The following is a 115,016-nucleotide window of genomic DNA, read 5'->3' on the forward strand; positions in this document are numbered from 1 at the left end:
CAGATGGCCGACGCCAAGGGTTCTACGGCCACCATCCGCCTCGGTGCAGTGGCTGCTGACGGTCGCGACGCCGAATTCTCCGCTTCCGGTACGGTCATTACCTTCCCCGGTTTCCTCGCAGCCTATGAAGAGGGCAAGGACGAGAGCCGTGGTGATGAAGAATCCGATGAAGCCCGCCGCCTGCCTAACGTTGCCAAGGATGATTCCCTGACGGCTTCGGACATCGTTGCTGTCGGGCACGAAACGTCACCGCCGCCGCGTTACACGGAAGCATCGCTGACCGCTGAGCTGGAAAAGCGGGGCATTGGCCGCCCGTCCACCTACGCGTCCACGATCTCCACCATCCAAGACCGTGGCTACGTTCGTAAGCAGGGTTCTGCCCTGGTTCCCAGCTGGATCGCATTCTCCGTGATCCGCTTGCTGGAACAGCACTTCACGGATTACGTGGACTACGAGTTCACGGCAGACATGGAAGGCGACCTGGACAAGATCGCCAACGGCCAAGCCGTGGGTGCTGCCTGGCTCAAGCACTTCTACTACGGTGAAGACGCAGACCCCGGCCTGCTGAGCATCGTGAACAACCTCGGCGAAATCGATGCCCGGGAGATCAATTCCGTGCCCATCGCCGACGGCATCACGCTGCGTGTGGGCAAATTCGGCCCGTACTTGGAAAGCTCCATCCCCACCTTGGATGCGAAAACCGGCGAAGTGGTTGAGTCCGCACGGGCCAACGTCCCCGAGGAACTCGCTCCGGACGAACTCACGGCAGACAAAGCCAAAGAACTCATGGAGACCGCAGCCCCCGAGGAACGGGTCCTGGGAACCGACCCGCACACGGGCCACACCATCGTTGCCAAGAATGGCCGGTACGGCGCTTACGTCACCGAGATCATCCCCGAGATGACTGAGGAACAGCTGGCCAACCAGCCGGTGGAGTACTACAAGAACGGCAAGCCCAAGCCTCCCAAGAAGCCTGTGAAGGCCAAACCGCGCACCGGTTCTCTCTTCAAGTCCATGACCGTGGATACGGTCACCTTGGATGAAGCCCTCGCGCTCATGAGCCTGCCCCGGGTCCTCGGCGAGGACGCGGATGGCAACCCCATCACGGTACAAAACGGCCGGTTTGGGCCGTACCTGAAGAAGGGCACTGACTCCCGCTCCATCGGTTCGGAAGAGGAAATCTTCACGATCACCCTGGAACAGGCTCTGGAGATCTACTCGCAGCCCAAGCAACGTGGCGCCCGTGCCTCCGTACCGCCGCTGGCCGAGTTCGGTCCGGACCCCGTCTCCGAGAAGAACATCGTGGTGAAGGAAGGCCGCTTCGGCCCCTACATCACTGACGGCGTTACCAACATCACCGTCCCGCGCACAACCTCCCTTGAGGAGCTGACCCGGGAACGCGCCGTCGAGCTTTTGGCGGAAAAACGTGCCAAGGGACCGGTCAAGCGAACCACCACCCGCAAGGCACCGGCCAAGAAGGCCACAGCCAAAAAGTAGCCACCATGACGGCCGGGGCAGCATTCGCGAATTGCGTCCCGGCCGGCATCGTGGTCGAGTAGAACCATGACTGAACAGACGGTGTCACCGGACAACGAACCCTTGAACGACCTCGAGGCGAAGCTCGCCTCGGCCGAACAACCGGACGCGAACCCGGTGGACGTCATCCTCGCTTTCCTGAACAACGAGGTCTACCTCGTCAGCTCGGAAGCCGTGGACGGCCCCGACTCCTCCGTGGAGCCTTTGGTGCTCTCCAACGCCGACGGCCAGCCCGTCCTGGCCGTCTTTAGCCACCCGAGCCGCGTGGATGAGCGCTTCCTCGAAGCAGCCCCGCACGTCCTGGGCACCATGGGCTCGGCGATCCTGGGAAACATCGGAGACGAACTCGGCATGGTCATCAACCCGGGAAGCGAATTCGGCTTCGAAATCGACCCCGAGGGCATTGCGAACATTCGCCGCGACTTCAAGCGTGCCGACGAAGCCGGGGAGTCCGCCGAATAGCGGTCGACCAAGCTGCCGGTAACCATCCGGTCAGCGAAACGTCGTCGCCAAGTTGCTTCACGGGCTTCGAATCGGTGAATAATGGCAGAATGCGTCTTGGCGTTCTCGACATCGGGTCCAATACCGTCCACCTACTGCTGGTGGACGCTCACCCCGGCGCGCGTCCGGTAGCTTTCGCTTCCCACAAGCGCCCGCTTTCTCTGGTGCAGTACCTCGACGGCGATGGCAACATCAACGACGCCGGGCAGCACGAGCTCATCGAATTCGTCCTGGAAGCCTGGGAGTTCGCGGCCAGCCACAAGGCGGAGGATCTCCTGGCGTTCTGTACCTCGGCCATCCGGGAGGCAACCAACGGACCCGAGGTCCTGGCCCGCGTCAAACACGAGACCACGGTGACCCTCCAGGAACTCACCGGCAGCGAAGAAGCCTCCATGACTTTCTTCGCAGTACGCCGCTGGTACGGATGGGGCGCAGGCAACATCCTCGACCTGGATATCGGCGGCGGCTCCTTTGAAATGGCGTATGGGACGGATGAACTCCCCGAGTACGCCACCTCTGTTCCCCTGGGTGCCAGCCGTTTGACGCGGGACTGGCTCCACGATGATCCGCCCAGCGCGAAGAGCGTGAAGGAACTGCGGCGCTACATCCGGTCCACGCTGAAACCGGTGGTCAGGGACTTTCACGAGTTGGGCCGGGCCAATCTGGTGGCCGGCACCTCCAAAACGTTCCGCTCCTTGGCGCGCATCGCCGGTGCAGCCCCCAGCGCTGCAGGGCCGTACGTGAAGCGTGAGCTCCACGCAGCAGACCTGGGGCTGTGGGCACAGCGGATTTCTGCCATGACCGTGGAAGACAGGCTGTACCTTCCTGGCGTCTCCGATGCGCGCGCCCGACAGTTGTTGGCGGGTGCCCTCGTTGCTGAAGCGGCCCTTGAGCTCTTTGAATTTCCCAAGATGGAAATCTGTCCCTGGGCCCTTCGTGAGGGCCTGATCCTGCGACGCCTGGACCAGCTGGTCTTCGAGGAAGCCCTGGATCCGGCGCCGCACGTGGGCAAGCGCAAGAAGGACAAATCCAAGAAAAAGGCAGCCAAGGAAGCCGCCAAGGCTCCCGATAAAGAAGAGCCCCATCGGGGGTTCAAAGAATTCCCGGTCCCTGTAAACACACCGTCCCCATCACCCATCCCAGCCCCCGTGGCAGGCGGGCTGGCCTCCTGAGATGAGCAACGACGTCGAACCTGAAGTGAATGACCGCCAAATTCCCGTGGCGCTGTCCAGTGCATCCGTGTACCCGCTGAGCGTTCACGACGCTTTCGCGGTGGCGCAGGACCTGGGGTATGAAGGCGTGGAGGTGATGGTTACCAACAACGCGGTGAGCCAGAACCCGGATGCCTTGATCCAGTTAAGCCACCGGTACCACCAGGAGATCGTCTCCATCCACGCGCCCACCTTGCTGTTGACGCAACAGGTTTGGGGTACGGCGTGGAACAAGATTGAGAAATCCTGCCAAATGGCCGCGGACGTCGGATGCGACACCGTGGTGGTCCACCCGCCGTTCCGCTGGCAGTCAAACTACGCGGAGAACTTCGTGGAAGGCGTGCGTGAGATCGCGGCGAGGTACCGGGTGCGTATCGCCGTGGAGAACATGTACCCATGGCGCGTCCGCGGACGTGAAGCGGTGGCCTACCTGCCGCACTGGGATCCTTTGGGCCAGGATTACGACGACGTCACATGGGATTTCTCCCATGCCGCCACTGCCGGGGCCAATAGCCTGGAAGCCATCAAAGCGCTCGGAAACAAGCTCAGGCACGTTCATCTCACCGACGGTTCGGGTTCCGGCAAGGACGAGCACCTGGTGCCGGGCACCGGAACGCAGCAGTGCGCCGATGCTTTGCAGCATTTGGCAGCCACGGGTTTCGACGGCGTCGTAGTGGCGGAGATTTCAACCCGCAAGGCGAAGGTAGCGGGGGAGCGCGAGGAAATGCTGGCAGAAACCCTGCGTTTTGCCCGGCAACACCTCAGCGTCCCGTTGTTGCGCAGCGTAGACAACTAACCGGCGTCGAGCGCTGTACACCAGCGCCTCGCCTTGTTCGCCTGACCCGCCGTTCAAGGGTGCGTCAGGCGGATAAGCGTGGGGCTTCGCGCGGTCCACGGTCCTTAAGAGCGAAAGCACCGGCGGCCGAATCGGGAAATGGGGGAAAACCCGCCCGGCCACCGGTGCTGCTGGCGGACATCCCCATGCCCGCCTCATCACTCGCACCCTCAATGAGGTAACTACTAAGTTACGGACCAAGAATGAGTGCTGCCTGCAATAACCTTGGGAGCTAGCTGGGAATCTGGAATTCGTTAGACCCCGTCCAAGGCCAACTGCAATGATGGAGCCATGAGCAACCGAATCGCATTCCTTGGCTGTGGATCCATGAACGAGGCAATCCTGGGAGGCCTGCTTGCCGCCGGGACGGACCCGTCCGATATCGTCGCCACCGTCCGCCGTGCCGAGCGGGCGGACGAACTGGCCCAGCGCCATGGGGTCATGGCCATCGCAGGCGAGGAGGAGCCGGACAACAACAAGCTGGCCACCAAAGGCTCCAGCATGGTCATTCTGGGCGTCAAGCCGGTAGGCATTCTGGACCTGGCCCGGGAGATCAGCCCCGCCCTGGGGAAGGACACGATCGTTGTCAGTGTCGCAGCGGCAGTCTCCCTCGCCCAGCTCGAAGCGGCGCTGCCGGACGGACAGCCGGTGATCCGCACCATGCCCAACACGCCCTCAAGATTGGGCCGCGGTGTCATATCTGTCTCCCCGGGTACTCATTGCACGCCTGAGCAGCTGGAGAAGGCGAAGAAGGCGCTGGCCGGCGCCGGCACAGTGGTCCAGATTCCCGAAGAACAGGTGGATGCGCTGTCCGCTATCAGCGGTTCCGGCCCGGCCTACGCGTTCTACCTCGCCGAAGCCATGGCTGCGGCCGGCGTGGAGCTTGGTTTGGACGAGGAGCTGTCCGTGATGCTTGCCCGCGAAACCGTGGCAGGGGCCGGCTTCATGTTGGCCGAACCGGGAGCAAACCCCTCAGCCCTCCGCATCGCCGTCACCAGCCCCAACGGCACCACCGAGCGGGCCATCGCGGCCTTCGACGACGGCGGGATCCCCAAGATCATCGCCGACGGCGCCCGCGCGGCAGCCGCCCGGGCAGCAGAGATCACCAAGCAGCTCGGCTAGCCGCTACGGTCCCGCCGCCGCTACGGCCGCGCCACTACGGTCGCGCTGCGAAGCGCTCCAGCAGGTCCACGTGTCCGGACACGATCAACATGTCGTGGCCGGACACTTTGGTTTCCGGCCGGGCGTACGTGAAGTCTTCGCCCGGGGTTTTCACGCCGACAATGGTCACGCCATACTTCGAACGCACCTTGGATTCCTCCAAAGTGAAGCCCACTGTTTCCTTGGGCGGGTACATCTTGACGATCGCGTAGTCGTCGTCGAACTCGATGAAGTCCAGCATTCGCCCGGATACCAGGTGGGCTGCGCGGACACCGGCGTCGGCCTCCGGATAGATCACGTGGTTGGCGCCGATCCGTGTCAGGATCTTGCCGTGCGAGGGCGTGATGGCCTTGACCCAGAGGTGCTGGATGCCCATATCCACCAGGTTCACAGTGATGAGCACGGAGGACTCGATGGAGGTACCAACACCCACCACCGCTGAGCTGAATTCCTGGGCACCGAGCTGGCGCAAGGCATCAATGTTGGTGGCGTCCGCTTCCACGACGTGCGTGAGCACAGGCGCCCACTTCTGGACGAGGGTGCGGTCACGTTCGATAGCCAGGACTTCACGGCCTTGCTTGACCAGTTGCTCAGCCGTCGCGGAACCGAACCGGCCAAGGCCAATCACCAGCACTGGTGCGTTGTGGGCGGGGCGGTTGGCTGCCCCTGTGCTACTAGCCAATGATTGGCCTCTCTTCCGGGTAGTGGTACAGCTGGCTGCGTTGGCGCAGGGCCAACCCGGCCGCGAGGGTTACGGTGCCGACACGGCCGGCGAACATCAGCGCGGTCAAGACGTAAACGCCCGACGGCGGCAGCTCGGCACTGAGGTTTGTGCTCAGTCCCACGGTGGCGAAGGCGGAGATGGATTCAAAGAGCACCCTGTCCAGGGAAGCTCCGCTGATGGACAGGAGCAGGAAGGCGGCCACCGACACCAGGGTGGCTCCGGCCACGATCACGGAGATGGCCACCCGCATGGTGCCCTGCGGAATGGTGCGGCCGTAAACCTTCACGTCAGCGTCGCCGCGGGCTTCAGCCATGATGGCCAGGAACATGACCGCGATGGTGGTCACCTTGATGCCGCCCGCAGTAGACGCAGAACCGCCACCGGCGAACATCAGGGCGTCGGTGAGGAGCATGGTGGTGGATTCCATATGGTTTTGGTCCACCAGGTTGAAGCCGCCGGAACGGGTCATGACAGAGGCGAATAGTGAATGGATCACCTTGTCGCCCATGTCCATGTGGCCGATGGTGCGCATGTTGTCCCACTCCATCAAGGCCCACAGGACAGTGCCTGCCGCGAGCAGGATGAAGGAGACCTGGATGGTGAGCTTGGTGTGGAGGTTCCACTTTTTCCAGTTGAGCCCGTTCTGCTGCAGCACCATCACCACGGGGAAACCCAGGCTGCCGAGGAAGACGCCCAGCATGAGTGGAATGAGGATCCAAAGGTCGGTTTCGTAGGGCACGATGCCGTCCGAATGTGGCGTGAATCCGGCATTATTGAAGGCGGAGATCGAGTAGAACACACCATGCCAGACGGCCTGCCAGAATGGTTCGCCCAGCACCATGAACCGGGGAACCAGGGCTATCGCCAACGCTGCCTCAATCACCACGGACGTGACGATGACAATGCGCAGCAGCGTACCGACCTCGCCGAGCCTGCCAGCGTTGTTCATGGCTTCCTGGGCGATGAGCTTGCCGCGCACACCCAGCCGTTTGCTGACCATGAGGGCCAACAGCGAGGCGAGGGTCAGCGTGCCGAGACCGCCAACGAAGATGCCCACCAGGATGACCAGCTGACCAAAGAAGGTCCAGTGCGTGGCGGTGGAAACCACTGTCAATCCGGTAACGCAAACAGCGGAAACTGCCGTGAACATGGACTGGTGCAGGGGTGTGACAGTGCCGGCCGTGGAAGCAGCGGGAAGGGACAGCAATCCGGTAAAAACCAGGATCACCACGGCGAAGACGGTCAATGCCAAGCGGGCTGGGGAGGTGTTGGCAATGTTGTCAACGAAGTCGCGCACGCGCGTGAAGATCCAGAGACCTTCCCGCTCCTGCTGGTTGGGTTGCCAGTTGGTCGGGCTCGTGGACCGCGACTGGCTTTGAGACATGGCGCTCTTCCTCGGTTGAACAAGCTTTCCTGAGTAGTAAACCACTATTCCTGCGGCGTAACCGGGCGGTAGGCTACTCCGGGCTCAGGTAGCCTGTTCTGGATGAACTCACGGCTTGGAACAACAGCTTCCAGCATTACGCGGTCCGCACTGCCAACGACGGTGGTGTGGGATCCAGCCATGACTGCCTATAACTTTGGCCCGGGTCACCCCATGGCGCCGCAGCGGCTGGAACTTACAGCGCGGCTGGCCGAATCCCTCGGCCTGTTTGACCACGAGCATGTGGCCGTCGAAGCGCCTACGGTGGCCACCGACGTCGAACTTTTTACTGTGCACAGCCGCGAATACGTGGAGGCCGTGCGTCGCGTCAGTGTCGATCCCTCGGCTCCGGAGGAGGACCGTGGCCTGGGAACTGAGGACGATCCCGCGTTCGCCGGGATGCACGAGGCCAGCGCCCGACTCGCCGGCGGTTCGCTGCTGGCGGCGGAGACCATCCTGTCCGGCCAAGCCGTTCGTGCTGTGAACTTCAGTGGCGGGATGCACCATGCCGCGAGGGAACGGGCCAGCGGCTTTTGCGTTTACAACGACGTTGCGATGGCTATCCAACGGCTGCTCGACGGCGGCGTGCAGCGGGTGGTGAGCATCGACGTCGACGCCCACCATGGCGACGGTACGCAGAGTATTTTCTGGAACGACCCCCGTGTCATGACCATCAGCCTGCACGAATCGGGCCTCACGCTTTTCCCCGGCACGGGCTTTGCCAACGAAACCGGCGGACCAAACGCCCCGGGGACCGTGGTTAACGTCGCGCTTCCTGCGTTCACCGGCGACGCGGCCTGGCTGCGGGCTTTCCATGCGGTGGTCCCGCAGCTTGTCGGCGCGTTCCGGCCCGAAGTCATTGTCAGCCAGCACGGCTGCGACTCCCACCGGGACGACCCCCTGACGCACCTCAACCTCAGCATTGACGGTCAGCGTGAGGCGGCTTCCGCCGTCGCCGGCCTCGCCGCCCGCTACTGCGATAACCGCTGGATCGCGACTGGGGGAGGCGGCTACGACGTCACTGGCGTTGTGCCGCGTGCCTGGAGCCACCTGATCGGGATGGTGACGCAACGTCCGGTGCCGCTCAGCACGCCCGTGCCTGAAGCGTGGCGGACGTACGTGAAGGAAACGTACGGCGTGTGGGCCCCGGAGTCCATGAGCGACGACGTTGACGTCTGGTGGCGCTCATGGGAGGTCGGTTACGATCCTGCGGACGAGGTTGACCGAACCGTTATTGCCACGCGCAAAGAGATCTTCCCCCTTTACGGCTTGGATCCCTGGTTCGACTGACGCTGTAGCGCCACGAAACAGGGATGCCAATCGGCGTATATGTCGCTAGGGTGGGAGGCATGGTGACTGACGACGTATTTGCCGTCATAGCTGAGGCAACCAGGCGCGACATCCTGGTCTCCCTCCGCTCTGGGGATAAAGCTGTAGGCGAACTGGTGGAAGAACTGGCTGCGAGCCAGCCCACCATCTCCAAGCATTTGAAAGTGCTCCGCGAGGCGGACTTGGTCAGCATGCGCGCCCAGGGCCAGAAGCGCTTCTACGCGTTGAATACCAAGCCGCTCGCCGGCGTCGCCAGCTGGCTGGAGACGTTCGACGTCGGCACGCCGGCGCCCGCCGTCGTCGCACCTACCGAGCCGGCACCCGCCGCCGGGCCCCCTGCCGCGGCTGTTGTTGTCTCTTCGCCGGAGGCTCCGGCCACCCGCACTGACGCCGTCAGCCAGGCTGTGAAGGTTCATGCGAGCGGAATCCCGGTCACTTTGGATCCTGCCTCGGACGACACCGTGCCCCAGCAAATCGGCCGTACTGTCGGCCGGGCGGCCACTAAGGCCGCTGATCTTTTGGCGAACCTACCGAACCTGCCCAACCTTCCCAAGTTCGGGCGAAAGCGATAGTCGGCCTCGACTTAACGTGATCCTTATCACATTGTGAGTTTTCGTTAACCTCTCATTTCCTTGAGATTTCAACGATTTTCTACACTTGTGTTAACTCCTTGGCCCGGGTCACATTGCTTCCGGATGGAGATCCTATATCCCTCGGTGCAACCATGAGCGGGACTGATCGTCTCGCCGCTGGCCGGCGCACTGAGGATAGGAAGACGCATGGATTCAAGGCTCGAAACAGTCCGCGACACCGTGTTGGCGCGGAACCCGGGAGAGAAGGAATTCCACCAGGCCGTCACCGAGGTCTTCGAAAGCCTTGGCCCTGTCCACGATCGTCATCCTGAATTCCTTGAGGGCGCTGTACTTGAACGTCTGTGCGAGCCCGAGCGGCAAATCATCTTCCGCGTCCCCTGGACCGACGACGCCGGCCGCGTCCACGTAAACCGCGGCTTCCGTGTGGAGTTCAACTCCGCCCTCGGCCCGTACAAGGGCGGACTTCGATTCCACCCCTCGGTGTATCTGGGAATCGTGAAGTTCCTTGGCTTCGAACAGATCTTCAAGAATGCGCTCACCGGCATGCCCATTGGCGGCGGCAAGGGAGGCTCGGACTTCGATCCCCGCGGACGTTCCGACGCCGAAATCATGCGCTTCTGCCAGTCCTTCATGACTGAGCTGTACCGCCACATTGGCGAGTACACCGACGTCCCGGCCGGTGACATCGGCGTGGGCGGCCGTGAAATCGGCTACCTCTTCGGCCAGTACAAGCGCATCACCAACCGCTATGAATCCGGTGTCCTCACCGGCAAGGGCATCTCGTGGGGCGGCTCCCTGGTACGTCCGGAGGCTACCGGTTACGGCACGGTGATCTTCGCCCAGGAGATGCTCAAGACCCGGGGGCAGTCCTTCGACGGGCAGCGTGTTGTGGTCTCCGGTTCGGGCAACGTCGCCATCCACGCCATCGCCAAGGCCCAGGCCCTCGGTGCCACCGTGGTGGCTTGTTCAGACTCCGCCGGTTACATCGTGGATGAGGCGGGGATCGACGTCGCGCTTTTGAGCCGGATCAAGGAAGTGGAGCGGGGGCGCCTGACGGAGTACGCCGCACGGCGGCCGGGAGTGACCCACGTTTCCGACGGTTCGGTGTGGGATGTCAACGGCACCGTGGCCTTGCCCTGCGCCACGCAGAACGAACTCGACGGCGAGGCTGCCGCCAAGCTGGTCAGCAACGGCCTGATCGCCGTGGCTGAAGGTGCCAACATGCCCTCCACCCGTTCGGCTGTGTCAGTCTTCCAGGCAGCCGGGATCCTGTTCGGGCCGGGCAAGGCCGCCAATGCCGGTGGTGTTGCTACGTCCGCGCTGGAAATGCAACAGAACGCCAGCCGCGACTCCTGGTCCTTCGAGCACACGGAACAGCGCCTCACCGAGATCATGGTGGGCATCCACGATCGCTGCGCCACGACTGCCGACGAATACGGTGCGCCCGGAAACTATGTGGTGGGCGCCAACATTGGTGGCTTCGTCAAGGTAGCCGACGCGATGCTGGCGCAGGGCCTGATCTGATACCCCTTAGCCCAACTGAGTAACAGCAACTGTCGCAATGGAGCCCCAATGCGACAGTTGCTGTTACCTACCTGGGTGCTTTAGCGCTGGAGCAGCCGCACGTGGTCCGGGTTCAGGTCGGAGACCTTGCTGACGCCGAGCAGTGCCATGGTGCGGGTCATGTCCTTTTCCAGGATCTGGATGGTCCGATCCACGCCTTCACGTCCACCGGCCATCAGGCCGTAGAGGTACGCGCGGCCGATCAGCGCAAAGTCCGCGCCCAAAGCCAGGGCTGCCACGATGTCCGCGCCGCTCATGATGCCCGTGTCCAGCATGACGGCAGCCTTGCTGTTGTCCGCCTTCAAGGCCGTGGTGACCTCCGGCAGCAGGTGGAACGGGATGGGTGCACGGTCCAGTTGACGGCCGCCGTGGTTGGACAGGATGATGCCATCGGCGCCGTGGTCCACTACCTTGCGGGCGTCTTCCACGGTCTGGATGCCCTTGACCACCAGCTTGCCCTTCCAGGTTTCGCGGAGCCAGTCGAGGTCCTCGTAGGTCAGGGTGGGGTCGAACATGGAGTTGATGAGGTCAGCCACGGTGCCGGTGTAGCGCGAGAGTGAGGCAAACGTCAGCGGCTCGTGAGTGAGGAAATTGAACCACCAGGCCGGGCGGTAAGAAGCGTCCAGGACTGTCTTGATGGTCAGCGCCGGCGGGATGGTCATGCCGTTGCGGACATCGCGGAGCCGGGCGCCGGCAACTGCGGTGTCAACGGTGACCATGAGGGTGTCGTTGCCGGCCTTGGCGGCGCGTTCGATCAGTTCGAGGGAGCGGTCGCGGTCCGTCCATAGGTATAGCTGGAACCAGTTGCGGCCGTTCGGGGCGGCGGTGGCAACGTCCTCGATGGACGCGGTGCCCATGGTGGACAGGGTGTAGGGAATGCCTGCCGCTTCAGCTGCCTGCGAGCCTGCATATTCGCCCTCCGACTGCATCATGCGCGTGAAACCCGTGGGGGCGATACCGAACGGGAGGCGTGATTCCTTGCCCAGGATGTCCGTGCGGAGATCGATCCTCGAAACGTCACGCAGGATGCCCGGGCGGAACTCGATGTCTTGGAATGCCTGGCGTGCCCGACGGAGGGTGATCTCTTCTTCGGCGGCGCCGTCCGTGTAATCGAAGGGTGCCTGCGGCGTGCGGCGCTTAGCCATGTCGCGCAGTTCCCAGATGGTACTGGCGCGCTTGAGCCGGGCGGTCTTGCTGAATTCGGGCTTCTTGAACTGCATCAGCGGGGCCAAGTCGGAAACCTTGGGCACGCGGCGCTTCAGTGCAGGTGGCTGAGGTGCAGATGACTGCACGACGGCGGACTGCGGCTGAGCTGTGCGTGTCACGTTGTGATCGCTGCCAGCGTTCGCTGGCGCGGCGGTGATTTTGGGGTCGAGGGTGTCGGTCATGCGGTTCTCCCTTGAATTCTGTGGTCTAACCACACTGTAATCCATGTGGTTGGACCACATCAACTAGTATTCCGTTATGCGTACCCACGAGTTGGTCCTGCAATGGATCGAGAAGCAGCTGTCTGACGGAGATCTCACTTTGGGTGGACGGCTCCCGGGGGAACGTGTCATGGCCGAGCAACTGCAGGTTTCCCGGACCTCGGTGCGCGAGGCTGTCAGGATCCTCGAAGCCATGGGTGTGGTCCGGGCCGGCGTGGGTTCGGGTAAGGACGCCGGTACTGTGGTGATCGCCGAGCCCGGATCTGCGCTGGGCTCTACGCTTCGGCTGCATGTAGCCACACGCCATCTTCCCGTGGCAGACATCGTTGAGACTCGAGTGCTGCTCGAATCGTGGGCTGCGGAACGGGCCCACGTGGGCGTACCGGCGCTGGAGGAAGCCGCGGAGCTGCTGGATCAGATGGATGCCGCCCCGGACATTGATTCATTCCTGGCCCTTGACGCGCGTTTTCACGTGGCGCTGGCCCAAGCGGCGGGCAACTCAGTGGTCAGTGCCATGATGGCGTCGCTCCGGGGCGCAATCGAGAACTATGCCGGTGAACTCACCGGAAACCTGCCCGATTGGAATGCGACGTGCAGCAGGCTTCGGGCCGAGCACCGTGCCATCCTCGCCGCTGTGAACAATAACGACGGCGGCAAAGCAGCTGAGCTTGTTGCCGCGCACATTCAAGGCTTCTACAAGGAGGCCGGCGTGGGCTCAACCCTCCGCCCAAGTGACACCTAATGCCAATGTTCGGCTCGAACATTGGCATTAAGTGTCAACTCGCGGGCTTGAGGGCCGGCGCCGCGGTGCTCTTGCGGATCTCCACCCTGGGTGAGAACTCGTCCTGGGCCTGGGTGGTGGCTTCGCCGGCCTGCTGGATCTGTTCGCGCATCCTTCGCCAAGCCAGGCTTCCGAGCTCGTTGATGGGCACAGCCGCGGTGGTCAGCGGGGGAGTGGTGTATTTGGCGAACGGGATGTCATCGAATCCGGTTACTGAGATGTCTTCCGGGACGCGCACTCCGCGTTCGTGCAGCCCGCTGAGCAGCCCCATGGCTACGAGGTCGTTGAAGGCCAGGATGCCCGTGGCACCGCTGGCGATGATGGCCTCGGTGGACTCATGGCCCGAATCGAAGTTGGAACCGCCGTGGAGCATCTGCAACTCGATGTCCGGGTGATCCTTGCGGAATTGGTCCAAGCCCACCAGGCGTTGGCGATTGGATGCACTGTGCTCCGGGCCGGAGAGGAACACCAGGCGGCGGTGGCCTAAGGTCACCAGGTGCTGCGCCAGTTCCTGGATGCCTTGCCCGTAGTCCACGCTCAGGCTTGGAGTATTGGTGGCGATGGTGGTGCGGTTGATCAGCACCAGCGGATGCAGGGTAGGGGCCAACTCCTCCAGCTCGGCATCGCTCATGCGGGGAGCGCAAAGCACCACGCCATCGCAGCGGCGGCGGGCTTCACCGGCGAGGATGGCTTCCTCGCTGGTAACTTCCGAGGAATCGGCAATGAGGACGCGGTACCCGTCCTGGGCAGCTGCGATGCTGAGTCCGCGAAGGATTGCCTGGAAGGTGGGGTTGGCCAGGTCCGGAACCACGATTCCGATGGTGTCTGTCTTGCCGAGTGCCAGGCTGCGCCCCACTGGATTGGGCTGGTATTTCAGTTCAACCGCGGCGGCCCGGACCCTCGCGGCAATGCCGGGATCAACTGCGGCATTTCCGTTCATGACACGTGAAACGGTGGCGTGCGAGACGCCGGCCTTTTCTGCGACATCGGCGATGCCGACGCGCCTGTTGGTGTTCCTGCGTGCCATGTGGCCCCTTCCCATTGGTCGCCTCCCGCATGCTCCGTCGTTGGAGCAGTGGTTGACGTGACCACCAGAGTCTTGATACAAAGCTTATAACGCTCTGAGAAAACGCTTTCTCATGATTCTTCCCATACGAAGCCGGGCCGTCAAGCGGTTCACTCCTGCCTTCCTGAAAGGGGCACCCCACATGGTCAACGTCGACTCAGCCGTAACCAAGACCGAATCCGCCGAAACGACCACCAAGACCCCCAAGCGGACCCGTATAGCACTGATTGGAACCGGTGGCCGCTCGGAGATGTATATCCGGGCGATCTACGGGCAACACGCGGATGTCGCAGAACTTATTGCGCTCTCGGACGTCAACCAGGGTCGCGTGGACTTCTACCAGGACCTGATCAAGGAACTCGGCGGGACTGAGCCGGTGGCTTCCTTCGCCCCTGGCGAGCTAACCAGCTTCATCCAGTCCAATGGCATCGAGCGCGTCATCGTCACGACGCCCGACTACACCCACGCGGACTACATCGTTGAGGCACTCGAGGCGGGTGCCGACGTCGTGGTTGAAAAGCCGCTGACCATCGATGTGGAGGGCTGCCGCCGCATCACCGAGGCCGTGGCGAAGACCGGCAAAAACGTGGTGGTGACCTTCAACTACCGCTACTCGCCGCGCAACACCGCTCTCAAGGAAGTCATCCAGAACGGCGTGATCGGCAAGGTCACGTCCATCGACTTCAGCTGGGTCCTGGATACCGTGCACGGCGCTGACTACTTCCGCCGCTGGCACCGCGAAAAGAAGAACTCCGGCGGCCTGCTCATCCACAAGGCATCGCACCACTTCGACCTGGTCAACTGGTGGATCAACGACGTTCCGGAGCGGGTGTTTGCCTCCGGTGGCCTGCGCTTCTACGGCGAAAGGAACGCTGCCGAGCGAGGCTTGGGAGACCGTCCGGAGCGCGGCACGGTTGATGGCCTGGGGCACGATCCGTTCCGCTTGGACATGCGCGAGGATGAGCGCCTGAAGGCCCTGTATTACGACAACGAAAAGTTTGACGGCTACCTCCGTGACCAGGACGTTTTCACCGAGGGCATCACCATCGAGGACAACCTCGCCCTCGTGGTGGACTACCAGGGAGGCCCCACGCTGAGCTACTCCCTGAACGCCCACAGCCCGTGGGAAGGCTACCGTGTCACCGTCAACGGCACCGAAGGCCGGGCCGAACTCGAAGTGGTGGAACGCGCCGCCGTCGAGTCCAGCACCGACAAGAAGACCGTAGTGGACCCGAGCGCCACGCCCATCGAGGAAGATGACGCAGTGCGCCGGAACGGCGAGCGCCTGGTGGTTCAACGCCACTGGGAAGCAGCCTACGAAGTTCCGATCGTCAACGGCGAAGGTGGTCACGGCGGCGGCGACAACCTGCTCCTTTCGGACCTCTTCAATGGCCCGGGCGTTGACCCCTTGGGCCGCCCCTCCGGCTACATCGATGGACTTCGTTCCGTGTCGGTGGGCATCGCCGGAAACAAGTCCCTGGACTCTGACCTTCCCGTCCGCATCAGTGAACTTGGCCTCGGCGTCGATCTCAGCCGCGGCCAGGCCTGACCGTTCACTACCCCAGCAAGGAAAAGACCATGAGCAGGATTTTCGTCACCGGCGGTTCCGGCAGGCTTGGCCGCAGTGTTGTGGCTGGACTTGCGGAGGCTGGACACAAAGTGATTTCTGTAGACCGGGACGCTATGCCGGCTGAACAGCTGCCGGCCGGAGCCGAGCAATACGCGGCAGATCTCTTGGCGCCCGGGGAGGCGGAGCGGCTGATTCGGGAAACAGCGCCCGACGCCGTCATCCACCTCGCTGCTATTGCCGTACCGTTCAGCGCGCCTGAGGACGTCATTTTCAGCACGAACACCCGGCTCGCCTATGCAGTAGTCAGCGCTGCCACTGATGCAGGTGTCCCCAAGATCGTGACGGCAAGCAGCCCCACCGCCCTGGGCTATGGCTCACCGGCAGGGTGGCTGCCGCCGTCGTTCCCCTTGAACGAGCAGACGCCGCCCAAGCCGTGGAACGCCTACGCGCTGTCCAAGCTGATCGCCGAGCAGACCGTGCAGATGTTCGCTGCGGCGCAGGGCAACAAGATCAGGTACGCGGCGTTCCGTCCGTGCTACGTGATTTCCCCGGAGGAGTGGGAAGGGGCGCTGACGCAGCAAGGGCACACGGTCCGTGAGCGGCTGCAGGATCCGGCGCTTTCCGCCCCGGCGTTGTTCAACTACGTGGACGCGCGGGATGTTGCTGATTTGCTGGACGTGCTGCTGGAGAAGATGGATGCCATCCCCAACGGCCAGGTCTTCTTTGTTGGCGCCAAGGATGCCTTGGCTACAGCGCCCCTTGCGGAATTGTTCCCGCGCTTCCTTCCGGGCAGCGGTCCCTTGACCGGGCACCTGACCGGCACCAGCCCGGCGTTCTCCATCGATAAGGCCCGGGAACTCCTCGGCTGGGAGCCGAAGAGAACCTGGCGCACCGAACTTACGCCGCCATTCGAGGGCGAAGACACAGCAGCAAGCGAACAAGCAGCACTCAATGACGAGATACCCGCCGGCTTGGTTCCGGCGGGAGCAACCAAGGAGACACCATGAACTTCGACGGCGTACTGTTCTTCCCCGTCACTCCCTTCGCCGAAGACGGCACCGTGGACGTGGCGCTACTCAAGGAGCACATCACCTCCCGGCTTCCGTTCGGCCCGGGCGGTGTGTTCCCTGCGTGCGGCACAGGCGAATTCCATGCGCTCTCACTGGAGGAAGTCCGTACTGTGGTGACTGCCGCCGTTGAGGCCGTTGCGGGAGCCGTGCCTGTAGTTTCCGGTGCCGGTGGACCCTTGGGTCATGCAATTGCCGCTGCCAAGGTGGCTGAGGAAGCCGGCGCGGACGCCCTCCTGGTGCTCCCGCCGTACTTGGTGACCGGTCCCACCGACGGCGTTGTGGCCTACGTAGAAGCCATTGCCGCCGCGAGCAGCCTGCCGGTGATTGTGTACCACCGGGGTACGGCCAAGTTCACCGCGGAGTCGATCACCCGCCTCACCGCCAACCCGAAGGTGGTTGGCTTCAAGGATGGAATCGGCGACGTCGGCCTGGCCCAGGAAATTGTTTCCGCGATCAACGCCAGCGGCCGCACCGACTTTGCCCTGTTCAATGGCCTGCTGACGGCCGAACTGACCCAGGGCGCTTACCGTGGCCTCGGCATTCCCCTGTACTCCTCGGCCGCATTCGCCATGGCTCCGGAAATTGCCAAGGCATACTACGATGCCTATGTGTCCGGTGATGAGGAGCGCCGCCACGCGCTGCTCGAAGGTTTCTACGCTCCGCTCGTCCGCCTGCGCGACCAGACTCCGGGCTTTGGCGTCTCCCTGATCAAGGCCGGCTTGCGCCTCGCCGGGCTTCCCGTCGGCCCCGTTCGTCCGCCGCTGGTGGACCCCTCCGAGGAACAACTGCTGGAGCTCAAGTCCATCCTGGCCAAGGGCCACGAGCTGGCGGGCAGCTGATGCCGGCCCGCATTACGGGCCTCACCACCCGGCTGATCACGGTCCCGCTGCTGCGCAGCTGGGGTGCCGAGGCGCCCGAGAACCATGTGATCGTCACCGAACTGACCACGGACGACGGCGGCCCGGGCCACGGATTCTCGTGGACACCCACCATTGGTCCACAGGCGGTCAAAGCCCTCTTGGATTACGACATCGCACCGTTCATCCTGGGTTTGGAAGCCAACCCGGAAATCGTGTGGGACCAGCTCTGGAAGCGGCTGCATGAGGCCGGCGGGGGTGGCCTCACCACCATTGCCATGGCTGGCGTTGACCTGGCACTTTGGGACGTGAAAGCGCGACAGGCAGGCACGTCCGTCACGGGACTTCTTGGTCAACGCCAGGAGTCCGTGGAAGTGTACGGCTCCGGCGTGAATCTCCATTACACGCTGGATCAGCTCGTCGAGCAGGCCCGGCGATGGGTGGCCGCCGGGCATAATGCCGTGAAAATCAAGGTGGGCAAGCCCGAACTCCGGGAGGACGCCGAGCGTGTAGCCGCTGTAAGGCAGGTCATCGGACCGGACCGGCTTCTCATGATCGACGCCAACCAGCGATGGGATCTCGCCCATACGTTCCGTGCCCTGGAGGTTTTGGGGGAGTACGGACTGGAATGGCTGGAAGAACCCATCCGCGCTGACGACCTCTGGGCCTACCGGCGTTTGCGCAAGCAGTCGCCCGTGCCCATCGCACTGGGGGAGAACGTCCACACCATCTACCGTTTCCGTGACTTCATCGAAGCTGAAGCAGTGGACATCATCCAGCCCAACATCGTCCGCGTAGGAGGCATCACGCCGTTCCGCAGGATTGTTGAGCTGGCCCGAACCAACAGCATCAGGGTGGCGCCACACCTGCTCCCGGAACTCTCCGGGCAGCTGGCGCTTACCCTGGCTGAAGCCGTCAGCGTGGAAGACGTGGAAGACGCCTCCTTCGAGCAGCTAGGCATCCTGGACGGGCCGTCCCCGGTACGCATCCGCAACAGCCGGCTCACGTCTTCAGGCCGTCCCGGGCTTGGCTTCGAATTCAGCGGACAGCCGGCACGGCTGCCCGCCCCTGACAGCTCCGTCCCTGACAGTAAAGGAAACCGCATTGAGTACAGCAACTCTTGACCTGACAGCCATCACGGCCGCAGCCACCGAGGCTGCAAAGGTGACCGCAGCAGCTTCCGACGCCGAACGCGCCGCTTGGCTGACCGCCGTCGCCGACGCCCTGGACTCCAATGTCACTGAACTGGTGGCGATCGCCGATTCCGAGACGAGCCTGGGCACTGTCCGGCTCACGGGCGAGGTAGCACGGACCAGTGGCCAGTTGAGGCTTTTCGCCAACGTGATCACCGAGGGCTCGTACCTTGAGGCGGTCATTGACCACGCTGACCCTGCCTCCACCCCGCCCAAGCCCGACCTGCGCCGCATCCTGCGTCCGATCGGCCCCGTAGCCGTGTTCTCGGCGTCGAACTTCCCGTTCGCTTTCTCCGTGGCAGGTGGCGACACCGCGTCCGCGCTTGCCGTGGGCTGCCCGGTGATCGTGAAAGCGCACTCGGGACACCTCCGCCTCTCCGAGCGCACCGCTGAGATCGTCGGCGAAGCCCTGGCCAAGGCCGGAGCGCCGGAAGGGATCTTCGCCCTGGTCAGCGGCCGCGAGGCAGGCACAGCCCTGGTTCAGGATCCCGCCATCAAGGCCGTCGGCTTCACCGGCTCCATTCCGGGCGGTCGCGCATTGTTCGATCTCGCCGCGTCAAGGCCGGAGCCGATCCCGTTCTATGGCGAGCTCGGCAGCCTCAACCCCGTGGTCATCACGGCGGACGCACTCGCGGAACGCGGACAGCAGCTGGCCTCCGGGTTGGCCGGCTCATTCACCATGGGTGCCGGCCAGTTCTGCACCAAGCCGGGGCTCGTGTTCATCCCGGCTGGTACGGACTTCGCCTCGCACCTGGCAGAGGCCAGCAAGGACAAGCCCACCGCTGCCATGCTCACGGAGCGCATCGCCGAGGCCTACCCGGATGGGCTCCGTAACGTCGCAGACCAGCCGGGTGTCGCCGTCGTCAGTGGCACTGTGCAGCAGAACAGCCTGGCCGACGGTGCCGCACCCGTGGTGTTCTCCACCAGTGCAGCCAACGTCCTGGAACGCCCCGAGGAGTTGTTGGAGGAGTGCTTCGGCCCCACCACGCTGCTCATCGAGTACGCCAACCAGGAGGAACTGTCCGCGGCCCTGGCGAAGGTCCCGGGCAGCCTGACGGGCACCGTACACGCACAGCCGGGCGAGGACGTTTCCGCGCTTGTGGAGCAACTCAGCGGTCTCGCCGGCAGGGTCCTCTTCGACGGCTGGCCCACGGGTGTTGCCGTGAATTGGGCGCAGCAGCATGGTGGCCCATACCCGGCCACGACGTCCTTGTTCACCTCGGTAGGTGCCACTGCGGTGCGCCGCTTCCAGCGTCCGGTGGCCTATCAGGACGCCCCCGAGTCTGTCCTGCACCCGGCCTTGCACGACGCCAACCCGTTGGGAATCCCCCGGCGCGTGGACGGCGTGCTAAAGCTCAGCTAACGCCCCCAAAGCGCACCCAACTGAGTAACAGCAAACGTCGCAATGAGCCCTCATAGCGACGTTTGCTGTTACTTACTTGGGCAGGGGCAGACGAAAGGGGCGGGGTCACCATCGCGGCGACCGCGCCCCTTTCGTGGTGGGAGCAGGTGTTAGGGGCGCAGCGTCAGTGGACGACGGCGGCCGTCCACTTCGGTGGTCGGCCAACGGTGGTCAGTGGTCAGGACACGCAGGCCGGAATCCGTGAGCAGCACCGTGTCCTCGATCTTCACGCCGGGCCCCGACGGGTTCCACGTGAAGGGCTGGTTGAGCACCACCGTATCCGTGACGTCAGCGGTGACCCGGGGATCACGGCCCGCGTAACCGGCCGGCCCACCCTGGTGGTGAAGCGTCCACTGGTCATCGCCGAAACCGTGCCGCGCATAGGACTGCTTAATCTCGGCGAAGATCTCGTTGAGGCGGGCCCCGGGCACCGTGGCCCGGAAGATGTCGGCCTCAACAGCGGCGATGCGTGCCTCGGCGTCGAGCTCCCGGGGAGTGCCGGCGTCGAACGCTACCCAACGGGTGACGTTGGCAACCAAGCCGTTCCGGCGCGCGCACACCACGGCCATGGCGCGGCGTCCGAGGGGGGAATGCGTGGCGAGCGGGTGCCGGAAGTCGCTCCGGGAAGCACCATTGCAAAGTAGGACAAGCGGCTCGGCGCCCACCGCCACCATCCGCGCTGCCAGCTCCGAGACGAGCTGGAATTCCGTGGTTTCCGGGGTCGCAGCCATGAGGACGTCCGTCATGGCTGCGGCTGCGTCGGCGGAAAGTGAGGCGTACCGGGCTGCCTCGGCAGGCAGCAGTTGCTGGCGGGCCGCCCGCAGCTCCGTGGCGACGGCCGCTTCCGCCAGCGGGTTGCCATCAACGGCCAGGCCCGCCGCGGCCGCATGCAATTGGCCGTGCCACGGAACCGTGTCCAGGCTGACCCCGTCCGGCAACTCCTCTGCAGCGATCCGTCCGGCCTCATTGTTGAAAGTGACCAAGTGGTCGCCGGAGCGGTCTACCAAGAGGGCCGCGATGGGGTCGCCGGCCAGGCTGATATGGACCCGGCTGCCGTCCAGGTACCAGGTGAGGGCCGTATTGGTTGCGAGCAATAGCGAGTCGCGGCCCGCAGCGTCCAGGATGTCCAGCACCCGCTGGCGCTTTACCGCGCGGTCGGCAACGTTGCCGGGCGCAGTGGCCGCAGTCAGGGCCGGCGTGAATTGAGTAGGCGTGGTCATGCCGATTCCCCCAAGGTGGTGATGAGTTGTTCAATGTCTTGTGTTGCCAAAAAGCCGTCCGCGATGAGCACGGTGACAGTTCGTTTGACCGGGCGGCCGGGTTCGGTTGCCACCGGCTCATCCCACGCCAAGGACAGTCCGACGCCGGGGTAGCCCGAGTGCCGGACGAACCAAGGGTCAGGCGCTTGAGGCGCTGCAAGAAACACGAGCGTGGCCGGATGGCCCAGCCCGGGATCGCCGGCGACGTGCGAGGCCCCGGCGGGTCCGGCGTCGAACGTTCCGGACCAAGCCAGCCATGGCGCTACGCTGCCGTGCACGGCGTCCTCGCCCCTCGAGCTGGGAGTCCAGATGGTGGCGTCGCCGACCTTCGGCAGCCGCCAGAAGAAGCCACCGTAACCGCCCTGCGGCCGCCCGTTGGAGCCGGGGCTGCCCAGTAGCACCGGACGCCTCGTGGCGGATTCCAGGGTGAAGTCCAACGTGAGTTTCCACGCTGAATTTCCGACGGCGGCCCAGCGCCACTCCCGTTGTTCGCGGAGTACCGGTGATCCGTCGGGGCCGAGCCAGCTCAACTGTTCGCGCCGCTCTCCGTCAGCGTGCTCCGCGGCTTCAACCACAATCTGTCCGTGGTCTTTCCGCCAGACGTATGCCCCGGCGTCGCGGGTGTAAGTGCGGCCGCCCCAGAAGTTGATGCCGTCAACGTCCTGGAGGGCAACTCCTGCTCCGAGATGCCACACGTGGTCCTCGGGGACGTGATCGGTAACCACGGTGCCGGCAAGCGTCCGCACGGGGTGGAGGTAGGGCCGCGGCGACGACGTAGGCCGGATACGGGATCCGTCCTGCAAAGTTGCGACGGACGTGCCGTCAATATCCAAGGTGGGTCCGCCGGATAAAGTCCAAGGGGCGCCGAGCTCAGCAAACGTGGCCTGCCCCAAGGTTGCCCGGCGGATGAGCGACTCGATGCCATGCACCACGGCGTGGGCGTCGTCGCCGGTGCCTTCCCACGTGATGAAGTCCGAAGGTATCTCCCGGGGTGCATCGGCCGTTCGGATGGCCTCCAGGACTGACGCATACGCGCCGGACCCGGAGAGCGGGCTGAGGAGGTCCTGCGCGCTGGTGGCCGCCAGCAGGTTCTCCAGCAAGTCGATCCGTCCGTAGGTCTCAGTCCGGACACCCCGTGGAGAGGTGACCTCCAGTCGGTCCTCCGTATAAAAGAGCGTGAGCTGCCCCAGCGTCCCGTGGATGGTGACCGACGGCGCGGACTGCACGGGAGCGCAGAGCGTCAAGGCACAGGTCAGGACAGTGCCACCTGCCATCCGGACCCTCACCACGGAGGTGTCGTCACTTTCGGTGTCGTTTGCCCTGTAAAGGTCGGTATCCACGGATTCAACGTCCGCCATTGTCCGGGCGCCAGCCAGCCGGAGCCCTGTAGCCACAGCGTGGGCCAAAGCGTTGGTGGCCACTCCGTCCACCACATCGGTCCCGTTGATGCTGCGTTTCCCGGCCCATCGGGACCGTTTGAAGTACGCCTTGCTCCGCAGCCACTGCCCCGTGGCGCTGATGCCGCGGACTTCGCCGATTTCGCCGGATTCCACCACGGTTTCGATCGCAGGCAGGGCCTCTGACCCCAGGCTCTGGAAACCCACCTGCACCAAGCGGCCCGTGCTCGCTGCCGCTGCCATGACCTCCTGGTACTGCGCCATGGACGCCACCGGTGGCTTCTCCAGGTAGACGTTGGCCCCGGCCTTGAGGGCAGCAAGGGCAAGCCGCGCGTGCGTCTGGATAGGTGTGGAGACGATGACGACATCCGGTGCGGTTCCTGCAGCCAGGAGCTCGTCAAGGGAAGCGAAGACCGCGACGTCGGGGCCGAGCGTTCCCTCTTCCGGGGGGTGCGGGTCGGCAACGGCAACCAGCTCGAGGGCGCGGTCAGCACCCAGGCGAGCAAGGTTTTCGAGGTGCCGTTCGCCGAAGCCGTGCACGCCCACGAGCGCGATGCGAGGGAGCCGGGCATGGCCCCCCGCTGTGGTGACGGTGAGGGGTTGTGTCATTGGTATGTCCTAGTGGAATCAGGTGTGGGCGTGCTGGTGGGTTGGCGGGGCTGCAAGGCTGCGGTGAGGAAAGACGCGGCTTCGTCCTGCATTGCCGGGGTGAAAACGTGGGGTTCCTGCCAAAAGCTGCCCGTGTAGCGGGCCGGCATATTCTCCAGGAGATGGTGATGGGCATCGCGCATTCCCTGTTCCGGGAAAAGCTGATCAGCCAGCCCGTATTGGACCAGGACCGTGGCACTGGAGCGGACTGCCAGATCCGGCCATTCCCCGAGCTTGGCCAGCCCGGGGGTGTGCAGCAACCAAGAGTGGGCGTCCAGGTGGGAGGGCAGGAGTGAGCCGAACGTGGTCATCATGCACGTCACCACATAACTCCGGATCAGCGGGCTCAGCGCACCGAGCACCATGGCCCGCCCGCCACCGCCGGAGAAGCCCACGCAGCCAAGCCGATCCATGTCCACGCCCGGAAGCAATGCGAGGACACCCAATGCCGCGAGGTCGTCGTGCGCAACGGTCCCGGCAACACTGGTGCCGATCAGCGTTGCGGCCTTCGCCACCGTTTCCTCGTGGGCGGCAGCCGCTGCGTTGAACCGTTCCGCTGCGGAAAGTTCGACGCCGGCCTCCCGCCAGAGTGCCTCCTGGCCGCTGACCGCATTGGCAGTTCGCCAAGGAAGGGGATCGAGTCCGAATCGGCGGCTGCCCCACATGAAGGTGTCGTGGGCAAGGACGGCAAAGCCCTGTTGAGCCAACCACGTGGCGAGTGCCCGGCCGCCATAGAGCTTGGCCCTGACATCGAGGGGCGGCAACCCAAGCGACGCCGAACCGGGGGCGTTGCCGGGCCTCTCGCCCAAGGGGGCGCCGCCGTCGGGATTGCCCACTCCGTCGGGATGGTCCCCACCGTCGGGCAGGGCCACAAGCCGCTCAGCACCGTAGGCCTTGATCCCGCCGTGGCAGTGCAGGGCGAGCAACCCGGGCAGCGGCCCCGTGGCGCCGGCCGGCCGCACGAACCACGCGGACGTCCTTGGCCCGAAACCCAACTGCCACTGCAGGCGCGAGGTGATGACGCCGTCGTGCTCTGATTCGGACTGCACTGCGTACTCGAGGTCCGGTGTTACGGCGGGTACGCCGAGTGTGTCAGCGAGCTGCGCGGCTTCCTTGGAGTCAGCGGAGAGCCGATTCCGGGCGACGTAGGCCGGCCAATCCTCGTAGCCAGCCAGTGCGCTGGGGCGGGTGGGGGATGCTGCCATGTCAACGGCGGCCATGGCAGGCGGAGTCAGTGGGAAACAATAGTGTCCTGCCTTATCGATGCGGAAGGGTGTGCGGAAGCGCACGCCGGGTTTCTTCAGCGTGGAAAACACGTTCAAGCAGCTCTGCAAGAAAACGCTTTCTCAAAAATTAGCAAAAGGCTGTACATGGGTCAAGAAAACGTTTACTTTGGTACGGAGCCGCTGAACACCGGGACCTGAGCCTGGTGCTTCCAAGGGGTAGCGCCACACCAATGGCGGCGTCCTGGACGGCAAGCACCAACCACACTTGTATTCCGTGGATGGCCACGATGACCAAAGGAGACCACATGGCCGCTGTACTACGCACGGGGACGCCGCAAGGCGTTCGCGCTCCGGCGAGGGGGAAGCAATGAGCGCTATAGGCGAACTCTCCACGATGACCCGGCGCAAGGGTCCCATGTCCAAAGAAGAGAAGAAGGCGAACGGCCGCGACAACAAAGCCGCCTACATTTTCCTCCTTCCGTGGCTGATTGGCCTGGTCGCCATCACAGTGGGCCCCATGCTGATGTCGTTGTACTTGTCCTTCACGGACTACAACCTCCTGCAGCCGCCGGAATGGGTGGGGCTGGATAACTTCGTCCGCATGTTCGGTGATGCCCGCCTCCACAACTCGCTCCGCGTCACGTTCACGTACGTGCTGGTGGGTGTGCCGCTCCAGTTGGGCGTGGCCTTGCTGATTGCCCTGGTCCTGGACAAGGGGTTGCGCGGGCTGCCGTTCTACCGCTCCATTTTCTACTTGCCGTCCCTGCTGGGCGGATCGGTGGCAGTTGCCATCCTCTGGAAGCAGATTTTCGGCACCACCGGCCTGGTGAACCAGGTCCTGGCGATGATTGGCATTGAGGGACCCGGTTGGATCTCTGACCCCAATACCGCCCTGGGTTCCATCATCCTGCTGCACGTGTGGACCTTTGGCAGCCCCATGATCATTTTCCTGGCCGGCCTTCGGCAGATACCCGTGATGTATTACGAAGCAGCCAAGGTTGACGGTGCCACCACGCTGCAGCAGTTCTGGCGGATCACCCTCCCGATGCTGAGCCCCATCATCTTCTTCAACCTGGTGCTTCAGATCATCGGATCGTTCCAGTCGTTCACGCAGGCGTTCATCGTCTCCGGCGGCAACGGCGGCCCGTCCGACTCCACCATGTTCTTCACCCTGTACCTGTACCAAAAGGGCTTCGGCCAGTTTGATATGGGCTACGCCTCAGCGATGGCCTGGTTCCTGCTGGTCATCATCGGTGTCTTCACCGCCATCAACTTCATCGCTTCAAAGTATTGGGTGTTCTACGATGACTAAACTCCAGACCCTCCCCGCCGCCTCTGATTCCTCCTCAGGGAAGGACGGCAAGAGCCCGCGACGCCGCGAATCTCCAGGCAGCCTGGCCTTCAGCCGCAGCGCCCGAATCAAGGGCCTGGTGAAGCACGCCATCCTGATCATCGTGGGCGGGGTGATGATCTACCCGCTGCTGTGGATGGTAGTTTCCTCCCTGCGACAAAACGACCTCATCTTCCGCGAACCCGGCCTGTGGCTCGAGAGCCTGGAGATGAGCAACTACACCGATGGCTGGTCCGCCCTGACGCACCCGTTCGGGCACTACATGGTCAACTCGGCGATCGTGGTCCTCGGCTCGATCCTTGGCAACCTGATCTCCTGCTCCATGGCTGCCTATGCTTTCGCCCGCCTGCAGTTCAGCGGCAAGAAGATTTTCTTCGGCATCATGCTGCTGACCATCATGCTTCCGTTCCACGTGGTGATCGTCCCTCAGTACATCCTGTTCTCGCAGATCGGCTGGGTGAATACCTTCTGGCCGCTCATTGTGCCCAAACTCCTTGCGACGGACGCGTTCTTCGTGTTCCTGATGGTCCAGTTCATTCGGGGCATTCCGAAAGACCTTGATGAGGCAGCCCGCATTGACGGTGCCGGCCACCCCAGGATCTTCCTCCGCGTCATCCTGCCCCTGATGGTTCCGGCCCTGGCCACCACCACCATCTTCACGTTCATCTGGACCTGGAACGACTTCTTCGGCGCCCTGATCTACCTCACGGACCCGGACATGTTCACAGTTCCTGTTGCTCTTCGGGCGTTCGTCGACTCACAGTCGGCAACCAGCTGGGGATCGCTCTTCGCGATGTCCATTGTGTCCCTGCTCCCCGTGTTCCTGGTCTTCCTCTTCGGCCAGCGGTTCCTCATTAAGGGCATCGCCACCACAGGCATCAAATAAAACAACTAGAACAAGTCGGTGTCTTGTAATACAAGATTGTGACTTGTATCATCATCGCAACGGGAAAACGCTTTCTCAGTTCGCATCGAGATCAAAGAAGATCGGAGACAACAGTGCCGGTAAATCCAAACGGTGAGGCAGCCGCCCCCGCAGGTGCCTCGAAAACCCGCGCATCAGCGCCCAAGTCCAACCGCAGGCTCCGTGCCTCCGCCCTCGTTGCGGCCACAGCTGCAGCAGTTCTCGCCCTCACCGCCTGCGGTGGCGGCGGAGGGCCGGAAGCAAAGAGTGCCGATGGCAAGGTGGAGCTCCGCTTTTCATGGTGGGGCGGGGACAAGCGTGCACAGCTGACGCAGGAAGCAATTGCCGCCTTCGAAGCCGAAAACCCCAACATCAAGATCAAGCCCGAGTACGGCGATTGGAGTGGCTACTGGGACAAGTTGGCCACCCAGGTTGCAGCCAACGACGCTCCGGACATCATTCAGATGGACGAAAAGTACATCACGGAGTACTCCACCCGCGGCGCACTACTGGACCTCTCCAAGTACGACATCGATACGTCCAAGCTGGATGAGGCCGCGTTGAACGCAGGCAAGGGCGAGGACGGGCTGACCGGCATAGCCGCGGGTATCAATGCCGCCACCATCCTCGCCAACCCGGCAGTCTTCCAAGCCGCGGGCGTCCCGCTTCCTGACGACAAGACATGGACCTGGGAGGACTTCGAACGCATTGCGGCCGAGGTCACCGCCAAATCCCCGAAGGGAACGTACGGCGCGGCTGCCTACGGAACGGATGAAGCCTCCCTTGGCGTGTGGCTGCGGCAGAACGGCAAGTCGCTTTACACCTCGGATGGCAAGCTTGGCTTCGAGCCCTCGGACATCAAGGGCTACTGGGAATTTCTGAAGCAGATGAGCGAAAACAAGGCGGTACCCACCGCCTCGGAAATCGTTGAAGCTGAGGCTGCGCCGCTGGATCAGAGCGGACTGGCCACGGGTAAGAACGGCATGGCGTTCTGGTGGTCCAACCAGCTTCCGGCACTCGAAAAGGCTGCCGGCGGCGAGCTGCAGATCCTCCGGTTCCCGTCCAAGACGGGTAAGGCCGAAGATGCCGGGCTTTGGTACAAGGCATCGCAGTTCTGGTCCGCTTCCTCCCGGACCAAGCACCCTGAAGAGACGGCAAAGTTCATCGATTTCCTCACCAACAACGTCAAGGCCGGCGAGATCCTCCTTGCTGATCGCGGCGTGTATCCGAACTCTGAGGTCCGCGAGGCAATTGCTCCCAAGCTGGCCAAGGCAGACGTAAAGGTGGTCGACTTCATCGGCGCCATCAAGGAAGAACTCGGGGAGGCTCCGGCAGCCCCGCCGAAGGGCGCAGGCGCCATCCAGGAGATCATCAAGCGGTACACCTCCGAGGTCATGTTCAACAGGCTCTCGGCGGAAGAAGCAGGCAAGAAGGCCGTGGACGAAATGAAGTCCGCCATTAGCTAGCCCCTTCAAAACGGAAACCGCGCCCCGGGCGAATCATTCGTGATCCGCCCGGGGCGCGGTTTTTCGTGGGCCCACCGTTTCGCGTGCCCACCCAACTAGGTAGCAGATGATGCCGTTATGACGCGTCATAACGGCATGATCTGCTACATACTTGGGTCAGTCTTCCGCGATGACGGCCACGGCTCCGGCGGGGACAACGCCGGTGAAGCGTGCACCGCTGAGCAGTTCGCCGCCGTCGGCCTTCACGGTAACGTCTTCCTGCCCGTGGTTGATGGCGAACAGGAAGCTGTGGCCGTCAGCGGCGCGCCGCCGGACAAGTTCGACGCCGGAAGACACCTCGGTCGCGGCCGTCACCCCTGCTTCCTCCACGAGCCGGGCGGTCAGCGAGTCGAGACCATCGGCGTCGGGAAGCGTGGCGAGGTACCAGGCCGAACCTGATCCGACGGTTCGCCGGGTCAGGGCCGGGACGCCGTGGAGCGGGTAGTCGGTGAAAGTTGCCAGAACCTCCGTGCCCGGGGAGGCGTGTACGTGCTCGCTCCACACGGTTCCGGCTGTTCCGGGTTCAAATACTGTTCCGTCGCTCAACGTGACCGACGTGCCGGGGAAGAGCGGGTGGAATTCCTCGCTCCGTACCCCCAATAGTTCGCGGAAGGCGCCCGGGTAGCCGCCAAGCCGCACGTGGTCCCGCTCGTCCACGATGCCACTGAAGTAGCTGATGAGCACCGTGGCACCAGCCTCAGCTGCGGAAGCAATCGAGGTAGCCGCGGTGTCCGTCACGGAGTACAAGGTGCACACCAAAATGAGGTCATAGCCGGACAGATCCGACGACGGGTGCACGAAGTCCGCAGTGATCCCGCGCAGGTACAAGGAGCGGTGGAAGGCGCGCATGGCATCGAGGTATTTCAGCGAGTTGTTCGGGTGCGAATCCAACTCCGAAGCCCACCAGGCTTCGTAATCGAACACGACCGCAACCCGGGATTCCACGCGGGAGCCCTTGACTGGTTCCAGCTTGGACAACGTATCGCCGAGATCCACCACGTTCCGCCACACCTGCGTGTCACGGCCGCCGTGGGGCACCATGGCCGAGTGGAACTTCTCCGAGCCGGCCTTGCTTTGCCGCCACTGGAAGAACATGACGGCATCGGCGCCGCGGGCTACGTGCGTCAGCGAGTTGCGGAGCATTTCGCCAGGCATCTTGGGCTGGTTATGCGGTTGCCAGTTCACCGCCGACGTCGAATGCTCCATGAGGATCCACGGCTCGCCGCCCGCCACCCCGCGGGTGAGGTCGGCGCTGAAAGCGAGCTCGATTTCGCGCTCCGGGTCCGCAGCCACGAGGTAGTGGTCGTTGGCGATCACGTCCATGTCTTTGGACCAGTCGAAGTAGTCCAGGGCTTTGGTGGCGCTGGAGACCATGAAGTTGGTGGTTGCCGGGATGTTGGGGGTGACCTCGCGGATGACGGCCAGCAGCTCGCGGTAGTAGTCGATGAAGGCCCAGGAGTTGAAGCGTGCGAAGTCCAGCTGCTGCCCGGGATTGAGGGTGGTGGGCGCGGCCCCCGGTGGGATGATTTCCCCGAAGGAAGCGTAGTGCTGCGACCAAAACGCCGTACCCCAGGCCTCGTTGAGGGCTTCGATGGAGCCGTATCGTCGTTCCAGCCACGCCCGGAAAGCGGCGGCATCTTCTTCGCCATGGAACTCGCCAACGTGGCAGCCAAGTTCGTTGTCCACGTGCCAGAGCGCCAGGCCCGGGTGATTTTTGTATCGCTCGGCGAGCGCACGGGTCATGGCGGTGGCGTACCTGCGGTACACGGCCGACGACGGCGTGTAGTGGCGTCGTGAGCCCCGCTCCAGCCTGGTTCCTTCCGCGGTGATGGGGAGAATCTCAGGGTATTTGCGGGCCAGCCAAGCAGGGGGAGAAGCAGTGGCTGTTGCCAGTGCCACCTTGATGCCGGCCCTGTGAAGGTTGTCCATGACATCGTCCAACCAGCCGAAATCGTAGTGCCCTTCAGTGGGCTCCAAGAGGCCCCACGAGAAAATGCCGACGCTGAGAAAGTTGACGCCGGCCTCTTTCATGAGCTCGATGTCCTCGAGCCGGATGTCTTTCGGCCACTGCTCCGGGTTGTAGTCGCCGCCGTAAGCGAGGCCGTCGAGACTGTTCCAGACGGACGGACTGCGGGGGATTTCGGGGGAGGTCAAGGAGACTCCTTCGTCGGGTTGGCAGTGCTGGTACTGATGCTACTGAAGATATGAGTGCAGCGTATCGGTGAAATTGCGATCTTTGGAAAACGCTTGCCCACTTTCGCGATTAGGGATATTGTATCGATTCAGAACGAGTGTAAGCGAGATCACTGCCGCGTTGTAGAGAACTTGGATGCTTGCACCAACTGAGCAAGGAGGCTCTCATGATCGATAGAAGGAAATTCCTCACCACGGTGGCTCTCGGCACTGCATCTGCCGCGTTCCTCTCTGCTTGTGGCCCGTCCTCATCCGCGGGACAGACGGGCTCCGCGGAGAACCCCGTCACCATCAACTACACCTGGTGGGGCAACGACGACCGGGCGGAGCGTACCCGCAAGGCGATTGCCCTGTTCGAGTCCAAGAACCCGGATATCAAGGTGAACGGAAATTTCACTGACTTCGCCGGTTATTGGCAGAAGCGCGCTACCGAAGCTGCCGGCGGCGGCCTGCCGGACGTCATGCAGTGGGACCTTTCCTACCTGCGTGATTACGGCCAGCGGAACCAGCTGCTTGACCTGGGCACCGTGAAAATCAACACGGAAGCCTTCGATAAGTCCCTGCTCCCCTCGGGGCAGATCCGCGGCAAGACCTACGGCATCCCCACCAGCACGAACGCCTTCGCGGTTTACTACGATCCCGCCAAGCTCCAGAGCCTGGGCATCGCCGAGCCGGATGGACAGTGGACCTACAAAGAGTTCAACGCATTCATGCTCGAGGTAGGACAGAAGGGCAACGGAGCGTTCTACGGCGGCACTGACTACACCGGGGTGTGGTGGATGTTCAACATCTGGCTGCGCCAGAACAACATCCAGGCATTCACGGACGATGGCAAGCTGGGCTTCACCAAGGACGACCTCAAGAAGTGGTGGAACACTACCGCCGAGCTTCGCGGCACCCCCGCACTCGTTCCTGAAGAGCGGGTCACCCAGCTTGCCCCCAAGTCCGCCATGGGTTCCAACGTCACTGCCAGTGAAGTTACGTGGGACAACTTCATGGCCGGCTACCTCGGAGACAGCGGTGCCAAGGAACTCAAGCTGGTGCCGGTCCCGTCTGATGATCCGGACAACCTGGGCCTGTTCCTCAAGCCCTCCATGCTTATGGTTGCCAGCGCCAAGACCAAGTACAAGGATGCTGCTGCCCGTTTCATAGACTTCATGGTCAACGATCCCGAGGTTGGCCAGATCTTCAAGACCTCCCGCGGTGTCCCGGCGTCGAAGACGCAGCGCGACGGCACTACCTTCGAAGGCACGGACAAGCTGGTGGTGGACTACGAGAAGTCCATCGAGAAGTACCTCAAGGACGCCCCCGAGCCCCCCATCGTCGGTTTCGGCACGCTTGAAGCCTCCTTCAAGCGTGTCAGTTCCGAACTGAACTACGGCAAGCTGACCCTGGACGGCGCAGCCGATGCCTGGTTCAAGGAAGCCGAAGACCTCATCAAGCAGAACGCCTGATCAGACCCATGCGTCTGATCCAGGCTTTCCCGACTGACGGACTGATCTCGTGACTCAAAGCCCAACCCTGAGCAGGCGCTCGTCGTCGTCCGCCTCCCCGCAGCCGCGCAAGTCGCGGCGGCGGGGCGCGGATGCCCGCGCCGGCTACACCTTCCTGTTGCCCTGGCTGCTCGGATTCATCGCCCTGACCGTAGGCCCGATGATTTCCTCGCTGTACCTGTCCTTCACCAACTACAACCTCTTCGAAGCTCCCAAGTGGATCGGCCTGGACAACTACACCACCCTCTTCCAGGACGAGCGTTTCCTGCAGTCGGTGGGCGTGACCCTGAACTACGTCATCTTCGGTACCCCGCTGAAACTCGCCGCCGCTTTGGCCATTGCCATGTTGCTCAACAGCAAGCGCAAGGGCCAGGGCTTCTACCGGTCCGCCTTCTACGCACCGTCCCTGATCGGCGCGTCCGTGTCCATCGCCATTGTCTGGAAGGCGATGTTCGGTGACGCCGGCCCCGTGGACCAGGGCTTGTCGTTCTTCGGGATCAACCTCGGTGGTTGGGTGGGCAACCCTTCCATGACCATGCCCATGATGATCCTGCTGACCGTTTGGCAGTTCGGTGCCCCCATGGTGATCTTCCTGGCCGGCCTCAAGCAGATTCCGGCGGATCTCTACGAAGCAGCGTCGATGGACGGTGCCGGCCCGGTCCGGAAGTTCATGAACATCACCTGGCCCATGCTTTCCCCGGTGATCTTCTTCAACCTGCTGATGGAAACCATCCACGCATTCCAGATCTTCGCTTCGGCCTACATCATCTCCAACGGTGAAGGCGGCCCGGCAGGTTCCACCCTCTTCTACACCCTCTACCTGTACTTGCGCGGTTTCAGCGACTTCCGGATGGGCTACGCCTCGGCAATGGCCTGGCTCCTGGTGATCGTGGTCGGCGTCATCACGCTGATCTTCTTCAAGACCTCCAAGTCCTGGGTCCACTACAGCGGTGATTCGAAATGACAACCATGGCAACACCTACCCAGCCCGCTCCCACGAAACCATCAGCGGCACCGGTGTATAACCCGAAGTCCGAGTCCACCACGGCCAAGCGCATCAAGAGCACAATCTTCCACATTGTTGCCTTGGGACTGGTGGCGATGGTCCTCTACCCGGCCATCTGGATGATCTCCGCGTCCTTCAAACCGAACTCCGAGATTGGCGGCGCCAACAACGCGTTGTGGTCGAACAACTTCAGCTTCGACAACTTCGTGACGGCCATGGAAGGAATTGGCGGCGTCTCCACCCTGACGTTCTTTACCAACTCGCTGATCCTGGCCGTCGGCGCCGTGGTGGGAACCGTCCTGTCGGCGTCCATTTCCGCCTACGCCTTCGCCCGGATCAACTTCCCCGGCCGAGGGCTGTTCTTCGGCATGATGATCGCCACCTTGCTCCTGCCGTTCCACGTGGTGATCATTCCGCAGTACATCGTGTTCCAGCAGCTTGGCCTGGTGGACACCTACGTGCCGCTGCTGATCGGCAAGTTCCTTGCCGCGGATGCGTTCTTCGTCTTCCTCATGGTCCAGTTCATGCGCGGCCTCCCGGCCGAACTCGACGAAGCAGCCCGCATCGACGGCGCAGGACACGTGAGGATCTTCGGATCGATCATGCTTCCGCTCATGAAACCGGCCCTGATCTCCACATCGATCTTCTCCTTCATCTGGAGCTGGAACGACTTCCTGGGCCCCCTGCTCTACCTCAACACCCCCGAAAAGTACCCGCTGCCCCTCGCATTGCGACTCTTCGTCGACCAGACCCAGTCCTCGGACTACGGAGCCATGATCGCCATGTCCGTTCTGGCGCTCCTGCCCGTGCTGGTCTTCTTCCTGGTCTTCCAGCGCTACATCGTCGAAGGCGTTTCGACGCAGGGCCTCAAGGGCTAAGGACAACAGAGAATGAGCGCCATGAACGCCACAGGCAAGTCTTCAGGGATCCCGGTAAACCGCTTTGCCCTCTTCGCCGAGACCATCCTGGCGGGAGTCATCGTGCTCCTCCTCTCCGTCCCCTTGGTGACGGCGCCGGCTGCCTATGCGGCCGGCGTCGCGCACCTGGAAAGGCACCTCAGCGGGAGGGACGATTCCCTCCGGAGCCTGTGGGGGAACTTCCGCCGTGCGCTTCCCGGCAGCTGGAAGATGGGAATCACGACGGCGGTAGCCGCCGTCGTGATTGTCCTTAACCTGTTGCTCGCCCTGGTGGGTCAACTGCCCGGCCGAGCGGTGATCCTGCCCGCTACGCTGATTTTGGCTGCAGCGGGCGCAGTACTCTTCCTGCGGATCGCTGCCAATTGGAGCGGTGGCGTCAACTGGAGTGGCGATGCTGACCAGCAACCCGCCGACGTTCCCGGCCCGGAGCGATGGGCGCTTGCCTACTCGCAGGCCAAGGCTGAGGGATTGCGGGACTGGACCGGTTCGCTGCTATTGCTTGCTGCAGTTTTCATGACTGTTGTCTTCGTTTGGATGCTGCAGGCTCTGTTCGTCATCGTTCCCGGGACCCTGGTCCTTTCCGCAGCTGCGATCAAAATCCGCTCCCATCGTTGAGATCCGACCCAACCCGCTGAATCGAGCAGAACCCTCCGTGTCGCCGCGCCCGTTCCCACCGCGCCCCAAATCCATTACACCGCGAGCCCGTTCCACGGAAAGCTGGCATTACCCGCTGAGGCACCACAACTACCGGATCTTCGTCACCCTCTCCCTTGTAGGGAGTGGCGGTGTCTGGATGCAGCGGCTCGCCCAGGATTGGCTGGTGCTACAGCTAACGGGCAGTCCGGCCGCAGTAGGCCTCGCCGTTGCACTGCAGTTCCTGCCCATGCTGGTGGTGGGACCCATCAGCGGCGTCCTGGTGGACCTCTTCCCCAAAGGCCGCATCCTCCTGGTCTGCCAATCCGTCGCCGCGTTACTGGCCGCCGGCCTGGCCGTGTGGAATGCGATGGGTGGCACGGATGTCTGGGTGGTCTATGCGTCCTGTATTGCCTTGGGCATCACCAGCGCCATCGATGGACCGGCCCGGCAGGTTTTCGTCAACGAAGTGGTGGGCGACCAAGGATTGCCCGCCGCCATCGGGCTGAACAGTGCAATAGGCCAGCTGGGAGCCATGGCTGGCCCTGCGCTGGCAGGCGTGGTCATTGCCCAAGCGGGTCCGGCGGCGGCCTTCGCTGCCAACGCTTTGATAGGCGTATCTGTCTTGGTCATGATCGCGTCCATCAGGCCGGGGGAGCTGCACCATTCTTTGGAAGCGCCTGGTCCCACTGCCCGGAAAGGCCAGATCCTCGCGGGTTTCCGCTTCGTTCGAGCGCGCCCACCCCTGCTGTTGACCATGCTGCTCGCGGGCTTATTGGGTGCCTTCGGCATGAACGGGCCGGTTGTTCTCGCAGCGTTCGCGGACGGAGTGTGGCATAGCGGACCGGCCGGCTTTGGGCTCTTCAACACCGTCAGCGCTCTGGGAGCTCTTGCAGGGGCCTTGGTGGCAACACGGATTAAGCGCTTTGGGCGGAAGGGGATCGTGGCCAGTGCAGGGCTCTTCGGCCTGACGCAAGCGCTCGCTGCCTTGATGCCCACGCAGGAGTGGTTCGTGGTGATGCTCATAATCGTGGGCTTCATGACCCTGGTGTTCCTCACGAGCGCAGCCACTGCGGTACAGCTCGAGGCCGGAGCAAGCGTGCGCGGCAGGGTCCTGGCGCTGTACTTCCCGCTTCTGCTGGGTGGCCATGCCTTGGGTGGCTTGCTGGCCGGGTGGCTCACGGAGGACTTCGGCGTCCGCACGGGGCTTGTGGTTACGGGAGCGTTGGGCATGCTGTCCGCGGCCGTGATTGGCTTCCTGCTCTGGCGCCTTTCGGCCCGCCGCCGCGCCTAGCGGGCCGCCGGTAATTGCCAAACACCGTGCCTTCGAGTTGCGGGGCCCGTTCTGCAGGCTATTCATGGCAAATACCATGCAGGGCGGGCCTCACAACGCGTCAGCGAGCACTCATCTGCCTGAAACCAAGCCCTCGATCGCGGCCATATCCAGGATTCCGTCGCTGATCCACACAGTGTTGGTACGGGTGAGGGAAGCCCCTGCCGCCAGTACCAGCGCGGCATCCCATGCCAAGGCAGAACCCACCGCCGGGTAGTCGCTGCACCGGACGAACCACGGGTCCGCCGACTCCGAAGGTGCGCCAAACACCAGCGTGGCAGGGCCGCCGTCGAACTCTCCCGCCCAAGCCAGCCACGGCGCTACGGAACCGTGAACAGAAGGCTCGCCCTCGGCTGTGGAGGAGAAGACTCGCGAGGGAGCATTGACTGGAAGACGCCAGAAGAAGCCGCCATAACCGCTCCCGGCCGCGCCATGGGAGCCGGGACTGCCCAGGGAAACATCCACGACGGCGGTGAGCCGGGTCTGGATCTCGAGTCGCCAGGTGCGCGCATCCAGGAGCGTGCGGCTCAGGGAGCGCCGTTCGTTGAGGACGAGGCTGCCGTCGGATGCGAGCCAGTTGAGGTCAAGCGTGGTGGCGTCTTCTTCCCGTGCGACACTCGCTGTCTCGATCCTGCCGTGGTCCTTCAAATCTACGTACTTTCCGGCCGTCCTGCGGTAGCTGCGACCACCCCAGAAGTTGCTCCCGTTGACGTCCTGCAGTGCGAAGCCCGCACCAAGGTGCCACACATGGTCCGAGGGCAGGTGGTCCGTGACCACGATGCCGGCTGGTGTGGACACCGGGTGCACGTAAGGCCGCGGGGAGAGGCCGGGCTCGAGGTTGCTTCCGGAGCGGAGGACTGCGGTGGGAAGTGCAGCGGCGTCGGTCGGGGTGGTGCCGGGGGAGAAGAGTGCCTCGGCGCCTGCGGTGGTCGGCCGCGCCCAAGGAAGCCCCAGTTCGGAGAAGGTGGCATGGGATCGGGTGGCGCGTTCCAGGATGTCCTCGATGTTCGGGATCACCGCATGGGCTTGCTCGCCCGTTCCTACCCATTCGACGTATTCCCCGGGAATCAACGCGGGTGCCTCGGCTGTGCGGATAGCTTCCAAAACCCGCATGAACGCGCCGCTGTGATCGAGGGGGCTTAGCAGCGGCGTGCCCTCTGACAGGTGCTGGAGAAGGTTCTCCGTGAGGTCGTCCCGTCCGAAGGTGTGAGAAGTTTCGCCCGCCTCCGTGTGGACCGTTACGCGGTCTTCCGTGTAGTGGAATACCGCCGAACCTTCCGTTCCGTGGAGTGTGACGTAGGGTTCCACGGATTCGGTGGCGCAGAGGGTGAGGGCGCACGTGATGGGCAAACCGCCAATGGTGCGCAAGCGGATCACGGAGGTGTCGTCCGCTTCGATATCGTTCGCGCGGTAAAGATCCGTCTCCACAGACGCGAGGTCTTTCGCTTCCCGCGCTCCGGCGATGCGGAGCGCCGTGGCGATTGCGTGGGCCAACGGGTTGGTGGCGACGCCATCAACCACATCCACGCCGTCGAGGCTGCGTTTGCCTGCCCATCGGGAGCGCTTGTAATAGGCGCGATCCCGGACCCAACGGCCCGTAGCAGTTATCCCCTTCAGGTTGCCGATGCTTGGCAGCTCTTCCGAGGATTCCCCGCCCGCCAGCTTTTCCAATGCAGCGAGGGCGCGGGAGCCGAGGCTTTGGAAGCCGATTTGGACACTTCGGCCAGCCTGCTCCGCCGCTTCCTGGAGACGGAGGAAGTCGCCCATGGAGGCAACCGGGGGCTTCTCCAGATACAGATCCGCCTGAGACGCGAGCACGGATAGGGCTAACGGAGCATGGGTCTGAATGGGGGTTGCCACGATGATGACATTCGGACGATGCTCGCCGGCCAGCAGCTCGTCCAGGTTCGCGTGGACGGCTGTTGTCGCTGGCAGATCTCTGGGTGCCGGGGGATTGGGGTCGGCCACGGCAACAAGGTCCACCCTGCCCTGGTCGCTGAGCCGTTCGAGGTTCCGCAAATGGTGCGTACCGAAACCGTGAACTCCCACGAGGGCGATCCTGGCAGGGGTGGTCCCGGTGGCAGCGCGAGTCCCGAAGGTTGTTGGACTACTGGTGGACTGGGTGTCCATGGCTCTCCTCGGCTGGCGGCAACGATGGCGCCTGACGCCGTCGCCTGGGTCTTCACAAAAGTGTGGGGCGGGATTAGGCTACACCTCAGCAAGCGCTTTCCCGCGATTGGCTATGTTCAGTTTAGCTCGATGACCCTCAAAATGTAACGATTCAAGCAGCTGCAAGTTGTTGGATTTCAGATGACGTAGGATGTCCTCTAGTGGACGCAATAGCCCGCCCCCCAGCCTGAATCTGCCCAGTCAGACCCACCTGAACCGGAATGGACCATGCCCCTCTTTGACCTTCCCCTAGATCAGCTCCGCACCTACACCTCCACAGCAACTGCACCAGGCGACTTCGAGGAGTTCTGGGACCGCACCATCGCAGATGCCCGCGCACTCCCGCTCGATGCGGTATTTGAGCCGGTGGACAACTACCTCAGTGTGATCAACACTTTCGATGTCACTTTCTCCGGCTTCGGGGGAGACCGCATCAAGGGCTGGCTACACGTACCCGCGCAGCTTGAGCCAGGGGAGCAGCTTCCCGTGGTTGTGGAGTACATCGGCTACTCCGGTGGCAGGGGCCTGGTCAACCAGAACACCCGGTGGGCGCAGGCAGGTTACGTGCACTTCATCATGGACACGCGCGGACAAGGCTACGGTGGCGTTGCCGGCGACACTCCGGATCCGCACCCGTCCGCCGGTGGCATCAACTACGCCGGACTCATGACCCGGGGTGCCGATCACCAGGACAACTACTACTTCCGGCGGGTCTACGTGGACGCCTTCCGCGCGGTAGAAGCGGCACAGAACCATCCCGCCGTCGACCCTTCCAAGGTGGTGCTGACCGGCGTCAGCCAGGGTGGCGGCATCACTGTTGCTGCTGCCGGGCTGACGGCCGGAAGGCTCGACGGCGTTATCGCCGCGCTGCCCGACGTCCCGTTCCTGCAGGACTTCCCCCGCGCGATCGACATCACTCCCCGTGGCCCGTACCCCGAGATCGCGGGATTTTTGGGGCGGCACCGCGAAAAGTATGAGCCCATGCTGGCCGTGCTGAACTACTTCGACGGTGTCCACCTGGGCCGCGCGGCCACGGTCCCGGCGCTGTTCTCCGCTGCGCAGATGGACGATATCTGCCCTCCGTCAACGGTGTTCGCCAGCTTCAACAGCTACGGCTCCGGCTCACGAGGACACGGCGGTGCGCCTGAGAAGGACATTGAGGTCTACCGTTTCAACAACCACGAGGGCGGGCAGGAGCACCACTGGATCAAGCAGTTGCAGTTCCTGCGCAAACTGTTGTCATCTTGATGGGCGCGATTTGCCTGCTGTGAAGAGCCGCGGTTATGGTGTGGCTATGACTAAGCGTTGGTATGCGTATTTTTCGTTGGCTCTGGAGGGGCCCGTGTCTAACTGACACGCATCCAACTTTCCTTCAGAGCCAACAGGGCAGAGATTATTCTCTGCCCTTCGCCATATCCGGCGGGTTCTGAAAAGGGGCCCGCTCCGCATCCCGGAACAGGACCCAGAAATGACCAGCATCGCCGCAGAACCCACCGCATCGCTCGACTCCGCTGAATCCGGAGCCGCTGCTCAGCCCGCTACTTCGAATCTGCGGGTTGCCCGATTCGAGCCGCTTCCCGCCCCGCAGGACCTCATCGCCGAGTTGCCGCTCGACGGCCGCTCGGCTGCCGTCGTCGACCGTGGCCGCGACCAGGTCCGCGCCATCATGGACGGCGTGGACGATCGCCTCCTGGTGATCGTTGGCCCGTGCTCCATCCACGATCCCAAGGCTGGTCTCGAATACGCCCGCCGGTTGGTCAGCCAGGCCGAGAAGCACAAAGAAGACCTGCTGATCGTCATGCGGACCTACTTCGAAAAGCCGCGCACCACTGTGGGCTGGAAGGGTCTCATCAACGATCCCCACCTGGACGGCAGCCACGACATCGCCGCCGGCCTGCGCGCAGCCCGCGGATTCCTAAAGCAGGTCACCGCATTGGGTTTGCCCACGGCCACCGAATTCCTGGAGCCCATCAGCCCGCAGTACATGGCTGACCTCGTCTCCTGGGGCGCGATCGGCGCCCGCACCACGGAGAGCCAGATCCATCGCCAGCTCGCATCCGGGCTGTCCATGCCCATCGGCTTCAAGAATGGAACCGACGGCGATCTCCAGGTGGCCATCGACGCTTGCGGTGCCTCCGCCGCTGAGCAGGCCTTCCTGGGAATCGACGACGACGGCCGCGCGGCTCTCGTTGCAACGTCCGGAAACCCTGACACACACGTGATCCTCCGCGGCGGACGCAAGGGTCCCAACTACTCCGCTGCCGATGTGGCAGCTGCGTCATCCAAGCTTGCAGCGAAGGGGCTGAACCCGCGCTTGATCGTGGATGCCAGCCACGCCAACAGTGGCAAGAGCCATCACCGGCAGGCCGAGGTTGCACTGGAAATCGGGGCGCAGCTCGAAGCGGGGGAGACCTCGCCGATTGCCGGCGTCATGCTGGAGAGTTTCCTTGTAGGAGGCGCGCAGAACCTGGATGTGGCCAAGCAGCTCGCGGGGGAGCAGGAGCTTGTTTACGGCCAGAGCGTCACGGATGCCTGCATGGAATGGGATGTCACGGCCTCTGTGTTGGAGCAGCTCGCAGCGTCGGCACGGAAGCGTCGTGCGGTGGTTGCGGCGTAGATCCGGAAGCCCGAGCGTGGGGTTGTCCCCAAGTTACTGGAGGCTCTTTCACATTGGCACCATCAGCCTCTAGAGTATCTAGCACATGGTTGTTTGATGGCTCAGCATCGGCACACCGTTCCACTGGGGGTGTCCTACTGTCTGAGAGCAAAGGAATATGGGAAATGTCCGCGGAGACTAACTTCTCGAATGCGCGTTTCATGACGGTGGCCGAGGTGGCCGATGTCCTGCGTGTTTCCAAAATGACCGTGTATCGCTTGGTCCACTCAGGGGAAATGCCCGCCGTAAGGTTCGGCCGTTCCTTCCGGGTTCCTGAAGAGGCCGTCGCCCAGTACCTCAAAGGTGCCGTGGTGGACGGGCAATCCGAGACCGCCTGAGGGTTTCATGAGTCCGTCCCGCGGACCGTGGTCATGGGGTGCCCCTTTGAAGCGGTACTCTGTTAAGGAACGTTTTACGTCAATGTAAGAATCTGTCAGTTGTACTTGTCTGCTTCCGCGGATCTGTTCCAACAGACAGGAACTTCTAGTTTGTAAGGAACTTTCGTGGGTTCAGTTATTAAGAAGCGCCGCAAGCGTATGGCCAAGAAGAAGCACCGCAAGCTGCTTCGTAAGACTCGCCACCAGCGCCGCAATAAGAAGTAGAGATACTTCATCAAGCGTGAATGCCCGTTGCCTCTCGAGGTGGCGGGCATTTTTGCATCCCAACGCTCTCTCACGTCCCTCGGGTTTGGTGGGGATGCTCTCTCATGTCCCTCGGGAAAAGCCCGCACTGACCGCGGGATCCTGCCATGCTGATCGCAGAGCGCTTTTGATCTTCTGCGTGGCTGCCGAAAAGTTGTCTGCCAAGTCGTTCTTGCCAAATTTGAGGACCGTCCAGCCTGCTGCTTCGAATGCTTTGTCGCGCCGCCGATCGCTGAATATTTGTTCCCGCTCGTGGTGATGACCGCCGTCGTACTGGAGGGCTACTCGCCGAGCACGAAAGCCCAGGTCCGCGGACGGGGAGAACGGATCATTCTGTCGGAGCTGCACCTGCAGTTCCGGTTCGGGAATTCCCGCGTCCAACATCGCCAAGCGGAGCAGCGACTCGGGTGCGGAATCGGCGCCCACCCGCATGAGGTCGAGTGCTTCTCTCGCCCGAACAACGCCCTGCAGATTCTTGTGTCTGCCCACCAAATCGCGAAGTGCCTCAAGCGTGGTGAAAGCAGTCTCGCGTTCTTCGAACTCCGGCCTGGGAGTGCGAATGAGCTGGTCGCCCATGCAGACGAGGTCGGGAAGCGGCAGGCGTCGTGCGAGATCCAACCAGGTCCGCGACCGAGTGCTCATCCAGATGCCTTGTACGTACTCGATCTCATCCGCGGAGGCTACTACCGTATGTCCGATCACTCCCTTACGCCGCACTGAGGGGAGATGCCTGGGCTTACTGAGGTGCAATTCGTTGGAATCTGACAACCAAGGTGGGAGAAATGTGCCATGAATCCGGGCAGCGGTTACATGGGAAATCCATGCCCCGGGAGTTGCAGCTGACAGCGATCTTGCAGCCGCCGACAGCTCGAAATCCCAATCGGAAGGCCGATAAACGCCACGGCTGACCCCGTCGATTTTGGCGCGATTCCATAAGCGCGACCGTTTTAGGCCTGCAGCCTCGGCCTCGTCGAGGGTGAAGGGTGCTGCGGTCAGTCGGGGAGGAAGTGGTGCGGCATTCTGCATACCGGCATTCTTGCCCAGAAACCCTTGAGCCGTCGGAAGTTATCCACAGGCTGATCGAGGTCCACGCAGGATGTGAGAGAGCGTTGGGTTTATGCGCGAGGGATGTGAGAGAGCGTTGGGTTTATGCGCGAGGGATGTGAGAGAGCGTTGGGTTTATGCGCGAGGGATGTGAGAGAGCGTTGGGTTTAAGCGCGAGGGATGTGAGAGAGCGTCAGATGCGGGGACCACGGAACTTTGAGAACCCGCGCCACAGCCCATACACAGCTCCGCCGACGGTCGCGGCTTTGAGGCCGAGCGTGGCCGCGCGGCGTCCGGAGCGGAAATCGTAAACGGGCCAATTGTTCTCACGAGCGTGCCGCCGAAGCTTCGCATCGGGGTTGATCACCACGGGGTGACCCACCATGGTGAGCAAAGGAATGTCGTTGGCGGAGTCGCTGTAGGCCCAGCAATGGTCCAGATCCAATCCCTCGCGATCGGCAACGAGTTGGACCGCGATCGCCTTGGCAGGTCCGTGGAGGATGTCCCCCACGAGCTTCCCCGTGTACACACCTTCGTCGACCTCACCCACTGTGCCCAAGGCGCCGGTTAGGCCGAGCCGGGTGGAAATGACAGTGGCCACCTCAATAGGCGTAGCCGTCACGAGCCACACCTTCCGGCCGACCCGAAGGTGCTGTTCTGCCAGCGCCTTGGTTCCCGGCCAGATCCGTGACTCGATCATTTCGTCATAGACCTCTTCGCCCAAGGCCTTGATGTCATCAACAGTGATGCCGGCAGCAAGGGTCAGCGCGGAGTCGCGTACAGAGTGGACGTCTTCCATGTTTTCGCCGCGCATGACGAACTTGAACTGCTTCCAAGCGAACCCGGCGGCCTGGGAAAGTGTGAACGCTTTGCGTTCGTACATTTTGCGCGCCACGTGGAAGAGGCTTGCGCCCTTCATCAACGTATTGTCGACGTCGAAGAAGGCGGCTTCGCCAGCGTGCTTCCGCACGAGATCCTGTTTTGCCGCGTCCCGCTGCGCGGTGTTTTGCACCAAGGCATCTGCGACCACGGCGGCGTTCTTCTCCTCGGGCATGCCTTGAGTCTAGTCAATCGCCGGGAACTGCGTTGAGGGCGCACGGGCGGACTCGCCGAAGGGGTTGGGGTGTGAGTGAGGGTTGGTGGGAAGGGGTTGGGGTGTGAGTGAGGGTTGGTGGGAAGGGGGTGGGGTGTGAGTGAGGGTTGGTGGGAAGGGGGTGGGGTGTGAGTGAGGGTTGGTGGGAAGGGGTTGGGGTGTGAGTGAGCGTTGGGGCGGCTACCTTTGAGACATGGCTATTCCCGACGTCGTCCTTCTGACCAAAGCTGACTGCCACCTCTGCACGGAAGCGCGTGCCGCCGTCGAGCGCGTCACGAAAAGCCTTGGCGTGCAGTGGACCGAGCAGAAGATCGACGCCGACCCCCAACTCCAGGAGCGCTTCGCAGAGGAAATTCCTGTGGTGCTGGTTGACGGCATCCAGCGGGATTTTTGGAAGATCGATGAGGAACGGCTCACCCGCACACTGAAGAAAGTCCTGGAAGGCTGAGGTGGGGTTACCCGCAGGTAATGGCTTTTGTTGAGTCCCGCCGAGGGTCATAGAGTGGAACAACAAAGCGACGCAATGGAGAATACCGTGACTGCGCTGGAACCGTCCCCGGACGCAACAACCGGGGAAAACGAACCTGCCACCAAGCAGATCCCGCCCGCGGCTGTGGCCCGGATGACTCTCTATTTGCGCGCGCTCAACTCTCTCTTGGCCGAGGGTGTGGAACGCGTTTCCTCGGAAGCGTTGGCGGAGGCATCAGGCGTCAGTTCATCCACGCTCCGCAAAGACCTCTCCTACGTCGGCTCGTACGGGACCCGGGGCGTTGGCTATGAAGTCCAGTACTTGAGCCGGCACATAGCCGCCGCACTCGGCCTGACCCACGACTGGAAGGTCGCGATTGTGGGTGCCGGTAACCTCGGCAAAGCCCTTGCACGGTATGGCGGCTTCGAGTCCCGGGGGTTCGACGTTGTGGCCATCTTTGACGCGGACCCCATGGTGATCGGCAACGAGGTGGGCTGGCTGCGGGTGAGTGATTCGGCCGAGCTGGAGCGCGTCCTGGAACGGACCCACACCAACATGGTGGTGCTGGCGTTGCCTGCGACCGTGGCCCAGGCTGTCTGCGACCGCGTCATTGCTGCCGGAATCCGGAGCATCCTGAGCTTCGCCCCGGTGCTCCTGCAGGTCCCCCCGCACGTCAACCTCCGCAAGGTGGATATGGCAACCGAACTCCAGATCTTGGCCTACCACGCACAACGGGCGCAGACACCGGGTCAGGCTGTTTAGCCTTTTCCGGGTCCGCGCCCGCGTTTAATGCTTGGAAACGTGAGGGTTTAGCGACCGTAGGGGTTCTGGTACGGGTTTCCGAAAGGCTGGGCCTTACGGAAGTACGGAGCCGACGCCGGCAGGTACAGCATGACGATCGCTGCAACGCCCAGCAGGATCACGATGAGCTGCATGATGCCGTAGGTTGCGCCGAACTGGAACAGACCGGTGAGGCCCAGAACAGAGATGGCAGCGAACACGGTGCCCAGGATCCGTGCCCAGTTCTTGCCCTTCCGGACGGGGAAGGCGACCAGCGCGTAAAGTCCCAATGAGAAGATGGCACCGACAATGGCGCCCACTGCGATAGCACCGCGCATCCCCTCAATGGATTCCGCGGGGAACTCAGTGCCCTGCTGTGCAGCCTGCTGGTTCATCACGTTGATGAAGGAATCGGCTCCGGTGGTGGCCAGGAGCAGTGAGCTGATGGCAGACAGGATGCCTGCTGCAATGATCATCCAGAACGCGTAGTTCACCATTGGAGGGATAGTCGTAGGACCGGGCTGCTGGCTCGGCCAGTTGTTGCCCTGGCCATACTGCGGAGCTCCGGGAGCCTGGCCATACGGGGAAGTCTGCTGCCCGTACTGGGGTGCGGCGGGGGACTGCTGCCCGTACTGGGGTGCGGCGGGGGACTGCTGCCCGTACTGCGGTGCGGCGGGCTGACCGTACTGGGGTGCCGGAGGCTGCGGCGCGGAAGGCTGGGCGCCGTGCTGCTCGGGCTTGTTGTCGTCGCCCGGATTTGAGGGCGGGTACGGAGGGTTGCTCATGGCATTCCTTTGCTTGTTCGACTGCTGGTGCGGCCGCCGGGATCAGCAAAATGACCCTGCCCCCAGCGTGGTTCTGGTACCACCGTACCTCCAGCGTCCGACACTGCAGATGATCACACGCAGGTATTTCAAGCTCACTGGAAAAATCATCATCTCGGCTTACGCCTTCATGATGAAGGCCGCGGGATCCGAAAGGATCTGACCGCGGCCTTCAGTCTCGCTCTACCGCCGATATCGCACGACGACGGCAGTTGAGTCAGTGCTAAGCGTGGCCCTTCACAGTCTTGAACCAGAGCTGCGCATTGGGCAGCCACATCAAGACAACGGCGACTGCGCTCACCAGGAAACCGAACCAGTTGCCGCCCAGGCCCATCCCGGAGCCGCCACCATTTACCGCTCCGAAAATGGCCAGTAGCAAGGAAACGCCGGCCAGGATGGTCAAGGCGAGGCGTGCCCACTCTTTGCCTTCCTTCATTTTCATGGCCAGGATCACTTGGGCGGCGGCGACCGCCAAAGTGAGCAGGAGGAGGATCATGGCGATGGCGGCGAATGCCGGAGCGAACGCGAAGGCAGCGATTACGGCAAAGAAAGCGATGAGGCCAAACAGCAGGCCCAGGAGTCCGGAGATCACCCAAATGAAGTAGGAAACTTTCAGCTCCGTCGGCAGGCCCTGGGTTTTGAACATTCCCGAGAAGCCGCCTTGAGGCATGACGTCGTTGAAGCTACGCGGTCCGTCAGTGGGCATTTCGAAGTGGAAACCGGACTGTCCGGGGGCGGGCTGGCCTGGTCCGGGCTGTGAGTATTGCCCCGGTTGCGACGGCGGCTGGTAGCCCTGCGGGGGTTGGTAACCCTGGGGCGGTTGGTAGCCCTGCGGAGGCTGGTGACCCGCAGGAGGAACATTGCCGGGCTGCGGAGGCTGGGAGCCGGGCTGCTGTGGCTGTGGTGTTTCGTCTGGGGTACTCATGGCATCACTTTAGACCGCAGGTTGAAGGATGCATAGGAAATTCGGAGCCAACGCGCAGCTAAATACAGGCTGTTTGCCGAACAATTGCGGGGTGACTTCCCTTTACGCGAAACGGCGCCCCTCACAGCGTGAACTGTGCAGGGCGCCGTTTGCTGAGGCGTGCGGGCTACGCGGCAGCCGGTGCGATGAAGGCGAGCTCGAGGTTGATGACTACCTTGTCGCTGACCAGGACGCCGCCGGCTTCGAGGACGGCGTTCCACGTGAGGCCGAAGTCCTTGCGGCTGATGGTGGTTTCGCCGGAAACGCCGGCGCGGGTGTTGCCGAACGGATCCACGGCCACACCGTTGAATTCGGTCTCGATGGAAACTTCCTTGGTCACGCCCTTGATTGTGAGATCGCCCACGAGGTCAAAGCTGTTGCCGTTGGCCTTGACGTGGCGCGACACGAAGGTGATTTCCGGGAACTTCTCCACATCGAAGAAGTCTTCGCCCTTGACGTGGCCGTCGCGGTTGACGTCTCCGGAGTCGAAACTGGCGGTCTGGATGGTGGCGGTGACCTTGGAATCGGTCAGCGTTTCGCCAACTTCCAGGGTGGCAGCAGCATCCTTGAACTGGCCGCGGACCTTGCTGATGCCTGCGTGGCGGACGGTGAAGCCGATCTCGCTGTGGGAGGCGTCGAGGGCCCAGGTGCCGGTGGTAACGGAAGCGGGGAGAGTCATCATGGTGTTGCTCCTATATCGAGTGGTAGGTACTGCTTGCTTGCCTGGTCGAGCTCATTGCTTGAAGCGTCAACCGAGCTTCGTATCCAGTATAAACATGCATATGCATCTTTTATTCCAACTCCGTGGAACATTTCGGGAAAACTTTGAGTTCTACTAGCGGTAGAAGATTTCGGATCGCCCCGCTTCTTTGAGAAACTGGTAAACATGCCCCAAGCAACTGTCCATCTGCTTCGCCATGGCGAGGTCCACAATCCCGACGCCGTCCTCTATGGCCGACTGCCGGAATTCCACCTCTCCGAACGTGGCCGGGAGATGGCTCGGATGCTGGCGGACCACTTCACGGCCCGCGTCAACCAGGGCGCCAAGATTGTTCATTTGGTAGCCTCGCCGCTCACGCGCGCCCAGGAAACGGCCATGCCCACGGCCGAGGCACTGAACCTGGAGATCACCACCGAGCCGCGCATTATCGAAGCAGAGAACCACTTCGAGGGACTCCACCCCACCAAGAGCGAGTTCCTGAAGCCCAAGCACTGGATCTACTTCCGGAATCCGTTGCGCCCTTCATGGGGTGAGCCCTACAAGGAGCAGGCAGCCCGCGTGCTGGCCGCGGTTGAAGACGCACGTGTGAAGGCCATCGAACTTGGCGGCGACGGCGCCGAAGCCATTCTGGTCAGCCACCAACTTCCCATTTGGTCCACCCGGTTGACTGCCGAGGGCCGCCGCCTGGCACATGACCCCCGTAAGCGCGAATGCACCCTCACGTCGTTGACGTCCCTAACACTCGACGACGACGGCAAGATCATGCGCGTTGAGTACACCGAGCCCGCAGCCGTCCTGCTTCCCGGCGCGGCGAGCACCCCGGGAGCGTAGAAGCATGGACAACAATCTTTCGCGCCGCGGCGTGCTGACCGCCGGTGGTGTCCTCCTGGCAGGACTGACCATGGGCCTGTCCGCGTGTGCCCAGGAAGACTCCCTTGCCAAGCAAGCCAAGGCAGGCGACAACAAGAACTACGTGGCAGGTGATGGTTCGGTGACGGAGTTCGCCAAGGCGGACCGCGCCGCACCCGTCGCGCTCAAAGGCACCCTCTTTAACGGACAGACGGTAAAGCCGGAGGATCTGCTGGGCAAAGTCACTGTCCTGAACTTCTGGTTTGCCGCGTGCGCTCCGTGCCGCATCGAAGCCCCCCAGCTTGAAGCCCTGCACTTGGACTTCAAAGATCAGGGCGTCCAGTTCTTCGGCGTTAACCTGCGCGACGAACAAGCCACCGCCGAGGCCTTCGACAAGACCTTCAACATCACCTACCCGAGCTTCAATGACAAGGATGGGGCAGTGCTGCTGTCCGTGTCCGGCATTGTGCCTCCGGGTGCAGTTCCCACAACGTTGGTCCTGGACAAGGAGGGCAAGGTTGCCTCACGCGTCCTCGGCGAGATCGAGAAGAGCACCCTGAAAGCCCTCATCACCTCCGCAGTGGCCGAGTAGCACCCATGAACAGTCCTTTCGCCGAGACGATCCTCAACGGATCACTGCTGCTGGCTGTGCCAGTGGCACTGCTGGCCGGGCTGGTCTCGTTCCTTTCGCCATGCGTGCTGCCGCTGGTCCCCGGGTACCTTGGCTACGTCACGGGACTGACCGGCGTCGACCTCCAAAAGCAGCGGCGCGGCCGCATGCTGGCCGGCATCGGGTTGTTCGTCCTGGGCTTTTCGGTGATTTTCGTTCTGCTGGGCGGCGCCTTCGGGCAGCTGGGTACGTTGCTGACCGGCCCCCAAAACGCCTGGATCACGCAGCTGTTGGGCATCCTGGTGATCATCATGGGTGTGGTTTTCATGGGCGGCTTCGGCTGGTTGCAGCGTGATGCCAAGATCCACGCAAAACCTCCGGCGGGCTTGTGGGGCGCGCCCTTGCTGGGACTGACGTTCGGGCTGGGCTGGGCGCCCTGCATTGGTCCGACGTACTCCGCGGTACAGTTGCTGAGCTTGTCCGGCGGTTCATCGGCGGCCAAGGGCGCCCTCCTGGCGTTCGTTTACAGCCTTGGCCTTGGCATTCCGTTTCTCCTTATTGCCTTGGCCGTGCGCCGTGGCATGGGAGTGATGTCCTTCTTCCGCAAGCACCGGCTGGCCATCCAGCGGATCGGCGGAGGCATCCTGATTTTGCTCGGCATCCTGATGGCCACCGGTGTGTGGGGAACCTGGGTGACCGAGTTGCAGTACTGGTTCCAAAACGATGTGAAGTTGCCAATCTGATGAGCGAGTCCGTGAAAGCCAAGAAGAAGTCACCAGCCGCTGAAAACACAGCGGACGGAAAACTCCAGCAGGCCAAGTCCGAGGCAGCGCTGCCCGCGCTGGGTTTCAAGGGCATGCTCCGGTGGTCCTGGACCCAGCTGACCAGCATGCGCACGGCCCTCTTCCTGCTCCTCCTGCTTGCCGTTGGCGCTGTGCCGGGTTCCCTGTTCCCGCAGCGGCCGGCCAATCCTTCAGTTGTCACGCAGTACATCAAGGACAACCCTTCCTACGGCGAGCTTCTCGACGCCCTGCAGCTCTACGACGTCTACTCGTCGGCCTGGTTCTCGGCCATCTACATCCTGCTGTTCATCTCGTTGATCGGCTGCGTCACTCCGCGTGCCATCGCCCATTACAAGGCCATGAAGTCGCAGCCGCCGCGCACCCCCAAACGCCTTTCGCGCCTGCCGGAATACGGCACTCTGGCCTTGCCCGCCGACGCCGGGATCCCGGCGTCGAAAGCCATCAACGATGCCGCCGGGCTGCTGAAGAAACGCGGCTACCGGGTGGAGGTCAGGGACGTCGACGGCGCCCTGCCGTCCTTGGGTGCCGAACGCGGCTTCCTGAAGGAAGTGGGCAACCTGGTGTTCCACACCTCCTTGATCGGGGTGCTGGTGTCCGTGGCAATTGGTGGCTTGTACGGGTACAGCGGCCAGCGGATCCTGGTGGAAGGCGATACCTTCGTCAACACCCTGGTGGGCTACGACCAATTCACGCCGGGCACCAACTTCCAGAGCAGCTCGCTCCAGCCTTACTCGATGCAACTGGACAAGTTCGAGGCCAGGTTCGACCGCGAATCGCCGGGCAAAGCCGGCCAGCCCATCGACTACACCGCCGAAGTGACCACCAAGGAAACCCCGGACTCTCCGGGCAAGAAGGAAACCCTCAAGGTCAACGACCCCGTTTCCCTCGGGAATACCAGCCTCTACCTGACCGGAAACGGCTATGCACCCCTGATCACGGTCCGGGACGGTGAGGGCAACGTCGCTTTCCAAGGTCCCGTAACTGCCAAGGTCCAGGGCGACAACTACTACTCCTCCGTGGTCATCAAGGTCCCGGACGCAAAGCCGGAACAGCTGGGCTTTGTTGGCTTCTTCCTGCCCACGGCGTTCGTCACGGAGGACGGAATTTCCTTCAGCGGCGCCCCCGAACTCATCAACCCGCAGCTGAGCCTGAACTCGTTCTACGGCGATCTCGGCCTGGACAAGGGTGTGCCTCAAAACGTGTTCGAGCTGGACGTCAAGGACCTCCAGCAGCTCAACGGCCGCGACCTCCCAGCCGGCGGTATCACCCTGAGTCCGGGTGCCACAGTCAACCTGCCCGAAGGCAAGGGCAGCATCACGTTCGATGGCGTGAAGAAGTACATCGGGGTGGACATCCACCACAACCCCGGCCAACTCTATGCGCTGATCTTCGGCTTCCTCGCAGTCGCGGGCCTGGTCATGTCGCTGTACATCAACCGCCGCCGCGTCTGGGTTCGCACCGGAACCCATGCGGACGGCCGCACCATGGTGGAGTACGGCCTGCTGGCACGCGGTGAAGACCACCGCTTGGCCGGCGAAGCCGCCGCACTCCGCGAGATCTTTGCCCGGGAATGGAACATCCCCGAGGCGCCGGACACGGCTACAACAACAGCAGGATCTTCCTCAACCTCGAAGGACCAGTAATGCCCGTCATCAACGAAACCCTGGGCCAGTACAGCGAGCTGTTCATGCTGTTGGCCGCCGGCACGTATACCGTGGCGTTCATAGCCTTTGCCTGGGACCTCGCGAAGAGCAGCAAGATGCTCCGCGCCGTGGACCTGAAGGCCGCAGCCAGCACCGCCGGCGAGAAGGTCACGGTTTCTGCAGGCCGCGTCGCGGCAGGCTTGGGAGGTCCCGACGCCGGTGGGCCGGCTGGACGTGCCGAGCGTCCGACGTCGGGCCTCACCGTTGAGGGCGGCACCGCCGCCGGCGACATGAAATATGCGGGCGAACGCCGCGCGCCTGCCCGCGTGGCCGTAGCGCTGACGGTGTTGGGTGTGCTGATCCACTGCGCCGGTGTGGTTACCCGTGCATTTGGTGCAGGCCGCGTGCCGTGGGGAAACATGTACGAGTTCCTCACCACGGGTGCTTTCGTTGCCGTAGCTGTCTTCCTGGTTGTTCTCATCCGCAGGGATCTGCGCTTCCTGGGCACGTTCGTGATCGGCCTGGCCATCATCATGCTGGTTGCTGCTTCAGCTGCTTTCTGGACCCCGGTTGGGCACCTGGTTCCGGCCCTGCAGAGCTACTGGTTGATCATTCACGTCTCCATCGCCGTGCTCTCCTCTGCATTGTTCACACTGACGTTCGCCATGTCCGTGCTGCAGTTGCTGCAGTCGTACCGCCAGAAGAACCTTGCCGCGGGCCGCGCGGACAACCTGGGCTTCATGCGCCTGGTTCCCAACGCGCTGAGCCTGGAGAATCTCTCCTACCGCATCAATGCCATCGCCTTCATCGGTTGGACGTTCACCCTCATGTTCGGGGCGATCTGGGCTGAAAAGGCCTGGGGCCGCTTCTGGGGCTGGGATCCCAAGGAAGTCTGGACCTTCGTGATCTGGGTGGTCTATGCGGGCTATCTGCACGCCCGGGCCACCCGTGGTTGGACCGGAACCCGCGCAGCGTGGTTGTCGATCGTTGGCTACGCCTGCGTCATCATCAACTTCACACTCGTGAATACAGTTTTCAACGGCCTGCATTCCTACTCCGGGCTCTAAGCCGCGGCACTGCCGCGTTCGCCGCCTGAGCAGGGGCTTCGTTCCTCTGCGGCTATGACGGTCCTGGAATATGACAAATTGGTGTAGCAACCATGACAACTTGGTGTTGCTACGAAGCCTTTTGCCCGTCCGGGGCAGGTGCTAACTTGTTCAGAACCCGCTTGTGATGCAGCCCGCTAGCGACGCGCCGTGTTCTCTTCGAGGTAACCATGAGCTATGTTCTCGCCATTGACGTCGGGACGAGTTTTACCGCAGCAGCCCTTGTCAAGCCTGGCCAAGGCCCCGCTCCAGCCCCGGAGATTCTGTCGTTGGGCTTGCACGGCAGTGCCGTGCCATCCGTCTTGTTCTATGCGGATGATGGCCGTGTCCTGGTAGGTGAAGCGGCCGAACGCCGTGGCTTGGACGACCCCCGGCGCATGGTGCGGGAATTCAAGCGCCGGATAGGTGATTCCGTTCCCTTGGCTGTCGGGGATAGTTGGCTGGCTCCTGAGGACGTGTATGCCCGAATGGCCCGTTGGGTGGTGGACAGGGCCGAAGAACGCGAGGGCAGCGCGCCGTCGTCGATCATCATGACGCACCCCGCAGCGTGGGGCCAGCACCGCACCTCACTGGTCCTTGCAGCGCTCAACGTGGCCGGTCTGCAGGACATCACCCTGATCAGCGAGCCGGAAGCGGCAGCCCTGCACTACGCGTCCCAAACCCGGGTGGAAGACGGCAGCATCGTCGCGGTGTACGACCTCGGCGGCGGCACTTTCGACACCGCCGTGCTCCGCAAAGCCGGCGCCGGCAACTTTGAACTATTGGGCCGTCCCGATGGTATTGAGACCCTTGGCGGCGCCGATTTCGACGCCGCCGTCCTGCGTCATGTGATGGGTCACCTTGGCGAGGGCGCGGCCTTGGATGCGAGCTCTCCTGAGACTTTGGCGGCCCTCTCACGGTTGCGGCGGGAATGCCGAGAGGCCAAGGAAGCACTTTCCCTGGACAGCGAAGCCAGCGTGGCCGTATCCCTACCCGGCACCCAGCTGTTCGTGCGGCTGGTCCGTTCGGAATTCGAGGCAATGATCGAGGCCCCTGTCCGGGATACGGTGGACGCCCTCCAACGCAGCCTGCGGAGCATCAACCTTGAAGCGCAGGACTTGAGCGCAGTGCTGCTCATCGGCGGATCGTCCCGGATTCCACTCGTGGCAGAGCTGATTTCCGTGGAACTGGACCGTCCGATCGCCGTCGACGCCGATCCCAAGTCATCCATCTGCCTTGGAGCCGCCGTGGCCGGCCTGCGCCGCAGCGGTTCAAGTGCAGTGGATGCCGCGTCAACGGCTTCAGCTCTGGCCTCCGCGGCTGAGGAATCAAGTGCCGCGGATAAAAGTGCGGCCGCTGCATTCGGGAGGCCGCACGTCCCGGACAGGGCTCCGGCTTTCAGCCACCTCAAAGCTGCGTCGGCCAAGCCAGGCCGCCACGCCCCGCGGCCCCGCGTCCGCATGGCCGCAGCAGCCGCTGCCGCTGCAACGGTGCTGACCATCGCGACGGCCACGGCGGCACAGAGCCCCGAAGGCACCGGACTGCTGGCGACCGTATTCGGTAACCAGGCGGCCGATGTCATGCGCGACGGCGGTGCGCAGGCGGCCGGCGCGGCCCAAGCATCCGGCGCTGGCGCTGGCTCGACCCCCGTCATCGGGGGACCCGCGGCTGGACTCGAAGCCAGCGCCAAGACCGGCGTCACGAGGGCTGGGACCAACGGACGGGCTCCGGCCCGGCAGAATGCAACGAACCCGGGTGCGGCTAACGCGGGGACAGGCAGCGCGGCCAATGGTTCGGGCAACACGGCTGGGACGGGTGCCGGCGGCACCTCCTCCGGTACAGCAGCCGGCGGGACGGGAGGCACCACCACGCCTGCTGCCCCTGGAACGGGAACTTCCACTCCGGGTACTCAGGCTCCGCGCACTCAGACTCCGCCTCCGGCTACGACGCCGCCAACCACCCCTGAACCTGATCCCACAGGGGGTGCCGCGAGCGGACCAACGCCTCCTCCGGCAACAACAACACCACCACCGGTAACGACGGACCCTACAGCTCCGCCGGTAGTGGAACCAACGACGCCGCCCGTCACCCCTACGGACCCGGGGACCCCACCGCCGCCGCCGGAACCAACGGAGCCGCAGCCCGAGCCCACGGTGGTTCAGGACCCACCGGCGTCGCCGGACCCGGTACTGCCTCAAGAGACCACCCCGCCGGCCGTCCCTGACCCCCTACCAACGGAAACCAGCCCTACTCCGGATCCAGCGCTGCTATCGGCGGTCTGACCCATGACGGGACACGACCATAAGCCCGGGCACTTTCGCCCCGGCGCAGACGATCACCCCATCAACCAAGCTATCGACACCCCGGGCGCAGATGACACCATGCGCGCAGATCTGGCGCCCATGCTGGCGGGCGGGACTGCCTCTGTCCGCGAGCTGCTTCTGGCCCTGTCCGTGGGGTTCTCCCTTCCGTCGCCCCTTCCTGACAGCCTGTGTGGCGCTGACGGCTTGGGCCACCCCGGCGGCTTGGACTCGATCATTGCCGCTGCCAAGGACACCGGCTTGCTTTTGCCGGAGGGGACTGTGGTGGGTACTGCAAGGTACGCCTTGCTGAAAGGAACTCCCACTGCCCGCATCAGGGCGCTGCAAAGGGAACTCGTGGACAAGACTCTTCACGAGGGCCGGGCCTTAGGGGATTTGGCCCGTGACCTGGCGAGGAGTGGCTTTCAGGACCCCCATGTGGTGGCTGAGCTCGAACGGTCTGCTGACGAGGCCTTGGAATCTGACCCACGTCTGGCCGCCGAGCTGTATGCGGAAGCCCTCTCGGCCGGGGGAGACGAAGTTGCCAAGGCCGCGAGACGTGCCAAGGCTACAGCGGCAACCGGTGACCTGGACACCGCCGGCAGGATCGTGGACCGCCTCCTGGCAGTGCCTGAAGCGCCCGACCTTCGGCTGGGAGTGGACGTGGCCGCGGCCGTCTGGGCCCAGCGTGGAATGCTTGCCCGGAGCGCAGATACCTACAACTGGCTGGGGGCGGACAGGATCGATGGCTCGGCTCCGCTCGCTGCGGTGGCCATGATCGGTTCGGGAAACCCGTTGGGTGCCGAGGAGCTTCTGGCAGCTGCTCCGCCGAGCGGTTCGCCCACGCTCCTGGCTGTGGCGTTGTCACTGACCCAGCAAGGGCTTCGACAAACCTTGGGACCTGCACCGGAACTGGCGCTGCCCGAGCTCATCAGGGCTTCCGACATGATGAACGCGGCAGGAACATCCATCCCGTTGCCGGAAACGCCCGGTGCCCTGGCCGCCTTATGCGCCCTCCACAGCGGGGAGCCGGCGGTGGCGGACACTGTGCTCAAGGCGGCGCTGGCTGCGGGCCAAGGCGGCGACGCAGCCCGTCCACGGCTGTTTCTGTTGCGTGCCTGGTCCTCGATGCAGCAGGACAACGCAGATGAGGCACGCCTGGCCATCAACGAGGCCGTCAAAGCCAATCACTGGTCCCTGGCGCCACGGGACGAGTTCTTGTTGTCGGCCTTGGAAGCAGGCCTTGCCCGGCGGGGCAGCGACGCACACGAGCTTGTGCTCGCCTGGGACAGGGCCCGCGAAACCATGATGCACGTATCGGTGGATCTCTACAGCCTTCTGCCATGGGGCGAACTGATGATCACGGCTGCGCGATTGCGGGAATCAAGGAGGGTTTCGCACTATCTGGAAGGCGCTTGGGATTTGCTGGCGAAGCTGGGCAATCCGTCGTTATGGTCGGTGCCGTTGCACTGGGCGGCGGTGCAGGCGGCTTTGCTGAGCGAAGACCCCGCAGGGCTTGCACCGCACGCGGCAGCACTGGTGCGGGCATCGGAGCGCAGCCATCTGGCGTCAGTGCTCGCCGCTGGCGGTAAGGCCTGGGTCTCGGTCTTGGCCAGCCGCTTTGAAGCGTCCGACGTCGAAACAGCGGCCCGCGGGTTGGCCGCCGTCGGCATGCCATGGGAGGGCGCGCGCCTGGCCGGCCATGCCGCTGCGCATGCGGATGAACGACGTGACATGGTGAAACTGCTGGCTTGCGCCAGGGACATCCACCCGCAGGGTTCGGCTCCGTCGGCCGGGGTTTCAGAGCGGCAGGTGGATGCTCGCACTGCCGTTCCTGCTCATCCCGTCATGGACAACGGGGGTGGCCCCGGAGCTCCTGACTCCTCCGGGCTCAGCGCCAGGGAGCGTGAAGTGGGTCGACTCATTCTGGAAGGCAAGACCTACCGGGAAATCGGCGAAGCCATCTACATCTCACCCCGCACGGCGGAGCACCACGTGGCACGCATGCGACGACGCCTGGGGGCCGAAAACCGTTCCGAACTCCTGGTCCGCCTGCGGTTGGCATTGGGGGAGGGGCACTCGCCTCCATAAGCGGCAACCCCCTCCATCCCCTAACGGAAAACCACACCATCCCCTAACGGTGCGGGAAGCGGTAGGGGGACCACACCCGATGCCCGGTGGCCAGCCCCGGCAATACGTTGAATGCAAGCCCGGCAAAGGCGCCGGGCGAATCCTTATCCATCACAGAATTTGAGGGAGCACTCCAATGCCAACACTCGCACAACAGCTCGTGCAGTTCCTGATGAGCCTGTTCAACGATCCTGATGCCGCCGAAGAATTCGTCCGGGATCCCGAAGCAGCCCTCGCCGCAGCGGGTCTGCGCGACGTTTCTTCGGCCGACGTCGACGCCGTCCGCCCGGTGGTCCTCGACTACGCACCCATCAACGCCCGTTCGTCGTTCGACCGCGAATACAACACCGGCGGCAACAACGCTTCCACTGGCGGGGGCGGCAGCTGGGGTGGACACGACGACGATGATCACGGCGGCGGCGGACACGGTGGGGGCGGCGGTGGCTGGGATGGCCATGACGACGATGATCACGGCGGCGGCGGACACGGTGGGGGCGGCGGTGGCTGGGATGGCCATGACGACGATGATCACGATGGCGGCGGACACGGTGGGGGCGGCGGTGGCTGGGATGGCCATGACGACGATGATCACGATGGCGGCGGACACGGTGGGGGCGGCGGTGGCGGCGACTGGGATGACCACGCACATGCCGTTCAGCAGCTGGTCCACGTGGTGAACAACTACTCGTACACCACCACCATCGACGACCGCGACACGATCACCGACCAGTCGGTCAACCAGAACATCTGGGCAGACGGCGATGTTACGCAGCTCTTCAACCAGGACGCTGTGGTTGCCTCGGGCGACGGAGCGATTGCTGCCGGCGACGATGTGAAGGATTCCGGTAACACCAGTACAACGACCACAACCACGACCACCAACACTGATGACCATTCAACGGACAACTCGGTGAATATCAGTGAATCGGGTCCCGGTGACGTTGAGGTTGGCAACACGGACATCGAGGTCAAGGATTCGTTCAACGACGATCACTCCGTGACCAAGGACTCCTACAACACCGATGTGGACGTGGATGTTGACATTGAGGATTCCTTCAATGACGACCACTCCACCAACACGGACAATTCGCATACCAACATCCACAACACGGATTCGTTCAACAAGGACTCCTACAACAACGAGACCGAGCTGGAAGTCGGCGACGTGGACGTGGAGTACACGAACATCGAGAACTCCACGATCATCAAGGACAACGAGGTGGAACTGGAGTACACCAACGATCACTCCACCAACGTGGAACTGGAAGATGTCCAGGTCAACTACGACTCCACTGTCATCCAGGACAACGAGCTGGAGATCGACAAGTCCGTGGACAACTCGGTTGAAGTGGGCGACGTCGATGTGGATTACACGAACATCGAGGGCAACACAGTCGTCGCCAACAACGAGCTCGATGTCGACTACACGGATATCGACGCAAACCACTCGCTTGTAGTTGCAGATAACGAAGTGGACGTTGAGGTGGAGAACACCAGCGAATACGATCCCGCCTCATAGTAACCGCGGCGAGAACTACCCCCAGCAGTGCCCGGCAGGCGCCAGACGTCTGCCGGGCACTTCGTGGCCTCATCGGCGAGGCATGAAGAGCAAAGGACTTACCGTGGCGGACACAGAACGCATGACCACGTTGGTGGAGCAGGGCATGGCGCTGGTGGGGGACCGGAACGACCTTCGGCGCCGACTGGAAAATACCCTCAACCGCTTGCGGGATCCCAGCGTTCGCGTGATGGTGGTGGGTGAGTTCAAACAGGGGAAGAGCCAGCTCATCAACGCTTTGGTTAACGCACCTGTGTGCCCGGTTGATGACGACATTGCCACCTCCGTCCCAACGGTCGTACGACAGGGGGACCCGGCGTCGGCCGTTGTTCTTGTCCCCGGCGAGCATGGTACGGACCCGGAACGGGATGCAAGCGGGCCGGAAAGCGGACTGGAACGGCAACCGGTGCAGCTGGAGCAACTTGCGGAATACGTCTCCGAAAAGGGCAACCCGGGCAACACAAAGAACATCGTGGCGGCCGAAGTTTCCCTGCCACGAAAGCTTCTGGCGGGCGGACTGACAATCGTGGACTCTCCAGGCGTTGGAGGTCTGGGCTCAACACACACTTTGACCACGCTGACTGCCCTGCCATCGGCGCACGCCATGGTGTTTGTGACCGATGCTTCCCAGGAATTCACCGAGCCCGAGATGCGGTTCCTTCGCCAGGCGATGCGCATCAACCCCAACGTCCTGTGCGTGCTGTCCAAGACCGACCTTTATCCGAGCTGGCGCCAGATTGCTGACTTGGATAGGAGACACTTGGCCGATCTCGGGCCTGATATTCCCCTGTTTCCGGTGTCCTCGGAGCTGCGACTCCACGCAGCGCGGCTGCAGGACCCCGAGCTGAACACCGAATCAGGATTTCCGGCGTTGATCGCCCATCTGCGGAACAACATTGTGGGCGGAGCGGCAAGGATTCAACGCAAATCCGTGGGCAACGACCTGTTGACCGTCAGTGAGAACCTCAGGCTGGCGCTGCAGTCGGAGCTGGAAGCCCTTGAGAATCCGGCGGGAACTCCGCATATGATCGCTGGCCTGAACGCGGCCAAGGAAGACGCCGACGCGCTGCGCAAACGCTCCGCGCGTTGGCAGATAACCCTCAACGATGGCATCGGCGACCTCATCGCCGACCTGGAATATGACCTAAGGGACAGGCTGCGCAGGATCCAACGCGAAGCCGAAATTGCCATAGATCAAGGAGATCCCGGGCCAGCGTGGGAGCAGTTCACACAGTGGCTGGAACAGAGCACGGCCGCAGCGGTTTCGGATACTTTCGTGTGGACCAGCGAACGTGCCCAATGGTTGGCCACGCAGGTGGCGGAACACTTCTCCGAAGATGAGGTGGCCCTCCCCGCGTTGAAAGTAGCCGACACCGGCGGCGTGCTGGACCCCGTGGCTGACATCCAGGACATGGAAGACGGGCGCCTCGGGCCTCTGCAGAAGGTGCTGATCGGGATGCGCGGGTCCTACGGTGGCGTGCTGATGTTTGGCCTGCTAACCGGCATTTTCGGGATGGCCCTCATTAATCCGCTGTCCGTAGGAGCCGGCCTGATGCTGGGCCGGAAAGCCTACCGGGAAGACAAAGAAGCCAGGCTCAAGCAACGGCAATCAGAAGCCAAGGTCCTGGTCCGCAAGCATGTTGACGATGTTGTGTTCCAAGTGGGCAAGCAGCTCAAGGATAGGCTGCGGCTGGTCCAACGGGCCACACGGGACCACTTCACGGAGATCGCCGAAGAACACCACCGTACTCTGACGGAGTCCGTGGCGGCCGCGCAGAAGGCGGCTGCTACCTATGCCGTGGAGCGTGACGCGAGAATCAAAGACATACGGAACCAGCTCAAGGTAGTAGATGCCCTGGCCAAGGCCTCTCAGCAGCTGCAGGAAGAGCCGCCCGTGCCGCAGACTGGCCCCACGCCCCAGGCCAAACCCGCAACCCAGACCAAACCCGCAACACAGGCCAAAGCAGCGCCGTCTTCGGTGCCGGCAGGATGATCGAGTCGGGCATTGCCGGAGTCGCGGATCTGCTCCGGCAAGCACGGGAGGCCTTCCACGACGACGCAGCGGCGCTCGCAGTGGTGGATGAACTCCAGGGCAGGCTGGAGGGCCCTTTGCGAATAGCTGTGGCAGGCATGGTTAAGTCCGGCAAGTCCACCCTCCTCAACGCGATCATCGGGGAGGAAATCGCACCCACCGACGCCGGGGAATGCACCCGGATCGTCACGTGGTACCGCTATGGACACACGCCAAGGATCACGCTCCATCCGATCATCGGGGGGCCCTTAGCGCTCCCTGTCACCCGCGAAGACGGCCGGCTGGTCTTCACCATGGGGGATATCCGGGCCGAGGACGTGGAGCGGCTGGTGGTGGACTGGCCATCTGCCAGCCTCCGGGAGCTTACCCTGATTGATACCCCGGGCATCGCCTCGTTGTCCCAGGATTTGTCAGGCCGCTCCACGGAGTTCCTCCTCCCCGAAGACGCCCCCATGGCCGCCGATGCCGTCATCTATCTCATGCGGCATCTCCACGCCTCCGATGTCCGGTTCCTGGAGTCCTTCAAGGACACCTCCGCGGGTCAATCAGGGACTGTCAACGCCTTGGCGGTCCTGTCCCGGGCGGACGAGATCGGCGCGGGAAGAATTGATTCCCTCATTTCCGCAGCAGTGATCGCCGATAGATACAGCCGGGACCAGAACCTCAAGCCCCTTGCCCTGGGTGTTGTCCCGGTTGCCGGTTTGCTGGCGCAAAGTTCGAGGACGATGCGCCAGACCGATTTCGAAGCCATGAAACTGTTGGCGCAAATGGACAGAAACCAGAGGGAGAGGCTGATGCTCTCAGCGGACCTCTTTGTCCGGTCCACCGAGCCCGAAGGTTTGGGCCGCGCAGCAAAAGCGTCCCTCGTGCAAAGATTCGGCCTGTTCGGTATCCGCCTTGGTGTTGCCCTGATCCGGGGTGGCATCAGCAATCCGACGGAACTTGCCCATGAGCTGGCACGGCGCAGCGGCCTTGGCCAGTTGCTCGACAACATCGCTTTTCTTTTCCAAACCCGGGCGGAGGCACTCAAGGCGCGTGCCGCCGTCGTGGGTTTGGAAGCACTGCTGCGCACTTCGCGCAGAGATGTCGCGCTGCTTCTGGAAGCCAACTTGGAAAGACTTCGAACGGGAGCCCACGAGTTCCGGGAATTGAAACTTCTGGCAGCGCTCCGGACCGAAGGCCTAAGCCTGACCCCGGAGCAATCAGCAGAGGCTGAGCGGCTGGTGGGCGGCCGTGGCAGCACGCCACCGCTGAGGTTGGGCCTGGATGCGGAGGCAGGCCCGGAGCAGATCACTGAGGCAGCGCGAAACAGCCTGAACCGTTGGCGGTTGATCGCGGAGAACCCGCTCACTGAGCCGGCCGCGCTTGAAGCGTGCCGTGTAGTCCTTCGCAGTTGCGAAGGGATGCTGGCCGCTATTCCCGCCGTTCATTAAGCAATCCGTTCGCTAAGCAACCCGTTCGCTGAGCAGCCAGGTGGTGGTGGAGGGGAGAAACAGCAGGATCAGGGCGGCTGCGGCAAGGATGAATTGGGCCGCCAACAGCACGATCGTCAGGACGCCGTCCGCGCCGGGGGCCACCACGAAGTCGGCAGTAATGACTGTGACCACCGCATGGAGAAGGACTAACGGGGCAAGGGCCCAGCGTGCCCAGATGCGGCGTTTGAAGAGGACCGCCAGCAGGATAGCTTCCATGGCTACTACCAGCGCGAGCATGGTGAGGCTTCCCAGGAACACGACGGCGGTGGCTCCCTCCACTGCGTCGGCGTCGCCGTCGGGGACCATTCCTCCGATGACGCCTTTCAGGCGTTCGAAGTGGGCATCACGGCCGAGAAAGCCTGTTACCACGACGGCGATTCCGGCCACGAAGCTGGCCACCCAGAGAGTGCGGGACAAGCGTGCAGGTCCGGGAGGACGAACAACCGCCGCTATGGGCGGCGGCGTTGACAGGGAAATACCTGGGCGTGGGGGCGGTGCGGAGGGTGATGCGGGCCCGCTGACTGATGGTGGGGAGGAGGGTGACTGCCGTGATCCATCAGCTTGCTGGGCCATGTCTGCCTACTTCAGCTCGTCCGTGTCATGGGGATCCGGCTCGCTGCGCTTGGCGTCGCCGGGTTTGAAGCCGTTGTTTTTGGCGTCGCCGCTGCCATCGTTTGGCTTGTCGCCCGTATCGCTGTCCTTGGCGTCATGGTCTGCCTTGAGCTTCTTCAGGCGATCCTCTGCAGCCTGGTTACGGCGTCGGGTTTCCAGGTTGCGCAGGAATTCGGGGTCGTCGTCCGGGGCTGTGGGCTGGCGGCGTACGGGCTTGGCCGTGGGCTTGCCATAGGGCCGGCCGAAAATGAACCAGAGGATTGCTCCCAGCAGCGGCAGGAGGATCATCACAATGATCCACGCGGGTTTGGATATCCCGCGTGTTTGGTTGCCGTCCGTGCGGATGACGTCCACCAGGGCATAGACGAAGATGACTAGAACAATAACGACGCCTACAACCCGGAGCATGCACCAAGTCTAGTCGCCTGAAGCCGAACACTGGACGCCCTGTTCCGGCTGTGATCAGAGTGCAACCATCCGGGCGGCTAAACTTGGATGGTGGCTTTCCTGAAGTATTCCCTCATCCGTCTGGCGCTGTTCGTGCCGTTGTTCGTGCTGTTCGCCTTTTTGGGGGTGGGCTGGATCCTGGCTGTCGTCTTCGCCGGGCTGATTGCCTTCGCTATCAGTTACCTGTTCTTCCAGAAACAGCGCGACGCCGCCACGGCAGCCATGCGCGAGCGGTTCTCCGGGCGGGCCAAGCCCATCCGTACTGCCGGTGAGGTTGAAGACGCTGCCGTCGAGGACGGCTTGGTGGAGAAGAACCCGGACATCGCCGTGAACAACGACAAACGCCCTGGCACTGCCTAGAACTTTTTGTGTACAAGTAACGCCCCTAAGAAAGCTTCTTAGGGGCGTTACTTGTACAAGAACTCAGAAGCCGCGGCTCAGGATCAGTCCCAGCGAGAACAACAGGCTGTAGCCGAGGTTGATCATGCCGGTCTGCTTGAGAACCGGGATCAGGCTCTTGCGCTTCTTGCCGTTCACCATGAGCCAGGCCGGCATCAGGCAGGCCGGAATCAGCAGCAGCACGATCAGCATCCACGGCTTGGTGGGTGCCAGGACGATCACGAGCAGGATGGCCACGGCCAGCATCAGGACGTAGCTTTCGCGGGCGTGCCGGTCACCCAGCCTGACGGCCAAGGTCCGCTTACCTGCGGCCGCATCAGTCGGGATGTCCCTGACGTTGTTGGCCATCAGCAGTGCACAGGCAATGAGCCCGGTGCCGATCGCACCGATGACCGCGGCGAGGCTGACCTGCCCGGCCTGGGTGTAGGTGGTTCCGAGGGTGGCCACGAGTCCGAAGAATACGAACACAAAGACGTCGCCCAGGCCCAGGTAGCCGTAGGGGTTCTTGCCGCCGGTGTATCCCCAAGCCGCCATGATGCAGCCGATACCCACCAGGATCAGCCACCATGCCTGGGTAATGATCACCAGGATGAGGCCGCAAATCATCGCCGCCCCGAAGAGGGCAAAGGCAGCCCACTTCACCTGTTCCGGCTTTGCGGCTCCTGAACCGACCAAACGGAGCGGGCCCACGCGGTCCTCATCCGTGCCGCGGATGCCATCGGAGTAGTCGTTGGCGTAGTTCACGCCAATTTGAAGCAGGAGAGCCACAAGTGCTGCCAAGATCGCGTTCGGCAGCCGGAAAGCGTGGAGCTCGTACGCAGCTGCCGAACCGATGAGGACCGGCGCGATGGCCGCGGGCAGTGTGCGGAGCCGGGCTCCTTGAATCCATTGTGCAGCTGTCGCCACGTGTAGTACCTCGTGTATTTCGCGGTTGATCTTAGTCAGGGGGCGGGAGGGAAGAACTTGTCTATTGTCCCTGATGCAGCTCGGAAAGCCGGTCAATCATGGACATACGGTCCGGCTTTCCGTTGGGCAGCATCGGCAATTCCTTGTCAGCGAACACCGTTTTGGGAGCCAGGACACCCAGTACTTCCTCACGGCGGGCCGTGAATCCCTTGAGGCCCGCAGGCGACGGATCAGTGACGGCAACGTAAGCCGCCACAGCTTGGCCCCATTCCCGTGACGGGACGCCGGTTACGAAAGCTGCGGTGACGCCGTCGAGCTCTTCCAGCTTGCCTTGGATATAAGCGGCGGAGGCTTTGACGCCTCCGGTGATGATCACGTCATCGGCGCGGCCCAGCACTGTGAGCTTGCCGTCGTCGGACAGCTTGCCAAGGTCGCCGGTGATGTACCAGCGGACGCCGTCTTCCTCGAAGAATGCCGCTTTTGAGGCGCGGGCGGCGTCCAGGTAGCCCGCCGCCACGGTATCGCCACCCAGCAGGATGCGGCCTTCCAGTTCGCCTTCACCGATGCGGACCTCGACGCCCTCCAACGGCTCGCCGTCGTAAACGCACCCGCCGCACGTCTCGGCTGAGCCGTAGGTGGTCACCACCCTCAGCCCCTCCGCGTGGGCGGCCGTCAGGAGATCAGCCGAGGCAGGGGCGCCGCCCAGCAGGATCGCGTTGAAGCGGCGCAGCACGGCCAGGGTTTCCGGCGCGGGGGAGTCGAGGAGCCGCTGCAACTGCGTGGGCACCAGGGAGGTAAAGCGGATCTTGTCAGTCAGTTCCTCGGCGGCGGCCGTGAAGGTTTCGGGCGTGAAGCCGTTCGACTGGTCCATGACCCACGGACGCGTGCCTGCGTAGAGCGAGCGGACCAGCACCTGCACACCGGCCACATACTGCAGCGGGAGGGCCAGCAACCACTGTCCTTCGCCACGCAAGGCCACGGCGGTGGAAACAGATGAAGCTGCGAGGGCATCGATGGTCAGTACGGTTGCCTTGGGCGTCCCCGTGGAACCGGAGGTGCGGACCAGCACAGCTGCCTCTTCGACGCCGGTCTCCACCGGAACAGCCTGCGGCTCGCCGTTTTCATCCATCACGATTTCGACGGCGGGCCCCTCTCCATGGAGGGCGGCCATCAGGGCTTTCAAAATGGGATCGATGTTCACGGTGGTCCTAGAAGTAGTAGGGGAAGTTGGACCAGTCGGGGTCGCGCTTCTGGAGGAACGCTTCCTTGCCCTCCACGGCCTCGTCCGTCATGTACGCGAGACGGGTGGCTTCACCGGCGAAGACCTGCTGGCCGGCCAAGCCGTCGTCGGCCAGGTTGAAAGCGAATTTGAGCATACGGATGGCCTGCGGGGACTGGCGGGCGATGTCCGCTGCGTACTCCAGAGCAACTTCTTCGAGGCGGGAGTGGTCAACTGCCTCGTTCACGGCGCCCATCCTGACCATGTCCTCCGCGGAATATTCGCGGGCCAGGAAGAAGATTTCCCGCGCGGCTTTCTGCCCGATCTGGCGGGCCAGCAGCGCAGAGCCGTATCCGGCGTCGAAACTTCCTACGGTTGCGTCCGTCTGCTTGAACTTGCCGTGCTCCCGCGAGGCGATGGTGAGGTCGCTGACCACGTGCAGCGAGTGGCCGCCGCCAGCAGCCCAACCATTGACCACCGCGATAACCACCTTGGGCATGGTCCGCATGAGCCGCTGGACTTCCAGGATATGGAGGCGGCCCGCGCGGGCGGGGTCGATAAATTCAGCGGAGTCACCCGCAGCGCCTTCTACTTGGTAGCGGTAGCCGTCCCTGCCACGAATCCGCTGGTCGCCGCCGGAGCAGAACGAGTGTCCACCGTCCTTCTCTGAAGGTCCGTTACCTGTGAGGAGGACTGTGGCGACGTCCGGCGTCATGCGGGCGTGATCCATGGCCCGGTAGAGCTCGTCAACGGTGCCCGGGCGGAACGCGTTGCGGACCTCGGGCCGGTTGAAGGCGATGCGGACCGTGGGGAGGTCCTTGACTGTGCCGCCCGTTGAACGCTCAACCTGCCGGTGGTAGGTCATGTCCTTGAAGTCGTCGAAGCCGGAAACTGTGCGCCAGCGTGAGGGGTCAAAGACGTCGGAAACCTTGGCAGGGAGTTGGTTGTTCACAGTCCGAGTCTAGTAATGGCCTTAGCTGATGCAGAACTCGTTGCCCTCGGGGTCGGCCATGGTGTGCCATTCGTGGGGTCCCTGATTGGCGGTCCACAGGTGCTTGGCGCCGCGCGCTTCGAGCTGTTTCCGCACGTCATCCTTGTCCCGGCCGTTCAACCGGACGTCCCAGTGCACCCTGTTCTTTACCGATTTTTCGTTGGGATCAGTCTGGAACAGGATCCGCCGGCCGGTCTTGGGGTCCGTGTCTTCGGCGGGTACGATCGCACAGCCCTCCGCCCACACCAGCTTGCCGTTGTGCGTGATGGTCTGGTCCTCGGTGGCGTAGCCCTGCTCGATCATGGAACGGATGAACGCCTCGTCCTGCGGCTCGACGTTCCACTCGAGGGTCTCAGCCCACCAGTCGGCGAGGTCATGCGGCTTCTTGCAATCGACTACTACCTGGATGTTGAGTGTCATGCTCTACAAGCTATTCCGACGGCGGGTGGCTGGGTAGGGGGTTGCGGTCACCTTTCGTCCGGGTTCCCCAACTAGGTGACAGCAAACGTCGTAGTGAGGGCTCGTTGGAGCATTTGCTGTCACCTAGTTGGGGAGGAGTTCGGGCGGCACCGCGTAGATCAGGACCACGGCCATGAGGTTCTTGGCGGCGTGCACAAAGTAGGAGAACATCAGGTTCTTGCCCGTCCAAACGTAGACAGCCACCAGCACCACGGCCATCCCGAGGTACGGAGCCAGCGCGGACAAAGCGAGTCCTTCGCGACCCACTACATGGATGGACGAGAACACCACCACGGAGATCACGCAGCAAACCCAGATGTTCAGGTACCGCGACAACTTGCCTATCAGGAGGTGCCGAAAGAGATATTCCTCCACGAACGGACCGAGGATGACCAGTAATGGCACCATCAGCCACGCCGGCACGTGTTGCAGCATGCCTTGGATGCCCAGTTGGTTCTCGGAGCTTTGGGCGGTCCCGAAGGCCGCCACCAGAATGGCTGTGAGAATCAGCATGACCACCAAGGCCAAGGGGACCATGCCCAGCGTGAACCACGGCCGGGTCCCCAGGATCCGGAGGTCACGGCCCACCACCCGCCAGGCAGACGCCACCGCAAATATTCCGACGCCGGCATAAAAGATTGCGTTGACGGCATAGGACGCTGTTGCCGGGTCAGAAAACAGCTCAAGCATCAGCCGGTTGAGCGTCTGCCCAGCCAGCAGGAAGTAGGCGGTGAAGCCCACATATGCTGCCACGGCGATGGCATCCAGGGCAGTGAATTTGTACAAAGGTGCCTTGGTGGAAAGAGTGCCCATGTGACCAGCCTAGCTTTGCTGCGTGGGCCATGCGTGGCTACACTTTTCGGTATGCCTAACTTTCCGTTTCGGCGCGCCAAAGATGTCCGCCGTTTCGCTGCTGTCCTGACCGCGATCGCCCTTGCCCTGGGAGTCTCCGCCTGTGGTGGGAACTCCTCTGCGGGAGAAGATGACAAGCCCGTGGTCCTCACTACTTTCACCGTCCTGGCAGACATCGCCAAGAATGTTGCCGGAGATAAGCTCCGCGTCGAATCCATCACCAAAGCCGGAGCTGAGATCCACGGCTATGAGCCAACCCCGGGTGACATCCGGAAAGCTGCCCAAGCCGATCTCATCCTGGACAATGGCCTCAATCTGGAAGCGTGGTTTTCCCAGTTCGTCGAGGACCTCGATGTACCGCACGCAGTAGTGAGCGACGGCGTGGACGTCATGCCCATCGCCGAGGACTCCTACCAAGGCAAGCCGAACCCGCACGCCTGGATGTCGCCCAAGAACGTCCAGATTTACGCAAGCAACATGGCCAAGGCCTTCGCCAAGCTGGACCCTTCGCACGCTTCCGAATTCGAAGCAAACGCCGAGGCTTACAACGCCCAACTCCAGACCGTCCAGGACGAGATGGTGTCCAAGCTGTCCGTACTGTCGGAGAAGCAGAGGGCGCTGGTCACCTGCGAAGGAGCGTTCTCCTACCTGGCCCGCGACGCCGGCCTCAAAGAGGTCTACATCTGGGCAGTGAACGCGGAGCAACAGGCAACGCCACAGCAGATCACCCGGGCAATCGAATTCGTTAGAGACAATCAGGTTCCGGCGGTGTTCTGCGAATCCACTGTGTCAGACGCCCCGATGCAACAGGTAGTTGGTGCCACCGACGCCAAGTTTGGCGGGACTCTCTACGTCGATTCCCTTTCCGAAGCGGACGGACCCGTTCCCACCTACCTTGACCTCATGCGTCACGACGCCAAAGTCATCACCACTGCACTCACCGGAGGAACGCCATGAGCACTCCCGCGATCGCTGTTGAGAACGTCACCGTCCATTACGGCGAGGTCCTGGCCTTGGACTCTGCGTCCCTGAGCTTGGAACATTCGCGGATCTGCGGGCTGGTGGGCATGAACGGCTCCGGCAAGTCCACCCTTTTCAAGGTCATCATGGGCATGGTGAAGCCCGATTCCGGCAAGGTGCTCATCAACGGCCAACCCCCGGTAAAGATGCGCAAGGACGCCGGCATCGGTTACGTTCCCCAAAGCGAAGACGTTGATTGGGCTTTCCCCCTGTCGGTCCGGGATGTGGTGATGATGGGCCGCTACGGGCATTTGGGATTCACGCGCCGGCCCCGCAAAGCGGACCGGGACGCCGTCGACCATGCCTTGGAACGAGTGGAGCTGAGCGAGTACGCCGACCGGCAAATCGGGCAGCTGTCCGGAGGGCAAAAGAAGCGGGCCTTCGTGGCCCGGGGTATCGCCCAAGGTGCCACCATGATGCTGCTGGACGAGCCGTTCGCGGGCGTGGACAAACGCTCTGAAGCCACCATCACCAGGCTCCTCCGCGAGCTGGCAGACAACGGCGCCACCATCCTCATCTCCACCCACGACCTCCATGCCCTGCCCCAACTATGCGACGAAGCTGTGTTGTTGATGCGCAAGGTGCTCATGCATGGAAGCCCGGACACAGTGCTCCAACCGGAAAACCTGGCCATGGCTTTCGGCCTCGACGTCATGAACAGGGATTAGTCATGGAATTCCTACTGGAACCCCTCAGCTACGACTTCATGGTCCGTGCCCTGGCAACAACAGCCATCGCTGCCGTGGTCTGTGCTGTCCTGAGCTGCTGGCTGGTCCTCATCGGCTGGTCCCTCATGGGCGACGCCGTCTCGCATGCGGTGCTTCCCGGCGTCGTGCTCGCCTACATCGTGGGGGCGCCGTTCGCGCTCGGCGCGTTGGTCTTCGCCCTGATCGCGGTGACGTTGATTGGGGTAGTTCGCAATACAAGCCGCGTGAAAGAAGACGCAGCGATCGGGATCGTGTTCACGTCGCTCTTCGCGTTGGGCTTGGTGCTGATCTCCGTGACCCCGAGCCAGACCGACCTTAACCACATCATCTTCGGAAACCTGCTGGGGGTCAGTCTCCCTGACCTTATCCAGGTGGTGGTCCTGGGTGTCGTGGCCTTTGCGATCCTGATCCTCAAACGCCGTGACCTCACGCTTTATGCCTTTGACCCTACGCATGCCCACGCGATCGGACTGTCACCCAAACGGCTCGGGGCCCTGCTCCTGGGGCTGCTGGCACTGACATCGGTGGTGGCCCTGCAGACTGTGGGCGTGGTGCTGGTGGTGGCCATGCTGATCATCCCGGGAGCCACGGCCTACCTGCTGACCGACCGCTTCTCCCGGATGCTGATCATCGCGCCCGTCATTTCGGTGGTGTGTTCCGTGGCCGGCATCTATCTCAGCTACTACCTGGACACGGCGTCGGGAGCCATGGTGGTCCTCACCCAGGGCGTGGTGTTCGGCGCGGTATATCTATTCAGTCCGCGGCAGGGGTTGATCGGTACGCGACTCGCCAAGGCCCGCCGGAAGCGGGCCGTCGCCACGGTGTAGCCACGGCTACCGGGCGCTGACGGGTGATCGGGTCACTGCGATGTCGCCATAAGCGTTGCGGGCGCGGATCTCCACCTTGTCCGCGGTGTCGCCCGGCCCGTTCGTGGCTTGAAGGGCATTACGGACGCGCCCGTACTTCGTGCTGAGATCCAGCCAGGCGGCCGTGCCTTCGCGAACACCAACGGCCAGTGCGCCGGCAGCGGTCTGAACCGTAAGGCTGCCGGCGGCCACTTCGCCCACCGTGATGTCACCGCTGGAGGTTTTGACGGTAGTGGAAAGCCCGGCCCGCTCCAGCGAAATGTCGCCATTGGCTGCGCTGACGCTGAGCTCGCCGGAAGCGTGCGCGATGTACGTGCTGCCGTTGCCGTTTTTTACGGTGGCAACACCGTCGATGTGACGGATTCGGATTTTGCCTGAGCCGGTCTTTATCCTGGACCTCCCCGAGGCGCGCTCCACCGTGATGTCGCCCATGTCAGTGTGCGCCCGCAGCTCGCCGCAGTGATCGATGCTTATGTGTCCCAAGTCGGTCCTTAGGTCAGCAGCGCCGAATTCGCCGTCACAGCGGAGGTCTCCCATGGCGGACTTCAGTTCCAGGCTGCTGCCTACGGGAACCTCCACGGTGATCTCCACCGCGCCGCCGTCGCTGAACCAGCTGTGGCGGAGGCCGGGGTGAAGCCTGACCTGCAAGCGGCCGTCCGAATAGTCCACAGTGGTTTGCTCGGCCATCCTGACGTCCAGGCTTCGCTTTTCCTTACGGGGCCGGACGTTGACCACGGTGTCTTTGCCTTCACGCGCAACTGTCCAGATGTCGGCACGTACGGAAACGTCAACGACGACGGCGATCGGCTGCGGAGTCTGGAAGGTTGCCATTAGCGTGCCCATCCTGTGAAGTTCTGCTCGCCGGGTTCGCCCCGCGTAGCGCGTTTGCTTGGGGAGCGTCCGTTGAGGGCGTCGGCGACGGCCCGGACCAGCCAGGAGTTCACGGACAGGCCATCATGGCTTGCTGCTGCTTCGACCTGCTGCTTGAGCTGGTCCGGAAGGCGGAGCGTGGTCCGTGAAGTACTGGCGCCGTCGAAGTCTTCCGACGCTATGGTGCCCCGTATGGACTGTTCGATCATTGCCTCGAAGTCGTTGTCGCCGGGCGGGTTGCTGACCACGAATTCGGGGTCACGGCCTCGGAGCCTGACCTCCACGGAGCCGGGCGCCAGCTCCAGGGTGATTTCGTTGGCGGCGTCGGAAAGGGCCTCGAGGAGGACCAGTCGCACGGTGGATTCGAGCGCCGCGGTGAGCCGCTCACTGAGGGCCCGCGCTTCCGGGCCGCCGGCCTCGGCCGCGGTTTCCAGCTGGTGCTTGAGAGTGGCGACGTACTGGTTTAGCTGCATGACACCATTTTGACGCCACTATGGTGTCAGGTCAATGGATTGCGGAACCTTATTGGTGTCATCCGTGATGTCTTGGCTTGACGGAACTCCTGATGCCGGGCAGTCTGGAGCGATGAAGTCTTGAGCGCAGCCCTTCTTACCGGCTGCATCCCCAGTACACACCCGGCCATCTGCCACCCACTGCGGACCTGCGAGGACTCCTCTTGACTGACCACCTTCACCTTTCCGGCGTTTCCCACGGCTACGGGGACCGCGAACTTTTCCACGCCGTCGACCTCGCCATCCACCACGGCGAACACGTGGCGATCGTCGGCGAAAACGGTGCCGGCAAATCCACCCTGCTCCGGCTCATGGCCGGCGTTGAAACGCCCGACGACGGTACGGCAGGTTTATCAGGCAACCCCGGCTACCGCGTGGGATACCTCGCGCAAACACACGGTTTCTCCGAGTCTCTCACCGTGGGAGACGCCATAGACACTTCCTTGGCTTCCCTGCGTTCCTTGGAGGCGCGCATCCTGGAACTGGAATCCGGCCTTGCCGATGCCGGCTCCGAAGAACTCGAGCTCTATGGAAGCCTTCAAACCGAATACCAACTCCGTGAGGGCTACGCTGCCGAGTCCCGGGTGGAAGCAGCGCTGGACAAGCTGGGGCTGGGAGGCCTGGACCGCCGTCGAACGCTTGGATCTTTGTCCGGAGGCGAGCAGGAGCGGGTGGCGCTCGCCTGCCTGCTGGCCGATCCAGCCGAAGCGTTGCTCCTGGATGAGCCCACCAACCATCTGGACGCGAGCGGCACAGCCTGGCTCGAATCGCGGTTGGCCGCACATCGCGGGACGGTGGTGGTGGTCTCGCACGACCGTGTCCTGCTGCGGAAGGTCGCCACCACCATCATCGAGGTGGACGCTGACCGTCGGTCCGTGAACCGCTACGGCAACGGTTACGAAGGCTACCTGCGGGAGAAGGCCGCCGAACGGTCTCGGTGGATCCAAGAGTACGAGCAATGGCTCGATGCCATGGCCGCCGAAAGACTCCAAGCCGCCACCGTAGCAGACGGTATGGGTTACGGCCGTAAACGCGACAACGACAAAATGGGTTTCGACTTCAAAGCGGGAACGTGGCAGCGGGCGGCGGCCAGCAAGGTTCGCAATGCCCAGGAGAGGCTCCGCAGGCTCGAGGACAATCCGGTGGACCGGCCGCCCGTGCCGCTGAAACTGGCAGCACCCCTGGGCGTTACAGCTTTGGCGGCGTCCGAACCCGCGCTGGAAGCTCACGGCATCAGCGCACCCGGCCGGCTCCAGCCCACCCACATCAGGGTGGAAGCCGGACAAAAAGTGCTCATCACCGGTCCTAACGGTGCGGGCAAATCCACGCTGTTGTCCATCCTTGCCGGGACGCTGGAGCCAGCCACCGGGTCTGTCACGGTGAACGGCAGGGTGGGTTACCTGCAGCAGGAACTCGAGGTGCCCTCCCGGCCGGGGCTGCGCCTGCTTCCTGCGTTCGCTGCGGGGCTGGGTGGGAACATTGACGAACACGCTGAGGGCTTGCTGCGGCTGGGGCTGTTCCGGCCCGCTGAGTTCCATGTTCCCGTCGGAGGTCTTTCAGCCGGGCAGCAGCGTAGGCTCGCCCTTGCCCGGCTCCTTCTGGGCGGCTACGACACCATGATCGTGGACGAGCCCACCAACCATTTGGCGCCGGTGCTGGTGGAGCAGTTGGAGGCAGCGCTCGCTTCATTCGAAGGAACCTTGGTGATTGTGAGCCACGATCGTGCCCTGGGCGAGTGGTTTGACCGCTGTGCACGTGCCGATGTCGCCGTCGAACACCGCAGTGGTCCCGTCGGCACGGGCGGACACTGGGTGCGGTACGGGATGCAGGGCGGCGAATTGCTGTAGTTCGTGAGCCCGGCGGCGAGCCGCCCAGCGGGCCGTTGCCCAGTTGGGTGAGACGCCCTGGTGAGACGCCCTGGTGAGGCGCCCTGGTGAGGCGCCCGCAAAGGGATCGTTACTCCCAATGCTGCAGGCCGAAACACAGCGGCGAGTGTCTTGAAACACGGGCGGAGCACCATGGAAGGAAGCCGGCCGAAAGGAACTTCCGTGATCTCCAAGAACCTCTTCCTCCAAGGCATCTACGCGTTCGAAGGCATCGGCATGGAAAAGCCGGTCCCGTTGCACAGCGAGCTGGCGCACTTTGTCCCGGACGGCGTCGTGAACCAGACGCTGTACTTCCGCGGCGGCAACTCCAGTCCCGAACTCATCACCGTGGTCCTTATGCGCGACGGCGTGCCCATGCGCTACTTCCCCATCGGAGCCAAAAGCGACGTCCACGTTCCGCTGAGGGTAGTGGAGGACATTGAAGGGGGTTCCATGATTGAGCTGTATATCGTGGCACCTGCCGGCGTCAGGGGTTCCGTTGTGGTGGACCTCGGAATGGTGGAGCACTGATGCGCCGGCGGCTCGTGGTCATCGGCAACGGAATGGCTGGCGCCCGGGCCGTGGAGGAAATCCTCGCCAGGGGTGGCGCGGAGCTCTTCGACATCACCATGTTTGGCGACGAACCCTATGGGAATTACAACCGGATCATGCTCAGCCATGTCCTGTCCGGCGAGGAGAGCGATGCGGACATCTTCCTCAACGCTCTTACGTGGTACCAGCAGAACAACATCACCCTGCATGCGGGTGTCCGGGTTGACCGCATCGACAAGTTCAGCAAGCACGTCTTTGCCGCGGACGGCCGCGTGGAACCCTACGACGACCTGATCATCGCGACCGGCAGCCGCTCGCACTTGCCGCCCATGGAGGGTGCCTATGCCCCCAGTGGCGCTGTCAGGCACGGTGTCTTCACGTTCAGGACCTTGGACGATACCCGGAAGATGATTCAGTTCGCCAACAACGAGCACCATAGCCGGGCAGTGGTGATCGGAGGCGGCTTGCTGGGGCTGGAAGCAGCCCACGGCCTGCAGGCCTACGGCTTGGAGGTTGCGGTGGTCCACTCGGGCGGGCATCTAATGAATGCCCAATTGGGGCCCGACGGCGGTGCAATACTGCGGCGGAGCGTCGAGGCGCTGGGCATCGAAGTGCACACGGGAAGCCGGACGACGGCGATCCTTGGTAGGGAGCGAATCACCGGAGTGAGCCTGCGCGATCAACGCGAGCTTGACTGCGACATGGTGGTGGTCACCGCAGGCATCAGACCCAACGTGGATGTCGCCGTCGTGAGTGGCCTGGCCGTGGAGCGGGGCATTGTGGTGGACGACCATCTGCGCGTCATGGATGAAGAGGACATCTTCGCGGTAGGGGAGTGCGTTCAGCATCGCGGTGAGGTGTACGGACTGGTGGCGCCACTGTGGGAGCAGGCTGCCGTGCTGGCCGATCAGGTCACGGGGGCGGATCGTTCATCGGTGTACTTGGGCTCCCGGACCGCCACCAAACTGAAGGTCGCCGGCGTCGATGTTGCCTCCATGGGGCTTGCCGGCCCGGAACGGGAGACGGATGAACACATCGTGTTTTCGGAGCCCAGCAGGGGCGTGTTCAAATCGATCGTCATCCGCGACAACAAGATGGTGGGCGCCACGTTGTTGGGGGATAGCCGGAAGGTGGCCTACCTGACCCAGGCATTTGATCAGGGCTTGCCCCTCCCGGAAGAGCGGCTCTCGCTGATGTTCGATCTCGGCGCACCGGGTGAAGAGGAGGCTGTGACCGAACTGGCGGACAGCGCGCAGGTCTGCAACTGCAACGGGGTTTCCAAGGGGGCGCTTGTAGCGGCGGTGAAGGGTGGCTGCACCTCGGTGTCCGCGGCCATGGACGCTACACGGGCCGGAAAAGGCTGCGGCTCGTGCAAGCTCATGATCAGCCAGGTGGTGGAATGGGCCGCGGGTGGGGCTGTGGAGGAGGATCCGGCAGCGAGCTACTACGTTCCAGGGATTCCGCTGGACAAGCCCGCCTTGATGGCTGAGATCCGGGCCAGGGGGCTGCAGTCCGTTTCCCAGGTGTTTGCCGCTCTCGCCCCGGGACGGCTTGAGGACGCTAAATCGAAGATGGCCCTTGCGTCGCTCATGAAAATGATGCTCGCCGATCAGTACGTTGACGAACGCGACGCCCGGTTCATCAACGACCGCGTGCACGCCAACATCCAGCGCGACGGCACGTTCTCCGTGGTCCCGCAGATGAAGGGCGGGGTGACGTCGGTGCAGCAACTCCGGAGGATTGCCGATGTCGCTGAGAAACACAGCATTCCCATGATCAAGCTGACCGGCGGACAGCGGATCGACCTGCTGGGGGTGCCCAAAGAGGACCTGCCTCAGGTTTGGGCTGATCTGGACATGCCATCCGGATACGCCTACGGCAAGAGCTTTAGGACCGTCAAGACCTGTGTTGGCAAGGACTATTGCCGGTTCGGAACCGGGGACTCCACCGGCTTGGGCATTGGGTTGGAGTCCCGTTTCCAGGGTATTGAGGCACCGGCCAAGCTGAAACTTGCGGTCTCCGGCTGCCCGCGCAACTGTGCGGAGTCGCTGGTCAAGGACGTCGGAGTAGTGGCGGTGGAAGGTGGCCGGTGGGAGATCTATGTGGGCGGAGCGGCCGGCGCCCACATACGTAAAGGAGATTTGTTGGTCACCGTGGATACGCCCGAAGAGGTCACCCTCCTGGCAGGCCGGTTCATGCAGTACTACAGGGAGAACGCCCACTGGCTCGAACGGACGTACGCCTTTGTGCCCCGAGTAGGCATCGAGCATCTTCGCAGCGTCATCCTGGAGGACTCCGAGGGCATCGCCAGTCGTTTGGACGCCGCCATGCAGGCCTCGGTGGATGCCTATGCCGATCCATGGAGCGAACGCGATGATCCGCTCACGCCAGGCCAGTTCCGGACTTCTTTGCCGCTGACCGTGCTGCCGCAGGTGCCGGTCCGATGAGCGCCCAGCCCGTGCCCGCCGTCGAACCGAACGTTCAACGCGTCTTAGGGCCTGTTGACCAAATTCCGTTCGGCGAGGGAAGAGCCTTCGGAGTGGACGGCGAGCAGGTGGCGGTGTTCAGGTTACGGGACGGATCGCTGCGGGGAGTGTCCGGCGTCTGCCCGCACAAAGGCGGCCCGATAGCCGACGGCACGATCGACAACAACGTGGTCATCTGTCCCCTGCACCAGCACGCCTTCGAGCTGGCAACCGGGTGTTCCACCACGGGCACCAAGCCGTTGCGCTCTTACGGAGTCTTCGCAGATGAGGCCGGGAACATCGTGCTGAAGTGGGCCTGAGAGGCGCTTTTCCACAGCCCCTTGTTGCCTGCGTCACGGGCATTGGGGTTAATCCCGTAAGATAGACGGGTTGCGCGAAGCTTCGGCGTTCTGCGTTCTTTGTCACACTTCGGGACCTCTAACGGGGAAAAGCTCGAATTATGTGTGCCAAAGATGCCCATGTTCCGGCATGGGTGTAACACCTACAGCAACACCCCAACCCACAAGGAACAGCTGTGCCGCAAAGTACTCCCACAGATCTCCAGAGCTCCAAGGCCTCATCCGCAGCCTCGGACTCCAACCTCAGCGCCGAGGGATATCAGAAGACCCTGAGCCGCCGCCACGTCACCATGATCGCCATGGGTGGCGCTATCGGCGTCGGCCTGTTCATGGGTGCCGGTGGCCGTCTGGCCTCCACCGGCCCGGCCCTGATCTTCTCCTACGCCATTGCCGGCGTCATCGCCTACCTGCTGATGCGGGCCCTCGGCGAACTCATCATGTACCGCCAGACCTCCGGCTCCTTCGTGAGCTACGCCGGTGAAATGTTCGGCAAGAAGGGTGCCTTCCTTTCCGGGTGGATGTACTTCATCAACTGGGCCATGACAGGCATTGCTGAGCTCATCGCGATCGGCCTGTACTTCCAGTTCTTCTTCCCGAACGTGCCCATCGAGCTGTCCGCCATCGCAGCGCTGGTGCTGCTGGTGGCCGTGAACCTGTTCAGCGTCAAGGCGTTCGGCGAGTTCGAATTCTGGGCTTCCTGCCTCAAGGTCGCGGCCATCGTGATCTTCCTGGCCGTTGGCACGTTCATGGTTGTCACCAACGCCAAGGTCGGCGACGGCAATGCGTCCGTGGCCAACCTCTTCCACGAAGACGGCGGCATGTTCCCCAAGGGTGGCCTGGTGATGATCCTGGTCCTCAACGCCGTGATCTTCGCCTACAACGCCATTGAGCTGGTCGGTATCACCGCTGGTGAGATGGAAAACCCGGAACGCGAAGTTCCCAAGGCGATCCGCGCCGTCGTGGTCCGTATTGTGGTCTTCTACGTCGGTTCGGTGACGCTGCTCGCGATGCTGCTGCCGTCCGACCAGTACGTGGCCGGCACCTCGCCCTTCGTGACTGTGTTCGGCCAGATGGGCCTCGGCTGGATGGGCGACGTCATGAACATGATCGTCATCACCGCCGCGCTGTCCTCCTGCAACTCAGGCCTGTACTCGATCGGCCGGATCTTCCGCACCATGGCCAACAACGGCCACGCTCCGCAGTGGCTCACCAAGATGTCCACCCGCCACGTGCCGTACGCGGCCATCCTGGCTATCGGTGGCGTCTACCTCGTAGGTATCCTGCTCAACATTTGGCTGGGTGGCTCGCACGCATTCGACCTTGCGCTGAACACGGCATCCATCGGCGTGATCTTCACGTGGGGCTCGATCTTCGCGAGCCAGATCGCACTGCGGAAGAAGCGCGGCAACGTCTCCAGCCTGCCGATGCCCGGTTCGCCGTGGACCAGCTGGGTGGGCCTCATCGCCCTGCTGGCCATCACCGTGCTGATCGGCTTCGATTCCATGACCGACAAGGAAACCGGCGAGGTCTTCCTGCTTGGCCTGTGGACCCTCGCGACCATTCCGTTCTTCGCCCTGGTGCTGTGGCTCGGATGGCAGAAGGTCAAGAACAACGAACCCAAGAGCGAGCTGTTCAGCTAAGCCTCCAGTTCTTAACGCTTCAAACGTCCGACGGCGCGTGCCTCCCTTTGGGGCGCGCGCCGTTCGCGTTGTGGGGCCTGCTTTGCGCCTTATGCGAGGGATGAGTCGTGCAGAGTGGGCCTCGTAACGGGCACCCCTGGCGTTGTGGGGCCTGCTTTGCGCCTTATGCGAGGGATGAGTCGTGCAGAGTGGGCCTCGTAACGAGCACCCCTGGCGTTGTGGGGCCTGCTTTGCGCCTTATGCGTGGGGTGAGTCGTGCAGACTGGGCCTCGCAACGAACACCCGGTTGGGAGTGTCGGGGGTCGGGTCTAGGCTCGATGTATGGAACACACCACCACCCTGACGCAGCACGTCAACGCAAGCCCGGAGAAGGTTTGGGCCGTCATCTCGGACATTCCCGGCTCGGCCGGGACGCTCTCCGGCATCGACTCAATCCAGATGCTCAGCGAGGGCCCCTATGGTGAGGGCACCCGCTGGAAAGAGACCCGGACCATGATGGGTAGGCAGGAGACTGTCGAGATGTGGGTTTCCGAGACCGACCCTCCGCGCAGCACCACGATCAAGGCGCTCCAAGGCGGCGCGGATTACACCAGCCGATTCACCTTGCACGAGCGCGACGGCGGCACGGATCTGGCGCTGACTTTCGGCGCAGAGATGATAAATCCCAGCCTTCTTAGCAAGGTGGGCATGGCCCTGTTCGGGAAAATCGGGATGAACATGACCCGCAAGGCCCTCAGTAAAGACCTGGCTGAGATCGCAGCCAAAGCGGAATCGCTCTGATGGCGGCAGCGAAAGTTGCGGCACCTAAGATTTCGCCTGTGCGGTTGGACGAATTGCGTGACGACGACGCTCCGGACTTCCAGCGTGGCGAACGGTACGACGGCGTCCGGCTCACCCGGGTTTCTGCCGACGGAGAGGAGCTGAGCGGCGCGGATTTCATTGAGTGCGAGCTAAACGGTGTCTCCTTCAACGAAACGCAGCTGCGGGGCGCAACCTTCCGCGAGTGCATCTTTTCCGAGCCGTATGCTCCGGTCTTCATGGCGGCCCGGACTTCCTGGCAGGACATGGAGATCACCAATCCACGGTGGGGGTCTGCCGAACTTTATGAGGGGAACTGGCGCTCCGTCCGTATTGACGGCGGCAAGCTGGACTATGTGAACCTGCGCGGCTCCAAGCTCATGGATATCCAGATCTCCGACTGCATCATCAATGAGCTCGACCTCGGGGGCTGCACGGGAACGCGGTTGGCACTGAAGAACTGTACTATCGGCACGCTGGATGTCACGGGCGCCAAGCTGAAGGACGTGGATCTGCGCACCTCGGAGTTCCGGGGAATCAACGGACTGGCAGGGCTTGCAGGAGTGGTGATCGATGACTATCAGCTGAGCCTTATGGCGCCGCTGCTGGCTGGCCACTTGGGAATCCGGGTGGTCTGATCCGGGTTGGGGCCGGTCTCCGCTGGTCCGTGACTGAGGACTCAGCTGTTGACCGGCCCGCTGGGCCGTGTAATCTTTATAGAACGAACGGTCGGTATATTATTCCGAGCCGGTCCCTTTCACTTCGCGAAGGATGTTCTCATGGTCGAGGCTTTTCTTGTTGGCGGCGCGCGCACGCCTGTAGGTCGCTACGGTGGGGCACTGTCCTCCGTCCGCCCGGACGATCTCGCAGCATTGGTGGTCCGGGAAGCGGTGGCGCGTGCCGGCGTCGACCCTGACTCCATAGATGAGGTAATCCTCGGCAATGCCAACGGAGCGGGCGAGGAAAACCGGAACGTGGCCCGCATGGCCACCCTTCTGGCCGGACTTCCCCTCCACATCCCCGGCATCACGGTGAACCGCCTGTGCGCCTCGGGCCTCAGCGCGATCATCATGGCCAGCCAGATGATCAAGTCCGGAGCTGCGGACATCGTGGTGGCGGGTGGCGTTGAATCCATGAGCCGGGCGCCTTGGGTGCAGGAGAAGCCGACCACGGCGTTCGCCAAGCCCGGACAAATCTTCGATACGTCCATCGGCTGGCGTTTCGCCAATCCGCTCTTCACCAAGGGCGAGCTTTCCCGCGACGGCAAAATGACCTACTCCATGCCTGAAACGGCGGAGGAAGTGGGCCGCGTGGACAACATCTCCCGCGAGGATGCTGACGCCTTTGCTGTCCGCTCCCATGAGCTTGCGCTGGCCGCCATCGCCGGTGGCCGGTTCAAGGATGAAATTGTCCCCGTCACGGTGAAGACCCGAAAGTCGGAGACCGTGGTGGACACTGATGAAGGCCCTCGCGAAGGCACCACCATGGACGTTTTGGCCGGGTTGCGGCCCGTCGTTCCTGGAGGTTCCGTGGTCACCGCCGGCAACTCATCCACGCTCAACGACGGCGCCTCGGCCATCATCGTCGCTTCTGAGGCCGCCATCAAAAAGTTCGGCCTGACGCCCCGCGCCCGTATCATCGACGGCGCCTCGGCAGGATGCGAACCGGAAATCATGGGCATCGGCCCGGTCCCCGCCACCCAAAAAGTCCTGGCACGGTCCGGCCTCACGGTGGATCAGTTGGGCGCCGTGGAACTCAATGAGGCTTTCGCTACGCAATCGCTGGCAAGCATGCGTCGCCTTGGGCTGAACCCGGACATCGTGAACAACGACGGCGGTGCCATCAGTTTGGGGCACCCGCTGGGTTCCAGCGGCTCGCGCATAGCTATTACGCTGCTGGGCCGTATGGAACGCGAGCTCGCTTCATCTTCCGGACCTAAGCTCGGGTTGGCCACCATGTGCATCGGTGTCGGACAGGGCACCGCGATGCTGCTGGAAGGCGTGTAATGGCACTGGATGCGAAAGACTTCACCACACTTCTCATCGAGGAACGCGAAGACCGGCTCACTGTTCTGCTGAACCGTCCAGAGGTCCGTAACGCGATCGACCAGACAATGGTGGACGAACTCCACCTTGTCTGCGCCGAACTCGAGCGGAATCCCAAGGTGCTGATTATCGCCGGGACCGAGGGCGTTTTTGCCTCCGGTGCGGACATCGGACAGCTCCGCGAACGCCGGCGCGACGATGCCTTGCAGGGGATCAACTCCACGATCTTTGTCCGCATCGCCAAATTGCCCATGCCCGTTATCGCGGCCTTGGACGGGTACTGCCTTGGCGGGGGAGCCGAGCTCGCCTACGCCGCCGACTTCCGCATCGGCACTCCGAGCGTCCGCATCGGCAATCCGGAGACCGGGCTTGGGATCCTGGCTGCAGCTGGAGCCAGCTGGCGGCTCAAGGAGTTGGTGGGGGAGCCCAAGGCCAAGGAGATCCTCCTGGCCGGTGCCGTGCTCCGCGCGGAAGAAGCCCTACGGATCAGCCTGATCACGGAGATCCATGCAGCTCCTGAGCTGATGGATGCAGCCCACAAACTGGCCGACAGGATTGGACGCCAGGACCCTCTGGCGGTGCGTATTACCAAGTCGGTGTTCCACGCCCCGGCTGAAGCCCACCCGCTGATCGACACACTCGCCCAGGGGATCCTTTTCGAGTCCCAGGCCAAGTTTGATCGCATGCAGGCGTTCTTGGACAAGAAATCGGCGAAGGCTCCGCAAGACACAGCCACGAGCGACGCTGCCGCACCCGACGCCGAGGTGCCCGCCAGTGCCGCCCCGACGCAAGACAGGACACAGAAATGACCGAAGTTCCCGCCATCCCGCACGTCGTTGGAGTCCTCGGCGGTGGCCGTATGGGTGCTGGTATTGCACATGCGTTCCTCACTAAGGGCGCCACCGTCATCGTGGTGGAACGCGATCACGAGGCAGCGGCCGGAGCGCAGGGTCGCGTTGCTGATGCCGTAGCCAAGTCCGCCGCCCGCGGCACCTTGAGCGAAACGCCCGAAGAAGCAATGTCCCGCTTCAGCACCTCCACGGACTACGAGTCCTTCATCCACTGCGGCCTCGTAGTGGAGGCCGTGCCTGAGGACTACGACCTCAAGGTGACAGCCCTGAAGGCTGTGGAGGACCACTTGTCCGCCGATGCTTATCTGGCGTCGAACACGTCCTCGCTCTCGGTCACCGGGCTCGCCAACGAGCTTCGCCGTCCAGCCAACTTTGTCGGCCTGCACTTCTTCAACCCGGTGCCCGCGTCCACCCTCATTGAGGTGGTGCTGGCCAAGGAGACTTCTCCCGAACTGGCTGAGGCGGCGAAAAGCTGGACTGAGGCACTCGGCAAGACCGCCGTCGTCGTCAATGACGCTCCGGGCTTTGCGTCCTCTAGGCTCGGCGTCGCCATTGCCCTTGAAGCGATGCGCATGGTGGAAGAGGGAGTAGCGTCGGCGGAAGACATCGATGCTGCCATGGTCCTCGGATACAAGCACCCCACAGGCCCGCTAAAGACCACTGACATTGTTGGCTTGGATGTCCGGTTGGGCATTGCCGAGTACCTTCACTCAACGCTGGGCGACCGTTTCGCTCCGCCGCAGATCCTCCGCGATAAAGTGGCGCGCGGCGAGCTGGGACGTAAGACGGGCAAAGGCTTCTTCGACTGGAACGACTGAAACCCCGGGCCGGTTAGGCTAACCGGGTGACTTCTATCGAACCCATCACCCTGACCGGAAAATTCGTGACGCTGGAACCGTTGAGCCGGGAGCACCATGACGGCCTGGTAGATGCAGCCCGAGACGGCGATCTCTGGAAGCTTTGGTACACCTCCGTCCCGACGCCGGAGGGCATGGCCGCGGAAATAGATCGCCGCCTGGACCTACAGGCAAAAGGGTCCATGGTGCCGTTTGCCACGCGCTCCAAGGCGACGCGCAAGCTGATCGGTATGACAACGTACATGAACATCGACGCCGAGACGCCTCGCTTGGAGATCGGATCCACGTGGAACGCCGCGTCGGCGCACGGCACGGGGACCAACCCCGATTCGAAGTTGCTGCTCCTGCGGCACGCTTTCGAAACGCTGGGCTGCCCGGCCGTGGAGTTCCGCACACACTGGATGAACCAGCAGTCCCGTGAGGCAATTGCCCGGCTCGGCGCCAAACAGGATGGCGTCCTTCGAAGCCACTCCCGCAGCAAGGACGGCGCCGTCCGCGACACCGTGGTGTTCTCCATCCTCGATCACGAATGGCCCGCGGTCCGGAACGGGCTGGAGTTCCGGCTGACGAAGTACGGCGCTTAGCTGTTCTTATCAAAAGTAGGGTAGCCAGACGTCTGTACCGCGTTGCCTGCCAGGCGTAACCTTGCCAACACATTGCCCCGTACGCGGCCGACGGGTGGGCGAGCCGCGAAGTGACCCCTTAGATGGATCACCGGAGCCCCAAAGAGCAGCATGAAGGGGAAGCATCATGGCAACTCATCGAGCACGACGCCGGAACTTGGCTTTTGCAGGCGGACTCGCCGCCCTGGCACTCACGTTAGGATTCACGGCCAGTCCGGCGACCGCCGCACCGCCGCCACCTGTCACGTATGTGGCGCTCGGTGATTCGTACACGGCGGGTACTGGTGCCGGGGCTTTGAGTAGGCCGCCCGTTGCTTGCTGGCAAAGCCCTGGTGGCTACGTCGACCTTGTGGATGCCTCACCCAAAGTCACACTGGTGGCTAACTTGGCATGTCACGGAGCCGTGTTGTTCCCTGTGCCACCCTTCTATGATGGCGTGACCCCAACTGTCACCGCACAGATCCTCGCGGGCCACCAGGCCTTGGCGGGCGCTGACCTGGTCAGCATCACGGCTGGCGCCGTGGATGCCGGAAGCGGGCTTGCGTTGCAGGCGTGCGCTACTCCGAACACCCAGCTTTGTGCGGACACAGTGACCGCGATCATTCAAAACCTGCAGTCTGGAACTCTCCAAACCGCCCTGGCGACCACATACCAAGCCATCCAGTCGAGTGCACCGGATGCTGTCATCGCCGTTTTGGGTTACCCACGCCTGTTTGATCCGTCCCAGGGCGACATTGTGATCAATGGGATCACGATTGTTCCCGTCCAGAACCAAATACTCGTCAACCAAGCTATTGATGCCCTCAACGCAACCATCGCAGCAGCGGTCGAAAGCAGCGGGACAAACGCTGTGTTTATTGACGTGACCAAGCGCTTCCTGGGGCACGCAGTCAACTCAGACAATCCCTGGATCGTATTGGATCTTACCCAGCCGCTTCTGGATGCGAACTTCCATCCGAACGACGCCGGACACCAGGCCTACGCCTCAGCCCTGCTGACATCCATCAAACCCGCGCAACTCGCTAGGCGTTAGACCACTCAATCGTTGCTGACCCGCTGTTCCGTTGTTGGCCAACAACGGAGCAGCGGGTCAACAACGTTCATTCACGTCCACAGCAAGGTCACAGCCGGATTCCTTCCTCCGCAAGCGCACTCCGAACCGATGTCCAGGACTTCATCACCTCCAGCACAGCGGGATCGCGTTCGGCCAGGATGGCTTGTCGGTACGAGTCCTCAAGCAGGGAATCCACGGAAACGCGGGCGCCGGTGGAAGCGCTGAGGATCGCGGCCTCCACCATGGCCAAGCTCATGATGTTCTGGTGAACCCGTCCCATCGGTGTGCTTCCCGTGCGCACAGCGGCCACGAAGTCCCGCAAGGACCCGGCAATCTCCTGGCCGGGATCTTCAGAACTGGCAGCATCGCCGGAAACGGGAACAGAGGAGACCGGTTCATTGTCGCCGTCCCACAGGACGGTGCCATACTCACCGCTGATCCGCCATGAGGCGTTCCATGAGGTCTCCTGGCCAGGGCTGCACCAGCTGCCGGTGAACACAAAGCGCTCGCCGCCGGTCATCTCGAAGATGGCGGTGGAACCTGCATCTCCGCGATACCAGCTCCAGGAGGGGTTGTACTCCTCGCAGAATACGGAGACGGGATCGGCGTCGAGCAGGAAGCGGGCCATGTCGAACTGGTGGACGGCCATATCCAGCAGGAGCGGGTGATCCATGGCGTCGCGGAAACCGCCGAAGTGGGGGGCCTTGAAGAACTCGGCTGACACGATTCCAACGGATCCCAGGGCGGAGGACAGGCGCTTGGCCGAAAACAGCTGCCGGTTGTATCTCCGGGACTGGCTGACCATGAACAGCTGGCCGTGAAGCTCTGCGGCGGCGGCCAGCGAGAGTCCTTGCGCCACAGTGGAAGCCACTGGTTTCTCACCGAGGACCGGCAAGCCCGCGGCCAGTGCTTCGGTGGTCACCGGATGATGCGCGGCAGGGACGGTGACGTTGATGACCGCCTGAGCGCCGACGTCGGACGCCAACTGAGCGGTACCCGCACCAATGGGGAGGTCGGGGCGCCCCAAGGACGCTGCCGCCTCAGAGGCAGCCGTAAGGTCAAGATCAACGATGCCCGCCAGCTCAACCAACGGCGACTCTTCCACGGTCCGGAGCCATGCGCGTCCCATGCCTCCCGCACCGACTACGACGACGCGGAGGGGAGTTCCGTCGTCGGGAATGGTAGCGAAGGGCGTGCTCACGCGTTGGCTCCCTGGTAGCTCTTGCCGTTGAAGAAGTCATTGGTCTCGTAGCGAAGCAGCTCCGGAACAGCGCGTTCGGGGCGGTCGGTAACGGCCCACTCCACGGCGTTGGCGATCACGCGACGGACGTCCTTGTGGTGGTAGACGGGGTAATCCTGGTCGCCGGGGCTGAAGAAGAAGATCTTGCCGTGACCGCGCCGGAACGTGCAGCCCGAACGGAAGACTTCGCCGCCGCTGAACGAGCTGATGAACACCAGTTCCTCGGGCGTGGGGATGTCGAAGAACTCGCCGTACATTTCCTGCTGCGGGATCTCGATGGGGTGGGGAACGCCCTTGGCGATGGGGTGCGTGGGGTCCACGGTCCACACAAGTTCGCGGTCCTGCTCGGAACGCCAACGCAGCGTGCACGAGGTTCCCATGAGCTTGGTGAAGATCTTGGACCAGTGCCCCGAGTGCAGCACGATCAGGCCCATTCCGGCCAAGACGTGCCGGTGGACGCGTTCCACGATCTCGTCCTCAACATCTGCATGGGACATGTGCCCCCACCACGTAAGCACGTCGGTGTTGGCGAGGACTTCCTCGGTGAGGCCGTGTTCCGGTTCGTCCAGGGTTGCGGTTCGGACCTCGACGGCGGTACCCAGGTTCTCCTCGATGCCCGCCTTGACGGCGCCGTGCATACCGTCCGGGTAGAGGCGGGCTACCAGTTCGTCGCGCTTCTCGTGGCGATTCTCGGACCATACGATGACGCGGATGGGCTTGCTTTCAGTCATGATTTCTCCTCTGAAGGTGTGGGAGCGGTCTACTTGACCGCACCGCCGGTGGTGCCGGCGGCGATGTATTTTTGGGCCGCGACCAGCAGGACGATGGCCGGGATGGAGGCGAGTACCGCCGTCGCCATGACGGAACTCCAGTCGTTCACGTAGGCGCCGATGTACTGGAAGATGCCCAGGGTGACGGGTCGTACGGCCTCGGTTGTGGTCAGGGTCAGCGCGAACAGGAAGTCGCTCCACGCGAACAGGAACGTGAAGAGTCCCGCGGTGATCAGGGAGTTCCGGCTCAGCGGAAGCACGATCGACCAGAACGCCCGGAGGTGTCCCGCCCCGTCAACCCGTGCGGCCTCGATCACCGAGGCCGGCATGCCGTTCATGAAGGCCCGGATGATCAGGATGGCGAACGGGATGCCGTGCGCCGAATCAGCCAGGATCAGTCCGGGGATGGAGTTGAGCAGACCGAGATCGTTGTAAGCGGTGTACAGGGCATTGGCCACCACAATTCCCGGGATCATCTGGCTGATGAGGATTGCGAACAGGACCACTCCTGCGCCGCGGACCTTGAAGTAGGCCAAGGCATAGGCGGCCGGGGCTGCAATGGCAAGGCTCAGCGCTACGCTGCCCAGCGAAATGATGAGGCTGGTTCCCAGGTTGCCTGCTTGCTCGTTGATGGCTGTGGCGTAACCCGTGAAGTCCGGCTTCACGGGGAACCACGAGGTTTCCAAGGTGGTGCCGTTGGGTTGCAGGGAGGCGTTAACCATCCAGTAGACCGGGAACAGCATGATGGCCAGGAAGAAGATGGCAAGTGCCGTGTAGCCCCAGTTCTTGCGTCCCGTTGGTTTTGGGACGGTACGCCGGAGTGTGGGGGCTTTCAGTACGGTTGTCATGCTGTCCTCACTCGTCCACTGCGCGTCGGCTGGCCCGCAAGTACAGGACTGCGAAGACCAGGGAGATGATCACCAGCACGTTGCCCAGGGCCGCACCTTCACCGAACTTGAATTCGTGGAAGGAGAGGTTGTAGGACTGCGTCGCGATGGTCTGGGTGGAATTGGCGGGCCCTCCGTTGGTGAGGCCCAGGATGATGTCCAGCACCTTGAGCGTGTAGACGACGCCGAGCACCAGGACCACGCTCACCACTGGCCGCAGCATGGGCCAGGTGATGTGCCGGAAGGCTTTCCAACCGGTGGCACCGTCCAGTGATCCGGCCTCGTACAGTTCGTCCGGGATTTCCTGCAGGCCGCCGTAGAGGATGGTCAGGTTGAACGGGATGCCGATCCAAATGTTCACGCCCACCACGGCAATGAGGGCCAGCGAGGTGCTGGTGAGCCACGGAATACCGGTATCGATGATGCCGAGGTCACCCAGGAAACGGTTCAGCGCGCCACTGTCCTTATCCAGGATCCAGCGCCACACAGCGCTCGAGACGATCAGGGGAAGGAGCCAGGGAAGCAGGAGCAGGGACCGGAGGATTCCGTTGAGCGGGAACTTGCGCTGGAAGAAGATGGCCAGCGCCAGCCCGATCACGAACTGGCCGATAATGGAGCCGATGGTGAACAGGACGGTGTTCAGCAGCGAGGTTGAGAACAACGACGACGACAATACAGTCACGTAGTTGGTGAACCCTACCCAGGGGGCTTCTCCGGTGAAGAACGTGGAGGTGGTGTATTCCTGAAAACTCATGACCACGTTCTTGACTACCGGATAGCCGAAGAACAACGTCATGTAGACCACTGCGGGGACCAGGAAGAGCCACTGGAAGATGCGCTCGCGGCGTTGTCGGCTGCGGCGCCTGGGTGCCGGCTTTTCGATTCCTGAGCCGCGGGTTTTCACGGCTGTGCCGGCGGCCTGCCCTTCTGAATGAGGTAAATCGGTAGCAAGTGACATGGCAGGCTGCCTACTGACCTTGGGCTTGCTTGAGGGCGTCGGCCGGAGAGGCGTTGCCCGTCAGTGAGGTCTGGATGGCTGTGTAGATCTTGGTGGCCTGTGCCGGCCATTCCTCGCCGAGCTGGCCGGTGCGTGCGCGGGCTGTTTTGATCAGCTCGGTGAACGTGGCGAGCTTGGGGTTGTCACTGGCGAACTTGTCCGAGAGCGTGGTCTTGGAGGGAATGGTGTTGCGGGCAGTAGCCATGGCGAGCTGGTTCTCGTCGCTGTTCAAGCAGGCAACCATCTCTGCTGCCTTGGCTTGCCGGGCCTTGTTCCCGGTCTGCGGGACAGTCCATACCTCGCCGCCGAGCGGAGCCACGGACGTCTGTCCGGTTTCACGCACAGGAATCTTCACTACGCCGTACTGAAGCGTGGGCTGCTTGTCCAACGCCGGGATCTGCCACGGTCCGTTGACCATCATGGCGGCCTTGCCTGCCAGGAACTGGTCTTTGACATCAGCCTGGGTCCAGTTGAGGGCAGAGGAGGAGACTGAACCGCTCTTGACCAGGTCGGTCCACAGCTGCAGTGCCTGCTCGGTCTCCTTGGTGTCGATCTTCTTCTCATCGCCACCGTTGGACCACATGACAGGAAGGAACTGCCATGTGCCCTCGTAGGTGGGGTTGGCGTTGAATGCCAGTCCGTACTGGTCACCAGCTGTGAGCTTTGCGGAGGCTGCCTTGAGCTCATCCCACGTTGTGGGCGGAGTGACGCCGGCCTTGGCCAGGATGTCCTTGTTGTAGAACAGGGCGATGGTGTTCACAGTGGGTGCCAAGCCGTACACCTTGTCCTTGTACGTGCCGGCGCTCAGCACGCCTTCAGCGAAGTTTTCCGTGCTGACTTTGAAATCGGCAAGGGGAGCCAGGGCGCCGGTGGCCGCGATTTGCTGGAGATCCGGGTTGTCCAACATGAGGACGTCAGGGAGGGTCTTGGAGGAGGATTGCTGGAGAACTTTGGAAATGAGTGATTTCCCGGGGACGGTTTCCCGCTTGACTGTAACGCCCAGCTGGGTGCCGCACTTGGTTAGGGCATCGCCGATGAACGACTTGTCCGGCTCGTTGTTGTAGTAGTCCATCACGGAGAGTTCCCTGACGGCCTCGGAGGACGAAGCGGCGGTGGAGGTGCCGCAGCCGGAGATGACCAGCGGCAGGCCGACCAGGGCGGCCACTGCCAGTGCGAGCGGACGGGATGTCCTTTGTGCTGACTTCATTGTCTGTTCCTTCTTCTGGGGATCGATTTATCGATGCGTATCGACGATGCGTATCGATGAGTTCGGAAAGGGATGCGGATCGGGGGCTACAGAGAGGGACTTAGCTGCCGTGGGGTGGGCGGAGCGTGCTTGAACGGTGCGTAATGACCGTAGGTACCAGTTCCAGGGATTCGTGTGGTCCGTGGTTCTCGGCTTCGAGGAGGTCGCAAATGATCTTTACCGCGCGGCGGGAAACTTCTGCCGGACGGAGGTCAATGGTGGAAAGCGGAATGGGCTGGAGTTCAGCCAGGGTGGGGGAGGCGCTGCCAATAACGGAGACATCCACCCCCGGAGTCAGGCCGCGGTTGTTCAACACCCGACGGAGTACGTCCTGGACAGTCCCGTCCGGTGCAATATACGCCGGAACTCCGGTGGTGGTTTCGGCAAGAGCCTTGTCAACAGAGGTGGCGATGACATCGCGGTCGGTGCCGCCCGGCAGGTGCAGCACGCGGACGCCGGCATCTTGGGCCGCCTTGTCGGTGCCGGACATGAAGCGTTCTACGTAATTTACGTGGCGCTCCACCACCTCCGGTTGCCAACCGATCACGGAAATAACGCTATGTCCGGCCGCTGCCAGATCTTGGACGCATTGTTCCCCGGCCATTTCAAAGTCCGCATCGATGCAGACCAAGCCGGAGGGGTCGTGCGGGATTCCGATCAGCACCACAGGTACGTTAAGGCTGCGAACCACGGGGAGGCGTTCGTCATCCCCTTCAACCTGCATGAGGATCAGGCCATCGCAAATCTGCTGGCCCACCACGCGCTTCAGTCCAGGTGCGCCTTCGTCCTCGGTGACCAGGAGAATGTCGTGGTCATAGAGTCTGGCGGTGTTGGCGATGACGGATACGAACTCCATGATCGAGGCCATGTGCAGTTCGGGTATGAAGGGGATCACCAGGCCGATGACCCGGGTCTTGCGGCTGGCAAGGGCGCGAGCGCCGGCATTGGGTTGATACGTCAACTGCTGAATAGCGTCTTCAACCTTTTTGCGGGTCTTCTCGGAGATCGGCCGCTTGCCACTTAGTACGTAGGAGACCGTGCTTTGAGCTACTCCGGCGGCTTGGGCAACGTCCTTGCTGGTGGGCATGCCCTGACCTCCTTGTGCTCTCTGCTGAACAGTTCCCGTGGCTTGTCGATACGTATCGTCGATGCGCATCGAGAATGAGTATGACATGGGTCACTCAGGCTCCGCAAGACCTCATTCCCAAACTTTGTGCTTAGCTGGCTCCTATGGATGGGACGACTTCAGCTCACCAGGGCGTCCACTGGGACGGCGCCGTCAACGCGTGGCCGATCGCCGGGGACGTGTACCGGATGGGGCGCCGCGAATGGGTCACGGAAGCCGGGTGGCAGCAGATGTACGACGACGGCGTCCGCACCGTGATCGATCTCCGCGCCTCGCGCGAGCGGCGGCAACGCGACACCGATCCAGAGGTGCCGGACGACGTGAAGGCGCGTATCGACGTCGTGCATTGCCCAACGGAAGATCCGGACCATCGGGACTTCAGCGAGCTTTTCGGCCCCTACCTGAAGGACCCTGCGCAGTACGGTGATTATCTTGAGCTGTTCGCTGACAAGATCGCAGCGGTCTTCAAAGCCATTGCGGCGTCGCCCGGCAAGGTGGTGGTTCACTGCTCGGCGGGAAGGGACCGTAGCGGCGTGATCGCTTTGATCCTGCAGCGATTGGCCGGGGTTGGTGATGAGGAAATCGTGCACGGATACGAACTCGCAGCGCGGGGGATCAACGAACGGCACCGCACCCACGGGGCGCCGCATGCCCACGATCCCTACCTGTCCGAGACCGCACTGGAGGCCATGTTGACCGAGCGGCGGGCGAGTCTGACGGCATTCCTTGCGTCGCTGGATGCGGCCGGGTTCCTGACAGATAACGGCGTTTCCGGTCCGGAGTTGACCGCCGTCCGGGCAAAACTCGGAGTAGCCAGCGCTGCTAAGATGCAGAGTTGACTAATCTCTGACATGGATGGATCCGCATGACTTCCGGCGCCCGCGTCACCATCGTGACCCGAACCAAGAACCGACCCATCTTCCTGGCACGTGCTTTGGATGACATCTTCGCCCAGACTTTCCAGGACTTCGAGCTGGTGATAGTCAACGACGGCGGTAACCCGGCCGACGTCGAACACCTCACCTCCCAGCGGTCGGAAGCGGAACGCTCCCGCATCACCACCATTCACCATGCTGAGTCAGCCGGCATGGAGGGGGCATCGAACGCTGGCCTCAAGGCCGGTTCCGGCGAGTTCGTGGTGATTCATGACGACGACGACTTCTGGGCCCCCGAGTTCCTAGCCCGCACAGTGGCCTACCTTGACGATCCCGCGCACGCTGCTGAAAGCGGTGTGATGGTGCGTACCGAGATCGTCATCGAGGAGCTTGTGGAGGACAAGATCGAGCCCATCCGCCGCGAAATCTTCTGGGCCGACATGCGGCAGATAACGCTGGCAGACATGCTCAAGATCAACCGCGCGGTGCCTATATCTTTCCTGTACCGACGCAATCTTCACGATCATGTTGGCTACTACAACGAGAACCTGCCGGTGGTGGGCGACTGGGAATTCCACCTTCGCGTCCTGAGCCACTCGCGTGTTGGCTTCCTCGACGGCGAACCTCTCGCCTTCTGGTCGCAGCGGCCGGAATCCGCAGGGCACCACAGCAACAGCATCTTCGCGAAGGTTGCTGAGCATGCACAGTACGACGCCCTGGTCCGCGACGATTACCTCCGCGACCAAGCCGCGCAGGGTGGGCTCGGCACCATGCTTTACCTGACGCGCGTCCTTTCTGAGCAAGAGGAACTCATCGTTGCCCAGCAGCGACGCCTGGACGAGTCCGCAGCCAAGCTCGACCACATCCTGGAACGCCTGGAGGCGCTGAACCAGACCGTGGTTGTGCGGACCAGCGTGGGGGAGTTCTTGAAGAAGCCCATGCTTTTGGTGCGGAAGTTGCTCAGGCGGGGCTAGGCGGTTCCCGCGCGGGAACGCCCAGGGCATGAATCTTCACTTCATATAAGAACAACGTATCGACGAACCCCAATGATGCACCCTAATATCGCGATCAGGCCGCAAGTTATGCGGCCTTTTCGTTCGCATCGAACATGGGGGTCAAATGAGGGGCAACTCACGCAGCCGTTTTCGGCTCGCTTTAACACTAGTGGCAGGAATTATCCTTGCCACGCTGCCGGCCGGAATCGCATCCCCGGCACTGGCGGCAGCCACAGCAAGTATTTCAGGGACCGTCACGGTGCCCGCTGGCGTGGACGTTACTAAGATTCGGGTGAGCAGCAGCGGACCAAGCTACAAATCCGTGTATGCCAACAGCAGTGGACAGTACAGCCTTACCGGGCTGGAGGCCGGCCAGTACAAGGTTGATTTCCGGGAGGACACGGAAGTGCCATCGGTGTACGGCACGTACTACGGCTCCGTCGACTACGACCTCGCGACACTTATTACCGTAGGTGAAGGTGCCGCCGTCGCAGGTATTAATCAGACGCTCAAGACTGGTGGCATCATCACCGGGAGCGTCACCGTTCCAGCTGGCGCGGATCCCACCAAGGTCTACGTCAACGCGTACAGCGACAACGGGGGCTCCGGCTACGGCGCTGTTAAGGCGGACGGGACATTCAAGGTCACCGCGCTGGCGACTGGCAATTACAAAGTGTCGTTCCGATACGTCAACTACACGGCATCGCCTGTGGTGGATGCCTACTATCCGGGCGGCGGGTTCGACACGGCAACGCTGGTAGCGGTGGCTGAGGGGAAGACCACGCCTGGAATAAATCAGGCGCTCAAACCTGCCGCCATCATTTCAGGAAAGATTTCGGTACCAGCCAACTCGCCCGCCTTCTCTGGGTACGTAATGGTCATGAAGGGTCCGGACTTTTCGCTCAACGCTTCGGCAGGGTCCGATTACATTGGCGACGTGGACTCCAGCGGCGAATATGCAATCGGGGGGCTTGAGCCTGGGACGTACAAAATCAACTTCAGGCCGTTCGGCGGCACCTGGGCGCAAATGTGGCACGGTGGCGTTGCCGGATTCAGCACCTCCCCGACCCTGACGGTCACCCAGGGGCAACAGCTCGGCGGACTCCAGGACACGGCTGTTGCAGGTGGTTCAATATCGGGTTCGGTGGCTGGCGGCACCAATCAATATGTCACTGCTGTAGCCGCGGATGGAACTGTGGTCGGAGGGGCATCCGCTTCAAATCCTGCCACTGGGTACACCGTCAATAACGTCTTCCCTGGAAGCTACAAAGTCCAGTTCAATCGCTCAAGTGGTGTGACTACTACCCAGGAAGCCCAGTATTACAAGGACCTCCCCGAGTCCAGTGGCGCCGGAGGTGCTACATCGGTGACAGTCTCGGCAGGGCAGAACGCTGCGAATATTGACGCCACCACACGTACCGGCGGTACGGCTTCGGGCAAGGTTGTGGGCGCTGACGGCGCCCCTCTTGAGAACGTCCCGGTCCGCGTATACACAAAGGACGGTTCCTTGGTCACCCGGGCTGCCCGAACAGCGGTAGACGGAACGTTCAAAGTGACTGGGCTCAGCGCCGGGAATTACTTAGTGGCAGCCAACATGCTCGGCGGGCCGCTGGGCCCGATCTTCTCCGGCAACACACGGGTGGAAGCCAACGCCACGACTGTTGCTGCTGCACTCGGCCAGAATACGGACCTTGGGACGCTGAGCTATGCCACGGCCTCTCAAGGGACACCGTCGTTCTCGGATGTTCCGGTGGGTGCGCAGTTCTCTGCTGAGATTTCGTGGCTTGCTGAGAAGGGGATTTCCACTGGCTGGACCGAGGCCAACGGGTCTACGACGTTCCGACCGTTGCAGCCGGTGAATCGTGATGCGATGGCGGCGTTCATGTATCGGTTGGCGGGTAAGCCTGCGTTTGCGGCTCCTGCGGTGTCGCCGTTTGCGGATGTGCCTGTTGGTGCCCAGTTCTACAAGGAGATCACTTGGCTTGCGGCGCAGGGGATTTCCACCGGGTGGGTTGAGGCTGATGGGTCCAAGACGTATCGGCCGTTGCAGCCGGTGAATCGTGATGCGATGGCGGCGTTCATGTATCGGTTGGCGGGTAAGCCTGCGTTTGCGGCTCCTGCGGTGTCGCCGTTTGCGGACGTGCCTTCCGGGGCGCAGTTCTACAAGGAGATCACCTGGCTTGCAGCTCAGGGGATCTCCACCGGGTGGACCGAGGCTGATGGGTCAAAAACGTATCGGCCGTTGCAGGCGGTGAACCGGGACGCGATGGCGGCGTTCATGTTCCGCTACAACACAAAGTTCGGCTCCATCTAGCCTACGAATCAACCGGAAAGGGTTGGTTCCATTTCGATGGAAGCCAACCCTTTCTGGCTAGGCGGGTTCAAATAACATCGGCGTTTAGAATAATTGGTTTTCTCCATTAGGATCGCGAGGGGCCGCCATTTGCGGCCCCTTCGTTCGCATGAAACATGGGGGACCCATGAGGGGTTATTCTCGCGGCCGTTTTCGGCTCGCTCTCACTCTATTAGCAGCACTCATCTTGGGTGCATTGCCTGCCGGGATCGCATCCCCGGCGTTTGCAGCAGCCACGGGAAGTATTTCAGGAACGGTCACCGTGCCTGCGGGCGTGGACGTAACCACAGTTGCCGTGCAGACTTCCGGAGGCCCGTCCTATGTCAGGGCCCAGGTGAATGCCAACGGCAGCTTCTTACTCACTGGGTTGCAAGCCGGACAGTACAAGGTTGGCTTCTCCCAGTATCCCGAGAACCAGCTCGCCTCCACATGGTATGGCAGCTATGCAGAAACCCAAGCGACTGTCGTTTCAGTCGCAGCTGGTGTGAGCGTCACTGGTATCAACCAAACGATGCAGCTGGCCGGTGCGATCTCCGGAAAAGTGATTGTTCCGTCCGGGGTTGACGCATCAAAGATTACTGTTTTCGCCGGCCCGGAAGTTGGGAGCTATCGAACAGCCAGCGCATCCGCAGATGGAACGTTTACGGTCAGCGGGCTAGAGCCGGGTAACCTTTGGGTGAGTTTCTCTTACTTCGAGTCGCCGTCGCCGGTGGTCAGTGGTTATTACTCAACCTCTCCGGATGGTTCAAAAACACTCGTCAGCGTTTCAGAGGGTGCCACCACTACGGGAATCAACCAGACCCTGAAGCCAGCAGCCGTCATTTCCGGAAAGATCTCCGTTCCGGCTGGCTCTGCAGCCTTTGCCGGTCAGGTCAATGCCATCAAGGGCCCCGATTACGCGAACAGCGGTTATGCGGGAACCGCCTTTCTCCAAAGCTCGAACACCGGAAATTACGTCATCGGTGGCCTCGCGCCGGGCACTTACAAGATTCAGTTCCAAGCCCAGAACGGGTGGGCGAACATGTGGCATGGCGGTGTCTCAGGAATCGACGCCTCGCCGTCGGTGACAGTGACTGAAGGGGAGCAGCTCGCTGGCATTCAGGACTCTGCCGTCGCGGCCGCCACTATCGCGGGTTCCATCGCGGGCGCACCTGCTCCGGGCCCCACGATGAGTGGTCCGGGCATGAGTATTACTGCCATTGCCCAAGACGGCACTGTTGCAGCGTCTACGGTCATGGAAACGTCGCAGACCACCTACGCGCTGAAGAACCTGTTGCCGGGTACGTACAAGGTTCAGTTCAACCGGACCAAGGGGTTCGTCTCCAATTACGAGGCGCAGTTGTATAAGAACCTCCCGGAGTCCGGGGGCGCGGCTAACGCGACTCCCGTGACTGTAGCCGCCGGCCAGACCGTTTCCAGCGTCAACGCAACCGTTCGCCAGGGCGGGACGCTGACCGGGAAGGTTCTGGGCTCTACTGGTACTCCCCTGAGCGGTGTGCGGGTCAACGTTTACACCAAGGACGAGTCTCTTGTTACCCGATTCTCCTACACCGCAGCGGACGGGACCTTCAAGGTCACCGGCCTGACCACGGGACTCTACTTTGTCTCAGCGGAACCTGCTGGTGAGTCCGGTCCGATCTTCTCCGGCAACGTTCTCGCAGAGGCCAACGCCCGGTCCGTTTCCTCTTTCGTAGGCCAGAATACGGATCTTGGCACGCTGAGCTACGCGACTGCGACGCAGGGTACCCGAGGCTTTGACGATGTTCCCCTAGGCGCCCAGTTCCAGAATGAAATCCTCTGGTTGGCCAACGAAGGAATCTCCACCGGTTGGGAAGCCAATGGGTCCAGGACTTACCAGCCCCTGACCCCGGTGAATCGTGACGCCATGGCTGCGTTCATGTACCGGTTGTCGGGTGAGCCTGAGTTCACGCCGCCTGCTGTTTCTCCCTTCGCTGACCTCCCCACGGACGCCAAGTTCTACAAGGAGATCACCTGGCTTGCTGACAAGGGCATCTCCACGGGTTGGGAAGAGGCTGACAAGACCAAGACCTACCGGCCCCTGCAGCCTGTAAACCGAGATGCCATGGCTGCTTTCATGTACCGCTTGGCTGAGCAGCCCGAGTTCACGGCGCCGGCAACTTCGCCGTTCGTTGATGTTCCTGTCGGCGCTCAGTTCTACAAGGAGATCACCTGGCTTGCAGCTCAGGGCATCTCCACGGGTTGGGCCGAATCAGCTGGCAAGTCCTTCAAGCCGCTGCTGCCCGTGAACCGAGATGCGATGGCAGCATTCATGTTCAGGTTTGACGCAAAGTTCGGCGCCATCTAACCGAGTCACCGGTCGCAAGCCTGTACAAGTAAGGGTCGGTCTCCCACCAGGGAGGCCGGCCCTTCGTTGTGTTCCAACCAAGCAGCAAAATTCCTGCTGTACTCCACCGGGCATTCATGTACCCTGTATATATTACCGAACGGCCGGTCAGTAATGTTGACTCCAGTCAGCAGGGACCGTGCCGATTTCACGTGCCTTGGAAGGACCCGTCGACGATGACCACTACCGCAGTCGCCCCGGAAACCACAGCCGTTGCAACCGTCCCCAGCTATGTCCAGGATGCTTGGTGGACGCCGGCAGCCGAAGCCAGGAAAGTCCCGGTCCGTGATGCCAGCACCGGAGAAGTGCTGGCCAACGTCAGCACCGACGGACTGGACCTCGCCGCCGTCGTAAATTACGGCCGCACCACCGGGCAAACTGAACTTGGGAAGCTGACGTTCCACCAGCGCGCGCTCAAGCTCAAAGAGCTTGCCATGTACCTCAACGGCCGCCGCGAGGAACTATACGAATCCTCTTCGCAGAGCGGTGCCACCAAGATCGACAACATGATCGATATCGATGGCGGCATCGGTGTGCTCTTCACGTTCGGCTCCAAGGGCCGCCGCGAGCTGCCCAACTCACAGGTTGTGGTGGACGGTCCCATGGAGACGTTGTCCAAGGACGGATCGTTCGTCGCCGAGCACATCTACACCAGGATTCCCGGCGTCGCAGTCCAGATCAACGCGTTCAACTTCCCGGTCTGGGGCATGCTGGAAAAGTTCGCTCCGGCGTTCCTCGCCGGCGTCCCCACCATCGTGAAGCCGGCCACGCCCACGGGTTACGTTGCCGCTGCGGCGGTCAAGGCAATCGTCGAGTCGGGAATTCTCCCGGCAGGCTCCCTTCAGCTGATCTCCGGTTCTGCCCGCACCATCCTTGATGAGCTCGACTACCGCGACCTCGTTTCGTTCACCGGCTCAGCATCCACTGCCAACTCGCTCAAGGGCCACAAGAACGTGGTGCAGGGCGGCATCCGCTTCACCTCCGAGACCGACTCCCTCAACGCCGCCATCCTCGGGCCCGACGCCGTCCCGGGCACCCCGGAGTTCGACGCTTTCATCAAGGCGGTGGTCACTGAGATGACCGTCAAAGCCGGCCAAAAGTGCACCGCCATCCGCCGCGTTATCGTCCCGCAGGAGCTGACGGCCGACGTCGCTGCTGCCGTCGGTGCGCGAATCAACGAACGCGTCGTGGTTGGCGACCCGCGCGCCGATGGCGTCACCATGGGCGCCTTGGCGTCGCTGGAACAGCTCGCCGACGTCCGTGCGGCAGTTCAGTCAATGCTCGACGCCGGTGGTGAGCTTGCGTACGGATCTCTCGATTCGCCGTCGGTCACCTCCGTTGGGGGCGGCGTGGGCGTAGTGGAAGACGGTGCCTTCATGTCGCCGGTCCTCCTGAGCTGGGCAGACGCTGAAGCCGAAGAGGTCCACTCACTCGAAGCTTTCGGGCCGGTGTCCTCGGTGATCGGGTACTCGGATCTCGCCGATGCCATCCGTCTGGCAGCCCGCGGCTCTGGCTCCCTTGTGGCATCGGTGTGCACCAACGATCCTTCCGTGGCGCAGGAACTGGTGCTGGGCATCGCTGCCCACCACGGCCGCATTCACATGCTCAATCGCGAAGACGCGCGCTCGTCCACCGGCCACGGTTCCCCGGTCCCACACTTGGTTCACGGCGGTCCCGGCCGCGCAGGTGGCGGCGAGGAGCTGGGCGGCATCCGATCCGTCCTGCACCACATGCAGCGCACGGCCATTCAGGGTTCCCCCAACATGCTGACCGCCGTTACGGGCCTCTGGCACACGGGCGCTGACCGGAACTTCACCGTAGAAACCGAGGGGGAGCACCCGTTCCGGAAGCACCTCTCCACCCTCCGCATCGGTGACGCTGTTCGCTCGGACCTTCGCGAGGTCAAGCTTGAGGACATCACCGCCTTCGCGAACTCGACGGGTGACACCTTCTACGCACACACCAACCAGGAAGCCGCCGAGGCCAACCCGTTCTTCCCCGGTATTGTGGCCCACGGTTACTTGCTTTTGAGCTGGGCTGCCGGGCTCTTTGTTGAGCCAGCTCCGGGTCCCGTACTGGCCAACTATGGCTTGGAGAACCTGCGCTTCATCACCCCTGTTGCAGCCGGCGACTCCATCCGGGTCACGCTGACGGCCAAGAAGATCACCCCCCGCGAGACCGACGAATACGGTGAGGTGGCCTGGGACGCCGTCCTGACCAATCAGAACGACGAAATCGTGGCCACGTACGACGTCCTCACCCTCGTAGAGAAATAACCCTCTCTCACGTTCCGCGGGTTTGAGGGTGTCGCTCTCTCACGTTCCGCGGGTTTGAGGGTGTCGCTCTCTCACGTTCCGCGGGTTTGAGGGAGTGGCTCTCTACCTACGACGAAACGCCTTTCCACGTTACGTGGGAGGGCGTTTCGCGTTCGGGGGATCAATGGTCAGGAGGGGTGTCCGCCGGCGGATCCGGCTCTTGGACGATCGGCCGAAAGCCGGGAGGCCGAGGGATGTGAGAGACGATCGGCGGGAAGCCCGGGGGATGTGAGAGAGGGTCGGCGGGAAGCCCGGGGGATGTGAGAGACGGTCAGGCGGCCGTGTGGAGGCCGTCGAAGGCCATGGTGATGACGTCGTCGGCGAGCTTCTCCGGGGATAGCGAGCCGCCCGGCTTGTACCACTCCACGATCGAGTTGATGGTACCGAACAGGAGGCGTGTGACGGTGCGCGGATCGATGTCCTGGCGCAGCGAGCCATCTTCCCGGGCAGCGGCAATCAGCTCGGCCACCTTGTGGTCGAAGGCGCGACGACGTTCCAGTGCATCACGCTCGATCTCCGTGTTGCCCCGCAATCGCAGCAGCAGGGTCACGAACGGGAGCCTGTCCACCAGCACCGCAATGGTCTGCCGCAGCACGAACTCCAGCCGAGCATCGGCGGGCCCGGACGTAGCGGCCGGCTCCTCCAGGATGGCTTCCAGCCCTCCCAATGCGTGGTCAAGGGCGAGCTTCAGAAGATCGCCCTTGGACGGCACGTGGTGGTAGATGGCTGACTTCGAGATCCCGAGGTTTTCGGCCAGGATGCCCATGGACGTAGCGTCGTACCCGTGGCGGTTGAAGACGTCGACGGCGATGCGGAGCACCGACTGCTGGTCATAACCGGGCCGTCCGCGCTTGGTGGTGGTCTCAGTAGGCATGCTGGCATTTTCTCACGATCTCTACGGGTGAACGCGTTCAGCCCTTGGGGCGCATGTCGTAAATCCGGCGGAGCTTACCGTTGGACCGCTCAAGGGAACCGGGCTCTACAACGTCAACCACGCAAGATGACCCGACATGAATCTTGATCTGTTCACGCAAGGTGTGTGCCGCCGTCGTACCTGCCTCGGACGGAACATTTTCGCGGCGCTCGATCTTCACGGTCAGGGAATCCATGCGTTTGCCTTCGGGGCGGGTAATTTCGAGCTGGAAGTGCGGGCTGAGCTCGGGGATGCGCAGCGCGATTTCCTCGATCTGTGACGGGAACAGGTTCACGCCGCGCAGGATGATCATGTCGTCGCTGCGGCCGGTGATACGGCCCATGCGGCGGTGCGCGGGCCGTGCGGTGCCCGGCAGCAGGCGGGTGAGGTCCTTGGTGCGGTACCGGATGATCGGCAACGCTTCCTTGGTGAGGGAAGTGAAGACGAGTTCGCCGGGTTCGCCGTCGGCCAGCACGGTCGAGTGGTCGAACGGATCGATGATCTCGGGGCGGAAGTGGTCCTCCCAGATGTGGCAGCCGTCCTGCGTTTCAACAGCTTCGCCGGCGACGCCCGGGCCCATGACTTCGGAGAGCCCGTAGATGTCCGAGGCTTTGATGTTCATGGTGGTTTCAAGCTCGTGACGCATTTCTTCGGTCCACGGTTCGGCGCCCAGGACGGCGTACTTGAGCGAGGTGGACGTGGGGTCGATGCCTTGGTGTTGCATGGCATCGGCGATGGTGAGCAGGTAGGTGGGAGTGGCCAGGATGGCGTCCGGTTTGAAGTCCTGGATGAGCTGGATCTGGCGTTCGGTCTGACCGCCGGAGATGGGGATGACGGTGCAACCGAGCGCTTCAGCACCCGCGTGCGCGCCGAGGCCGCCGGTGAACAGGCCATAGCCGTAGGCGTTGTGGACTTTCATCCCGGGCCGGACGCCGGAGGCGCGGAAGGAGCGTGCAACCAGGGTTGCCCAGTTGGCGAGGTCGTTCTTGGTGTAGCCAACAACGGTGGGGCGGCCGGTGGTGCCGGAGCTCGCATGAATTCGCGCCACCTGATCCTGCGGGACGGCGAACATACCAAAGGGGTACTCCAGCCGGAGGTCTTCCTTGGTGGTGTAGGGGAACTTGCCGAGGTCGCTCAGCTCGCGGAGATCCGTGGGGTGCACGCCTGCTTCGTCGAACTTGCGCTTGTACAGCGGCACGCGATCGTAGGCGTACGCCACCGTGTGCTGGAGGCGAGTGAGCTGCAAGGCCTCGAGTTCGTCGCGGGAGATGGTTTCTTCACGGTCAAGCACTGGGGCGGTTTCCTTGGTTGAGGATGCTGCGGGTGCGGCCACGGTGTTCTGCGTCATGGGTTTCCTACTTCTTGGAGATGGTGCGGCTGCGGCCACGGAACTCAGCGATGAGCTCCCCGCTGGCGGGATCGGAAGCTGTGGGATCAGAGGCGTCTTCGTCCGGGGAAGCCGCATATATCTGGATGTCGTAAAGGCCGCTTCGGCCGGTGCTCGCGCGGCGGTTTGCGACGGCGGTGATCACCTGGCCCTGGAACGCCGGCTTGATGAAGTTGATATCGACGCCGGACGCCACCGTGATGTTGGCGGCTTGCTTTGGCGTGGGGTTGGCCGGGTTGCAGGCCAGTGCGAAGGCGGTGTCGCCGAAGGCGAAGATCATTCCGCCGTGTGCCATGCCGAACCCATTGAGCATTTCCTGGCGGAGATGCATGCGGATGGTGGCGTGGCCGTCGTCGAGCTTGAGGACCTCGATGCCCATCCATTCGGACGCGTAGTCGTTCGTCAGGATGTGGTGCTGTGCACCGGAGAGGGTTGTTTCAACCATGCGTCATTGCCTCCAGCTTTATTTACCGAATGTTCATTAGGTAATCCCAGATCGCGCCACGTGTCAAGACTGGACCATGATTCGCCCGTACCTAGTAGCCTCGGAGTCATGCCCGAAATTGAGCTTCCCATCATCACCGATCGACTTATCCTGCGGCGGTTCGAGGCCGAGGACCTTGAACGGTTCCACGGTTATCAGTCACTTCCCGAAACTGCCCGGTACCTCCTGCGCAACGAGCTGACCAAGACCAAGTCCATGGAGGTCCTCGGCAGGTACGCCAACTTCGAGTTCAACCAGGAAGGCGACTGGGTGTGCCTTGCCATCGAGCGCAAGGACCACCCCGGCCTGATGGGCGAGGTAGTGCTGAAGTGGTTGGAGGGTACCGGACAAGGTGAGCTGGGCTGGATACTGCATCCGGAGGCGCGTGGCCACGGCATTGCCACGGAGGCTGCGGAAGCCGTCATGAAGCTGGCTTTCGAGAAACTGGCCTTCCATCGCATCGACGCAAAGCTGGATGCACTCAACGCCGGTTCTGCTGGCATCTGCAAACGGCTGGGCATGCGGCTCGAAGCCACCTTGGTGGACAACTGGCACTACAAAGGCCAGTGGGCCACCGAGAACATTTACGCGATTCTGGACTCGGAGTGGCGCACACGGCACCATCCGTGGACCCGGAAAATCAGCTGACGGGCCACGTCTTGTGGTGTTTCAGTTGTTCGGTCAATTGCGCTGCAGGCAAAGGACGGCTGAAGTAGTAGCCTTGGCCGCTGGTGCACCCGATGCTCAGGAGGTACTCGGCCTGCTCGGCGGTTTCCACGCCCTCCCACACAGCAGCCAGGCCGCAGGCCCGGATGAGCTGCAGTACGGCGGCGAGAAGGGCTGGCTGCGAAGGGTCGCTGCCCAGGGCGGAGAGCAGCGTCCGATCCACTTTGACCGTATCCACGGGCAGTTGGCGAAGGTAGCTGATGGAGGAATAGCCGGTGCCGAAATCGTCAATTTCCAGTCCCACGCCAAGGCGGCGCAGGCTGTTAAGCGTGTAGCGGTCCAGGTCGTTGCCTTGGATCACGGCGCTCTCGGTCAGCTCCAGGACCAGTAGCGACGGGTCCAGGTCGGCTGAAACCAGCGCCTCGCGAACGTCTTCAATGAACTCAAGACGCTGCAGGTCCGCTGCTGAAACGTTGATGCGCATGCTGAAGTTGTGGCCCGCCGTCAGAGGGTCGGTACGCCATTGCTTCAACTGCTCGACGGCGGTGCGGAGCACCCAGCCTCCCAGATCGGAGATCATTCCCGTTTCCTCGGCAATGGGAATGAACTCATCCGGCATGATGATTCCACGGGTGGGGTGGTTCCAGCGGACCAGGGCTTCCACCCCCTCAATCTCGCGGGTATCCAGCCTGATGATGGGCTGGTAATGGAGCACCAGCTGAGAATCGGTGATCGCTTCTTTGAGCTCGCCCACCAGTTGGTTCCGCATTTGCCGGGCCAGCAGCATGTCAGGGGCGAACACCTTGAGCTTGCCGCGCCCGTCCGCCTTGGACTCGTACATGGCGATGTCCGCTTCCATCATGAGCTCTTCTGCGCGCTGGCCGGGATCGGCCATCCGGAGCCCCATGCTGACCCCGCAGCGGAGGTGTTGGCCCTCAATCTCCATCGCCCCCACCACCGCGGCGAGGATTCGGCTGCCAATGGCGCTGGCCTCCGCAGGGGTCACCTCCGGAAGCAGGACAGCGAACTCGTCGCCGCCCATGCGGGCAACCATGTCCTGCTCGCGGACCGCACCGCTGATACGGTTCGCCACTGTTTCCAGGACCTTGTCACCGATGGTGTGGCCAAGTGAATCATTGATGGCCTTGAAGCCATCCATATCCAGCAGGAGGATCCCCGGCCGTTTGTTGCCCTGCACGCCGTTCGCTTGCGCCTCGCTCAGGGCGGTGGCGAAAGCGGAGCGGTTGTTCAAGCCCGTCAGGGGATCCGTCATGGCCATGCGCTGCATCGCAAGGTGCGCTTCGTGAAGCTGTTGTGTCCGGGCTTGCACCCTTTGCTCCAGCTCTTCATAGACGATCTGGAGATCTTCGGCCAAGAGGTTGGTGCCCATGATCACGGCGTCAATCTCGTCGCGTGCCTCGGAGACCCGGATCCTGGTGTTCAGGTCTCCGGCCGCCAACCTGACGATGCCTTCCAAGAGGAGCCCCAAACGGGGGTCATTCGCGGAGTACATTTCTGAGTCAGCCATGCTCACTCCCCGTGCGGCCCGCCCCGGACGCTTTGCCGAAGATGCTCGCGAACGGCTGCGCTGCGCTCGGGCAGGGCCGCTTGGTCGAAGAGCTTTGCTGCTTCTTCGAAAGCAGCCATGCCTTCTTCATGCCGCTCGGACGCCAGCAAGGTCCGTCCGAACAGAAAATGGGCTTCGGCGGACGTTTGGGTAGCCAGAATGGAGGAACGAGAGCAAAGGGGTTCGAGGATCGCCAGGGCTTCCTGCATATCGCCGGCGAGGTAATTCCAATGGGCGCGGACCAAGGACATTTCCAGATGATCCCGCTCGGAACCGCCCACAATATCGGTAGCGAGCTCTGCCCTTTCAATGCAGCGAAGAGTCGCCGCGTCACCGAGTTTTGCCTGCAACCGCATTTCCGCGGAGGCGCGGTTGAAGCGAGCCCACAAATCAACGTCCTTTGACGGTGACAGCCTTTCGGCAGCCAGATCGTGGTACCGGCCCCCATCTGTAACGCGATCAGCGAGGAAAGCAACGTTTCCGATCACCCAGTAACCCTTGCCCGCGGTGTCTTCGTCAATGTCATCAGAAATCAACGTCTCAAGAACAAGGCATTCCCGCCACGCATCGTCCAGCAGCCGGCTCTCAGCCAAGGCCGCGATGAGGGCGCGTTGGGCAAGGACCTGAACGTAGAGGAGATCCGGGTCCGTGGCGGCAAGTTTTGCGGCGTCGGCCGCCATGGTTGCGGCTTCGGCAAGCCGGCCGAGGCCTTGCAGCCCGATGGCTACCATTGTTCCTGCCTTGGCACCGAGCTCGGCTGAGGAAGCTGTAAGGCTGTGATCATTGAGGGAGGTCGCCAGTGCCAGGTATTCCTCGATGGTTCCTTGGTCACGGAGGCACTCCGCCTGCAGGTAACGCATGTTCCACCAGGCCAGTTCGTCGCCGGCATCCCGGGCGAGTTCCGCAGCCTCAGCAGCCATCTTGAAGGCCTCGTCAAAGTCCCGCGCCTTCCATTTGGCGCGTGCATTGAGTCCGGCAACAAGGTGGGTGGCCAGGTGAGGACTTTGCATGTGCCCATTATCCATGTCATTGCGGAAGAAAAGCTCGTATAGTTTGCCCCGTGACTTTATTCAAGTCACAGTCAATAAATTCGCATCAGTACGAAAGGGCATAGCGGATGAAAAAATTTGCGGCAACCCTGCTCATGGCGGCGGTTCTGGCAGTAACGGGATTCGCTGCTCCGGCTAATGCCGAGCCTACGCAGGACAGCACGGCAATCGGCTGGTGGCCGAACAGCACCACCACAGGTAAGACGAACACCACCAGCATCGGTTGGTGGCCGAACTAAACATTGGGGGAGCGCCTCTCAAGGCCATACGAGCTAAATTGATGCCCTGGGCTGCTGCCCGGGGCATCAGTTTTGTTTCTTTGCATGTCGAGCATTAGTGACCACAGATCACATCTTCCGGGCCTGGCAATGACACCGCTGTCACAGTCGCGGAGGGCGCAGCCGAAACCTGTCACTGAAGCGGCCGGTTACAGCTAGCCAGCCTACGGTCCTCCCACCGGCAACTCCACGGATACCGTGGTCCCGGATCCCAAAATGGAGTCAAAAGCCATGCGGCCCATATGGCGGCTGATGATGTCGTTTGCGATCGCCAGCCCCAATCCGCTGCCCGGTACTGCCGCAGAGGTGGCGTTGGATGCGCGGTAGAAGCGCGTCAGGATGTGGGGGAGGTCGTGTTCCGGGATGCCCAGGCCGTTGTCTTCGATTTGCACAAGGGCTGCCCGTCCGCCATTCTCGGAAGCTGCCATGGCGCTGGTGATGCCAACACGGCCGCCCTCGGGAGTGAACTTGATGGCGTTGGCCACGATGTTGGTGAACACCTGTTCAAGCTTTGCTTCATCGGCAGTGACTTCAATGTCTTCGGTCGCCTCCGTAAAGGACACGGAAACATGGCGCGACTCTGCCAGCGGCTGGAGAGTTGCCACCACCACCTGCAGGAGCTTGTCGAGGTCGACCGGCTTGAGGTCCAGGTTGCTGCCGTCCTGCATGGAGACTGTGAGCATGTCCTCAATCAGCCTGCGCAAGCGGTCCGAGTTGCGGGCAATGACGTCCAGCATTTTCCTGATGCCCTCGGGAACCGGGCCTCCGGAGCCGTCCTGGATCATATCCAGGTAGGCGGTGATGGAGGTGAGGGGTGTCCGTAGCTCATGGTTGACGGTGGCCAGGAAATCGGTCTTAGCCTTGTCCAGTTGCCTCAACTGGTGCAGGACACGCTGCTGGGCACTGATGAGGTGGCCTTGGATGAGCCCGTGGGCTACGTTCCCGGCGACGTGCTGCATCAAGGCGATCTCGGCACGCGTCCAGTCGTGACGCTCCTGCACAGTGGACAACAGGATGATGCCCATGGCGGAAGCGCCTTCGCCAACAGGAAGCAGCACAGTGGATATGGGTTTAAGTTCGCCGGACCACTCCTGAAGTGCTTTGGCGATCTTCGAGTCAGGGTCTTCCCGGTGGTCCGCTACCGCGAGGACGTCCGCCTCGGCCCAGAGCCGGTTGGCCGTTTCGGTGATGATGTTTTCGCTATCGCCCAGCCTTGCCGGCAGCAGCGGAAGTCCCGGACGGTTCCATTGTGCGCGGATGCTGGGGACGCGTTCATCGCGGAAGGTGGCGAACCAAACATGGTCTGCGCCTAAGGCCTCGCCAAAACCGCGAACCACGTGCTCGGCGATCAGCTGCGGATCATTGGTCTGCCGAATTGCCGAAGAGACGTTCCGGAGGCTTTCCCGCAGTGCTTCGATTTCGCCACGGGAGCGTGCACGCTCCCGTGCGCGACCGATCAAGGTTTCAACCCGGTGGACGAGTTCCCCGGGCCGGACCGGGTTGATGAGGTAGTCAGCTACGCGCCAGGACTCCACTTCCTCAAGGTCCACAGACTCCTGAGCACCAAGAAGCAGCAGTACAGGAACCCCTGGACTGCCAAGTCCATGGGCAAGGGCATTCTCAGCCACCACCACTGAAGGGCGGAGTTGCTGGAGGTGCAAGGCCATGGAGGCGGTGTCTGTGGCACGGAAAACCTGGAAGCCCGCTGCATGAAGCACGGACGTGGTGGCCGCCAGACGGTCATGGTCTGAGTCCGCCACGACAGCCGAGCGGGAGGCCTGCTGTTCACCGGCAACGGTCTCGCCCACTGAGCCCCTTCCGTTCCACCATTGGTCCACAATATTTCAGGATTTGGCAACACCCTATCAGCGGCATTGCGGCCAGTGGCCGCCCAACTCCAAACAAGCTTTTTGAGTCGTGGGACACGCCTTTACTTTGACTCCCGGATTCGACAGCCTTGAGGCAGTGAGTGTGGGGGATCCAGTCCGGATTTCCACCGCAGCCGTTTGGAAAAGTGCGAGGAGAATCGTGGACCACCCAGCGACACCGCAAGACCACCAACAGGTGACATTCGAGTTGGAACTCGAAGAGCCTGGGATCCTGCGCCTGACATGGCCGCGTGGCGCCCGGATCAAGGAACCGGACGCCCAAAGGGCCATGGACAGGGTCAACGAAATTTGCGGCTCGGACCGGCATCCCATGATTGTTGACATGGCAACTACGGACGACGTCACCAGGGGCGCCCGATCAGTGTTTGCCAAACCTTGCCAGGCTTCCCGCATCGCCCTGTGGGGTTCGTCTCCAGTGGACAGGGTCATCGCCAACTTCTTCCTGGGCATCATGAAGCCGCCGTGCCCCACCAAGTTCTTCACCTCCGAAACAGAAGCGTTGGAGTGGCTGGTGGAGGCATAGAGCCCCATATATTTGGAGAATGTTCTCCGCGCTCAGGAAGTACCTGCTGATACCTCGCCTCATCAGGCTGTCCTCTGCAGCCCCGAAAGACCCGCTCACAGCCTGGGACCAGTACTGGGGAAACGTTCGTTCAACCGGCGCAACGGGCGATGTCCTGTGGGATTCGGGAAGCTCCCATGAACTCAATGGCTATCTCCCCACGCTGAAGCAACTGGACCCCACGCTCCCGATAGTTGACGTCGGGTGTGGGAACGGTAGCTTCACTCGGCTGCTGGCGCAGCATTTTCCACACGCGCTGGGGCTCGACTACTCCGCTAATGCCGTGGACCGCGCTCGCCAGGAAGCGGCAGGGATCACGACGGCGTCATTCGCCGTATGTGACATGACGGCAACTGGCGCCGTCGAGGCCGTGGCGACGGCCCTTGAAGCTGCGGGTTGGGCCGGGGACGCAAACGTGTTCATCCGAGGTGTCCTGCACGTACTGGACCGCAGCGGCCAGTCCGCTTTGGCCGCGAACCTTCTGCCCGTCGTCGGAAGCCGCGGTGGCGTTTTCCTGGCCGAGACCAACTTCCCTGGCACGCCTGTGGACTACGTCAGCCACCTCGGGGCAACCCGAAACTCGATTCCTGCGCCGCTCGAGGGGGCAATCCGGGGACTTCCGATGCCTGGCCGCTTTGGTGCCGTGCAACGGGCCAAGGCCTTCCCGACGGCGGACTGGAACCTTGTGGAAGAGGGCTCAGCGAGCATCGAGACGCGCCCGCTGAGCAATCCGTCATCCCCGGACCTTATCCCTGGCTACTACGCATTGCTCCGGGCACGCCGAGCGTAGCTACTTGAGGCCGGCGCCCGGAAGCAGTTCCGTGGCACCAAGGGAGTCGGCCACGAAAGCGTAGTCCCAGGCCCGCTCGCGCCACTGCACATAGCGGCCCGATGCGCCGCCGTGGCCGCCGTCCATCTCGATTTTCATGACGATCGGCTCGGTCCCCGTAGACGCAGAGCGCAGCGCCTGGACCCACTTTGCGGGCTCCACATAAAGCACACGCGTGTCGTTGAACGAGGTGACGGCGGCGATCTTGGGGTAGGCCACGGTCCCCACATTCTCGTACGGAGTGTAGGACTTCATGTACTCGTAGGCCTCCGGGTCCGTGATGGGGTTGCCCCATTCCTCCCATTCCAGGGCGGATAGCGGAAGCTCAGGATCCAGGATGGTGGTCAAGGCGTCCACGAACGGCACCTGCGCCACTATGGCGGCGTACTTTTCCGGGGCCATGTTGGCGACCGCGCCCATGAGCAGGCCGCCAGCGGATCCGCCCATGGCAGCAATACGCGTGGGGTGGACCCAACCGGACTCCGCCAGCCAGTCCGTGGCTGCGATGAAGTCCGTGAAGGTGTTCTTCTTGGTGAGTTTCTTGCCGTCTTCGTACCACTTGCGTCCCAGTTCACCGCCGCCGCGAATGTGGGCGATCACCATGACGATTCCGCGGTCCAGAAGAGACAAGCGGGCCACTCCGAAGCCCGGATCCATGCTCATTTCGTAGGAGCCATAACCGTAAACCAACCCGGCGGCCGTGCCATCCTGCTGGACCGATGCGTGACGCAGCACTGACAGCGGAACCTGTGTGCCGTCGTCGGCCGTGGCCCATTCACGGGTGGCGACGTAATCGGAAGCCGAGTAGCCGCCCAGAACCGGGCTTTCCTTGCGGAGCAGCAACTCGCCGCCGGGCTGTTCTGCGGTAGGCAGGACGAAGTCGTAGACGCGCGACGGCGTGAAGTAGGAGGTATAGCCCATGCGGATCACCGGAGCTTGGTAATCGGAGCCGGATACACCCGCGGTGTAAAGCTCCTCATCGAAGGCTGGCTCCACGGGAGCCCCTTGAGCAGCTGTGCCCAGGCCCGCCAGCGGGAGTACCTGCACGCGCTCGATGGTGTCCTTGCGGACGGACAACACCAAGTGGGTGGACGTCACGCCAGCACCGTTGACGCGAACGTCGTCGGAATGCTCGACGACGGTCCGCCAGTCCTGCTCGGCGAGCGGCCTGGAGAGCTCTGCCGGATCCACCAGGCTCACCATCGAATTGGTGGCACCCTTGTTGTGGGTCAGGAGCAGTGTTTCCTTGCCGTCAAGGAGGAAGGGCTCGGCCTCGTAGAGGACACGGTGGTCGCGGGAAATGACGGTGCTGAGGCCAGCGTCGTAATCTTCGAAGCGGAGCAGCCGCGTTTCACTGAACTCGGAACAGCCGATGCTGAGCACCAGGTGGCGGCGGTCGGACGAGAGGTCGAAGCCGAGCCACATGGCGACGTCGTCCTCCTGGTAGAGGACCTCATCTTCAGACACAGGAGTGCCCAGGACGTGGGCCTTTACTTGGTATGGCCGCCACGAATCATCAACCACGGTGTAGAAGAGCCTGGTGCCGTCGGGGGAGAAAGCCACCCCGTAGAAGATGTCCTCTATAACGTCCGGGAGAAGCTCGCCGGTCCGCAGATCCTTGATCCGCAAGGTGAAGCGTTCGTCTCCGGAGTTGTCCACGGCGTAGGCGTAAAGGTTGCCGTCGACAGTAACGGCGGCACCACCCACGCTGAAGAACGGCTGGCCCTCTGCTTCAATATTGCCGTCCAGGAGCACCTGCTCGCCGGGAAGCTCAACGCCTGCTTCAACCGCCGGGGGAGTCCAGTCCGCCACAGGATCGCCCGTGTTGGCGCCTAGGACGCGGCACTGGATGCTGTACTCCTTGCCCTCCACCGAACGGCTGTAATACCACCAGCCATCCTTGCGGCTGGGCACGGACAGATCCGTTTCCTGGGTGCGGCCCTTGATCTCCCGGAACATCGCTTCGCGCAGCGGTTCCTGGTGCGCCGTCACCGCTTCCTGGTACGCGTTCTCTGCCTTGAGATGGTCAACAACCTCGGCCGATTCCTTATCCCTGAGCCACTCGTAGTTGTCCACGAAGACATCGCCATGGTGTTCGCGGCGGGTGGGGACCTGCTTGGCGACAGGAGGCTGGACTGTGGGTTCCTTGGCAGCGGCAGGCGCGGAAGAAGTGTGGCTCATGTGGCCACTCTATAGACGGGCTCTGACACAGAACCAGCAATTTCGCTCAGAGCGCCCGGGACACCTTTGGCAGCCGGATCAATCCATGACATGGAGCACAACGCCCGGATTCGCGTCATGACTTGCGTGGTAACCCCACTGCATATATTGCGAGCACGAATTTAGTCCCCGTTCCCGGATATTGGAGGTTCAGATGGTTCCGCTTCACGCGCACAGTGTCCATGTCGGCAAGAGGGGTCGTCTACAAGCCCGGCGACATCCAGACTCGTTGCGTCGTTCCCATGTAGACCTCGAAGTCATCATTCCTGCGTACAACGAGGCAGGAAGAATCGCCAGCACACTGACGCAGACTGTCGACTTCCTGGCCGTTCAGCCGTGGTCTTCACGCATTGTGGTGGTGGATAACGGCAGCGTGGATGAAACTGCTGCGATTGTCCGCCGGATCTCCCGGGAAAAGGGAGATGCAGTGCCGATCTCAGTGCTGGGGTGTTCCCGTCGCGGAAAAGGGGCAGCTGTCCGCCGTGGCCTCCTCAGCGGGACGTCCAGGTACACCGGCTTCTTTGACGCCGATCTCGCCACGCCGCTGGCAACGCTCACTGAAGCCATGGCACAACTCGCGGGTGGCGCTGCAGCGGTTATCGCCTCCCGTCACGCCCCAGGTTCCACGTTTGTTGTGCCCCAGCACATCGGGCGCCGAATGGGCGGCACGGCCTTCCGGGCTCTGACCAAATCGAAGGTCAAAGGCATTCAGGACACCCAGTGCGGCTTCAAGTTTTTCGAACGGGATGCCCTCACCGCTGCCATGGTGCAGTGCCGCAGCACGGGCTTCGCCTTCGATGTGGAACTGCTTCTTCGGCTCCAGGACAACGACGCCAGCATTGTGGAACTCCCCGTGGCCTGGACCGATGGAGCTGAGTCCACGTTCCGCCCCTTCCAGGACGGAGTGGCCAGCTTCGCCTCGGTGATTCAACTTCAGAAAGCAACATCATGACGGACGGCTCCACTGAGCTGAACTCCCCGGCCCAGCTCGCTGGAAAGCATGTACTGGTGCTCAACTGGCGCGATATCAAGCACGCTCAGGCAGGCGGCGCCGAGCAGTACATGCATGAGATCTCACGCAGATGGGTGAGCAACGGAGTTCGTGTCACGTGGTTTACCGGCCGCGACACCGGCCAGTCAGCCGAGGAGACCATTGACGGCATCCGTATATTGCGAGGTGGCGGAGCACTCTCAATCTATGGGCAGGCCGCACTCAGGCTCCTGCGCACCAACGGCCAGTTCGACGCCGTGGTGGATTGCCAAAACGGAATACCCTTCTTTTCTCCGTTGTTCCTGCGCGGGGACATCCCGATCGTGCAACTGGTCCACCACGTTCACCAAGAGCAGTTCCGTACCCGGTTCTCCCCGCCCATGGCCGCTGTAGGCCGCTTTCTCGAAAGCAGTGGCGCCAAGACCGTGTATGGGCAGCGCGCCATCGTAGCGGTATCGCCGTCAACGCGCATGGAACTGCGAAAGCTTGGATTCAGGGGCCCCGTCCACGTGGTGCCGAACGGTACCATCGACATTCCGCCCACGGTCGCCGCGCGGGCCGCTGAGCCGACTATCGCCGTCGTGAGCCGGTTGGTGCCCCACAAGCGATTGGACCTGCTGCTGGGCCAGTTCGCCGTGGCAGCGCGTAGACTTCCCAACCTGCGGATGGACATCGTCGGGGACGGTCCCGAACGGGCGCGGCTTCAGCAACTGGCCATGGACCTCGGCCTGGACCATGCCATCACTTTCCACGGATACCAGCCCAACGAGGTCCGGGACAATCTGTTGAGCCGTGCATGGATGACTGCCACCACGTCGGCATCAGAAGGCTGGGGTTGTTCAGTAATCGAGGCCGCAGCCTGGGGCGTGCCGTGCTTGGCGCTGCGGGTTCCAGGAATCAGGGATTCGGTAGTGGACGGCCGTACGGGATGGCTGGTGGACCATCCCACGGACTTCGGATCTGCCATGGTTGATGCAGTCACTGAGTTGACCGAACCCGAGGCAGCCATCATCGTCTCCGGCGAGTGTCGTGAATGGGCCCGCTGCTTTACCTGGGACCGCACCACCATGCTGCTCACAGGGGTGCTCTTGGAGGAAGCGAAGATGCGCCGCGACGGCGGAGATCCACGGGCCTTCCACTCGGACTTGTCCACCCTGGTTCAGTTCGAAGTGCCTGCGCAGTTTGAAGTGCCTGACGGTATTGATTTCACAGCCGCCCTGAGGCCGACCGACGAGTATGCCCTGGCCGACGGTCACGTCTCAATCATCATGAAGGGCCGGGACGAGTTCGAGGCTTTCGCCGCGATGAAGAAGATCGGCGTGGCCGCTGCTGACATCCGATCGGCAGGCCGAAACACCTTGCTTGCCGGACCGGGAAGTGTCTTTGCTCCGGCCGAAGCCAACGATGGCCAGTAACGGTAGCTGATCAGTGGATTTATCCGAACAGGCCATAACCACCGCCGTGAACTTGAGGCCCAGGGCTGAAAGCAAGGAAAGGACGCCGGATCAAGACGTCAACATAGCTCAAAACAGTGGCTTCCTCGCTGTGTCCGCAGGACTGGTGGGCGTGGTGAGCTACGCGTGCACGCTGCTTATGGCCAACATGCTGGGGACAGCGGATTACACACAGTTCGCGGCTGCCGCAATGATCCTCGGAGTTGTGGGGATCGTGGCCAACGCGATGGTTCCGCTTCCGCTGTCGCATGTGGTTGCAGTGCATCCGGAAGGCTCCGAAGAGCGACGGAACGGCGTGGCCTTCTCGGTATTCGTGTCCTGCCTGGCGGGTATTGCCGCAGCAGCCATCACTGGCGGTGTGACTCTCGCGCTCGCCACCCCGGCCCTGGCAGCAGCGGTGGCACTGGCAGCCTTCGTCATTTTTGTTGTGAATGCCCCTGCCGGGTGGCTTCAGGGCGAACTCCGCTTCACGTGGTACGCAGTGTCAACCATCGGGGAGGTTGTCTTGCGGTTGATCTTCAGCCTGCTGGTGATCTTGATGGCATGGGGTGCCGGGGGAGCGGTGCTCGGTTTTGTCGCGGGGTGCCTGGCGCCGCTGGTGGTGCCGTGGTCGTTCTATCGGGACCTCCGCTGGCG

103 protein-coding genes (2 of these 103 cut by a window edge) are annotated in these 115,016 nt (G+C 62.7%); 67 read left to right on the forward strand and 36 right to left on the reverse strand.

The annotated features are described in order from the left end of the window. The 5 genes from topA to proC form a co-directional block, all read left to right on the forward strand. On the forward strand, window positions 1-1,497 hold the 3' portion of the coding sequence (gene topA / locus ACZ881_RS07855; RefSeq protein WP_091470435.1) for a type I DNA topoisomerase. 1,227 nt of this gene lie to the left of the window's left edge; 1,497 of the gene's 2,724 nt are visible here — the last part of the coding sequence; its start codon lies off the left edge, out of view; the stop codon is at window positions 1,495-1,497. 66 nt (window positions 1,498-1,563) lie between these two features. Beyond that, on the forward strand, window positions 1,564-1,998 hold the full coding sequence (locus ACZ881_RS07860) for an SseB family protein (RefSeq protein ID WP_017199191.1): 435 nt from the start codon (window positions 1,564-1,566) through the stop codon (window positions 1,996-1,998). Window positions 1,999-2,087: 89 nt separating this feature from the next. Beyond that, entirely contained in the window at window positions 2,088-3,209 is a 1,122-nt protein-coding gene (locus ACZ881_RS07865; protein ID WP_476113990.1) for a Ppx/GppA phosphatase family protein, read from the forward strand. 1 nt (window position 3,210) lies between these two features. Further along, entirely contained in the window at window positions 3,211-4,044 is an 834-nt protein-coding gene (locus tag ACZ881_RS07870) for a sugar phosphate isomerase/epimerase family protein (RefSeq protein WP_017199189.1), read from the forward strand. 330 nt (window positions 4,045-4,374) lie between these two features. Next, on the forward strand, window positions 4,375-5,205 hold the full coding sequence (gene proC / locus ACZ881_RS07875; RefSeq protein WP_178995192.1) for a pyrroline-5-carboxylate reductase: 831 nt from the start codon (window positions 4,375-4,377) through the stop codon (window positions 5,203-5,205). A gap of 34 nt (window positions 5,206-5,239) precedes the next feature. Here the strand turns inward: proC and ACZ881_RS07880 are convergent, their stop codons facing one another. After that, complete coding sequence (locus ACZ881_RS07880; RefSeq protein ID WP_178995321.1) at window positions 5,240-5,878, reverse strand: potassium channel family protein; 639 nt, start codon at window positions 5,876-5,878, stop codon at window positions 5,240-5,242. Window positions 5,879-5,918: 40 nt separating this feature from the next. Continuing rightward, on the reverse strand, window positions 5,919-7,352 hold the full coding sequence (locus tag ACZ881_RS07885) for a TrkH family potassium uptake protein (RefSeq protein WP_364306328.1): 1,434 nt from the start codon (window positions 7,350-7,352) through the stop codon (window positions 5,919-5,921). Window positions 7,353-7,454: 102 nt separating this feature from the next. Between ACZ881_RS07885 and ACZ881_RS07890 the strand changes: the two genes are divergently transcribed. From ACZ881_RS07890 to gdhA, 3 genes are all read left to right on the forward strand, one after another. Beyond that, entirely contained in the window at window positions 7,455-8,681 is a 1,227-nt protein-coding gene (locus tag ACZ881_RS07890; protein WP_476113995.1) for an acetoin utilization protein AcuC, read from the forward strand. Window positions 8,682-8,740: 59 nt separating this feature from the next. Next, on the forward strand, window positions 8,741-9,292 hold the full coding sequence (locus ACZ881_RS07895; protein ID WP_454811608.1) for an ArsR/SmtB family transcription factor: 552 nt from the start codon (window positions 8,741-8,743) through the stop codon (window positions 9,290-9,292). 207 nt (window positions 9,293-9,499) lie between these two features. Then, on the forward strand, window positions 9,500-10,837 hold the full coding sequence (gdhA, locus tag ACZ881_RS07900; protein ID WP_476113998.1) for an NADP-specific glutamate dehydrogenase: 1,338 nt from the start codon (window positions 9,500-9,502) through the stop codon (window positions 10,835-10,837). Window positions 10,838-10,917: 80 nt separating this feature from the next. On the opposite strand, the gene ACZ881_RS07905 is transcribed toward gdhA, so the two are convergent. Continuing rightward, window positions 10,918-12,264: an alpha-hydroxy acid oxidase gene (locus ACZ881_RS07905; RefSeq protein ID WP_306294133.1), complete on the reverse strand. Its 1,347-nt coding sequence runs from the start codon at window positions 12,262-12,264 to the stop codon at window positions 10,918-10,920. A gap of 76 nt (window positions 12,265-12,340) precedes the next feature. Between ACZ881_RS07905 and ACZ881_RS07910 the strand changes: the two genes are divergently transcribed. After that, complete coding sequence (locus tag ACZ881_RS07910; RefSeq protein WP_476114003.1) at window positions 12,341-13,045, forward strand: FadR/GntR family transcriptional regulator; 705 nt, start codon at window positions 12,341-12,343, stop codon at window positions 13,043-13,045. A gap of 34 nt (window positions 13,046-13,079) precedes the next feature. On the opposite strand, the gene ACZ881_RS07915 is transcribed toward ACZ881_RS07910, so the two are convergent. Continuing rightward, window positions 13,080-14,111, reverse strand: a complete 1,032-nt coding sequence (locus ACZ881_RS07915) for a LacI family DNA-binding transcriptional regulator (RefSeq protein WP_091470452.1) — start codon at window positions 14,109-14,111, stop codon at window positions 13,080-13,082. A gap of 181 nt (window positions 14,112-14,292) precedes the next feature. On the opposite strand from ACZ881_RS07915, the gene ACZ881_RS07920 reads away from it, so the two are divergent. The 5 genes from ACZ881_RS07920 to ACZ881_RS07940 are packed head-to-tail and all read left to right on the forward strand — an operon-like array spanning window position 14,293 to window position 20,203. Next, the gene (locus ACZ881_RS07920) at window positions 14,293-15,699 is read left to right on the forward strand and encodes a Gfo/Idh/MocA family protein (RefSeq protein ID WP_476114006.1); all 1,407 of its coding nucleotides are present in this window, start codon (window positions 14,293-14,295) and stop codon (window positions 15,697-15,699) included. A 29-nt stretch (window positions 15,700-15,728) separates the two neighbouring features. Further along, a complete protein-coding gene (locus ACZ881_RS07925) occupies window positions 15,729-16,727 on the forward strand; it encodes an NAD-dependent epimerase/dehydratase family protein (RefSeq protein WP_476114009.1) in 999 nt (332 codons plus the stop codon). After that, a complete protein-coding gene (locus ACZ881_RS07930) occupies window positions 16,724-17,629 on the forward strand; it encodes a 5-dehydro-4-deoxyglucarate dehydratase (RefSeq protein ID WP_091470457.1) in 906 nt (301 codons plus the stop codon). The genes ACZ881_RS07925 and ACZ881_RS07930 overlap by 4 nt, the downstream gene beginning before the upstream one ends. Beyond that, window positions 17,629-18,771, forward strand: coding sequence for a mandelate racemase/muconate lactonizing enzyme family protein (locus tag ACZ881_RS07935; RefSeq protein ID WP_476114011.1), 1,143 nt, complete (start codon window positions 17,629-17,631; stop codon window positions 18,769-18,771). The genes ACZ881_RS07930 and ACZ881_RS07935 overlap by 1 nt, the downstream gene beginning before the upstream one ends. Further along, window positions 18,752-20,203, forward strand: a complete 1,452-nt coding sequence (locus ACZ881_RS07940; RefSeq protein WP_476114015.1) for an aldehyde dehydrogenase (NADP(+)) — start codon at window positions 18,752-18,754, stop codon at window positions 20,201-20,203. The genes ACZ881_RS07935 and ACZ881_RS07940 overlap by 20 nt, the downstream gene beginning before the upstream one ends. 149 nt (window positions 20,204-20,352) lie before the next feature. Here the strand turns inward: ACZ881_RS07940 and ACZ881_RS07945 are convergent, their stop codons facing one another. From ACZ881_RS07945 to ACZ881_RS07955, 3 genes are read right to left on the reverse strand one after another with little or no spacing between them, the layout of a single operon-like run. Further along, complete coding sequence (locus ACZ881_RS07945; RefSeq protein WP_476114017.1) at window positions 20,353-21,462, reverse strand: M24 family metallopeptidase; 1,110 nt, start codon at window positions 21,460-21,462, stop codon at window positions 20,353-20,355. Then, on the reverse strand, window positions 21,459-23,507 hold the full coding sequence (locus ACZ881_RS07950) for a DUF6807 family protein (RefSeq protein WP_476114020.1): 2,049 nt from the start codon (window positions 23,505-23,507) through the stop codon (window positions 21,459-21,461). Before ACZ881_RS07950 ends, ACZ881_RS07945 begins: the two co-directional genes overlap by 4 nt. After that, a complete protein-coding gene (locus ACZ881_RS07955) occupies window positions 23,504-24,766 on the reverse strand; it encodes an acetylesterase (protein ID WP_476115018.1) in 1,263 nt (420 codons plus the stop codon). Before ACZ881_RS07955 ends, ACZ881_RS07950 begins: the two co-directional genes overlap by 4 nt. Before the next feature lie 373 nt (window positions 24,767-25,139). Between ACZ881_RS07955 and ACZ881_RS07960 the strand changes: the two genes are divergently transcribed. The 3 genes from ACZ881_RS07960 to ACZ881_RS07970 all read left to right on the forward strand — a co-directional run bounded on the left by ACZ881_RS07960 (window position 25,140) and on the right by ACZ881_RS07970 (window position 28,493). Next, complete coding sequence (locus ACZ881_RS07960; RefSeq protein ID WP_091470463.1) at window positions 25,140-26,084, forward strand: carbohydrate ABC transporter permease; 945 nt, start codon at window positions 25,140-25,142, stop codon at window positions 26,082-26,084. After that, on the forward strand, window positions 26,077-27,009 hold the full coding sequence (locus ACZ881_RS07965; protein ID WP_178995173.1) for a carbohydrate ABC transporter permease: 933 nt from the start codon (window positions 26,077-26,079) through the stop codon (window positions 27,007-27,009). Before ACZ881_RS07960 ends, ACZ881_RS07965 begins: the two co-directional genes overlap by 8 nt. 113 nt (window positions 27,010-27,122) lie before the next feature. Continuing rightward, a complete protein-coding gene (locus tag ACZ881_RS07970; protein WP_476114025.1) occupies window positions 27,123-28,493 on the forward strand; it encodes an ABC transporter substrate-binding protein in 1,371 nt (456 codons plus the stop codon). Between the two features lie 156 nt (window positions 28,494-28,649). Here the strand turns inward: ACZ881_RS07970 and ACZ881_RS07975 are convergent, their stop codons facing one another. Next, window positions 28,650-30,686 carry a beta-galactosidase gene (locus ACZ881_RS07975; protein WP_476114028.1) on the reverse strand — a complete coding sequence of 679 codons (2,037 nt, stop codon included), beginning with the start codon at window positions 30,684-30,686 and terminating at the stop codon, window positions 28,650-28,652. Between the two features lie 206 nt (window positions 30,687-30,892). Here ACZ881_RS07975 and ACZ881_RS07980 point away from each other — a divergent pair, with 206 nt between their 5' ends. The 5 genes from ACZ881_RS07980 to ACZ881_RS08000 are packed head-to-tail and all read left to right on the forward strand — an operon-like array spanning window position 30,893 to window position 36,068. Then, window positions 30,893-32,179, forward strand: a complete 1,287-nt coding sequence (locus ACZ881_RS07980) for an ABC transporter substrate-binding protein (protein ID WP_091470467.1) — start codon at window positions 30,893-30,895, stop codon at window positions 32,177-32,179. Between the two features lie 49 nt (window positions 32,180-32,228). Beyond that, window positions 32,229-33,182 (forward strand): carbohydrate ABC transporter permease, encoded by a 954-nt coding sequence (locus ACZ881_RS07985; RefSeq protein ID WP_091470469.1) that lies wholly within the window; start codon window positions 32,229-32,231, stop codon window positions 33,180-33,182. Beyond that, window positions 33,179-34,102, forward strand: a complete 924-nt coding sequence (locus ACZ881_RS07990) for a carbohydrate ABC transporter permease (RefSeq protein ID WP_091470471.1) — start codon at window positions 33,179-33,181, stop codon at window positions 34,100-34,102. Before ACZ881_RS07985 ends, ACZ881_RS07990 begins: the two co-directional genes overlap by 4 nt. Window positions 34,103-34,114: 12 nt before the next feature. Continuing rightward, window positions 34,115-34,756, forward strand: coding sequence for a Poxvirus protein I5 (locus ACZ881_RS07995; RefSeq protein WP_476114031.1), 642 nt, complete (start codon window positions 34,115-34,117; stop codon window positions 34,754-34,756). A 37-nt stretch (window positions 34,757-34,793) separates the two neighbouring features. Continuing rightward, the gene (locus ACZ881_RS08000) at window positions 34,794-36,068 is read left to right on the forward strand and encodes an MFS transporter (RefSeq protein WP_476114033.1); all 1,275 of its coding nucleotides are present in this window, start codon (window positions 34,794-34,796) and stop codon (window positions 36,066-36,068) included. A gap of 111 nt (window positions 36,069-36,179) precedes the next feature. Here ACZ881_RS08000 and ACZ881_RS08005 read toward each other — a convergent pair whose 3' ends face one another. Then, complete coding sequence (locus ACZ881_RS08005) at window positions 36,180-38,237, reverse strand: DUF6807 family protein (RefSeq protein ID WP_476114036.1); 2,058 nt, start codon at window positions 38,235-38,237, stop codon at window positions 36,180-36,182. Window positions 38,238-38,504: 267 nt separating this feature from the next. On the opposite strand from ACZ881_RS08005, the gene ACZ881_RS08010 reads away from it, so the two are divergent. The 4 genes from ACZ881_RS08010 (at window position 38,505) to ACZ881_RS08025 (ending at window position 41,534) form a co-directional block, all read left to right on the forward strand. After that, the gene (locus ACZ881_RS08010; protein WP_476114038.1) at window positions 38,505-39,524 is read left to right on the forward strand and encodes an acetylxylan esterase; all 1,020 of its coding nucleotides are present in this window, start codon (window positions 38,505-38,507) and stop codon (window positions 39,522-39,524) included. A gap of 220 nt (window positions 39,525-39,744) precedes the next feature. Continuing rightward, window positions 39,745-40,893, forward strand: coding sequence for a 3-deoxy-7-phosphoheptulonate synthase (locus ACZ881_RS08015; protein ID WP_091470478.1), 1,149 nt, complete (start codon window positions 39,745-39,747; stop codon window positions 40,891-40,893). 164 nt (window positions 40,894-41,057) lie between these two features. Continuing rightward, a complete protein-coding gene (locus ACZ881_RS08020; protein WP_017199160.1) occupies window positions 41,058-41,270 on the forward strand; it encodes a helix-turn-helix domain-containing protein in 213 nt (70 codons plus the stop codon). 165 nt (window positions 41,271-41,435) lie between these two features. Continuing rightward, window positions 41,436-41,534, forward strand: coding sequence for a 30S ribosomal protein bS22 (locus ACZ881_RS08025; RefSeq protein ID WP_003792170.1), 99 nt, complete (start codon window positions 41,436-41,438; stop codon window positions 41,532-41,534). A 102-nt stretch (window positions 41,535-41,636) separates the two neighbouring features. Here the strand turns inward: ACZ881_RS08025 and ACZ881_RS08030 are convergent, their stop codons facing one another. Then, on the reverse strand, window positions 41,637-42,215 hold the full coding sequence (locus tag ACZ881_RS08030; protein WP_420178921.1) for an endonuclease domain-containing protein: 579 nt from the start codon (window positions 42,213-42,215) through the stop codon (window positions 41,637-41,639). A 595-nt stretch (window positions 42,216-42,810) separates the two neighbouring features. Further along, window positions 42,811-43,671: an HAD family hydrolase gene (locus tag ACZ881_RS08035; protein WP_091470483.1), complete on the reverse strand. Its 861-nt coding sequence runs from the start codon at window positions 43,669-43,671 to the stop codon at window positions 42,811-42,813. A gap of 232 nt (window positions 43,672-43,903) precedes the next feature. Here ACZ881_RS08035 and ACZ881_RS08040 point away from each other — a divergent pair, with 232 nt between their 5' ends. After that, complete coding sequence (locus ACZ881_RS08040; RefSeq protein ID WP_178995157.1) at window positions 43,904-44,158, forward strand: glutaredoxin family protein; 255 nt, start codon at window positions 43,904-43,906, stop codon at window positions 44,156-44,158. Window positions 44,159-44,233: 75 nt separating this feature from the next. After that, window positions 44,234-44,941 carry a redox-sensing transcriptional repressor Rex gene (locus tag ACZ881_RS08045; protein WP_091470485.1) on the forward strand — a complete coding sequence of 236 codons (708 nt, stop codon included), beginning with the start codon at window positions 44,234-44,236 and terminating at the stop codon, window positions 44,939-44,941. 47 nt (window positions 44,942-44,988) lie between these two features. On the opposite strand, the gene ACZ881_RS08050 is transcribed toward ACZ881_RS08045, so the two are convergent. Then, window positions 44,989-45,744, reverse strand: a complete 756-nt coding sequence (locus tag ACZ881_RS08050; RefSeq protein ID WP_476114048.1) for a hypothetical protein — start codon at window positions 45,742-45,744, stop codon at window positions 44,989-44,991. Between ACZ881_RS08050 and ACZ881_RS08055 the strand changes: the two genes are divergently transcribed. Continuing rightward, window positions 45,743-45,946, forward strand: coding sequence for a hypothetical protein (locus ACZ881_RS08055; protein WP_179017042.1), 204 nt, complete (start codon window positions 45,743-45,745; stop codon window positions 45,944-45,946). The two genes, ACZ881_RS08050 and ACZ881_RS08055, sit on opposite strands and share 2 nt — an antisense overlap. A gap of 60 nt (window positions 45,947-46,006) precedes the next feature. On the opposite strand, the gene ACZ881_RS08060 is transcribed toward ACZ881_RS08055, so the two are convergent. Then, complete coding sequence (locus ACZ881_RS08060) at window positions 46,007-46,708, reverse strand: hypothetical protein (RefSeq protein WP_166660331.1); 702 nt, start codon at window positions 46,706-46,708, stop codon at window positions 46,007-46,009. Between the two features lie 166 nt (window positions 46,709-46,874). After that, a complete protein-coding gene (locus ACZ881_RS08065; RefSeq protein ID WP_054809213.1) occupies window positions 46,875-47,426 on the reverse strand; it encodes a YceI family protein in 552 nt (183 codons plus the stop codon). A 207-nt stretch (window positions 47,427-47,633) separates the two neighbouring features. Here ACZ881_RS08065 and ACZ881_RS08070 point away from each other — a divergent pair, with 207 nt between their 5' ends. The 10 genes from ACZ881_RS08070 to ACZ881_RS08115 all read left to right on the forward strand — a co-directional run bounded on the left by ACZ881_RS08070 (window position 47,634) and on the right by ACZ881_RS08115 (window position 61,911). Then, complete coding sequence (locus ACZ881_RS08070; protein WP_429330446.1) at window positions 47,634-48,299, forward strand: histidine phosphatase family protein; 666 nt, start codon at window positions 47,634-47,636, stop codon at window positions 48,297-48,299. Window positions 48,300-48,303: 4 nt separating this feature from the next. Further along, a complete protein-coding gene (locus tag ACZ881_RS08075; protein ID WP_091470491.1) occupies window positions 48,304-48,909 on the forward strand; it encodes a TlpA family protein disulfide reductase in 606 nt (201 codons plus the stop codon). A 5-nt stretch (window positions 48,910-48,914) separates the two neighbouring features. Then, entirely contained in the window at window positions 48,915-49,670 is a 756-nt protein-coding gene (locus ACZ881_RS08080) for a cytochrome c biogenesis CcdA family protein (protein ID WP_014922639.1), read from the forward strand. Continuing rightward, a complete protein-coding gene (resB, locus tag ACZ881_RS08085) occupies window positions 49,670-51,373 on the forward strand; it encodes a cytochrome c biogenesis protein ResB (protein ID WP_420178917.1) in 1,704 nt (567 codons plus the stop codon). Before ACZ881_RS08080 ends, resB begins: the two co-directional genes overlap by 1 nt. Continuing rightward, window positions 51,373-52,440: a c-type cytochrome biogenesis protein CcsB gene (gene ccsB / locus ACZ881_RS08090; protein ID WP_476114052.1), complete on the forward strand. Its 1,068-nt coding sequence runs from the start codon at window positions 51,373-51,375 to the stop codon at window positions 52,438-52,440. The genes resB and ccsB overlap by 1 nt, the downstream gene beginning before the upstream one ends. A 209-nt stretch (window positions 52,441-52,649) precedes the next feature. Then, window positions 52,650-54,740 carry an Hsp70 family protein gene (locus tag ACZ881_RS08095; RefSeq protein ID WP_476114054.1) on the forward strand — a complete coding sequence of 697 codons (2,091 nt, stop codon included), beginning with the start codon at window positions 52,650-52,652 and terminating at the stop codon, window positions 54,738-54,740. Between the two features lie 3 nt (window positions 54,741-54,743). Next, a complete protein-coding gene (locus tag ACZ881_RS08100) occupies window positions 54,744-56,849 on the forward strand; it encodes a LuxR C-terminal-related transcriptional regulator (protein ID WP_476114056.1) in 2,106 nt (701 codons plus the stop codon). Between the two features lie 175 nt (window positions 56,850-57,024). Next, entirely contained in the window at window positions 57,025-58,407 is a 1,383-nt protein-coding gene (locus ACZ881_RS08105; protein WP_476114058.1) for an IniB N-terminal domain-containing protein, read from the forward strand. Between the two features lie 103 nt (window positions 58,408-58,510). Next, window positions 58,511-60,439 carry a dynamin family protein gene (locus ACZ881_RS08110; protein ID WP_476114060.1) on the forward strand — a complete coding sequence of 643 codons (1,929 nt, stop codon included), beginning with the start codon at window positions 58,511-58,513 and terminating at the stop codon, window positions 60,437-60,439. Further along, a complete protein-coding gene (locus ACZ881_RS08115; protein WP_476114062.1) occupies window positions 60,436-61,911 on the forward strand; it encodes a dynamin family protein in 1,476 nt (491 codons plus the stop codon). Before ACZ881_RS08110 ends, ACZ881_RS08115 begins: the two co-directional genes overlap by 4 nt. A gap of 12 nt (window positions 61,912-61,923) precedes the next feature. Here the strand turns inward: ACZ881_RS08115 and ACZ881_RS08120 are convergent, their stop codons facing one another. Next, on the reverse strand, window positions 61,924-62,370 hold the full coding sequence (locus ACZ881_RS08120; protein ID WP_476114064.1) for a hypothetical protein: 447 nt from the start codon (window positions 62,368-62,370) through the stop codon (window positions 61,924-61,926). Window positions 62,371-62,532: 162 nt separating this feature from the next. Further along, window positions 62,533-62,973 (reverse strand): PLD nuclease N-terminal domain-containing protein, encoded by a 441-nt coding sequence (locus tag ACZ881_RS08125; RefSeq protein WP_091470504.1) that lies wholly within the window; start codon window positions 62,971-62,973, stop codon window positions 62,533-62,535. A gap of 87 nt (window positions 62,974-63,060) precedes the next feature. Here ACZ881_RS08125 and ACZ881_RS08130 point away from each other — a divergent pair, with 87 nt between their 5' ends. Beyond that, the gene (locus ACZ881_RS08130; RefSeq protein WP_091470505.1) at window positions 63,061-63,372 is read left to right on the forward strand and encodes a DUF4229 domain-containing protein; all 312 of its coding nucleotides are present in this window, start codon (window positions 63,061-63,063) and stop codon (window positions 63,370-63,372) included. Window positions 63,373-63,435: 63 nt separating this feature from the next. Here ACZ881_RS08130 and ACZ881_RS08135 read toward each other — a convergent pair whose 3' ends face one another. From ACZ881_RS08135 to ACZ881_RS08155, 5 genes are all read right to left on the reverse strand, one after another. Then, window positions 63,436-64,317, reverse strand: a complete 882-nt coding sequence (locus tag ACZ881_RS08135; RefSeq protein ID WP_091470506.1) for a 1,4-dihydroxy-2-naphthoate polyprenyltransferase — start codon at window positions 64,315-64,317, stop codon at window positions 63,436-63,438. A 61-nt stretch (window positions 64,318-64,378) separates the two neighbouring features. Continuing rightward, window positions 64,379-65,518 carry an AMP-binding protein gene (locus ACZ881_RS08140; RefSeq protein WP_476114067.1) on the reverse strand — a complete coding sequence of 380 codons (1,140 nt, stop codon included), beginning with the start codon at window positions 65,516-65,518 and terminating at the stop codon, window positions 64,379-64,381. A 7-nt stretch (window positions 65,519-65,525) separates the two neighbouring features. Next, entirely contained in the window at window positions 65,526-66,488 is a 963-nt protein-coding gene (locus ACZ881_RS08145) for a 1,4-dihydroxy-2-naphthoyl-CoA synthase (RefSeq protein ID WP_476114069.1), read from the reverse strand. Window positions 66,489-66,509: 21 nt separating this feature from the next. Further along, window positions 66,510-66,947, reverse strand: coding sequence for a VOC family protein (locus tag ACZ881_RS08150; protein ID WP_476114071.1), 438 nt, complete (start codon window positions 66,945-66,947; stop codon window positions 66,510-66,512). A gap of 123 nt (window positions 66,948-67,070) precedes the next feature. Beyond that, on the reverse strand, window positions 67,071-67,799 hold the full coding sequence (locus tag ACZ881_RS08155) for a lysostaphin resistance A-like protein (protein ID WP_476114073.1): 729 nt from the start codon (window positions 67,797-67,799) through the stop codon (window positions 67,071-67,073). A 51-nt stretch (window positions 67,800-67,850) separates the two neighbouring features. On the opposite strand from ACZ881_RS08155, the gene ACZ881_RS08160 reads away from it, so the two are divergent. From ACZ881_RS08160 to ACZ881_RS08170, 3 genes are read left to right on the forward strand one after another with little or no spacing between them, the layout of a single operon-like run. Further along, window positions 67,851-68,795, forward strand: a complete 945-nt coding sequence (locus tag ACZ881_RS08160) for a metal ABC transporter substrate-binding protein (RefSeq protein WP_476114075.1) — start codon at window positions 67,851-67,853, stop codon at window positions 68,793-68,795. Next, complete coding sequence (locus ACZ881_RS08165; protein WP_420178905.1) at window positions 68,792-69,526, forward strand: metal ABC transporter ATP-binding protein; 735 nt, start codon at window positions 68,792-68,794, stop codon at window positions 69,524-69,526. The genes ACZ881_RS08160 and ACZ881_RS08165 overlap by 4 nt, the downstream gene beginning before the upstream one ends. 2 nt (window positions 69,527-69,528) lie before the next feature. Beyond that, entirely contained in the window at window positions 69,529-70,392 is an 864-nt protein-coding gene (locus ACZ881_RS08170) for a metal ABC transporter permease (protein WP_476114078.1), read from the forward strand. A gap of 6 nt (window positions 70,393-70,398) precedes the next feature. On the opposite strand, the gene ACZ881_RS08175 is transcribed toward ACZ881_RS08170, so the two are convergent. Both ACZ881_RS08175 and ACZ881_RS08180 read right to left on the reverse strand, forming a co-directional pair. Continuing rightward, a complete protein-coding gene (locus tag ACZ881_RS08175) occupies window positions 70,399-71,262 on the reverse strand; it encodes a DUF4097 family beta strand repeat-containing protein (RefSeq protein ID WP_476114080.1) in 864 nt (287 codons plus the stop codon). Next, window positions 71,262-71,774 carry a histidine kinase gene (locus ACZ881_RS08180; RefSeq protein ID WP_364306412.1) on the reverse strand — a complete coding sequence of 171 codons (513 nt, stop codon included), beginning with the start codon at window positions 71,772-71,774 and terminating at the stop codon, window positions 71,262-71,264. Before ACZ881_RS08180 ends, ACZ881_RS08175 begins: the two co-directional genes overlap by 1 nt. Window positions 71,775-71,977: 203 nt before the next feature. Here ACZ881_RS08180 and ACZ881_RS08185 point away from each other — a divergent pair, with 203 nt between their 5' ends. The 12 genes from ACZ881_RS08185 (at window position 71,978) to ACZ881_RS08240 (ending at window position 84,901) form a co-directional block, all read left to right on the forward strand. Beyond that, window positions 71,978-73,660 (forward strand): ABC-F family ATP-binding cassette domain-containing protein, encoded by a 1,683-nt coding sequence (locus ACZ881_RS08185; protein WP_476114083.1) that lies wholly within the window; start codon window positions 71,978-71,980, stop codon window positions 73,658-73,660. A 201-nt stretch (window positions 73,661-73,861) separates the two neighbouring features. After that, window positions 73,862-74,209, forward strand: a complete 348-nt coding sequence (locus ACZ881_RS08190) for a molybdopterin oxidoreductase (protein ID WP_091471083.1) — start codon at window positions 73,862-73,864, stop codon at window positions 74,207-74,209. Further along, window positions 74,209-76,677: a nitrite reductase large subunit NirB gene (gene nirB / locus ACZ881_RS08195; RefSeq protein WP_476114085.1), complete on the forward strand. Its 2,469-nt coding sequence runs from the start codon at window positions 74,209-74,211 to the stop codon at window positions 76,675-76,677. The genes ACZ881_RS08190 and nirB overlap by 1 nt, the downstream gene beginning before the upstream one ends. Continuing rightward, window positions 76,674-77,015, forward strand: a complete 342-nt coding sequence (locus tag ACZ881_RS08200) for a Rieske (2Fe-2S) protein (RefSeq protein ID WP_476114087.1) — start codon at window positions 76,674-76,676, stop codon at window positions 77,013-77,015. The genes nirB and ACZ881_RS08200 overlap by 4 nt, the downstream gene beginning before the upstream one ends. A gap of 215 nt (window positions 77,016-77,230) precedes the next feature. Next, window positions 77,231-78,694: an amino acid permease gene (locus ACZ881_RS08205; RefSeq protein ID WP_089596046.1), complete on the forward strand. Its 1,464-nt coding sequence runs from the start codon at window positions 77,231-77,233 to the stop codon at window positions 78,692-78,694. A gap of 321 nt (window positions 78,695-79,015) precedes the next feature. After that, window positions 79,016-79,474 carry an SRPBCC family protein gene (locus ACZ881_RS08210; RefSeq protein ID WP_476114089.1) on the forward strand — a complete coding sequence of 153 codons (459 nt, stop codon included), beginning with the start codon at window positions 79,016-79,018 and terminating at the stop codon, window positions 79,472-79,474. Further along, window positions 79,474-80,130, forward strand: coding sequence for a pentapeptide repeat-containing protein (locus ACZ881_RS08215; RefSeq protein ID WP_476114091.1), 657 nt, complete (start codon window positions 79,474-79,476; stop codon window positions 80,128-80,130). Before ACZ881_RS08210 ends, ACZ881_RS08215 begins: the two co-directional genes overlap by 1 nt. A 141-nt stretch (window positions 80,131-80,271) precedes the next feature. After that, window positions 80,272-81,498, forward strand: coding sequence for a thiolase family protein (locus ACZ881_RS08220; protein WP_091470530.1), 1,227 nt, complete (start codon window positions 80,272-80,274; stop codon window positions 81,496-81,498). Continuing rightward, window positions 81,498-82,346 carry an enoyl-CoA hydratase/isomerase family protein gene (locus tag ACZ881_RS08225; RefSeq protein ID WP_476114094.1) on the forward strand — a complete coding sequence of 283 codons (849 nt, stop codon included), beginning with the start codon at window positions 81,498-81,500 and terminating at the stop codon, window positions 82,344-82,346. The genes ACZ881_RS08220 and ACZ881_RS08225 overlap by 1 nt, the downstream gene beginning before the upstream one ends. Next, a complete protein-coding gene (locus ACZ881_RS08230; RefSeq protein WP_017199119.1) occupies window positions 82,343-83,206 on the forward strand; it encodes a 3-hydroxyacyl-CoA dehydrogenase family protein in 864 nt (287 codons plus the stop codon). The genes ACZ881_RS08225 and ACZ881_RS08230 overlap by 4 nt, the downstream gene beginning before the upstream one ends. A gap of 26 nt (window positions 83,207-83,232) precedes the next feature. Next, window positions 83,233-83,829, forward strand: coding sequence for a GNAT family N-acetyltransferase (locus ACZ881_RS08235; protein WP_476114097.1), 597 nt, complete (start codon window positions 83,233-83,235; stop codon window positions 83,827-83,829). Between the two features lie 166 nt (window positions 83,830-83,995). Beyond that, window positions 83,996-84,901 carry an SGNH/GDSL hydrolase family protein gene (locus tag ACZ881_RS08240; protein ID WP_476114099.1) on the forward strand — a complete coding sequence of 302 codons (906 nt, stop codon included), beginning with the start codon at window positions 83,996-83,998 and terminating at the stop codon, window positions 84,899-84,901. 88 nt (window positions 84,902-84,989) lie between these two features. Here ACZ881_RS08240 and ACZ881_RS08245 read toward each other — a convergent pair whose 3' ends face one another. From ACZ881_RS08245 to ACZ881_RS08270, 6 genes are all read right to left on the reverse strand, one after another. Then, a complete protein-coding gene (locus tag ACZ881_RS08245) occupies window positions 84,990-86,123 on the reverse strand; it encodes a Gfo/Idh/MocA family protein (RefSeq protein WP_476114101.1) in 1,134 nt (377 codons plus the stop codon). Then, complete coding sequence (locus ACZ881_RS08250; protein ID WP_476114103.1) at window positions 86,120-86,893, reverse strand: ThuA domain-containing protein; 774 nt, start codon at window positions 86,891-86,893, stop codon at window positions 86,120-86,122. The genes ACZ881_RS08245 and ACZ881_RS08250 overlap by 4 nt, the downstream gene beginning before the upstream one ends. 29 nt (window positions 86,894-86,922) lie before the next feature. After that, on the reverse strand, window positions 86,923-87,780 hold the full coding sequence (locus tag ACZ881_RS08255; RefSeq protein WP_091470542.1) for a carbohydrate ABC transporter permease: 858 nt from the start codon (window positions 87,778-87,780) through the stop codon (window positions 86,923-86,925). A gap of 7 nt (window positions 87,781-87,787) precedes the next feature. Then, a complete protein-coding gene (locus ACZ881_RS08260; RefSeq protein WP_429330421.1) occupies window positions 87,788-88,777 on the reverse strand; it encodes a carbohydrate ABC transporter permease in 990 nt (329 codons plus the stop codon). A gap of 10 nt (window positions 88,778-88,787) precedes the next feature. Further along, window positions 88,788-90,023, reverse strand: coding sequence for a sugar ABC transporter substrate-binding protein (locus ACZ881_RS08265; RefSeq protein ID WP_476114108.1), 1,236 nt, complete (start codon window positions 90,021-90,023; stop codon window positions 88,788-88,790). A gap of 100 nt (window positions 90,024-90,123) precedes the next feature. Further along, on the reverse strand, window positions 90,124-91,149 hold the full coding sequence (locus ACZ881_RS08270; RefSeq protein WP_476114111.1) for a LacI family DNA-binding transcriptional regulator: 1,026 nt from the start codon (window positions 91,147-91,149) through the stop codon (window positions 90,124-90,126). Between the two features lie 143 nt (window positions 91,150-91,292). Here ACZ881_RS08270 and ACZ881_RS08275 point away from each other — a divergent pair, with 143 nt between their 5' ends. The 5 genes from ACZ881_RS08275 (at window position 91,293) to paaZ (ending at window position 100,052) form a co-directional block, all read left to right on the forward strand. Next, a complete protein-coding gene (locus ACZ881_RS08275; protein WP_476114113.1) occupies window positions 91,293-92,027 on the forward strand; it encodes a tyrosine-protein phosphatase in 735 nt (244 codons plus the stop codon). 26 nt (window positions 92,028-92,053) lie between these two features. Beyond that, window positions 92,054-93,037 carry a glycosyltransferase family 2 protein gene (locus tag ACZ881_RS08280; protein WP_178995088.1) on the forward strand — a complete coding sequence of 328 codons (984 nt, stop codon included), beginning with the start codon at window positions 92,054-92,056 and terminating at the stop codon, window positions 93,035-93,037. A 145-nt stretch (window positions 93,038-93,182) separates the two neighbouring features. Next, window positions 93,183-95,372, forward strand: a complete 2,190-nt coding sequence (locus ACZ881_RS08285) for an S-layer homology domain-containing protein (RefSeq protein WP_476114116.1) — start codon at window positions 93,183-93,185, stop codon at window positions 95,370-95,372. A gap of 550 nt (window positions 95,373-95,922) precedes the next feature. After that, the gene (locus tag ACZ881_RS08290; RefSeq protein ID WP_476115022.1) at window positions 95,923-97,737 is read left to right on the forward strand and encodes an S-layer homology domain-containing protein; all 1,815 of its coding nucleotides are present in this window, start codon (window positions 95,923-95,925) and stop codon (window positions 97,735-97,737) included. Window positions 97,738-97,952: 215 nt separating this feature from the next. Continuing rightward, window positions 97,953-100,052 carry a phenylacetic acid degradation bifunctional protein PaaZ gene (paaZ, locus tag ACZ881_RS08295; protein ID WP_476114118.1) on the forward strand — a complete coding sequence of 700 codons (2,100 nt, stop codon included), beginning with the start codon at window positions 97,953-97,955 and terminating at the stop codon, window positions 100,050-100,052. Between the two features lie 310 nt (window positions 100,053-100,362). Here paaZ and ACZ881_RS08300 read toward each other — a convergent pair whose 3' ends face one another. Genes ACZ881_RS08300 through ACZ881_RS08310 form a run of 3 tightly spaced genes read right to left on the reverse strand, consistent with a single transcriptional unit; the run spans window position 100,363 to window position 102,836 of the window. Further along, window positions 100,363-100,965: a TetR/AcrR family transcriptional regulator gene (locus ACZ881_RS08300; protein ID WP_091470557.1), complete on the reverse strand. Its 603-nt coding sequence runs from the start codon at window positions 100,963-100,965 to the stop codon at window positions 100,363-100,365. A gap of 37 nt (window positions 100,966-101,002) precedes the next feature. Next, window positions 101,003-102,352, reverse strand: coding sequence for a phenylacetate--CoA ligase PaaK (paaK, locus tag ACZ881_RS08305; protein WP_091470559.1), 1,350 nt, complete (start codon window positions 102,350-102,352; stop codon window positions 101,003-101,005). A gap of 7 nt (window positions 102,353-102,359) precedes the next feature. Next, entirely contained in the window at window positions 102,360-102,836 is a 477-nt protein-coding gene (locus ACZ881_RS08310) for a hotdog fold thioesterase (protein WP_091470560.1), read from the reverse strand. Window positions 102,837-102,944: 108 nt separating this feature from the next. Between ACZ881_RS08310 and ACZ881_RS08315 the strand changes: the two genes are divergently transcribed. Then, complete coding sequence (locus tag ACZ881_RS08315; RefSeq protein ID WP_091470562.1) at window positions 102,945-103,523, forward strand: GNAT family N-acetyltransferase; 579 nt, start codon at window positions 102,945-102,947, stop codon at window positions 103,521-103,523. On the opposite strand, the gene ACZ881_RS08320 is transcribed toward ACZ881_RS08315, so the two are convergent. Together ACZ881_RS08320 and ACZ881_RS08325 are read right to left on the reverse strand one after the other, a co-directional pair. After that, window positions 103,516-105,069 (reverse strand): putative bifunctional diguanylate cyclase/phosphodiesterase, encoded by a 1,554-nt coding sequence (locus tag ACZ881_RS08320; RefSeq protein ID WP_476114125.1) that lies wholly within the window; start codon window positions 105,067-105,069, stop codon window positions 103,516-103,518. The genes ACZ881_RS08315 and ACZ881_RS08320 overlap by 8 nt on opposite strands. Before the next feature lie 2 nt (window positions 105,070-105,071). Then, window positions 105,072-106,118 (reverse strand): hypothetical protein, encoded by a 1,047-nt coding sequence (locus ACZ881_RS08325; RefSeq protein WP_178995077.1) that lies wholly within the window; start codon window positions 106,116-106,118, stop codon window positions 105,072-105,074. A gap of 107 nt (window positions 106,119-106,225) precedes the next feature. Between ACZ881_RS08325 and ACZ881_RS08330 the strand changes: the two genes are divergently transcribed. Beyond that, window positions 106,226-106,396, forward strand: coding sequence for a hypothetical protein (locus tag ACZ881_RS08330; RefSeq protein ID WP_017199100.1), 171 nt, complete (start codon window positions 106,226-106,228; stop codon window positions 106,394-106,396). 203 nt (window positions 106,397-106,599) lie between these two features. Here the strand turns inward: ACZ881_RS08330 and ACZ881_RS08335 are convergent, their stop codons facing one another. Further along, window positions 106,600-108,243, reverse strand: coding sequence for an ATP-binding protein (locus ACZ881_RS08335; RefSeq protein WP_476114129.1), 1,644 nt, complete (start codon window positions 108,241-108,243; stop codon window positions 106,600-106,602). Between the two features lie 220 nt (window positions 108,244-108,463). Between ACZ881_RS08335 and ACZ881_RS08340 the strand changes: the two genes are divergently transcribed. After that, the gene (locus tag ACZ881_RS08340) at window positions 108,464-108,847 is read left to right on the forward strand and encodes a DUF7793 family protein (RefSeq protein WP_091470568.1); all 384 of its coding nucleotides are present in this window, start codon (window positions 108,464-108,466) and stop codon (window positions 108,845-108,847) included. A 19-nt stretch (window positions 108,848-108,866) separates the two neighbouring features. Beyond that, the gene (locus tag ACZ881_RS08345) at window positions 108,867-109,676 is read left to right on the forward strand and encodes a class I SAM-dependent methyltransferase (protein WP_476114133.1); all 810 of its coding nucleotides are present in this window, start codon (window positions 108,867-108,869) and stop codon (window positions 109,674-109,676) included. Here ACZ881_RS08345 and ACZ881_RS08350 read toward each other — a convergent pair whose 3' ends face one another. Beyond that, window positions 109,677-111,896: a S9 family peptidase gene (locus tag ACZ881_RS08350; protein ID WP_476114136.1), complete on the reverse strand. Its 2,220-nt coding sequence runs from the start codon at window positions 111,894-111,896 to the stop codon at window positions 109,677-109,679. It abuts the gene before it with no gap. A gap of 268 nt (window positions 111,897-112,164) precedes the next feature. Between ACZ881_RS08350 and ACZ881_RS08355 the strand changes: the two genes are divergently transcribed. The 3 genes in view from ACZ881_RS08355 to ACZ881_RS08365 are tightly spaced (at most 13 nt apart) and all read left to right on the forward strand, a layout consistent with a single transcriptional unit that may run on beyond the window. Continuing rightward, on the forward strand, window positions 112,165-112,887 hold the full coding sequence (locus ACZ881_RS08355; protein WP_476114138.1) for a glycosyltransferase: 723 nt from the start codon (window positions 112,165-112,167) through the stop codon (window positions 112,885-112,887). Beyond that, entirely contained in the window at window positions 112,884-114,341 is a 1,458-nt protein-coding gene (locus ACZ881_RS08360) for a glycosyltransferase family 4 protein (protein WP_476114141.1), read from the forward strand. The genes ACZ881_RS08355 and ACZ881_RS08360 overlap by 4 nt, the downstream gene beginning before the upstream one ends. Before the next feature lie 13 nt (window positions 114,342-114,354). Then, window positions 114,355-115,016: the start of a lipopolysaccharide biosynthesis protein gene (locus ACZ881_RS08365; protein ID WP_476114144.1), read on the forward strand. The gene runs 958 nt beyond the window's last position; 662 of the gene's 1,620 nt are visible here — the first part of the coding sequence; its start codon is at window positions 114,355-114,357; the stop codon falls past the right edge of the window.

The sequence above is a fragment of the Paenarthrobacter sp. TE3676 genome, assembly GCF_056279165.1.

Coding starts and splice junctions, on each gene's coding strand:
- ACZ881_RS08280 (WP_178995088.1), top strand. CDS start 92,054: ATGACTTCCGGCGCCCGCGTCACCATCGTGACCCGAACCAAGAACCGA.
- ACZ881_RS08060 (WP_166660331.1), bottom strand. CDS start 46,708: ATGAGTACCCCAGACGAAACACCACAGCCACAGCAGCCCGGCTCCCAG.
- proC (WP_178995192.1), top strand. CDS start 4,375: ATGAGCAACCGAATCGCATTCCTTGGCTGTGGATCCATGAACGAGGCA.
- ACZ881_RS08220 (WP_091470530.1), top strand. CDS start 80,272: ATGGTCGAGGCTTTTCTTGTTGGCGGCGCGCGCACGCCTGTAGGTCGC.
- ACZ881_RS08045 (WP_091470485.1), top strand. CDS start 44,234: ATGGAGAATACCGTGACTGCGCTGGAACCGTCCCCGGACGCAACAACC.
- gdhA (WP_476113998.1), top strand. CDS start 9,500: ATGGATTCAAGGCTCGAAACAGTCCGCGACACCGTGTTGGCGCGGAAC.
- ACZ881_RS08350 (WP_476114136.1), bottom strand. CDS start 111,896: ATGAGCCACACTTCTTCCGCGCCTGCCGCTGCCAAGGAACCCACAGTC.
- ACZ881_RS08010 (WP_476114038.1), top strand. CDS start 38,505: ATGCCCCTCTTTGACCTTCCCCTAGATCAGCTCCGCACCTACACCTCC.
- ACZ881_RS07860 (WP_017199191.1), top strand. CDS start 1,564: ATGACTGAACAGACGGTGTCACCGGACAACGAACCCTTGAACGACCTC.
- ACZ881_RS08095 (WP_476114054.1), top strand. CDS start 52,650: ATGAGCTATGTTCTCGCCATTGACGTCGGGACGAGTTTTACCGCAGCA.
- paaK (WP_091470559.1), bottom strand. CDS start 102,352: ATGACGCAGAACACCGTGGCCGCACCCGCAGCATCCTCAACCAAGGAA.
- ACZ881_RS08260 (WP_429330421.1), bottom strand. CDS start 88,777: ATGTCACTTGCTACCGATTTACCTCATTCAGAAGGGCAGGCCGCCGGC.
- ACZ881_RS08255 (WP_091470542.1), bottom strand. CDS start 87,780: ATGACAACCGTACTGAAAGCCCCCACACTCCGGCGTACCGTCCCAAAA.
- ACZ881_RS08230 (WP_017199119.1), top strand. CDS start 82,343: ATGACCGAAGTTCCCGCCATCCCGCACGTCGTTGGAGTCCTCGGCGGT.
- ACZ881_RS07905 (WP_306294133.1), bottom strand. CDS start 12,264: ATGACCGACACCCTCGACCCCAAAATCACCGCCGCGCCAGCGAACGCT.
- ACZ881_RS07925 (WP_476114009.1), top strand. CDS start 15,729: ATGAGCAGGATTTTCGTCACCGGCGGTTCCGGCAGGCTTGGCCGCAGT.
- ACZ881_RS07910 (WP_476114003.1), top strand. CDS start 12,341: ATGCGTACCCACGAGTTGGTCCTGCAATGGATCGAGAAGCAGCTGTCT.
- ACZ881_RS08035 (WP_091470483.1), bottom strand. CDS start 43,671: ATGCCCGAGGAGAAGAACGCCGCCGTGGTCGCAGATGCCTTGGTGCAA.
- ACZ881_RS07865 (WP_476113990.1), top strand. CDS start 2,088: ATGCGTCTTGGCGTTCTCGACATCGGGTCCAATACCGTCCACCTACTG.
- ACZ881_RS08240 (WP_476114099.1), top strand. CDS start 83,996: ATGGCAACTCATCGAGCACGACGCCGGAACTTGGCTTTTGCAGGCGGA.
- ACZ881_RS07980 (WP_091470467.1), top strand. CDS start 30,893: ATGATCGATAGAAGGAAATTCCTCACCACGGTGGCTCTCGGCACTGCA.
- ACZ881_RS07965 (WP_178995173.1), top strand. CDS start 26,077: ATGACTAAACTCCAGACCCTCCCCGCCGCCTCTGATTCCTCCTCAGGG.
- ACZ881_RS08160 (WP_476114075.1), top strand. CDS start 67,851: ATGCCTAACTTTCCGTTTCGGCGCGCCAAAGATGTCCGCCGTTTCGCT.
- ACZ881_RS08020 (WP_017199160.1), top strand. CDS start 41,058: ATGTCCGCGGAGACTAACTTCTCGAATGCGCGTTTCATGACGGTGGCC.
- ACZ881_RS08200 (WP_476114087.1), top strand. CDS start 76,674: ATGAGCGCCCAGCCCGTGCCCGCCGTCGAACCGAACGTTCAACGCGTC.
- ACZ881_RS08250 (WP_476114103.1), bottom strand. CDS start 86,893: ATGACTGAAAGCAAGCCCATCCGCGTCATCGTATGGTCCGAGAATCGC.
- ACZ881_RS08345 (WP_476114133.1), top strand. CDS start 108,867: ATGTTCTCCGCGCTCAGGAAGTACCTGCTGATACCTCGCCTCATCAGG.
- ACZ881_RS08215 (WP_476114091.1), top strand. CDS start 79,474: ATGGCGGCAGCGAAAGTTGCGGCACCTAAGATTTCGCCTGTGCGGTTG.
- ACZ881_RS08050 (WP_476114048.1), bottom strand. CDS start 45,744: ATGAGCAACCCTCCGTACCCGCCCTCAAATCCGGGCGACGACAACAAG.
- ACZ881_RS08165 (WP_420178905.1), top strand. CDS start 68,792: ATGAGCACTCCCGCGATCGCTGTTGAGAACGTCACCGTCCATTACGGC.
- ACZ881_RS08285 (WP_476114116.1), top strand. CDS start 93,183: ATGAGGGGCAACTCACGCAGCCGTTTTCGGCTCGCTTTAACACTAGTG.
- ACZ881_RS08125 (WP_091470504.1), bottom strand. CDS start 62,973: ATGCTCCGGGTTGTAGGCGTCGTTATTGTTCTAGTCATCTTCGTCTAT.
- ACZ881_RS08080 (WP_014922639.1), top strand. CDS start 48,915: ATGAACAGTCCTTTCGCCGAGACGATCCTCAACGGATCACTGCTGCTG.
- ACZ881_RS08225 (WP_476114094.1), top strand. CDS start 81,498: ATGGCACTGGATGCGAAAGACTTCACCACACTTCTCATCGAGGAACGC.
- ACZ881_RS07935 (WP_476114011.1), top strand. CDS start 17,629: ATGCCGGCCCGCATTACGGGCCTCACCACCCGGCTGATCACGGTCCCG.
- ACZ881_RS08170 (WP_476114078.1), top strand. CDS start 69,529: ATGGAATTCCTACTGGAACCCCTCAGCTACGACTTCATGGTCCGTGCC.
- ACZ881_RS08315 (WP_091470562.1), top strand. CDS start 102,945: ATGCCCGAAATTGAGCTTCCCATCATCACCGATCGACTTATCCTGCGG.
- ACZ881_RS08030 (WP_420178921.1), bottom strand. CDS start 42,215: ATGAGCACTCGGTCGCGGACCTGGTTGGATCTCGCACGACGCCTGCCG.
- ACZ881_RS08275 (WP_476114113.1), top strand. CDS start 91,293: ATGGATGGGACGACTTCAGCTCACCAGGGCGTCCACTGGGACGGCGCC.
- ACZ881_RS08290 (WP_476115022.1), top strand. CDS start 95,923: ATGCAGCTGGCCGGTGCGATCTCCGGAAAAGTGATTGTTCCGTCCGGG.
- ACZ881_RS07950 (WP_476114020.1), bottom strand. CDS start 23,507: ATGACACAACCCCTCACCGTCACCACAGCGGGGGGCCATGCCCGGCTC.
- ACZ881_RS07960 (WP_091470463.1), top strand. CDS start 25,140: ATGAGCGCTATAGGCGAACTCTCCACGATGACCCGGCGCAAGGGTCCC.
- ACZ881_RS07920 (WP_476114006.1), top strand. CDS start 14,293: ATGGTCAACGTCGACTCAGCCGTAACCAAGACCGAATCCGCCGAAACG.
- ACZ881_RS08105 (WP_476114058.1), top strand. CDS start 57,025: ATGCCAACACTCGCACAACAGCTCGTGCAGTTCCTGATGAGCCTGTTC.
- ACZ881_RS07895 (WP_454811608.1), top strand. CDS start 8,741: ATGGTGACTGACGACGTATTTGCCGTCATAGCTGAGGCAACCAGGCGC.
- ACZ881_RS07990 (WP_091470471.1), top strand. CDS start 33,179: ATGACAACCATGGCAACACCTACCCAGCCCGCTCCCACGAAACCATCA.
- ACZ881_RS08210 (WP_476114089.1), top strand. CDS start 79,016: ATGGAACACACCACCACCCTGACGCAGCACGTCAACGCAAGCCCGGAG.
- ACZ881_RS07930 (WP_091470457.1), top strand. CDS start 16,724: ATGAACTTCGACGGCGTACTGTTCTTCCCCGTCACTCCCTTCGCCGAA.
- ACZ881_RS07870 (WP_017199189.1), top strand. CDS start 3,211: ATGAGCAACGACGTCGAACCTGAAGTGAATGACCGCCAAATTCCCGTG.
- ACZ881_RS07915 (WP_091470452.1), bottom strand. CDS start 14,111: ATGGCACGCAGGAACACCAACAGGCGCGTCGGCATCGCCGATGTCGCA.
- ACZ881_RS07890 (WP_476113995.1), top strand. CDS start 7,455: ATGAACTCACGGCTTGGAACAACAGCTTCCAGCATTACGCGGTCCGCA.
- resB (WP_420178917.1), top strand. CDS start 49,670: ATGAGCGAGTCCGTGAAAGCCAAGAAGAAGTCACCAGCCGCTGAAAAC.
- ACZ881_RS08040 (WP_178995157.1), top strand. CDS start 43,904: ATGGCTATTCCCGACGTCGTCCTTCTGACCAAAGCTGACTGCCACCTC.
- ACZ881_RS08310 (WP_091470560.1), bottom strand. CDS start 102,836: ATGGTTGAAACAACCCTCTCCGGTGCACAGCACCACATCCTGACGAAC.
- ACZ881_RS08075 (WP_091470491.1), top strand. CDS start 48,304: ATGGACAACAATCTTTCGCGCCGCGGCGTGCTGACCGCCGGTGGTGTC.
- ACZ881_RS08015 (WP_091470478.1), top strand. CDS start 39,745: ATGACCAGCATCGCCGCAGAACCCACCGCATCGCTCGACTCCGCTGAA.
- ACZ881_RS08005 (WP_476114036.1), bottom strand. CDS start 38,237: ATGGACACCCAGTCCACCAGTAGTCCAACAACCTTCGGGACTCGCGCT.
- ACZ881_RS08055 (WP_179017042.1), top strand. CDS start 45,743: ATGGCATTCCTTTGCTTGTTCGACTGCTGGTGCGGCCGCCGGGATCAG.
- ACZ881_RS07945 (WP_476114017.1), bottom strand. CDS start 21,462: ATGACCACGCCTACTCAATTCACGCCGGCCCTGACTGCGGCCACTGCG.
- ACZ881_RS08070 (WP_429330446.1), top strand. CDS start 47,634: ATGCCCCAAGCAACTGTCCATCTGCTTCGCCATGGCGAGGTCCACAAT.
- ACZ881_RS08270 (WP_476114111.1), bottom strand. CDS start 91,149: ATGCCCACCAGCAAGGACGTTGCCCAAGCCGCCGGAGTAGCTCAAAGC.
- ACZ881_RS08180 (WP_364306412.1), bottom strand. CDS start 71,774: ATGCAGCTAAACCAGTACGTCGCCACTCTCAAGCACCAGCTGGAAACC.
- paaZ (WP_476114118.1), top strand. CDS start 97,953: ATGACCACTACCGCAGTCGCCCCGGAAACCACAGCCGTTGCAACCGTC.
- ACZ881_RS08115 (WP_476114062.1), top strand. CDS start 60,436: ATGATCGAGTCGGGCATTGCCGGAGTCGCGGATCTGCTCCGGCAAGCA.
- ACZ881_RS08360 (WP_476114141.1), top strand. CDS start 112,884: ATGACGGACGGCTCCACTGAGCTGAACTCCCCGGCCCAGCTCGCTGGA.
- ACZ881_RS08320 (WP_476114125.1), bottom strand. CDS start 105,069: ATGGCTGACTCAGAAATGTACTCCGCGAATGACCCCCGTTTGGGGCTC.
- ACZ881_RS08065 (WP_054809213.1), bottom strand. CDS start 47,426: ATGACTCTCCCCGCTTCCGTTACCACCGGCACCTGGGCCCTCGACGCC.
- ACZ881_RS08265 (WP_476114108.1), bottom strand. CDS start 90,023: ATGAAGTCAGCACAAAGGACATCCCGTCCGCTCGCACTGGCAGTGGCC.
- ACZ881_RS08330 (WP_017199100.1), top strand. CDS start 106,226: ATGAAAAAATTTGCGGCAACCCTGCTCATGGCGGCGGTTCTGGCAGTA.
- nirB (WP_476114085.1), top strand. CDS start 74,209: ATGCGCCGGCGGCTCGTGGTCATCGGCAACGGAATGGCTGGCGCCCGG.
- ACZ881_RS07955 (WP_476115018.1), bottom strand. CDS start 24,766: ATGGCCGCCGTTGACATGGCAGCATCCCCCACCCGCCCCAGCGCACTG.
- ACZ881_RS08175 (WP_476114080.1), bottom strand. CDS start 71,262: ATGGCAACCTTCCAGACTCCGCAGCCGATCGCCGTCGTCGTTGACGTT.
- ACZ881_RS08130 (WP_091470505.1), top strand. CDS start 63,061: ATGGTGGCTTTCCTGAAGTATTCCCTCATCCGTCTGGCGCTGTTCGTG.
- ACZ881_RS07885 (WP_364306328.1), bottom strand. CDS start 7,352: ATGTCTCAAAGCCAGTCGCGGTCCACGAGCCCGACCAACTGGCAACCC.
- ACZ881_RS07995 (WP_476114031.1), top strand. CDS start 34,115: ATGAGCGCCATGAACGCCACAGGCAAGTCTTCAGGGATCCCGGTAAAC.
- ACZ881_RS08325 (WP_178995077.1), bottom strand. CDS start 106,118: ATGCAAAGTCCTCACCTGGCCACCCACCTTGTTGCCGGACTCAATGCA.
- ACZ881_RS08150 (WP_476114071.1), bottom strand. CDS start 66,947: ATGACACTCAACATCCAGGTAGTAGTCGATTGCAAGAAGCCGCATGAC.
- ACZ881_RS08155 (WP_476114073.1), bottom strand. CDS start 67,799: ATGGGCACTCTTTCCACCAAGGCACCTTTGTACAAATTCACTGCCCTG.
- ACZ881_RS08300 (WP_091470557.1), bottom strand. CDS start 100,965: ATGCCTACTGAGACCACCACCAAGCGCGGACGGCCCGGTTATGACCAG.
- ACZ881_RS08100 (WP_476114056.1), top strand. CDS start 54,744: ATGACGGGACACGACCATAAGCCCGGGCACTTTCGCCCCGGCGCAGAC.
- ccsB (WP_476114052.1), top strand. CDS start 51,373: ATGCCCGTCATCAACGAAACCCTGGGCCAGTACAGCGAGCTGTTCATG.